Origin of the sequence: Moraxella sp. K02 (genome assembly GCF_041154755.1) — a bacterium.
Lineage (GTDB): Bacteria > Pseudomonadota > Gammaproteobacteria > Pseudomonadales > Moraxellaceae > Faucicola.
This window is the reverse complement of record NZ_AP031590.1, coordinates 230,686-346,028: the sequence shown is the minus strand read 5'-3', so window position 1 is coordinate 346,028 and position 115,343 is coordinate 230,686. Positions and strand designations below refer to the sequence as shown.

Below are 115,343 nucleotides of genomic sequence, written 5' to 3'. Positions count from 1 at the left end.
TTACGCATACTGCGCCAAACAAAACGCTGATGCATCAGTTGCCCCACAATTAAAAATACCGCCATACCCACGGCAAGTTTGATAGTGGTGGTTTTGCCACCGTTGTTCCAAAAGGGGTCAGTGGATAAAATCGCCGACAGATACAGCACAAACCCGACAACCACAAGTGCGGTGGCAACAAAGCTGTGACTGGCATTATCAGCAATTTTTTGAACCCTTTTATGCGTCGTTTTGACTGCCGCAGGTTGAGTTTGAGGCTGAGATTTAGCTTGGGGTGTGGCTGCCGTTTGGTGCGTGGCTGCCGCGATATTGACCCTACCGTGACGCAAAATAAAAGCAGACAGCAGCACACACGCCGTCAATACGGTCAATGGCAAGGTAGATGAAGCCGCCACTATAGACGCTTGGTGCGGAATAGATAATTGATCAAGTAGCCCATACCAACGCCGCATAAGGGTATCGAAGCCCACCAATAACAGGATACTAAAGGCTTGCAATGCCAACCCAAAATATACCGTCCAGCGTCTTTGGGTACGCGCACCGAGCCACACCAATGCAGCACCCTGCACTGCCCAACCGATACTAATCCATTTGGCTGATAGCGCCAGTGGTATCACCAAAGCCAAAAACCCACAGCCGAGCGCAAGGCTGGCTTCAATAAGTAGCTCAAAGCTGTTATTAAAGTGGTTGTTGGCTTGTGAGTCGCCTACGATGCTACGACGATGATGTTTGAGTAGCCACAATCCTAGACTCAAATAAATAGCCGATAACGCACTGCTAGCAAAGGCCAGATGATAAGGCAAATCATTGAGCAAGCTTGCCATCAGCCCAAACCCTAGTAACGCGGTGCCAAACAATAATCCTGAATCTATCGATAGAATCGGGCGTTTGGCTGCCCCCGTGTTCATTTGTAGCAGCGTTTGGTTATAACTTACGACCTGCTGTGAGTATCTAACTGCAATAAACAGGTACAGCGCCATGTGCCCAACCAATAATCCCAGCAGTTGCCAGCGTAATGACAGCCAGCCTGCACCTGCACTGTTGCCACTAAATGCACGAAATCCCCACACATACGCAAGCCCAAAAGTCACCGCTAAGCTGAGCGCATTGAGCAGCTTCCAAGTGCGATAATGGGCAATCACCGCAACCGATATATTGAGTAATAAATAATAACTAAATAGCATCACCACACTACCATCAGGTCGGCTGACCAGTATCGGCGCAAAAAACGCCCCACCGAACGCCAAGACCGCAAGCGGCAGCGCATTTTGCCACACCGAAAACATCACTGTTAACCCTGCCAGTAACGCAAGCACGCCGAAGGTTAAGGTTGATGGTAGTAGTCCATACAATTTAAAACTCGCAAACACAGTCAAATAAATCACCGCAAAGCCGACACCTTGCAAAGTCAACCCATAACTGCGTTTTTTGGCAGTGGTGCGATAGCCGACTGCCGTTATCACCAAGCCGCCCAACGCTACCAGCGCCATGCGCACGGGCATCGATACCTCAATATATTGGCTAGCAAGTTTGAGTAATAGCACTACGCCCACTAGCAACACCAGTGCACCGACACGCACCACCAAGTTTTCCCCAAAAAACCATTGGGTGGCACTTGCCCAAAGCGATGTCACAATAGTGGTAGCACTTTCATCATCTTTTAATGAAGGAGATGATGACTGTGACAAAGTGGGTTGATGCGGTGGGGCTGCGTCATTCACTGACGGCTGCGTTGCCGTTGGCGGATTTGAACTAACCGAAGCGTCAAGCGTGTTCGCCATTGGCAAAGAGTCTAAGGCTGGAAGGGGCGCTGAGACAGGGTTTTGACCGATGGGCTGAGTGATAGGGTCAGTAATAGGTTCAGTGACAGGCTGATTTTGGCGAATATCGCTTGCCGATTGCTGGGTAGATGATGGTTTTGCCTCGCTGCTTAGGATATACACGGTTGCCATGACGTCAGCGAGTTGTTTTTGCAGGTTGTCGAGCTTGGATTCAAGCCTGGTGATTGCTTTTTGTTGGGCAAAAATTTTATAAAGCGCCCCCACGACTGCCATTATCAACGCCGCTATAATCGTATCCATCAGATGCTCTACCCTTGTTATCAGCTTAGCGATAGCATACCATTTTTTTGCAAAATTGCTTTTTTTTAACTGTGTTTTTCGGTTAAGGTGATGATAAGCCCAATTTTATGCTAAATTAGCCACAGCATTGAGTAGCGTTTTATCAACTATTTTAAACACCATTTGGATGATTGGGCGGGGTATGGTTATGTCGGGATTTAGCATTGAGCAGGGTTTGTTAAGCCCATGCGAGTTTGTGGCCTCACCCAATTTTGGTGAGCGCCCCGACCCTAATGATATTCATCTGATTGTGATTCATAACATCAGCTTGCCGCCGAGTGAATTTGGTCTAAAAGATGACCAAGGCGAGCATTTTGTTCGTGCATTTTTTCAAAATCAGTTAGACCCCAAAGCCCATCCGTATTTTGCAACCATCTATCAGCAGCAGGTCTCCGCGCATTTGTTTATTGAGCGTGATGGTAGGGTCACGCAGTTTGTGAGTTTTGATGAGCGGGCTTGGCATGCTGGCAAATCTAGTTATTTGGGCGTGCCAAACTGCAATGACTATTCGATTGGGATTGAGCTGGAAGGTGATGATTATAGCGAGTTTGATGACAGGCAATACCAAGCGTTAAGTGGCGTGATTGCCGCGATTTATCAAGCTTATCCCAAAACCATCAATCATCTAGCCGGTCACAGCGATATCGCGCGCGGTCGCAAATCCGACCCGGGGCTGTATTTTGATTGGGTGAAACTAAGGAACATGATTAATAAATTTTAAGAATTGTTTAATGTCTCACAAACTTGTCAAATCCACCGCGATTGTTAGCTTTTTTACCATGTTGTCACGCATCTTGGGAATGATACGCGACATGGTATTGATGAGCGTGTTTGGTACGGGCGGCATGATGGATGCGTTTTTGGTAGCCTTCAAATTGCCCAATTTTTTGCGGCGGCTGTTTGCTGAAGGCGCCTTTGCCCAAGCTTTTGTCCCTGTACTATCCGATTATCAGCACCAAGCCCAACATAACGACATGACCGATAGCAAAAAAGCCTTGCTCGGCATTCAAATTCTTATCAGTCGGGTGGCAGGTACGTTATTGTTGATTTTATCAGGTCTAACCGCCATGATAGTCATCTTTGCGCCTGCCGTGATTGCTGTGTTTGCGGTCGGTTATCTGCATGAGCCCAGCAAATTTTTAACGGCAGTTGAGCTGCTTCGTATCACCTTTCCTTATTTGTTATTTATCGCCATGACTGCGTTTGCTAGTAGTATATTGCAAAGCGTGGGACGGTTTGCCTTGCCTGCCTTTGCACCGGTGATTTTAAATGTGTGTATGATTGTGGGCGCGATTTGGGTAGCGCCGCTGCTTGCCAAGCCAATTTTGGCGGTCGGTTATGCAGTTGCGGTGGCAGGTTTGCTGCAGCTATTGATTCAATTACCGCAACTGCATAGCCATCAGCTGCTCGTGATGCCAAAGGTTAGCTTTCGTCACCCCGGCGTGCGACGGATTTTAAAACTCATGCTCCCTGCGCTGTTTGGGGTATCGGTCACCCAAATCAATATGCTGGTCAACACGGTACTGGCTTCAACCATGGTTGATGGTTCGGTCTCTTGGCTATATACCGCCGAGCGGATGAGTGAGCTGCCGCTAGGGCTGATTGGGGTGGCGATTGGCACGGTGATTTTGCCCAGTCTATCCAAAAGTATCGCAAGCGACGACCATCAACAATTTGGACACACCCTAGATTGGGCGACGCGATTGACGGTGTTGGTCGGCTTACCTGCATCCATCGCGCTTGGCATGATTAGTAATGTGCTGATGATATCCCTGTTTGAACATGGCGAATTTGTACGGCAAGATGCCATGATGAGTGGGCTTGCGCTACAGTGCTTATCGGGTGGGATTTTGGCATTTATGCTGATTAAAATATTTGCCCCGGCTTTTTTTGCCCGTCATGACAGTCGCACCCCTGTCAAAGTCGGTGTGATTAGCGTGATTGCCAATGTCGTGCTAAGCCTAGTACTGGCTGGGTTATTTAAAAAGTGGCAAATCGCACCCCATGCAGGGCTAGGGCTTGCCAATACACTGGCGTCTTTTATCAATGCGGCGCTGTTATATTTTTATTTACATACCCAAGGTATTTATCGGTTTGGTGCGGCTTGGCGACGATTAGCGGTTATCTTTGCCATCGCAAATGGGGCAATGGGGTTGGCACTTGCCGCTGGTATTCATTTTTTCCCCGTTACCGCGCATCAAGGTATTCGTATTGTTGCGCTATTGGCGCTGTGTGTGGTGGGCGCTATGGTGTATGGCGCAGCGCTATTAATCGCTGGCTTTAGGCTATCAGAACTAAGACCGCATCATAGCGTTCAATAAACAATAGACAACGGAAAACAGACAAAAAAACGGCTAAATAAAATTTATCTAGCCGCTTTTTTAATTGAGTTTTGTCACTGAGTTTTTTTGACCGCGCTTTTTTTAGCGCAGCAAAACATCAGTGCATTAACCTATCAATGCATTACAATGTTTTAGCGCTTTATCGAATTTTGACAATCTTTGTTGTCACAAATTCCATACAGTACCAGCGAGTGCCCTGCTAGGGTAAAGCCAAAGTCTTTGGCGACTTTTTCTTGTAGCGCTTCGATTTCTTCATTGTGAAATTCAATGATTTTGCCGCATTGGTCGCATACCAAGTGGTCATGGTGCTCATCTTTGGCGATTTCAAACACTGACAAGTTGTTTTCAAAATTGTGACGCTCGACAATCCCCGCTTGCTCAAACTGGGTTAACACGCGGTAAACGGTCGCAAGTCCCACGTCTTCACCGTGCTCCATCAAGGCTTTATACACATCTTCCGCGCTCATGTGATGGGATTCGGCTTTTTCTAGCAATTCTAAAATTTTCAAACGCGGTAACGTGACTTTCAAACCGGCACGACGCAAATCTTGGTTGGTAAAAGACGACATACAAATCCTCGCACCTATTAGGTGTCGCTTATAAACTGAACATTATAACTATAATAACAAATTCGATAAAATCCCACAGTAAAAAAACGTGACATCACTGGCAAAAGCGCGCGTTGACAGATAACAGGCAAAGGCAAACTAGAGACAAAGTACGCCAAATACCAGAACGCCAAATACCAAACCACCGCGGCGTTTTACACCCAAACATTAACTGTATGTAAAATAATTTAAATTTTGGGGTCAATAGGTAGGCAAAAAAACCCAAATCACGTATGATAAGTCGTAAATTTTATCGTTCACCATCTCAAAGCGGTTTGACAAATGACATCTATCACAACACTATCAAAAAAACTGGCAGTCCTGCCTTTGGTTGCCGTAATTAGCAGCGTCAGCGTATTACCAGGTTGCTCATGGTTTAGCGTGTACAAAATCGATATCCCACAAGGCAAGCCGATTCATGAAGACAAATTAAACCAAGTGCAAGTGGGTATGAATGCCAATCAAGTGCTGTATATACTCGGTAGCCCAACCTTTAGAGACACCCTAAATCCGGTACGTTGGGATTACCTGTATGATTTTACCCCAGGTACTAACGCCAAACGCGCCAACAAGCCAGCGATTCACAACGCCCAACAATACGCCAAAATTTATTTTGACCAAAATGGTATTGTCACCAGCATCGAGCGCTCAGCGGTGACTCAGTAAGTTTTTTTGATTAAAAAAGCCAATCTCAGCATCACGGCAATGATTGGCTTTTTTTTTGCGCTACACAATAATATTAGGTGACACCCTTATCGGTTGAACTTTTTAGATAGTAATTTGCGTTTGTTTTGCGGGTCGATGGTCAAAGGGCGATAGATTTCGATTCTATCACCTGTGTTGATAGCACTTTGCCAGTCTAGTTTATGGGAAAACACACCGACACTATAGCTAAAAATCTGCGGATACTGCTGTTGCCAGCCTGTGGCATTGACTGCATCAATCACCCGGCTATCATCGGCGAGTTGCAGGGTTAACCGCAACTGTGTTTGGCTATCGGGCGCAAAGGCTATATCAACAGTAATCATTTTGCCAATCCTAGCACCCACCCCACCATCGCCAAAACCACCGCCAATGGCACAATAATGCGCACCGCAATGCGCCAAAGGTTATATAAGCCTTCCGAGCTAAAATTCAATGATTTGCGCAAATGGCTAATTTTCATTTGCCACCCTGCAAATATGGCTAGCCATACCGCCGTAACTAAACTTATTACAATAATCAGCTGATTGAGCCAAGCGGTTGGTACCATGGCTAGCGCAAGACTAAGCACTGCCAACACCACCAATGCCAAAAAGTTAAATTGCTGTTGTTGCCAGCGTAGTGACACTTGATGGGTCAAGATATGTAGCAAATACGCCGCCCCTGCCAGCATCGCTAATGCATTCAGCCCTGCCGCCATCGCGCTATTTGGCGATAAAGTCATGGCAATTAGCGCACCCGCTAGTAACTGAAAACTCCACACCGGTAATACATAGCGACTTGCGGATTCGCGTGCTTGATCTGTCGCCGTAGTGCTCATCGTGAGCATTTGGTGGGTGCGCGCATGCCAGTATAGTCCCGTACCTGCGCCCACACAGACTAGCGCCAACACTACCGCCCCTGCCCACTCTGTCAAGGACGTCGCTGTCATCTGCCACGCGACAAACCCACCCTGCATGACATTGACCACCAAAGCGACAACGGCAAAGCCGACCGCCAACCAACCTGCCAAATGCTTGATAAAACTCAGACCAATCACTATCAGCGTCATGATGGCTAACAAGGCAGGCAGCGCAATATTGCTCACCTGCGGATGGATAATCTCGCCACTACTTGCCAGTAAATGCCCCACAACCGCCAGCAACAACACAATAGTCAGCCAACCAAACCCACGCCAAACCGTTGAAACGTCAGCTTCACGGGTCAGTACGGGCAAACCGACCAGCGGCGACGTACCACTACGATGCGCCAAACCAATCTCTGCAAACACCAATGGCAATCCGACCAAGGTCATCGCAACTAGCCACAACAACCAAAAATCAATCTGCCCAATGTAGTCACGGCTAAACCAAGTAAAAACCAGCAGCGGCAGCAAGCTTGCTATCAAAATCGGCTGTAAACGATTAAATGGCATGGTGTTGGATTCCTTTGTAGCGGTGGATTGTTGTCATAAAATTATTTGAGTCAATTCGCTAAAGTGATTTTAAAAAAGTGACTTAAAAAAATGACTGTAAAAAAAGCGACTTTGAAAAAACTGATTTTAAAAAAAGTGATTTAAAATTAAACGCTGCAAAAACTAAATCGCCGCTATTTTAGCAAACCCACACCGTATGCAAAACCCACCAACGCAAAATCCACACAAACTTGTCAAAAATAGCTGTCAAAATAAAAAACCCTGCGTATCACAGGGCTTTCTTTATTTATGGCTTCACATTAAAAAGCGCGGTTACACGTGCGGTAAAATCGCAGGCATCAAATCATGAAAGGTACGACCTGACGCGGTTTCACCAATGGCATGCATTTTCCACTCACCGTTATGGCGATAAATTTTTGCCAAAATCAGCGCGGTATGACTGCCTTGGGCTGACAAATCATAACGGGCAACTTCACTGTTATTGCTGGCATTCACCAAACGACAAAACGCATTATTGACCGTGGCAAAAGTTTGACCAGTAAAGCTATTGACAGTAAAAACCAAGGCTTGCACATGGTCAGGGATACGAGATAAATTGACATTAATCACTTCGTCATCGCCATCGCCAGCACCGGTGCGGTTATCGCCTGTGTGTTGTATGCTACTGTCTTTTGACTGCAATTGTCCAAACCAAATCGCATCCACCATTTGTTTGTTGGCGTCAAGCATGATACACGACGCATCCAAGTCAATGCTGCCGCCGCCACTGCCGCCACCGCCGAACAAGCCACCCAAAAATCCACCTGATTTTTGCGGCGCAGCACCGACATCCCAACCCAGACCCATTTTGATTTGGCTGAGTGCGCCACCTGCTTCTTTTTCTAACGAGATTTTTTGACCTTTCGATAAATTCACTGACATGTTGGTTTCCTTATTTGTTACTCTATTATTTACTATATCTTTTACTATTCTATCTAGTCTAGCTATGTTTTAAGAGTTTAACAACGGTTTAGCAGAAACTGACTATAACAAACCGCCCAAAATACCTTCATTGCCACCGCGTCCGCCTGAGTTTGACCCCAATAAGCTTTGAATCCAGCCTTGATAAGTATCACGGTTACGCGAGCAAATCACTACTTTGCCTTGACCTGAGAACTTTAGTACCATGCCTTCGCCACTCGTGACTGAATTAATGATATTGCCCAAAAAGCCTTTTTTCTGGCTGGTCGCCATTGACAGGCTATATTGCAGTCGGCTATCCCAGCATACCACGTGACCATTATCAATAATCACATCTTTATCAGGCGTGACATCAATCTCAAACAAAGAACCAAACCCAGATACCACGAGCTGACCTTGACCTTGCGTTTGCATGACCATAAAGCCACCCGTATCCCCAAATATAGCGCCGCCTAAATTGCGCTGGATATTGGCACGCAAATCAACGCTATGGGTCGCTGCCACAAAGGCACCGTCACTGAGCGTATACTGATTGGCGCCGACGTCTAAGATTTGCATATCACCATCAAGGGTAGGCGCGAGTAAGCAGTCACCCTCACCATTTACCGCTTCAATTTGCTGCTGAAAAATCGACTCGTCATTGGCAAATCGGCGCATCAAAGCTTGCATGACGCCGCCACGCATTTGACCTTTAAGCTCAAGATTTGACTCCATCATGACCATGGCATTGGATTCGCAATAAATCGAATCGCCTTTTTTGAGATTACAATGCAAAAATGGCTCAATCGTCCCAATCGTACTAAACGTCGCTACCATAAATTAATGTATCCTTATAGACTAGGTATCAAAAATGATAATAAAAGTAGCTGCACTGAAAAAAGCGCTTAGGCTCAAAAAAGCGCTCAGGCTGAAAAAATGGTTATGTTGAAAAAAAGGGGCAAGCCGATGCCACCCCATTGTTAAAAAAATTTTAAAAAGTTTTAGCCAAAAAACTAAACAGCAACGCCATATGACGCAGCCAATGGCCCTAAGCCGCCAGCAAAACCTTGTCCAACCGCGCGGAATTTCCACTCGCCATTGTTCTTATAAAGCTCACCAAAAATCATTGCTGTCTCGGTGCTGCTGTCTTCTGACAAATCATAACGAGCCACTTCAGCGTCGCCTTGGGTATTCACCACACGAATATAAGCGTTTGCTACTTGGCCAAAGTTTTGGTTACGCGCTTGACCATCATAAATCACCGCACAAAATACCACTTTGCTCACATCGGCTGGGACTTTAGTTAAATCTACTTTGATGACTTCATCATCGCCATCGCCTTCACCGGTGCGGTTATCACCCGTATGCTCTACTGAGCCATCGGATGATTTTAGGTTGTTAAAGAAAATAAAATCTGTATCTGCCCGTACTTTACCCGATTCATTGACCAAAAACGCGACCGCGTCTAAGTCAAAGGCTTGCCCGTCAGTGGCACGTGGGTTCCAGCCAAGACCGACGGCTATGTTGGTTAAATTCGGTGCTTCTTTTGATAAATTAACATTACCACCTTTGGTTAAGCTAATTGCCATTGTTTTATCCTTTGTAATAAATTTTTGCAGTCAAATAAGAAAATCGATGTCCGTTGTTATGCGCTGCGCCTTTCACGCTCGGACTACAAGAACCAGACCAAAAGCGCGCCCAGACTAAAAGTCTCAGACACCGTAAAAAATCGCCTAAAAAAACAAAACGTGAGCCGAAACTCACGTTTTAACTATACCTTTGGTGATAGAATTTGTCCACTATTCGGCTACATTAAGCTGTTATATTTATGTGTCAAAAGCTTAAGGGATATTAAGCACAAGCCAGCATCTTAAATACCGTTACTGTTAGCCATGAGCCCCAGTCTTTTTAGTATCTTTTAGTGTTTCGCCAAGGCTTCTTCGCGTTTACGGTAACTGATAGAGTTAATCACTGCCCATACGATAAAGGCAATCCCAATCAAACCCGTCACGATTTCTGGCACTTCAATATGCACGGTTGCCAATAGCATGATGACCGCCAACGCGCCAATCGCATAATGCGCGCCATGTTCTAGATAAACAAACTCATCGAGCGTGCCTTTTTCTACCAAGAAAATGGTCATGGAACGCACAAACATCGCACCAATAGCAAGGCCAAGCATGATAATAATTACGTCATTGGTAATGGCAAACGCACCAATCACCCCATCAAAACTAAACGACGCATCGAGTACTTCAAGGTATAAAAAGCCTGCGATACCGCCTTTGGCAATCGCGCCCGCTACTTCTTTGCCCTCAATTACATCAGTGGTTGATTCATCATCATCGTCCGCCCCTTCTAAAAGGCTTGATAACACATTGGTGGCTAGATAAATCAAAATACCAAATACCCCTGCGGTTAACACCACTGATTTTTTGGCGTCTTCCACCCAATATAAGGCGGTCATTAGTAGTACCAATGCCACAAACACGCTCATGGCATCGACCTTGCCAAAACGCGCAAGCTTACGCTCTAGCCATTCAAACCACATCACTTCTTTTTCATCAAAGATGAAGTTTAAAAAGACGAGCAACAAGAACATCCCACCAAATGCGGCAATCTCTGCATGATGCTCCATCAGTTTGGCAGAGTATTCCTTGGGGTTGTTAAGCGCCATATTGATGACGTCCATCATACCCATATCGGCAGTCACTGCGACGATGACAATCGGGAATACCAGACGCATACCAAATACCGCGATGAGGATACCCACAGTCAAGAAAATCATTTTCCAAAACTTATCCCACGTTTTGAGTACCGAGGCGTTAACCACGGCATTGTCAAACGACAGCGAGATTTCCATCACTGCCAGAATAAAGGTGATAAATAACGCCGAGAGCATGGCACTGACACCACCATGTGAAAAACCCCACCACGCTGCAATTGCCAATGCAATCGTGGTAAAGACAATATCGAAATAAAAATGTCTCATAACAATCCTACAAATTGAAAAAATTAACGGCTAATAGAGTCATCTAACGCATAAGATGATTGGATGTGACTATCTTACACAACTATTTGCTCAATCATACTACAAATGTGTTACCAAGCAATTGATTGCACGCTTAAACCACGCATTATGGCAAATATTCGCCAACTTGATGCATTTATGGGTACAATAGCCACTTTTAATTTTTTAAACCAAGCGCTAACTGCAAAATATTGCGATTAGCCTGTGTTTAAACCCTGTCTGGAAGCGTCGCGGTATGTTAGAAAACTTTATCACCCTTGTTCTGATTCTTACCCCATTGGTGGTCGGGTTTTTACTGCCATTACCGCAACGATTCATGCCGCTGGTAGACAAGCTACTGACCAACTTGGTGTTTGTGATTTTAACCTTTATTGGTCTTTCGTTGTCGCATATTCCTGACTTAGGCGCGCAGATTGGGTTTATTGGTACCAATGTGGCGGTATTGGCGATTTGTACCCTAGGGGCAGGTTTTATCAGTTTGCTGATATTTGACAGGCTGCATCCTTGGCAACGTGCCCTGCCCCATGAGCATAGCCAAGCAGGTTTTAGCATCACAGGAAGTCTCGTTCAGTTGTGCTGTGTGGTGTTAGGTTTTGTACTGGGCAAATTGCTGCCAATATTTTTGCCAATAACGGATTTGCCGATTGATGGCATTATCAAGGGCTTGTTGATTTTACTGATTTTATTGGTGGGTTTTCAGTTGTCGCATTCGGGGATGACGTTACGGCAGGTATTGGTCAATAAACGCGGCGTACAAGCCTGTGTGATTTTTTGTCTCAGTGTGGCTGTCGGTGGTTTACTGTACGCATTGATAATGCCTGATGTAACATTCACCCAAGGGTTAGCGCTATCCTCTGGCTATGGCTGGTATTCGTTGTCGGGAATTATCATGACCGATGCGTATGGCGCAGTTTGGGGAAGTGTGGCATTGCTCAATGATTTATTGCGTGAGTTTATGGCGCTACTGTTTATCCCTATGCTGATTGGCAAATACCCCACCACAGCGGTGGGTTTGGGCGGGGTGACCACCATGGATTTTACCTTGCCTATCATCCAAAGCTCAGGGGGAAATGAAGTGGTACCGCTTGCCATGAGCTTTGGGTTTTTGGTCAATATCATCTCACCAGTATTGATGGTGGTATTTTCAAGTTTTGGCTAATAGCACAACCCTTATTAAATTAATACGCGCAAAACTCAACTTGCTGGTCGCCATACGTACTCCTTACGGTCACATAATGCAGACCTTTCATGATAGATAAGTTTAGTAAAAAAATTTGTTTGTTTTTTCACTCACCATAAAAAACCCCGCTCATGTCATCACACGATCGGGGTCTTTGTATTCGCTAATACGATTATTTTCGCTAGTAGGATTATTGGGCTAATGCAGGATAATCGGTATAGCCTTCTTGATCGCCACCATAAAAAGTGGCTGAGTTCGCTTTATTAAGCGGCGCATTTTGCTGAAAACGCTCAACCAAATCTGGATTTGCGATATAACTGCGACCAAATGCGACGGCATCAATTAAGCCATCACGAATTAGCGCGTCTGCTTTTTCTGCTGTATAGCCACCAGCACCGATAAGCACGCCGTGATAAGCATCACGAATTTGGCGACGGAATTCTACCGTAAAGGGTTTTCCACCTGCCCAGTCTGGCTCAGAAATATGTAAATAGGCTAGGTTAAAGCTATCAATCAGTTTGATGATTGCTAACGCATCGTCTTCGCTACCGGCATCCACACCATTGAATTGACCCAGTGGCGAGATACGGATACCCACTTTGTCACTGCCAATCGCGCTAGTGACTGCGGTTAAAATTTCTTTCAAAAAGCGCATACGGCTCTCTAAGCTACCACCGTATTCATCGCTGCGTTGGTTGACGCTCTCATACAAGAATTGATGAATCAAATACCCATGTGCACCGTGGATTTCAATAACATCCATGCCCGCTTCAATCGCATTACGTGCAGCACTGGCAAAATCATCGACGGTTTGTTTGATTTCTGCGGTGGTCATCTCACGCGCTGGCGTGGCAGTCACACGGTATACTTTGCCTTCGTCATCTTTTAATGAGGTGCGTACCGCATCACCCAAATCCACGGTTGATGCTGATACAGGCGGCTGACCTTGTGGGCGCAAGCTATAATGCGATACTACCCCTGTGTGCCATAGCTGCATCGCGATATGACCGCCTGCTTGGTGTACGCTATCAGCAATCATTTTCCAGCCTGCAATTTGTGCGGCACTAAAAACACCGGGCGCACCTGCGTAACCTTTGGCATCGGCTGAGATATCAGTGGCTTCTGTGATAATCAAACCACTGCTAGCGCGCTGGGTATAATAGGTTGCCATGAGTGGCGTTGGCAAGCCACCAATCCCTTTCGTTCCATCTGGCAAATCAGCACTACGCAGACGGGTCAATGGCGCCATAAAGACGCGGTTGGGCAAGCGCATCGCGCCCACGTTAATCGGTGATAGAAGAGCGGAGTAAGACATACATTCCTCGTGATTGTTAATTCATCTTTCGTTGAGTTATTGGACGCTGCTAGTTTCAAGTCATAACAAACTTGATAAAAAAATTGCTGCAGCATCCTTGTTTATAAGGATTTTAGACTTATATACGTTGCTAGCAAACGTCGTCACAGCGTAATTTTCACAGGTTAATCTGCTGTTAGAAGCTTGCGCAAAGACTAGGTTTTAGCAAGCATCTGTTTTTAAAAAGCATTTGTTTTTAAAAAGCTTTTGCGAGTTTTAGACAAATTATTGCAATTGCTTTCACTATTTTATTCTATGATAGCGCTGTGTTTGAGCTAACGTTTACTTAATAAGTGCCATGGTACATTTTTACAAGTGGCAATGTTTTAACAATAACAATTTCTTAAGGATCGCCATGAATAATTTCCAATATTACAACCCTGTGCGTATCGTATTTGGCGAAGGTCAAATCAAAGAACTCGCCAATCTTGTCCCTGATAATGCCCGTGTACTTATCACCTATGGCGGTAGCTCTGCCAAAAAAACCGGCACACTCGATGAGGTCAAAACCGCGCTACAAGGCAAACAGCGTGAAATCTTTGAATTTGGCGGTATTGAGCCAAATCCAGAATTTAATACCTTGATGAAAGCCGTCGATATGGTACATGCCAACAACATTGACTTTTTGCTCGCTGTCGGTGGTGGCTCAGTACTTGATGGCACCAAATTTGTTGCATTGACTGCCACCTTAGATGACGACAAAGACCATGAAAAAGCGTGGGAAGCATTAAAAGGATATACCCGTGATATTCAAAATGCGCTACCGCTCGGTACTGTATTAACTATCCCTGCAACAGGCTCAGAGATGAATTCAGGCGGCGTTATCAACCATAGCGAGCGTCATGCCAAATTGCCCTTTGGTAACCCGCTGGTATTCCCGCAGTTTTCCATTCTTGACCCTGCCAAAACTTTGACGCTACCTGAGCGTCAAGTGATGAATGGCGTTGCCGATGCGTTTGTGCATGTGATGGAGCAGTATCTGACTTACCCAGTCAACGCCAAAGTCCAAGATAGTTTCTCTGAAAGCCTGCTCAAAATCTTGATTGAAGAAGGCCGTGCCGTCAAAGCCAACCCTAATGACATGGAAACGCGTAAAAACATCATGTGGACAGCGACAATGGCACTCAATGGTCTCATTGGCACGGGCGTACCACAAGACTGGACCACCCATATGATTGGGCATGAATTAACCTCCCTACACGGGATTGACCACGCCCGCACCTTGACCATTGTGTTGCCTGGGGTGATGCGTGAGCTCAAAGATAGCAAAAAAGACAAGCTGCTACAGTATGCCAAAAACGTTTGGCATATCACTGAAGGCAACTCTAATCTAAGCGATGAGGATAAAATCGAGCAAGCGATTGTCAACACCGAAAACTTCTTCCGCGAGCTTGGCTTACCGGTGAGATTGTCAGATGCCGACCTTGACGCGTCTGCAATCGCGCCAATTTTGAGCCAATTAGAAGAACATAATATGGTCAAACTCGGTGAACATCGTAGCAATGATTTGGCAGTGTCTGAGCGGATTTTGCGCGCAGCTATTTAATCATCTAATCCTATAAAAAAAGACTTAGCCAATCGCTAGGTCTTTTTTTATGCCAACAGTTAAAAACCATTGGGATGAGCTAATTCATCATGCCCATCTTTATCAATTACTTTTGGCAGTGGCAAAGCCATACCGACACTGCTAGGCGTCTCTTGAATCACCACAGGCGGCGGCTGGTGACGGGTAATGACTTCATTGCCCTGCTCATCCTCGCTGAGCACATACTGGTAGCCTTTGCGATTAAAGCGTTTAACTAGCCTTTGATACCACCCTGCAAAACCTGTCGTGCGTTCGTTGGGGTTATGATAAAACGCATTCATTACTGCAGGTAGCCCCAGACCACATACCACGCCCGACATCAATACCACGATTAAAATTTCCCATAGGCGTTTTTTTAGCTCTTAATTCTATAAAACACTGTCACCAAAGCCATTTTTAGCCGTGACAAAGCAAAAATACTTCAACAAAAATAAAACCCTACCACAAACTGTGGTAGGGTTTTACCGTAAGCAATTGTTTGCGCAAATGCAAGCAAATATTGTGATTAATATCTCTTAAACTTTGTTGGCGACATGATGCAGCCAGCGCTGAATCATCACATCAAGCGCTTCAGGCTTATAGGGCTTGGTACAGTAATCTTGCATACCCGCATTAAGATATACTTCTTTATCCCCATGCATGGCATGTGCCGTCACTGCAATGATGGGCGGCAACTGACTGAACGACTGTTTGAGTATTTTGGTGGCTTCCACCCCATCCATGATGGGCATTTGATGATCCATCAAAATAATGTGATATTTGCTGGGGTCAGCTTTATAAAAGTTGACGGCCTCTAACCCATCTTTGGCTCGGGTGACTTCATAGCCATATTTTTTTAGGCTTTTGACCGCGACCATGGCATTTAGCTCATTGTCTTCTGCTAGCAGAACATGGGCAGGCAGACGTTCTAGCGGTTGTATTGTGGTTTCGTCATGACTTTGGTGCCACTGCTGATAGCTGATTTCATCAGTTGCTATCATTGGTAGAGATAGGGTAAAGGTCGAGCCTTTATTTTTTTCACTGGTTACCTTAATCGTGCCGCCCATCCCTTCTGCCAACGCTTTGCACACAGATAGCCCTAGCCCTGTACCGCCATATAAACGATGGGTAAACTTGTCAGCTTGATTATACGCATCAAAAATCACTGCCAATGATTCAGGCTTGATGCCAACGCCCGTATCAATCACATTGAATTTAATTTGATGCTTATCACAGCCTTTCATTGCTTGAATGGTCACTTTACCCTGCTTTGGGGTAAATTTGATGGCGTTATTGACTAGATTGATTAAAATCTGTCGCAGGCGCACCGGATCGGTGTTGACATATTTGGGCAAGTTGTCAGGGTAATCGAAGGTTAGTTCCACGCCGTTGTCTTTTGCAGGGGCTAAAAAGCATTGATACACGTCTTGGCATAGCTGTGCTAAATCAACGGGGATACTCTCAAAACGTATCTTACCTGATTCTACTTTGGATAAATCCAAAATATCGTTGACGATGGTAAGCAGATGCTCATTGGACGCTTTAATCGATTTGATATAGTGTTGCTGCTGCGTATCAAGCGGTGTCTGCTCAAGCAATTCAAGCATACCCATGATACCATTCATCGGCGTGCGAATTTCATGACTCATATTGGCCAAAAATGCGGTCTTTACCTCATCGGCGCGCTCAGCTTGGTAACGCTGCTGCCGTAATTTTAAGGTATCACTCACCATCGCCGCCAAATCTGCTAGCACGCGTTGTTGATTGGCATCAAAATCTTGATGCGGCTGGTCGTCAATCACACACAGCGCGCCCAAAGCAAATTCCCTACCTTGACTGTCGTGCACTACGATAGGTGCGCCAGCATAAAACCGAATATAAGGGTAACCGGTAACCAAAGGATTGTTTTTAAATCGCGTATCTTGGTGAGTATCAAGGGTGACAAAGGTGTCATTTTGTGTAATGGTGTAATTGCAAAAAGCAACATCACGGCTGGTTGAATGTTCTTTCAAACCAATTCTTGACTTAAAAAACTGGATATCAGCATCCAAAAAAGTAATAGCGACAATCTTAGTACCAAAAAACGCCTTAGCCAAAGCACTAATACGCTCAAATTCGCCTTCTTTATTTGTATGGATGATATGGTACTGATCCAATACCGCTAGACGCTGTTTTTCATTGCTTGCTATAGGATATGATATCATCTCGTTAACACCGTCCTGCTACGTGATAAAAATTAAACGCTGAGGTTATTTTAACGCTTCAGCAACCAACATCATCCCCACAACTGAGGTCACGGCAACGGCCGATCCATAGCCGCCACAATGCAAACCACCTGCTTGACAGGACTTATCAACAATCGGCGGCTGTGATGAAAAAACACAACGAATACCGAATTTTTCTTTCATCGCACGATTGATACCATAATCTTGACGAAGTCGCTGTCTGACTTTAGCCAGTAACGGATCTTGGTAAGTATCCTTAAGATCTGCCACCTGAATTTGGGTCGGATCCGTCTTGCCACCTGCGCCGCCTGCCATAATTAATTTTAATTTATTGAATCGGCAATGCAAGGCAAGCGCAAGCTTGGCATTCATATCATCAACACAGTCTAATACCACAAGCTCTTTACCTGACTGTTTAAGCTGTGATTGCAAAGCACGGTTAGGCATTAACAATTGTACGTTATCTTTGCTCAAAAAATCGTCAATCAAATGTAATTTGATGTGGGGATTTATTTCTTTGATACGTTCTGCCATGGCTTCAATTTTGCTTTTACCAAAATTGCTATCGGTAGCGGGTAATTGTCGATTGACATTGGAGGCTACTAGCACATCCATGTCAATTAATGTCATCTCGCCCACACCTGTACGAGCCAGCCCCTCAGCTGCCCACGAGCCCACCCCACCCACGCCCACCACATACGCATGCAAATTCTCAAACTTACTAAATTGCGCGGCACCGTACAGTTTTTGGGTGCCGGCAAAACGGCGTTGGTATTGCGCGTCAGTTAATGTCATATCAGGCGTCATCTCAGCTGTCATTGTCATGGTTTATCTTAATCTTGGTCAGGGTTTATGTTAAATTTGTTTGGGATGGGATACTCCCAGCTCACTTGCAGCGCAGCGCAGCTATTTTGCCACAGTTGCTTGGCGAGCCGTGATTGATCTTTTTTTAATAAGTCTGATAACGCTGTCAGCACGTAAGGCAGATTGGCAGGTACATTGCGCCTACCGTGCGTCTCATGACAGGGCAGCGGCGTAAAGTCTGGGCAGTCCGTCTCAATCACAATAGCATCAAGCCCAACGGTTTGGACAAGCTCTGTAAGGGTGTGGCGCAGTTTTTTGGCATTCGGATTGGTCACTTGCCCGGTGATGCCGATTTTAAAGCCCAGATTGACCAACGCTTTGGCTTCTTGGATGCCGCCACTAAAGCTATGCGCAATCCCGCCCTGAGTGAATTTTTGTGCTTTTAACATCTTAATCACATCGCCATGCGCGCGGCGAATATGTAGCAGCGCAGGTAGTTGGTAGTGTTTTGCCAATTCAAGTTGCTGAGCAAAAAAATCTTGCTGGCGAGTATAGTTCTCTGTAGTTTTCATTTCCGCAGTAAAGGTATCAAGCCCAATTTCCCCAATCGCAATGGGTGAATATTGCTGAATAAACTGCTCTAGCCGCTGCAAATCGCTATCTTTATGCTCAGTAATATAAAAAGGATGCAACCCAAAGGCTAAATGCGCCAAAGGTGTGGCTTTGCCTTGTTGCCCATAGCCTTGCATTTGCTGTTGGCACGCCACCATTTGTGCAAAATACTTTGCTAAAAAACCGATTAAAACCAGATGATGAACGCCGTTATCCCATGCCAGTTGGGATTGGATTTCGCGGTCATGATCGAAGTTATCCACATCAAAATGGGTATGCGTATCAATTAATGGCAAATCAAACGAGCAAGCCGTATCATTCATCATAGTCATATCATTTCAAATACTGTGGTTTGACAATGCCGTTTAGCTTACTGTATGGCACGGTCAATTGCGGGGCACCCAGCGAATAAAAACCAATCTCATACGGCTGATACAAAAACGTCATGCCCTGACCATTAAAACTATAATTGTCGGTCAAACTAAATGGCCAAGTGTTAAAATGCGCGTTAGGATTAATCTCATGGGTTTTGAGATATTGAATGAATTGGGCTTTGACCAAGGCTTCAAGTTTTGTTTTTTGCTGTGGTAACAGCACATCGGCAAGCGATAATTGTTTTTTTTGGCGCATATCAAATACATAATAGTTGGTCGTACTGATACCATGGGCGCCGCCCGTGAATTGATAAAATTCCGTCGCAAATAACTCTAAATCATTTTTATGACCCAAATAAATCGGCTTTGCCATTATCTGCACGGGCGCTATACCACTATCAAAATCTTTACCGCGTGCTGCCACCATGGTTTTATTTTCTGCAATTAATCGGTTAATCCCCATATTAAGAAGCTGCATGTATTGGCTATCACTGGGCATCGCACTACGGGTAAAATCTTGCCATTTTTTCGCTTGTGTTTTATCTTGGTTATCATCAACCATTGCGATGGCTGTGGTGACGTCTTTATTGATAATGGCATCGAGCCAAGCCTGTCCTGTCTGTACAAAATAATAGTCAATCTCTGGGCAAATTTTTCCACAGTTATCAAAGAGTTTTTCATTGACTTTAGGATAATGCTTTGCCATATACAAATCTTGGGCATGAGCTTGTGCTGCCATGAGCATCATCAAGGCTGTCAGGCAAATTCCACTGCGACTTTTATGTTTCATGAACGTCATTCATTTATCCTTTATGTGTTATCTGCCCATAACATAAAAATTTTAGCCATTGTTTAAGTTATGGTTATCGTGCTCAGTATTTTTATTGATAGGCTGCTCAAGTGTGTTTTTAGCGGATAGACTTTTAGGCGACTTGGTAACTTTATCAGCCTGTGGACTACTGCGTCTAGGTAGCAACAATAAAGCTGTGGCAGCAACCCCTAGTTTAATCACCCTCGATATGCTCATATCTTGCCTTATTTTCTAAACTTAAGTTTTTAAACCTTAGTTTTTAACAGTATTGCCATAAAAAAACCCATCAGTCGATACCGGTTTAATGGTGGACTAATGGGCTGTTTTCAAATGCCGTTATGGTAAATAGCTGTTATATAATAACGTAATTTGATAAGTATTCGATAACTATTAGAATTTTTTACCTAATACTTTAGCAGCTAGCTCTTTACCCATAGTAAATGCGGTAGTTTTAGTAGTTTTAGTGGCAGTTGAATCTGCAGCGCGATTGTCATTATCTGCAGGTACAGGGTTATTTGCTTGGTTTCTAGTCTTATTTTCAATGGTTGGTTGGGTTTTATTACGACCTTTTAACATATAGTAAGCGGCACCAAGTACGCCAAGTTTAATTAAGTTTGATTTGTTTACACCATTTGGAAATTGCATAGTATCCTCACTTTTGTTGTAGTTGTTAAAATTTTAAATTAATAGTTATCGCTAATGGGTTTATTGTAGCCAAAATTTAAGCGGTTTACTAAAGTAATTAGGTTACCAATATTTATTGTTTGCCATCATTAGGTTATCGTTTGGTAAATTGGGTAAAATCCTTTTAAGGTTGAAAAAAAGCTGACAGGGTTTGTCAGCTTTTCTGCAGTTATCACGATGAATGTATCAATGCTCACGGGTAGCGCTAAAGGTAATTTCTGGATAACGTTCTTCCATCAATTTAAGATTAACCCGGCTTGGGGCAAGATAGGTCAAATACCCACCGCCATCGACAGATAACTGGTCGTGGGCTTTTTTCTTAAACTTCTCAAAAGCCACTTTGTCATCACAATGCACCCAGCGCACCGTCGCAATCGACACAGGCTCAAAGGTACATTGCACTTTATATTCTTCAAGCAGGCGATGCGCGACCACTTCAAACTGTAGCACGCCTACCGCACCCAAAATCAAATCATTGTTGATTTGCGGCATAAATACTTGGGTGGCGCCTTCTTCTGATAGCTGCTGTAGACCTTTTTGCAGTTGTTTGGATTTTAGCGGGTCTTTGAGTACCACACGGCGAAACAATTCTGGCGCAAAGTGGGGAATGCCTGTGAAGTTTAAAGTTTCACCTTCGGTAAAGCTATCGCCAATTTGGATGGTGCCGTGATTATGTAAGCCGATGATATCGCCCGAATACGCTTCTTCCAGCGCTTCGCGGTCACCTGCCAAAAAGGTCAAGGCATCTGAAATGCGTACTTCTTTACCCAAGCGCACATGTTTCATTTTCATGCCTTTTTCGTACTTGCCTGAACACACCCGCATAAAGGCAATACGGTCACGGTGTTTTGGGTCCATGTTGGCTTGGATTTTAAAGACAAAGCCGGAGAATTTTTCTTCATCGGCTTTGACAGTGCGTTCAACGGCGTCATGGTCTTTAGGCGCTGGGGCATATTGGGTCAGTACATCAAGCACCATGTTAATGCCAAAGTTACCCAACGCCGTACCAAATAGCACAGGCGTTTGTTTACCGGTCAAAAACTCATCGACATCCCAATCTTCATGTGCCATTTTTGCAAGCTCTAGGCTTTCTTCAAATTCACGGAAGGCAATTTCACCAATTCTCTCGCGGACGTCTGGATAGTCATAGCCGTCACGGCTCTCAATCTCGACAATCTCAGTGCCATGACCTTTTTGATAAAAGTAGGTTTTATCCTCGCTGATGTTGTATACCCCAACAAAATGCTGACCTGTACCAATCGGCCACGTCATCGGCACACATTGAATTTTTAGGACGTTTTCAATTTCATCAAGCAGTGATAACGGGTCACGGATTTCGCGGTCAAGCTTGTTGACAAATGAGATAATCGGCGTGTCACGCATCCGACATACTTCCATCAGCTTGATAGTTCGTTCTTCGACCCCTTTTGCCCCATCAATCACCATCAGTGCGCTGTCCACCGCGGTTAAGGTACGATAGGTATCTTCTGAAAAGTCGGCGTGACCTGGGGTGTCTAGCAGATTGACCATGTTTTCAGCATAGGGAAACTGCATCACCGAGGTGGTAATTGAAATACCACGCTCTTGCTCCATGCTCATCCAGTCAGATGTCGCGTGTTTGTCGGTTTTGCGTGATTTGACTTCACCTGCGCGCTGAATTGCTTGCCCCCACAGCAGTAATTTTTCGGTCATGGTGGTTTTACCGGCATCGGGGTGCGAGATGATAGCAAAAGTGCGGCGTTTGGCGATTTCAGAATGTAGTGACATAGTGTTTGACTTAAAAGTAGCGAGGCTTGGTAACCGATAAAAGAAAGAATAAAAAAGATGGCGTATTGTAGCCGATTTTACGTTTGATTGCGATTTTCACCGGTTATTATTGCGCATCACGCGCGCGATTTTGACAAAATTTTGTCATAAATCTAATACTTTAATCACTAAAATTGTGTTAGTTTTATCTCATCTTTTTTTACCGACCTATGATATCCGCTATGACCCTTGAATCAGCTTCAACAAAACCCTTACGACCTAGCTCACCTCAACTTATCGAGCCTGTAATGACGGATTCTGTTGTACCGACGATGCCAACCTCTCGGTCAAATTTACCTGATTTAAAAACCTTCTTTTTTGCCATCAGTAGTGTGATTATTGTTTGGCTGCCTGTACTGGTTTTAAAGCTTGGCATGGTGATGTTCTCGGGGCTGATTGTCTATGCGCTGACACGCGGCATCGCCAATTGGATACGGCGTCATGTGGTGGCACCCAAGCCGCAATTTTCAGAACGTATCAAGCTAGACCAACGCGCCGAAGGGATTGCTATCTTCTTGTTGGTATTACTCACCAGTATCGGTATTTATTTGTTTGGTGATTGGGTGGCAGAAAAAGCCAGCGTCGAGCGATTTAACAGCCTGCTTGCTCAGGTTATGCTGGTGATTGACCAACTGCATCGTTTATTGCCCGATTCTGTGTCACAGCATTTGCCTGAATCGGTCAGTTCCATCAAACGTATTTTTGCCCAAACCATCAAAGACTATGCGCCACAGTTGCAGGTTGCAGGTATTCACACGCTCAAAGGGTTTGGCTATGCTATCATTGGTGCGGTGATTGGTGGCATTATTGCCATACAAGTCCCTGCCCATGCGCATTTACATACTAAACCCCTAACGCGTCACTTTCGTCAAAAATTTGATGAGCTGATGGCAGGTTTTACCGATGTATTTTTTGCCCAAGTCAAAATCTCATCAATTAACACGATTCTCACCGCTATTTATTTATTGGGTATTTTACCTTTGGTAGGTCATCCCCTGCCCATGGCATGGACTGTGGTGCTTATTACTTTTATAGCAGGTTTGCTGCCTGTGATTGGGAATTTAATCTCAAATACCATTATTGTGTCACTCAGTCTGACCCATGGACTCATCGTTAGTATTTCATCATTACTGTGGCTAGTGACCATTCACAAACTTGAGTATTTTTTAAATGCGCAGATTATTGGTAGCAAAATCCGATCGACCGCCTGGGAGCTTTTGCTATTTATGTTGGTATTAGAAGCCACCTTTGGACTGGCAGGCTTGTTAGCTGCGCCGATTATTTACGCCCAAATCAAACGCATTTTGGCAGATAGGGGCTGGGTTATATAAACGCCCCTACTGGCTACAGGATTCATTAATAAATAATTTGCCCAATAAATTGAATTTTTAAATCTTATCGCCATTAATAACAGAACACGGCTTTATTGTTACAGTGTTGTATGGTTGAATGATTAAAAATGTGTTTTAAAGTCTATAACTGCCAAACTTTTAATGATTGATGTTACAATTTACATTAACATTTTTTGGTTTATTTTGAGGTTTAACCAAAATTTGAAAGATTTCCACGGTAATTATAGTGAAAAATCCTAGCAATTTTTAATTTATTGTGCCAAAAAAGCGATTTGCCAATCCATTCATTGATTTATAAGGAATTTTAGCGATGTCTACTATCAATAATAACAACGTTGTACATTTTCATTACACCTTAAAAGACGACGAAGGTAACGTTATTGACCAATCACCAGAAGGTCAACCTTTAGCGTACTTACATGGCTACCAAAACATTATTCCAGGTCTTGAGTCACAATTAGCCGGCAAATCAGTGGGTGATAAATTTACTGCAAGCATCGAACCTGCAGATGCTTACGGCGAATTTGATGATGCGGCAGTTCAAGAAGTTCCACGCGAAAACTTCCAAGGTGTCGAAGATATCCAACCAGGTATGCAGTTCCAATCGCAAACTGAAGACGGTCATGTGATGTTGGTAACCGTTAAAGATGTACAAGATGACAAAGTGATTGTTGATGCTAACCATCCTTTAGCGGGCAAAAAACTTCATTTCGATGTAGAAGTAGCAAACATTCGTGACGCATCAGATGAAGAGTTACAACACGGTCACGTACACGGTGCAGGCGGTCATCACCACTAAGTCGTCATTAAAGCTTAGAAAGATTAAATGGAAGGCTATATTTATAGCCTTCTTTTTTTGGGCAAAATTTTAGGTTGTTTAGGCTGTAAAGTTATTGTCTGCCGTGTAAGAAAAGCTTGATATTATTTACAAAATCATTGATTTAGTTACGTTTTTTGATGCTTTACTACAGTTTTTACCACACACTGTGCGCTAAATTTTGGCATACTAGCTCTATACCCAACAAACAATCTAAGAAATAATAAAGACCCATGATTGGGTATATATTTTTAGTTATTTATATAGCATTAAATTAATTACAAAAAAGGATACTACTCATGAACGAGAATACAATTAAAGGTCAATGGGAACAAGTTAAAGGCGCTGTAAAAGAAACTTGGGGTGACTTAACTGATGATGAAATTACCCAGTTGGAAGGTAATCGCCAAAAACTATCAGGTAAAATCCAAGAGCGTTATGGTCGCGCCGAAGATGTGGTAGAAAAAGAAATCGATGACTGGTCAACCCGTCACAACTATCGTTTCTAGAATAGATTAACCCCTCCTCCAAAGTAAAAAAGCCATATCCTCTGATATGGCTTTTTTACCTGCTATCCTAGCATCACTGAACTCATCCTTAAGGTCCTTACTAACTGGTAGTGAATTTCTTGACTCATCCTAAGTCTCACTCCACGTGTTTATCAAGCATCATTCCTTAATACTACGATAAACCATTCCCTTATTGGCAATTCTGTCCTTATCTCAATCCTTGAGAACCATCCCTGTGCCGTTGAATGTATTATTACAAAATTTACCATTCGGTAACAGTGGTACAAACGTCAATGCATGTAAGCTTTTGCTTACACGCATTTTGCCATTAGGGGCGTTGGTTGTTGGCTGTCTGTGCATCAAGCATGACATTAGCCGCTTCAATCACAAATGCTTCACTCTCAGGAAGCTTTGGACGTTCGGCTTGTTTTAGACGGCTACGGACTTCTAATTCTGCATCTTGTGCAGCTTGGTACGCTGTCCACGTGCTATAGGGGCTTTCCCCATTGGCTTGGCGTCTTGCATTTTCTGCCGCTAACGTTTTCGCCTCAATGTTTTTGCGGAAAGCACGGCGGTCATTGATGTCTAATTTGACAGGCTTCTTATCATCTTCCTCATTACGGATTCTGTTGAGTTGGCTTAGATAAGCAAACTGGGCATTGGCTGCTTGACGCTGCTGTGACAAGGCATTGAGCGATTGCAGGGTCTCACGGGAATAGTTGCCAGCAGGTTGGTACGGCGCGGCACGAATGGTATCCCACGCCAGTGGGTTTTTCATGCTGCGTTCACCAAACTCCATGCCTTCATGGATATTGACTAAGCGCACATCGGGTACCACGCCTTTATTTTGGGTACTGCCCCCAGTGATACGGTAGAACTTGCGCTGGGTTAAGGTTGCTGACCCTAAGGCAAGGTTATCTAGCTGAATTTGCGCTGAGCCTTTACCTGTGGTCGTGCTACCGACAATCAGACCGCGACCATAATCTTGAATCGCTGCGGCAAAAATCTCGCTGGCTGATGCCGAGCCTTGGTTAATGAGTACGGTCATGGGGCCTGTATACAGCTGCTTACCTTTGTCTTCGTCTTCATACACTTGGATATTGCCGCGGTTATCACGAATCTGTACCAGCGGACCTGACTTGACGAACAAGCCAATCATTTTGGCGACTTCATCGAGTGAACCACCTGGGTCATCACGCAGGTCTACCACTAAGCCATCGATATTTTGCTGGTTTAAGGCTTTTAACGCGTTTTCCGTATCAATGCTGACGCTACGATAGTCTTCTCCCGCACGGCGGGCTTTATAGTTCAGATAAAAGCTTGGGATTTCTAGCACACCGATTTTTTTGGCTTGTCCGTTTTTATCTTTGACACTAATCACCCGATGATTGACGCCCGATTCTTCTTGCTGAATCACATCACGAATCAGGGTGACATTACGCGCGCTACTGTCTGGGGTATTAGGCGCTTTGACGCGCACGGTAACGGATGAACCTTTTTTACCGCGAATGAGGTTCACCACTTCCCGTGTCGAATAACCGATGGTATCGACCATGCCTTTGTCTTCAGTCGATACACCGATGATTAAGTCATTGGGTTTGATTTGACCCGAACGAGCGGCAGGCCCGCCATCAACTAGGCTGATGATACGGGTGTAGTCAGGATTCTTGCGATCGGGCTGAATCGAGACACCGATACCGACCAATTCAAGCGTCGATTGGATTTGCATCTCATTGGCTTGCACGGGGGCGAAATAATTACTGTGCGGGTCATAGGCTGCCATCGCTGCATTTAACAGGGTTTCAACGATTTGGTCGCTATCGATACGCTGTAGCTGCGCATATTGGCGCTTCAAACGCTGGTCTAGCACTTGACTTGGGGAGCGCGTTTCGTTTTTGACTAAATCACTGGCGTTGTATTTATCGGCATTTTCTTGCAAAAACTTGTCTTTGTTTTTGTCTTCATCTTGATTGATGGTCATGCCAATCAGCTGGTAGGTCAGCTGTTTGCGCCAAAAATCGCGTTGCTCGGCAACGGTTTTAAAACGTGGCAATTTTTCACGGTTCATAATGACCGTTTCATTGCTCTGTAAACTCACAGGGGATTTTAACAAGCTATCGGCAAAGCTGTAATACGCTTTTGAGCGCTCAATAAAACGCTGATAGATTTCAAAACCCGCTTTTAAATCACCGCGCTTGAGATAATCGGCAAAACTATTGCCATATTTTTGGGTAAATTCATCAATATCGGACTGCAAAAACACGCTATGATTGGGGTCAAGCGCATCAAAATAGTCGCCTAAAATTTGCCTGCCCGTTGCCGCGTCCATTTTTTTATCTAGATAATGGCTACGATCCAACAACGCTGCGACTTGCCGAGTCACCTGCCGCTGCTCGTTATTGATCTGTCCGACGCTCGTCGATGCTGCAATGGCGGTTTGGTAACTTTGTCCCAGTATCGCCCCACCCATCAACAGGGCAAATACACTGGCGGTAAGTTGTTTGTATTGCATGACTTTCCTTACTCTATTTAATGAAGCGATAAACAGAAAAAACTGACAGCCCATCTTAGCACTGTCAGTTTTTCCACACCATACAAAACGTGTAAATGTTCGACTCAAATCATCTAGCAAACCTCACCGTTTGTAGCGTTAAGTTGTTGTATTAGCCAATCAATTGATTGTCTTTAAACAGTTGGTTTAATTGCGCGGCAGTGAGCAATTGTTTTTCACCGTCTTGGCGATTGACATATTCGTATTTCACCTCGCCTGTTTCACTGATATTTTTCTCTGAGATAACGATACGATGGGGAATGCCAACGAGCTCTAAATCGGCGAATTTTACCCCCGCGCGCTCGTCTCGGTCATCAAGTAGCACATCCACACCTTGGGCTTTTAGCTCAGTGTAAAGCACTTCGGCAAGTTGCATTGCTTTGTCCCCTTTCGCTGGGTCTAGAGCATCTTTCATTTTGCCTTTAATCATCGGCACAATCGCCACAGTGAATGGCGCAAGGCTCTCACCTGTGCTACTGGTTTTCCAAATGATACCATTGTCATCGTGGTTTTGTTCAATGGCGGCGGCGACGATACGGGTCACGCCGATACCATAACAGCCCATCATAGTAATGACAGGTTTGCCTTGCTCGCCCATCACCGCACAGTTTAACGCTTTGGCGTACTTGTCACCCAATTGGAAGATATGACCAACTTCGATACCGCGGCGGATTTGTAAAGTACCTTGTCCATCTGGGCTTGGGTCGCCTGCTACCACGTTGCGGATATCGGCGATTTCGGTGATGGACGCATCACGCTCCCAGTTGACGCCTGTGGTATGAAAATCTGGCTTGTTAGCGCCGCTAACAAAATCTGATAGCAGCGCAGCAGCACGGTCTACAATCACTGGCATGTTCAAATCAAATACCCCGATATACCCTTTGTGCAGACCCGCTGCTTGCATCGCCTCTTCGCTCGCCATGGTGAGTGGGGCTTTGACTTGCGCCAATTTTTCCGCTTTGATTTCATTTAGGGTATGATCGCCCCGTAACACTAACGCGACTAAGGTGGCTTTACCTTCTTCGGTAGCTTCACCTTCGACGATTAAAGTTTTCACCGTCTGTGACAATGGCAAGCCTAAATGCTCAGCCACTTGCTCACAGGTTGGCATATTGGGCGTGCTGACATCGGCTTTGTCCTGCGTTGGGGCAGCACGTTCACCGACCGCCACCGCTTCAGCAAGCTCAATATTGGCAGCATAATCTGAGCTATCTGAAAATACAATATCGTCTTCACCACTGCCCGCTAGTACTTGAAACTCATGCGACGCAAATCCACCAATCGAGCCGGTATCGGCTTGCACCGCACGAAAATCCAACCCAAGACGGGTAAAGATATTATGATAAGCGCGGTACATATCATCATAGGTGCGTTGTAGTGAGGGCTGGTCAATATGAAACGAATAAGCATCTTTCATGATAAATTCACGTGAACGCATCACCCCAAAGCGTGGGCGAATTTCGTCACGAAATTTGGTTTGTACTTGGTAGTAGCTCACAGGGAGCTGTTTATAGCTTTTTAGCAAGTTACGCGCGATGTCGGTAATCACTTCTTCATGCGTTGGACCTAACACAAAGTCGCGTTGGTGACGGTCTTTAAACCGCAGCAGTTCAGGACCATAGGCTTCCCAGCGACCTGATTCTTGCCAAAGCTCGGCTGATTGCACCACAGGCATTAGCAGCTCTTGGCAGTTGATGGCATCCATCTCTTCACGGATGATTTTTTTAACTTTTTGTAAGGTTTTTAGACCCATCGGTAGCCACGTGTAGAGACCCGACGCAGATTTACGAATCATCCCTGCACGGAGCATTAATTGGCTGGAGATGATATCGGCATCACTTGGGGTTTCTTTTAACGTTGCAAAGGTAAATTGACTGGCTCGCATGGCACACCTTGTTTGTAGGGCTTGAAATAAGAAAAAAACGAGAATGGATAGACTATTTGGTAAACCGATTATCTTATTTTATGCCACTGGGTGGCGCAATAGTTTTTTTAATTTTTGCCAAGTCGATGCCGTATTTTTGGACTTAGCTTTTTGAATTTTAGCATTTTTGGTTTTAGCATTTTTATAAATTAAGACAATTTGGTCATACCCATTGGCTATTTAAACTAACTACATTGAAATTATGGCAAGTCATAACCATACAAAATAGCATCCACTATTAAATAAACCATTAGGAATGGCTACATGACCCAACTCCCCACTTCGTCTTCCACGCCATCACCTGAGGCAAAACTGACTACGAACTTGCCAGAACCGCCCGCATCGGGCAACAAAAAGCCGGTTTCTTTTTGGGTGAGTTTATTTTTACTGGCGGTGATTGCGGTGGCGGGTTGGCTATTTTTGCAGTGGCAACAAGCAAATACGCCTAAAAAAGTTGAGGTATTAACCCGTGAAGGGGTGGTCACTAAGATTCAAAGTCTTAATCGACTACAAACCGTGGCCTATAATGTCGATACCGTTATCACCAGCCAAAAACAAGGCAATTGGTACACCCTGTGGCAAGATCAACAAAAGGGGTTGTTTGTCGCTCATGGACGGGTGACCGCAGGCATTGACTTAAATCAACTAAAACCCACTGATGTACAAGTGACCCCAGATGGTAGCCATGTCAGTATCACCTTGCCCGCTGCGCAGATTTTGGATAGTTATTTAGATAACATTGAAGTGTATGATATTCAAACAGGGGTATTTGGCATGATGCAAGCCGACCCGCAAATATTTAACCAAGCCCAAGTGGCTGGCAAAAACCAAGTGCTGACATCCGCTTGCCGCTCGGGCATTCTACAAACTGCCAATGATAATGCCCAAAAGCAAGTACAATCGCTATTTGCACTGGCAAATGTACAAGTGAATGTGAAAGTCACCGCGCCTGCTAACAATTGCCGTTAAAACGATTGTTTGCCTATCAATAAGACTATTCCAAGGGTAAAAGCGTTTTTTTGTTTTATGTTATTTTTGTGCGCTGTCAAAATTGGTATGAAAGGCATAAATAATAGATATGTAACCTACCTTAATACTAAGAACGTTGCTAAAATCTCAACTTTATAACCCGCTAGATAGGCCGCTAATTTTAGACGACATTTATTTGCTACTCTCATCAAAAATTGCAATAATAATAGCTACTTAACGTATCCATTTCACTAAGGGTTACGTTAATTGATTGCAAGGATGCTTGATGGCGTTTTAGTTGTGTAAAAGATCAATTCGCTAGCTGTTGGAGAGTTTACTGAATGAATGTCACGTCTGCCTCAGATCGTCTAAAAAAAGTGATGCGGATTGCTTTGGTTGGCATCAAGCCTGGCGACCAAGTGATGCTAAAAGGGTATCTACGCATCTTGCTTAGACTAGAGGCAGACCTTGAATGGGTATCAGCGAACAATCAGCAAATTGATTTATTTATGGTCAACCATGATTTTCGTCATGCTGAAAGCGTTCAAAAGTTAATTAGTAGCAAACCTGATACAGCCACTATTTATACCGCTCGTAGTGAAACGGAAAATGGCTATTTATCGCAAGATTTATTGGTGTTGCCGCTCAAAGATTTGGAGCCGCTGAGTGAGTGGTTATTTTCACAATTGCCGTTTTTTTCTGGTGTGTCTGTCAGCAATAAGGCCTCCACTACCGCTAAACTCACCGCTGATGTCGCTCACGCTTATCAATCAGAGACAGACACTATAGCCAACCAGCGCGTAGCTTCAAATCCGCCTGCTCAAGTTGCCAATCCATCATCTGGTGTTGCACAGTCTGCGCAAGCTTCAGCTGCTACAAATAGTCATACCCACAATGCGCCTAATCAACTTGCCGCATCTAGCCAGTCGATGGGGTCATCAACCACCGCTAACGGCACTGTCAATGATGAGTATTTAATCGGATTTGCCAAGATTTTTAGTCAGATTGCCCAGCGCCATAATGAAGTGCTGAGTATCAAAAGTCCTGCTGGCACCTTATTTGCCTATATCAATCCAAAACAGCAGCGGGTGTGGGAGGTGTCTGAGTACATCTCGTCCAATCAGCCTTGGATTATCTCGCTTGCTGATGATGCGGCTGCCAATCAGCTAGATGTCAAGACTGCGACAAATTTGGTGCAATGGCTATGGGACTTGGCTAGCACACATGGTCAAAAATTCGAAGGTTTGCTAGATTCGCACATCAACTACCATATAGACAGGTGGGTAAAACCCACCCATGATGCCGACCAACACGACCATCTTAAAATCCAATGTGTACTAGAAGCTCGTTCGTTAACGATTGATGACTTGGTAGCACGCAGTCAATGTTCGCTACCCCAAGTCAAAAAAACACTCATTGGCTTATTTGTCGCAGGTGCGTTGCCTGCTTCGGTCTATCAGCAAACTATCGCTCAGCTCAATAGTAAAACGATTAGTCAGCCAGTGACTCAATCCATGTCATCAGCAGAAATATCACTGCCAAAAATATCACCCGCTCAAATGACACTCGCTGAAAGCACCCAGACTGAGCCGCAGCCAATTACGCCCAGTGCGCAACCTGCTTTTGTTGAACAACCTGCTGCATCTGCTACGGTACAATCCACGGCGCCTGTGAACCAACCTGAGTCAGCCCAAACACAACATCAGCCACCCGCGCCTACCAAACCTGAATCAAAACTCGATGAAATCCTTAGCCGCCGTGCTATGGCAGAATCGTCAGCCAATACCTTGCCCAGTATTTCAACTACCCACAATAGTACTTGGAATAATAGTACCATAGAGCCTGAACCTATCTCAGCGAGTGCTACATCGTCACAAGGTTCAACCCCGCCTACACAAGAAACTGGCAACAGTAGCATGATGGGGTTTTTAGGACGTCTACGTCGACGCTTGGGATTGTAAATCTTTCATTGAGATGATTGATATTTTGATTGTATTATCAGGGATTTATTAATTTTTTTAGTTAACAGCGTGGTTTCGTGTATGATACTAACGCAATTTTTTTCCTAATATTGTATTTACATTAATGCAATAAGTGTAAGGCTTTCTACATGCAACGTCTGAAAATCGTTTTTAGCGGACCTATGGGTGCGGGGAAAACCCAAGCCATCGCAAGCTTATCGGATATCCCTGTGGTGTCGACTGAGGTAAAAAATACCGACCTTCATGTCAACACCAAGGCATTGACTACGGTGGGTATGGATTACGGTGAATTGGTGCTAGAAGGTGGCATCAATATCGGTCTATATGGCACACCTGGTCAGGAACGCTTTAACTTTATTTGGCCGATTTTATCGCAAGGGGCGATGGGGGTTATTATTTTGATTGACCATGCCGCCCAAGACCCTGTGGCAGATTTGGCAAATTATTTAGAGACGTTTAGTAAAATTTATACGGGTCGCATCGTCGTGGGTATCAGCCAAGTTGATAAAATGCCTGAGCGCGACTTTGGCATTTATCATGACTGGTTGACTGCCAATAACAAGAATCTGCCTATTTTCCCAGTGGATATGCGAAAAAGAGAAGATGTGCTGTTACTGGTCGATACCATTATTGCATCACTTGAATTGACAGCGCAGTAAGCGCATGATTGAATTACGGTATATGGCTTACGTTAACGAGCGATTCGGTGAACGCAGCCATTTGACTTAGATCTTTAGCGCAGTGACTGAAAAACTCGACAGCAATTTTAAACCCGTTACGCTAGTAAATATTTGGATACCAATATGAATGACCAATTGTTTCAAATGGAAAGCCGCATTAAGCCCAGTGAGCAATTTATTGCCCTATCTAATGAAGTATTGCACGAACTCATTCATACCACGAGTGGCATTGAAGGGGTGTTGTTGTCATCAACCGATGGCTTTGAAGTCAATTCAATTTTTCAAAAAACCTATGATGGCGGCAAATTATCCGCGGTCGGCAGCTCAATCTTGGCATTGGTACAGGCATTGACCGCCGAAGCGCAGCTTACTGGCTGTCGCTCAGTCATTCTAGATGCCGAAAACGGTAAAATTATGATTAGCGCGGTGCCTAGTCAGTTCCAGCCGATGATTGTGATTGTGGTGACCAAACAACAAGTCTTGCTCGGGCAAATCATGCACGGTATGAATAAAGCGATTAACCGTTTGATAGAGCTCGATAAAGAATTTCATTAATATACAGTTAATCTATATCATAACTACTGTAAAGCCCTCAACAGCATTGAGGGCTTTTTTCATGTCCCTCATGTCAACCATATCAAACAATCCATTCTTAACATTTTCTACAGTTCATCCGAATTTTTATACAACTTAAGTTTAATAACTTAAAAATATGCCCGTCAAAAATTGCTATAGATTGCCTCATTACCTTCTATCGGTATAATTCATCATTTTGTCATATAACCTCACTAAACTACCGCCACGGACGATGGTGCAATCGATTTTCTCAACAGGATGACGCAATTTGGGAAATTTAGATTAACCATCGTTTTTATTTTGCGTTAACGGCGGCTTTAAGAGGTTATAAGCTTTTTTACTTGCGGCTAAGCGATGCAATAGGTCATTTAATTAGCCAATCAATTTGCCAACAGATAAGTGACAATGATGAATTTTTCCAACCTTACCACACGCTTGTTATGCGTATTATTGCTGGTTTTTTTGGTTTTTTTGGCGATGGTGTATTGGATCATTGACCAGCAAGCCAAGCCTGAAGTCGCCAAACTGACCTCTCAGACTATCATTGAAACTGGCAATGAGGCGGTGAATGGTATTTTGTCGCGTGTGAGTCAAATTGATGGCATGGCAGTAACAGCGAGCCGTATGACTGGCAGTTTGCCCAAGAATGCCGATATTATCAACACCAGTGTTGGCAATTTAATGGCAAATATGGATAAAGGCATTGTCGGCGGCGGTGTGTGGTACGACCCTTTGATGTACAAACCTAACGTCGATGAAGCCGCGTTTGTTTGGCAACGGGATATGCAAGGTGTCATGCAGTCTGCCAGCCAATATCAAACCATCAATCCTGGCTATCAAGCACCAGCCAAACTTACCACAAATCGGGTAGCCGACCAGAAAACCCAACCACAACTTGCCATGCCCTATTACCGTGACTGGTGGTATGTGCCTGCCGTGTATGCCAATCATGACCACTGTGTGTGGAGCCGTGCTTATATTCACCCGAGCACCAAACAGCCCGTCATGACCTGTGCCAAGGCGATTTTTAATGCGCAAAACAATGGCTTTGAAGGTGTGGTGAGTTTTGATGTGCTGCTCGGGCGTATGCAGTCGATGGTCAAAGAATGGCAGCGCAAAACAGGCGGTTATGTGTTTTTGGTCGATATGAACAACAATTTTTTGACCTTCCCCAATGAAGCCCAAGTCAAACAAGTGACTGCTACTAATCCGCAAGGCGAGATGATTGATGTCAATAGTTTTGCCAAGAAAAACCCTGATTTTGCCCCCATTGCCAAAAGCTTAAACAACATCAATGACAACATCATCAAGCAAGCGCAAAAAATAGACGGTGGTAAATTTGATTTTACCGCCAATACGTTAGTGAGTAGTACCAACCTACAAAAAATCTCTCCCTCAGAAGCACGCATCATTTCAGCCATGCTAATGACCCAAAGCGGGCAAAATGAAAATCTCAACGCTACCCATTTTGTCGAACAAGTCAGCTTAGACAACGATTTATTGCTCAAAACCCCTTCCACAGCGTTTATTTTTGCCATGCCGATGACCAATTGGAAAATGGTCATCGTCAAACCCAATCAAGAACTGATGTTATTTGCCAATCAGCTAGGTAAACAGTTGCAATGGTATATGCTATTGGGTTTCTTACCGGTACTGCTATTAAGTGGTTATATTTTCCACCGTATTTTGGCGGTACCGCTGCACCAAGTCGCTCGTAACGTCCGTGAAATCGGTCAGTTGATTGCACAAAAAAAATATCTGTCACTGCGTGAGCACAAATTGCCACCGGCAAACATTCAAGAAATTGGCGTGATTACTGACTCGATGAACCAGCTGGTTGAGCGGGTGGTCGAGAACGAAGGCGCATTAGCACAAGTCAATGAACGCCTAGAGCAGCAAGTGGCAGAGCGTACCGAAAACTTGCACCAAGCATTAAAAGATTTAAAAGCCTCTCAAGTGCAGTTGGTACAATCGGAGAAAATGGCAACCATCGGTCAAATGGTCGCGGGTGTTGCCCATGAAGTGAACACGCCATTGGGCTACGTGGGTAGTAATTTAGAGTTGATTGATGAAAATATCGTACGTTATGACGAATTGATTGACCATACCCAGCAGCTCAAACAGCTGATGCAAGCGTCGCCGGCTGATACAGCAACCATCAATCAAACGATTGAACAAACCATTGCTTGCAGTGATGAATTGGTCGCCGATGCGGTGAGTGATGATTTGCATGGATTGGTGGATGATGCCAAATTTGGGGTTAGCCAAATCTCAGAATTGGTCGTCAATTTACGTGATTTTTCTCGTATTGACCAAGCCAAAATCAAAGCCGTCGATATCAACGACTGTATCAAAAACTCCCTAGTCATTGCCCGTAACAATATCAAGCATTTAGAGGTGATAACTGAGTTAAATGCTATCGAACCGGTTAGTTGTAACCCATCCCAGATTAACCAAGTGCTGCTAAACCTATTTAATAACGCAGCACAAGCGATGGGGCAAACTCAGCACCCTAGATTACACATTACTAGCACAGAAGACGGCGCCAATGTGTATATCAGCGTGGCGGACAACGGTACTGGGATGAGCGCTGAGACCCAAGCCAAGATTTTTGAACCATTCTTTACCACCAAAGCGGCAGGCGAAGGTACGGGACTGGGTCTTGCCATTTCGACCCAAATCATGGAACAGCATAACAGCGATATTCATGTGCAATCACAACTTGGCGAAGGCACGACATTTACCATTAGATTGCCCAAAACAGCGATTAGCAGCCAACAATCACCCAAGCTTTTAATCGCAGAAGAAAGCTAATGCTAATGTTAGATAACCGATAACCGATGGCTGACAGGCAATCTGATCAGCCATATACGAGCCACGCTTGATTGTGGTCAACCTTAATTGTAGTCAACCTTGATTTTAGTCAACATACCTAAGTGACATGACCATGATAACGACCGTAACCAAACCTAAGATTGCCTTTATCGATGATGAAGACCGCATCCTACGCAGCCTAAAAATGCATTTTCGCGCCACCCATGAGGTGTTTACCACCACCGAGCCCGATGAGCTACTAAGCTATGTACAAAATAACGAGGTTCAAGTGGTGATTAGCGACCAACGCATGCCAAAAAAACTGGGTGTCGAAGTACTAAAAGATGTCAAAGACGTATCACCCCATACTATCCGTATCTTGTTGACCGGCTATGCAGACTTAACTGCGGTAATTGATTCCATCAACGAAGGGGAGATTTTTCGCTATATCACCAAACCTTGGCAGACGGATGAACTTAAAAGTATCGTCAATCAAGCCACCCAAATCGCGCTGCAAACCAAAGATGTATTCAAAGAAAATCTGCAGATCGCTCAGCCAACCATCGCCAAACGCAAAGTGTTGGTGATCGATGACAGTGAGATGGTATATTTACAGATGCAGCAAAAATTCACCCAGTTTGAAACGCACTGGGCAAATTCATTAGAAAAAGCGATTGAGTTACTTGAAAATGACCGTTTTGGCGTGGCAATCACCGATGTGTCCTTAGGTGGCGAGAACATTTCACCCGTAATCTATGCATTAAAACAAAGCTTTCCAGATTTAGCGGTATTGGTACTTACCTCACTCAACGATAGCCACACCTTAATTGACTTGATCAATAAAGGGCAAGTGTATCGCTACCTACCGCGCCCCAGTAATTTGTTGTTACTCGAAATCAGTATTCAGCGCGCTTATGATTATCACCAGACCTTAGTCAATCAACCAAAATTACAAGCACGACATGTCGTTGATGCCGTCACTGAAGTTGAAACGCGCAGTTTTGGTAATAAAGTTAAAAAATTCTTATCACGCTTTGGTATTGGTAAACCGCGCTTTGCCTAGCTTAAAATCTAGTGCGTAAGATAACAGGTTCAAAGCGTCGCATTTGAGCCATCTCAATCAATAAATGTTAGCCATAAAAAAACCGCCCAATTTCACGACTTAGGCGGTTTTTTGCGCAGTTTTTAATAGCCAATGATTAAGCGGTTTGCTCGTACACTGGGTGTTTGGCGCAGATTGCTTGGACTTTTTCACGCACTTCGCCGATAACGTTTTCGTCACCGCGGCTATCGAGCACATCACAAATCCAGCCAGCCAATTCTCTTACTTCCGCTTCACCAAACCCACGAGTAGTGACTGCGGGCGTACCAATACGCACCCCTGACGTCACAAACGGTGATTTAGGGTCATTTGGCACCGCGTTTTTGTTGACGGTGATGTGGGCATCGCCCAACCATTTATCCGCTTCTTTGCCGGTGATTTCTTGTTTGATTAAGCTAATCAGCATTAAGTGGTTTTCCGTGCCGCCCGAGACGATGTCATAACCGCGCGACATAATGACGTCTGCCATGGCTTTGGCGTTTTTAACCACTTGTTGCTGGTAGGCTTTGAAATCTTCGCCTAACGCTTCTTTAAAACACACCGCTTTACCCGCAATCGCGTGCATCAATGGACCACCTTGGTTGCCAGGGAACACGGCAGAGTTGAGTTTTTTCTCAATCTCTGGGTTGGCTTTTGCCAAGATTAAGCCTGAACGTGGACCACGTAGGGTTTTGTGGGTAGTGGTAGTAGTAACGTCAGCGATTTGCACAGGGCTTGGATAAACACCTGCGGCAACCAGTCCGGCTACGTGTGCCATATCGACCATCAAGTATGCGCCAACGCTGTCTGCGATGTCACGGAATTTTTGCCAATCAACCACTTGGCTATAAGCAGAAAAACCCGCGATAATCATTTTGGGTTGGTGCTCTTTGGCTAGGCGTTCGACTTCATCATAGTCGATGATGCCTGTTTCTTTATTTAAGCCATATTGTACGGCTTTATAGTTGATACCAGAGAAGTTTACATGCGCACCATGCGTCAAATGACCGCCATCAGCAAGGCTCATGCCCAGTACCGTGTCACCCGCTTTTAATAAGGCTAAAAATACCGCGCTGTTGGCTTGGCTACCGGCGTGTGGCTGTACGTTAGCGTAGTCTGCGCCAAACAATTCTTTGGCACGGTCAATCGCTAATTGCTCAACCACGTCAACATATTCACAGCCACCGTAATAACGTTTGCCTGGATAGCCTTCAGCGTATTTATTGGTCAATTGGCTACCTTGCGCTTCCATCACCGCTGGTGAACAGTAGTTTTCTGAAGCAATCAGTTCAATATGGTCTTCTTGACGTTTGGCTTCATTGTCCATCGCTTGGGCAAGTTCAGCGTCAAACTGGTGAATAGTCACATTTTTAAACATGGCAATTTCCTTTTAAGTGAGTCAAAAAACGGGCGGACAAAACCGAAAAATATGGCTTAGTTTAGCATGGTTTGGTTTTTTTTAGTGAATAATCCAGCCATTTGGCTGAATTTGTCCTATTACTTGTCGTCGGCTACTGACCTGACTGATATTGGTTTGAAAAACTCATTAATACAACGCGCCATCCAAAAAATTTTCATAAAAAAAGACAGTTACCCTAACTGTCTTTTTTTGGCTAACTATTTAAATACTAGCGCACAGCAACTAATGGTTTTTGTACCCAGCCTTCGCCTTTATCGCTACTGACATGAATCATGCCATTTTCTTCTTCACCCATAAGGCTATTTTCAAACGCAGGCAAAAAGGTCTCACTAATCAAAAAATGCCTGCCTTGCCACTGGTAAAGGGTGGTGCGCCGCCAGCCTTGCGCTGTCATATCAATCCAGCGATTGGTCATCACTGCGCCATGCCGACGAAACAGTATATAGCCAATCGGTGTTGTGCCCAAATTTGCCAGTTTTCGCGCATTACCAATGAGGCTGGCAAACGGAAATACCGACCGCGCCACCACCCACGCCTCTTGATTAGGCTTGCCAAATAATAAGGCTTCGCGCACCCAAGCCGATTGGCTCACCCCAAGCGGTAACTGCAGTTGGCGCTTTTCGCTCAGGGACAAGGTTTGCCGCCCTTCAAACGTCGGCTGTACGATGAGTTTATGCTGAGATAAGGCTTCAAATTTGGCGGTGAGCGACCCTGTTGACGTCAGCCAAGGGATAAGTTTCGGCGGTATCTGCTGTTTGTGTGCTGCGCTCAAATGCGCGAAAGCTAAGTTTAGGTTTAGGTTTAGACCAACATTTATCATTATTTTTTCAAAAACTCATTATCGGGTATGGTGCCTTGCGCGGCAACATCGCCAAAAAATTGGCTTTTATAGGTGTCATTAAAAGGTAACGCGGTCATCGCATCGGCTTGGTACGCCAATATAGCTTGCTGTTCGTCTTGGCAAAACTGGGCAATCGCAGGGGCAAACACCTTGTCGTAGACACGGTGTAGCGAATGAGTCAAAACTGGATAAAAGCCGCGAATCAACTTGTGCTCCCCTTGGGTACCAGGGTCAAAGTAGCGCAAGCCTTGCTTGATAGCAAACTCAATGCCTTGGTAATAACACAGCTCAAAATGTAAACAATCATATTCTTCTAGGCAGCCCCAATAGCGACCATATAACGTGCTGATAGCGGCATCGTCATCGAAAAAAAACAAACTACAAGCCACGATATCACCGTGCGCGTTATGCGCTTGAGCAAGCATCAGCTTATCTGCCATAGTCTGCCCAAGCTGCTTAAAAAATGCTAAATTCAAATACGGCTGCCGCCCTCTGACCAGATAGGTCATGGCATAGCATTGATAAAAAACAGCCCAATCCGCCTCAGTGATATGGTCACCGAGTTTAACCTGACAGCTTAGATTTTGTTTGAGCACCTTTTGGCGTTCCACCTTAATTGATTTGCGTTTTTTGGCAGTTAATGTTGCCAAAAACTCATCAAAATTGGCGCATTTTTTATCCTGTAGATTGCGATTTTGCCATAAAAACTGACAGCTTAGCCGTTCACAAAGATTGGGCACATTTTGCAACGCTTGGACGTCTTTTGGGGAGAAAAACAGTCCGTGCCAAGTGGATGCTTGATAGCGACTCGCCAATTCATCAATCGCTTGTAGTAAGGTCTGATACAGTGGCGCGGTTAATGACTTACCTTGTGCCACCCAAATCCGCTCGCCGGTGACGGGGGTAAAGGGCACGCTTGTCACCAATCTTGGATAATAATTTCTACCATAGCGCTCAAAGGCTTCTGCCCAGCTAAAATCAAACACATATTCGCCTTGGTGATGCTTTTTGATAAACACAGGCATCACGGCAATCAGTTGCGCGCCATCATCGACAATCTGCACATACTGCACCCACCAATCGCTGCGCCCGCCAATCAGCTTTGCATCTATCAGCGCTTGCCAAAAATCAAAGGACATAAAGGGTGTATCAGGCGTTTGCCACTGTGTCTGTGAGCGCCAGTCAAACTCAGTGGTAAATTGATAGTGATAGGACATATGTTAGTATTATTGTAGTTTTATGAACGGATTATTATACCTTGTTTTTAGCCAAAAATACGGGCTTATCCTTTTGCACAATTTGGCACAATTTTGCAAAATATGTATGGGGTTGGGCGGTATGGTTTATAACGGTGACTTTATTGCAATAGCCAAGATTAGAGTTTACACTGAACAACTTAGCAGCCAACTGCTTGATGCGCTTTAAGCTTTTTTTCACTCACTTGTCATCCTCTACCATGCCAACACTGATTTTATTTAACAAACCTTATGGCGTACTTAGCCAATTTCGCAGCGATGATAATAACAACTTTGCGACGCTCAGCGATTATTTTAGCGACAAAAGCTTACGCGTTGCAGGGCGATTAGATGCCACTTCCGAAGGATTGCTACTGCTAACCGCTGATGGACAAGTCAATAAAGCCTTGACCCATCCACCCAAAGCCAATGCAGGCAAACAACAAGGTAAAACCTACTGGATACAGGTGGAAGGCGAGGCAAGCGATACCCAGCTACAGCAACTACAAACAGGGGTAGCACTCAAAGACGGCATCACCTTACCTGCCGAAGTTGTACGGCTGAGTGAAGCACAAATTGCCGAGCATATTTGGCAAGCGCCTGACAAGATTGCCAAACGCAAAGTCACCACGTGGCTCGCCATCACCATTTTTGAAGGTAAAAATCGTCAAGTACGTCGCATGGCGGCCCATGTGGGACTGCCCTGTTTGCGGCTGATTCGCATGGCATCAAGTGGCTTTAGTTTGGGAAATTTAGAGGTTGGCGCATCCACACAAATACCGCTATCAGCTGCCGATTTAAAGCGACTGGGTGTCCAACCTTTATCCGCGGCAACGACAAAGCCACAATCGCGCAAAAAACCTCGCGTGTTAACGCCTAAATCGCCACAATCAAAGCACCCAACAAGCCGACGCAAACAGCGATGAGTAGACAGCCATTAGCCTCTTTAATCAATATGTCAGCAGGTCTAATCGGTTAAAGTTAAATAAGTCAGCTAAATGAGTCAGTTCAATTCAAGTGAATACATCGTCAAAATCGCTTGCTGTATGAGTTATACTATCTTCGCTTGTGGTCCTCGCATTAACATAAAGTAATAGGACTGTCATATCCCACTACGCTAATATCTCGCTACTTTATAACTAGGAAATTGTATGATCGCACAATATTTGATGGTCGATAACGCCCTGCTGGAGCAACTGCAAAATGCCACGGATACAGCGCGAACCGCGTTACTTGAAAGCATGAGTGAGCAGCCCCAAGCGCAATTGGTAGATTTGGGCAAACTGTGGGACATTATCCATTTTGTGTTAACCAAACACAGTGCCACCCAACCAGTACCTGATGAGCCTGTTAGTGAGTTTGTGGTGGGGGTGGAAACTTTTAGTGATAGTGAAGAGGCCGATTTCATTGCTTTTACCCCGTGGGCACATATTGTCGAAATCGTCGATGCACTAGAACAAATTAACTTTAAAAAACGCTTAGAAAAAGTCTCGATGAAGTCACTACGTGAGCAAGCTATTTTTCCACCCAATATTTGGCAAGACAAAAAGGAAAATTTGGATAAAGAATTGCTAGCTTCATATGATGAGTTATTAGCGTTTTATAATGACGCCTTAGACAATGGCAATAATATTGTGGTGAGTATTTTATAACGCCGATATACTCCTTTTTTCATTTTTTGAACCAAAAAAAGCACCTTATAAAAGGTGCTTTTTTTATCAATGCGCGGATGAAAATATCAGCTAGCTTGACTTGATTAGTTAACCGATTGTGGTGCAAGGATAGTCATCTCTACACGGCGGTTTGGTTCATAGCTTGAGCCAAATTGTGTTGTTTCACCGCGACCAATAGCGCTGATACGGTTACCAGAGATGCCACGATTGACTAAGTAATTAGCAACTGCTGATGCGCGGCGCTGTGATAATTGTTGGTTTCTATTTGCATCCCCTTCCACTGAGGCATAACCATTTACTTGAATGTTAGTTTGGTTATAGTCACGTAGTGTAGTACCCACTTTATCCAACGTCGTGTAGAAGTTAGGCAAAATAGTAGAATCACCAACACGGAAAGTTACCGCTTCAGGGATAGACAAGTTAATGTTATTAGTCACTGGGTCACGTGTTACCGTCACGCCAGAACCTGCAGTTTGCGCACGAAGTTTAGCTTCTTGTTGCTGCATATAGTAACCCACACCTGCACCTAGCACACCACCGATTGCCGCATCACGACCGGTTCTTTCACCGCCTGTTGCTTTTGAAACACCCGCGCCTGCCGCTGCTCCTAATAGACCACCAATAAGCGCTTTATTGTTCGTAATGCCTGTTGATGTCGTACCAGTTGGCGTTGTCGCACAACCTGTTAAGATAACACCTGATGCTAAAGTAGCTGCTAATAATTTAGTACGCATGAGTAATCTCCTTTGAATTCCTCTAGTTATAATGGCTTAGTTATAATTTCCACGCACCAACTTGTTGTTTTTATCTCATTTGCCAGATAAACCTGACAACACTCAGTTGCTTTGTGATTGAGCTCATTATGCAATAAACTTTTTCTTTGTATGTAATGATTTGTCTTAAGGATGTTGTAGGATGGCATAATTTGTTACAAAATATTTTCAAGTATTCATTATCTATATTATTTATTTTTATATATTAATTGCTTTGTGATTTTGTTGAAAACTAGGCTGTATAGTCAACCTATTATCCACAGCTTATTCAGTAACTTGTTAATTTTTAAAAAAATTTTTGACAATTGACTTTACTGGGATGTCTAGCGTAGTACCGATAAACTCGCAAGATTTGTGCTTGCCAGTGTGGAAAAATTTATTAGTGAACATTTTTGACGTTTGCTAAACTAACACTTATTTTTACAATTAATGAAGCCAAGTTAATGAAGCCAAGTATTTTTTCTTATGTCTCATTCAAATAAGCTTTTTTGAATAAGTTTTGTGGGAGTCAAATATGACAAATAACAATAAACCCTCATTGCTCAAAAACACGTTAAATAAACTACGTAAAACATCATTACCTTTGGCGCAAAACGCCAGCTTGGCAATGGCGGCAGGCACCATTACCGGCAATTCAGTGCTGTTTAGTCTACCGCTTTGGGCGATGGGCGCAGTAAAAACATTAACGGGTCATACATTGGCAGATAAATCCGTGTTAAAAATAGCCAATCACTGGATTAACACCAACAATCGTTTGATTGAAAATATCCTGCCCGATATTGATTTTCGCGTCAACCTGCCTGATGACTTGTCGGTCGATGGCAAATATATTTTGCTGAGCAATCACCAATCCTGGGTCGACACCACTGTCATCCAATATATCAGTGAAAACCGACTACCATTAACGCGATTTTTTGCCAAATACGAGCTACTGTATATCCCAATTGTGGGGCAAGCGTTTTATTTTTTAGACTTTCCGATGATGAAACGCTACTCGAAAACAGCGATTGCTAAAAATCCAGCGCTAGAAGACCGCGATATCATCGAAGCCAAACGTGCTTGTCAAAACTTAATCGACAAGCCTTTTACCTTACTTAACTTTATCGAAGGCACGCGGTTTACCCAAAAAAAACGTGACTTGCAACAATCACCGTATCAACATTTGCTAAAACCCAAAGCGGGCGGCATTGCACTTGCATTGGGTGCGTTGGTTGGCGATTTAGATGCTGTGCTTGATATGACGATTGTATATCCTGACGGTATTCCTACCTATCAGGATTTATGGGAAGGTAATATCAAACGCATCGGGGTGGATATTCAAAAAATTGTATTGCCAGATGATTTGCTACAGCGCCTCATGGATGGCAAATACCAGCAGGATGAACAAACCAAAATAGATATGTACCGTTGGCTGGATGACTTGTGGCAGAAAAAGGACCAACGTATCCAAGCCATGCTCGATGATTTTACCCGTCATCCCCAGCAACACATTGTTAGCCACACATGACTAGTGACCTATCACTAATTACACTACCAGTTAAACTCTCAGGTAAGCCATGCAAGGTATGACTTACCTGCCTTGTCCTCACTCACATTTTTTGCGGTATTGACCCCATTTTGAGCACTTTTTTATGCCAACTGCTAATTTAGACCCAAAATCCAGCCCAACGCCAAGCTCGAATATTAGCCAACCTCTCGCTGCTCACCCTGCCAAACCCAGTCGTTGGCAGTTAGCCTACGATACCATCATGATGGTTGCCATTGTGTTGGACTTACTGCTCATGGGGTTTGACGCTTTGATGCTAAGTAGCTTTATGGCAAAAATAGCAAATTGGCTGGGGTTTTTTGATAGTATCGTCAGTTATCAGCAAGGATGGCACGAGCCGCTCAAAATCGCAGGGGGTCTGTTTACCATCTTTTTGGTAGCAGAGCTTGTGGTTCGTTGGTTGATTGCCATCGCCCAAAAACGCTATTACCGCTGGTTTTTCTTTCCATTCGTGCATTGGTATGAAGTGTTGGGCTGTGCACCGCAGCTGCGCGCATTACGACTGCTGCGCGTCGGCGTGATTGGCTATCGTCTGCACAAACTTGGCTACAAAGTTTTGCCCGCCAGTTGGCTTGCCACGATCAAATTTTATTATCAAATGATTATGGAAGAGATTTCTGATCGGGTGATTTTAACCGCGATTGACAATATCCGCACCGAAATAAGCAACGCCGATGGGCATTTGGTCAAAAACATCATCGACAAGCATCGAGATGACATACAAAAGGTCATTGTCGAAGTGCTGCAGCAAGAAGCCACACCGTTATTACAATCCACGCCCGCCCATCCTGCTATCTTTGCCAAACCTTTGGCAGAACAGGTGGGCATCGCCATTCAGCAAGCGCTAACCGATACGCCCGAGCTGCACCGCATATTACGGTTGATACCGATTGCAGGTAGTCTGATAGAAAACCAAATGCACAGCATCGGGCAACACATTGGGGAAAATCTGACATTAAGCTTGACCACCAACCTTACCAAACCGCAAACGCTCACGCTGATGTATGAAGAAATCGCCAAAAGCTTAGTGCAAATTGACGTCACTAGCCCTGCGCTAGAAAAATTAGTTAGCGATATTATTGATGATAGTTTGACGTCACTTGCCAACCAAGTTCGCATTCAACAATGGAAGCACCAAATACGCTGATTGAATCCACCAATTTGGCTGGCAGCTAACGGCTGTGCAACGCTTTTTTTATCGCCCTATTACGGCTTTGGTTGCCAAACAATAAATAGCGCGGTGAATGGTTGTTGTTTTAAATAATACTTGCTAATATGCGGTATGAATCGATTTTGATGTATAAAAAGTTATTATAAAAAGGTTTTTCATGACACAGCCCGCTGCCCTTGACTTGACCCAAGATAGTTCATTACAAAAATTACAAAGCGTACCTAACCTATCAGAGCAGGGTTTACCGCAAAGTCAGCAGCCAGCCAACCCATTACCCACTGACCCTGTAGCCACTAGCGTGAAACTCACTGGTAGACTACTGAACTTTACCCGCCTAAATATTGAAGGCAATGATATCAAAGTAATTTTGACAAAGATTGCACAAAAGCTAGGTCGTCAACGCCAGTCCAACTTACCGGTGATTATCAGCTGTCAACAGCCATTAAATTTAGCCCAGCTTTGGGGCGGCTTATGGGTGCTAGGGTTACAGCCGATTGGGTTGGTCACAGGCGCTAATGACACCCAAGCCAATGAGCTTCGCATTGCCATTTTTCCAGCAGATGGGCAACGTATTGATGGCAAAGCACCAAAAAATGTGGCGACGGGTAGTGAGCGAAAATCAGACAGCACAGCAAATACTTCATCCTCTCAATACGTTGCGCAGTCCCCTATTCAATCACCCGCATCCGACAGTCAAGCGACTCAGCGACAAAATCAAACCGCCAGTGATATGGTAACCAATAATACCGCAAGCAATGATACCGCAGCTGCACCTGACAAATTTGTCGCCTCATCGCATCACCAATCACAGCTTGAAGGCGATTTGGTGCATACTCAAATGCTGCGCTCAGGTCAAAGTATCAACCATGTTGGTGGTGACGTGATTTTGACCAAAGGCATCAATGCCGGCGCGGAAGCGATTACCGATTATAGCCTGCACGTGTATGGCAAAGCCGAAGGGCGATTAGTCGCAGGGGCGACGGGCGATACCAATGCCAAAATATTCTGTTTGCGTTTTAACCCGTCACTGGTATCAGTTGCGGGTACTTATTGCCTAAAAGAAAATATTCCCACGGAGTATTTGGATAAAGCGGTACAAGTTAGCTACTTGGATGGACAAGGCTTGGTGTTTGAGTTGATGGAATAATAATCACCTAAACAACCACTTATACCACAATCCATGCAAAAATCGTCAATCTCTCGATTAACTTCGAAAAGTTTTTTATGCTAAACTAGTCCAATTAACCAAATTTAGGCTAACTAAAATTTAAGTCTTAATTTTTAACGATTTACGTTAATTTATATCCATATTTTTCAAACCAGTTTAGCGTGAATGTGTGTATGGCTTGAATGATTCAATACCGCCTCACTGACACCGTGCTATGAATAGGAGTATGCCAAAGTGGCAAAAATCGTTGTTGTAACTTCAGGAAAAGGCGGGGTAGGTAAAACCACCACCAGTGCCTCTTTCGCTACGGGTCTCGCCGTTCGCGGCTTTAAAACTGTGGTGATTGACTTTGACGTGGGTCTTAGAAACCTTGACCTCATTATGGGCTGCGAAAACCGTATCGTGTATGACTTTGTTGATGTTATCTCAGGGAACGCGCGCCTGTCACAAGCGTTGGTAAAAGACAAACAACTCAATAATTTGTTTATCTTACCTGCCAGCCAAACGCGCGACAAAGACGCCTTGACAGACGAAGGAGTCGCGGAAGTCATTAATGAGCTAGCCAAACAATTCGACTACATCGTGTGTGACTCGCCTGCTGGTATCGAGCGCGGCGCCCAGCTTGCTATGTACCATGCCGATGAAGCCATCATCGTGACCAACCCAGAAATCTCATCGGTGCGTGACTCAGACCGTATCATCGGTATTTTGCAAAGCCGTACCAAAAAAGTTGAAGAAGGTACAGGCGTGGTACGTGAGCACTTGGTCATCAACCGCTACAACGCTGAGCGTGCGGAGCGCGGTGAGATGATGGATATTAATAGCATTTCTAATGACATCCTAAAAGTGCCACTACTTGGCGTGATTCCTGAAAGCAATAGCGTACTTGAGGCATCAAACCAAGGTGTACCTGTGGTGCTAGATCAAAATTCAAAAGCTGGTCAAACTTATGATGACATGGTCGCTCGTTTCTTGGGGGAAGAACGTCCCTATCGCCATATCGAGGTGAAGAAGAAAAGCTTCCTACAACGCTGGTTTGGAGGTTAGGCTATGGGATTTTGGAGTAATTTATTTGGTGGTGAGCAAAAGTCAAACAGTGCCAATACTGCCGCAGAGCGCCTAAAAGTCATCGTTGCTAGCGAAAACCGCTTGCACAATCGGTTAACCCCAGAGCGTATTGAAAAAATGAAACGTGAGATCTTGGCAGTGGTCAATACCTACGTGTCAGGTGTCAACATTGATGACGTCAATATTCAACATCACAATGAAGCAAACATGGAAGTGCTGGAGATGAATATCAGCTTGCCTGATAGTACACGCCAATAATCTAGCTTGCTTTTAAAAAATTGTTACTAAAAAGCCCATGATGACATGGGCTTTTTTATACTTTAGGCTAACTTAGCGCATACGGCGAATCAAATGGTCTTTTTGGATAAATTGGTGATATAGCGCGCCGATGATATGCAAGGCTGTGAACACCAGCAACAACGTCCACAACAGATTTTTATGAATTTTTTCCAACGTGCCTGACAAATCACTGTTTTCACTGACAAAGGCTGGGATATCAAACAGCCCAAACATACTCACCCCTTCCCCATCAAACATAACAGAAAACCAGCCCGCCAAAGGCATGGCAAGTAAAATCAAGTACAGTGCCAAATGGGTTAAATGCGATAGTTTATTTTGCCATTTTGGCATCGGCACATCAGCGGGGGCTTTGGTGACAAAACGGTTGATAATACGACCTACTGTCCAAAATAACACACTGAGTCCAAACGCTTTATGCAAATCAAAATAGGTAAAGTCAGTTGCATCCTCATTCAGCTCAATCATTGCCCAAGTCGCAATCAACAATACCACACTAATCCAATGGAAAATACGGGACGATAGCGACCATTTGTTGATACCGTGTGGGGCAATCGGCTGTGGCGCTTCATTTGCAGGAAATAATGCCATAATGGATTTTACCTTATCATGATTTGTTTTGGGTTATTCTAGCAATGTTTGGGCAAAATAAAAGTAACAGACTGTTGGCAAATAGCATAAAGGCGGACTGCATCTAACCATCTAAATCCACCAAGAAATGCGAGAGTTTGTCCAAATCTGGTACTACACACAATTCACCTGCCAACATGACTGGCTGAAAAATATAGGCGTGCTGTAGGCTATAGTCTGCCAAATTCGGTGTGCGTGAGCGCTCGATGAGCTCATCATTTGGCGCGTTTAAGGCGGTTAATAAGTCAGGGTAGTGAGTCGCTAATTCAGCTTGGTAAGTGGCGTCATCAGCGTCTTTGAGATCAGCGATACGCACAGAATGGAAAGTCACTTCGCCGTGAATTTGTAAGGCAAGACGATGGATATCAGTGACGCTTTCTAACACCACTAAGTGGGTGGGCTGCTCATCTTTTGGCAACAAGTGATACACTGACACTTCTTGGCCGCGCCAAAGATAATTCCAAATGCGCTCATCATAGTTATCAATGCTCAAAATCAAGGCTTGCGGCACAATCCAGTCAGGCGAACTGCTAGAAGGAATTCGCGCAATGGTTAATTGACCTTTGGTGATACTTAGGACGCCTACATCTTCATCTTGCTTAAAGTAACGGTTTAACTCGTTTGCCATGGCTTGCTCATTTTAGTGATTAATAAGAAATTTAGCGGTTATCTTGACCAGCCTATAGCATTAGCCACACAAGGCAATTAGCTGCTCAGCTAACAGCTTAGGGGTGCCAACAAAAGTGACTTGATTGCTTTCAATCATGCTTTGTGGCTGGCTTGCGCAGGTGCTACTGTCAGGGGTTTGCGCCCAAATAATACTGCCATTTTTTTTGACCGTCGCTGCCGCATCACTACCATCATTGCCCATACCAGAGAACACGATAGTGATTAAATTGTTGCCAAACGCTTCGCTGCAATTACGCATGACCTCACTGATTGGGGGTTTGTAACTGCCTTGCCAAGGTTTACGCTGCAAAATTACCCGTCCATTGGAGTCACACACCACACTGTGCTCAATCGGTAAAATCAAACAACGCCCTGACAATAATTTTTGGGTATTGGTCACTATGTCACAGCGCCACTCGTTGTGACGATTTAAAATTCTTGGCAAGGTGTTGAGCATATTTTGGTTAAAGTGCTGCGCTAGTAGCAGTGATACTGGCAAATCTTCGGGCAAATTATCTAAAAATTCCTTGATGGCGAGCGGTCCGCCCATCGATGCCGCGAGCAATACCACATATTTCCACGGTTTGATTTCACCCTTGGCAGCCTCATAGTGCGCTAGCAAATCGCTACGTTCTAGCATGATGGCGATTTTTCGCTTAAGTTGGCGTTGCCATTTGGCATATAACAGACTTTCATTGATATAAGGCGCCGTGACAAAGCCCAGTAATACAACCTTAGTCAAATTGACATTCAGTTGTTTTTCAACATTTTGAATGACGGCGTAATCGTCTTGGGTATCGACTAGCCACACATCCACTTTTTGCTGAAAATGTTTTTCGGTCAGCTGTGACGCTGCCAAGCACTCCACGATTTCAAATCCCCATGAACGAATGGTATCGCTAAAGGCAAGCCGTTGCTGATTTTCCTCAGCAACGATAAAAAATCGCAGCGGCGGTGAGTGCTTTGACAGCATGAATGATTGTATCCTTTACATGGTCGGCTTAGTCAGTTTTTGCTTGTTGGGTAAAGCGTGCTAACGTGTCTAACAGCATTTGTTCTTGGAATGGTTTACCCATGTATTCATTTACCCCGATACCAAACGCGCGTTCACGGTGTTTTTCACCGGTGCGCGATGTAATCATGACAATAGGGATATGCTGGAGTCGTGGGTTATGGCGAATATGGTTGGCGACTTCAAAGCCGTCCATTCGTGGCATTTCAATATCCAATACAATGACCTCCGGTAGCATTTCTTGCAGTTTTTCTAGCGCATCAATACCATCTGTTGCCACTTGGGCCTCATAGCCGTGACGTTCTAGTAAGCGCGAGGTGACTTTGCGCACTGTTACTGAGTCATCTACAATCAGCACCACGGGTTTGTGCGCTTGTTTGACCGACTTATTGGCTTTTTGCTGCTCGACTTTGGCGATATTGCTGACATTACGCATCAATGCCACCAAGTCAAGAATGAGCATGACCGAACCATCCCCCATGATGGTAGCAGCCGAAATTCCATCGATATGTGAGAGCTGACGACCGAGTGGTTTGACGACCACTTCAATACGAGAGCCTGCAATCATATCCACTTGCAGCGCCATGCGCTGACCTAAGTCAGTACGAATAATAATCACGGGTACGCTGCTTGACTGGTGCGCTAGTGCATCCACCGGGTCGCTACCGTATAAAATCTGATTGAGATAGCGCAGACGATAGGCTTGTTCATCGATATTGATACTATCGGCATTGGTGGTATAAAAATTAGCAATCGCATCGATATTGACCCGCATCACACGTTCAATTTGCACCAATGGTACAGCAAAGTATTTATCCCCTGCCCTAACCATCAAGGCATCAGACACAGCAACTGTCAATGGTAGACGCATGGTAAAGCGTGAGCCTCTGCCACTTTCAGAATCGACGGTGACTACACCACCTAGCTGCTTGACCTCACTTTGAACCACATCCATACCGACACCACGGCCTGATATTTGTGATACGGATTTGGCGGTGGACAGACCTGCGTTAAAGATATATTGCATGATATCAAGTGTTTTTAGACTGGTATCTTTGGCAGAAATCAAGCCTTGCTCAATCGCTTTTTGGCGTACCGCATTCACATTAATACCGCGCCCATCATCGGTTAAATTGATAACGATTTCACCACCTTCACGCAGCACTTCAAGTGTGATTAAGCCTGTTCTTGATTTGCCACTTTCAATACGTTCTTGCGATTTTTCGATACCATGGTCAACGGCGTTACGTAGCATATGCTCAAGCGGTGAGGTAATACGCTCAAGGATATTACGGTCAATTTCACCTTCATCATTTAGGATCCGTAGTTCAACAGACTTGCCAAGCTCAGTGGCTGTTTGGCGGACGATCCGTTGCAGACGTGGCGTGATACGCGAGAATGGCACAGTACGTGAGTCCATCAACCCTTCTTGTAAATCAGTCTGGGTGCGTGATAATTGCAGTAGCAAGTTTTCGGTTTCACGGGTTTTATCGAGCATGGTGGTTTTGATGTCTAACAAGTCCGATGCCGATTCCGAGAGCGATTTTGACAGTTGGTTAAGCGCTGAATATTGGTCCATCTCTAGCGGGTCAAAGTCACTTTCTAATTCATGTTCATCACCAATTTGTGACAAAATTTGAATCTCAAGCTCAGTTTCCATACGGCGTAGCTGATCTGCTAGACGCTGTACGGTTGCGCCCATCTCTTCGATATTGTTTGATAGACTCGATATACCCATCTCGATTCGTGAGCGGTTAATCGCGGACTCACCTGATAGGTTAATCATGCGCTCCATGGTACTTGCAGAAATCCTAAGCATCTCAGCATTAAGGCTCGATTGATCTTGCTCAGATTCAAAGTTACTGGTCATCAGCGGCATGACGCTTAGGTCGCGCTGTTTGACTTCTAACGTGTCTTGCCCGAGGCTACTGCGATAGATATCAATTTGTTCAATTTGGCTAGCTAAGTTAACATTGGGGATTTCTTTTAAGCTATCAGGTTTTCGCGAGAATTGTTGCAGTGCTGCAACCAATGCTACCGGCGTTTGTGGGTTAAATTTATTTTCTAATACATAAATCGCACTTGCTAACCAGTCATGACACACCGCCAATAGGTTGCCAATCATCCGAGTCGCAGGTTTGCGGCGGCTGCCTAGCTCTTCGTAGATGGTTTCCATTTCGTGCGCTAATGTAGCAATTCCTTCTGCACCGACCATTCTTGCGCCACCTTTGATGGTGTGCAATTCACGTTGCAAGGCTTGTAATGCTGCAAGATCACTGTTATTACTACGGAACTCTTGTAAATGCTGGCTGCTGCTATCAATCAGCTCTTTGGCTTCTTCAAGATACACTTTTAAGATATCTTCGTCAGGCTCTTGACCTTTCCAAGTCTCTAAACGACGCTCTTCAAAGTTGTTAATAATTTCTTCGATGTAAAGTGGATCATTTTTCGCAAGCGCGCTATCACCCTCATTGGCAGGTTGTTTTTGCTCCATCGACTCTTCAGGATTGGCTTCAACAATCAGTGGCACCGCAAATACCAAGTCTCGACTTTGTACTGTGCCGGCGATGACCTCATCGATTTGGTGAGCAAAATCTGTGGCTTCAAAAGAGCGACTAAATTGTCGAACTTGCTTGAGCTGTGAGGCAATGGTTTCATGCAGCTTTTGCAGCAAGGAAGCAGTATCGGTATCACTAGGTAAAATACCATTGTCAATGGCGTCATACACTTGCTCACCACGTAGCGCCATCTCGACGATACTCGATACCCCGATTAGCTCTGCACCCCCTTTTAAGATATGCATATAATTAGCTAGTTCTTTGACCACCTCTAAATTGCTAAGGTTATTGAGCCATTGGTTGTAGTAATTTTGCATATCGGGCTGAATGGTTTGCACTTCATCCAAGAAAATCTGCAACAGTTCATCGTCTGTAGCAACTGTCTGGTACTCGATAGCATCCATCTCAGCTTGGTACTGACTTTTTGCCAATAATTTTCTTAAAGTTTCAATCGCCGCTTCATTGATATTGACGCGCAGTCCTGCTGCAATGGCGTCAAACATATTGATGAGCTGATTGTGTAAGCCCATTAGGCCATCATAAATGTCTTCGTTTTTGGCAAACTGCGGATAATCAGCAAGTTTTTTATAGGCAAACTGTAAGGTACTTGGAATGATAAAATAGCTCAAACCTTCAGTCGCTTGCGCAAGCCTTGACGCTTGTTGTTCAAGCTGCTCGGCATAGGCAATAACTTGTTCGTTCTCACCAGCAAACCTAGCCTGTGCTTGCTGATCGGCATCGAGTAAGTCATCAATCTCAAGCGCTATCAGGTCTTTGACCGTCAGTTTTGTGCTTTCATAAGATTCGGCATTAGCATCTGTTAGCCGCTCAATCAAGTCAGCAACAATGTCAGTGTTATCTTCTACCACCGTCACATCATGATGGATTCTATGCTCATCAATGTAGGTTTGTAGCAGATCTTTGGCCTCTTGCAAGGTCAATAACTGGCTGGCCGTGAGCGGCATTTCATTATGTAATAAGTCGCCCAGTGCTTCTTCTACCGCGGCGCTCAAGTGATAAACATTGTTGAGTTCAATCAGCGCTGCGCCACCACGCAAGGTATGAAATGCCCGTAATATGGCATCAGGCACATGCGTTGCAGGCTCCCCCAAATGGTGGGTGATAAAGTTATCAATATCGGCCAATAACTCGTCCGCTTCTTCAATAAATACGTCATCAGCGACATCCATTTCACTGATGTCACTAATGCCACTGACATCCTGTAGCGCTTGAGTTTGGGCAGTGGCGTGACCAGACGAAAACGCCGCATCTGTGTGTGACGCACTTGAGTGTGACGCAGTTGGCGAAGCTGCTACTTGTCCCCCAAAGGCGGATAAGGCTTGATGGTAGCTAAAGCTGTCGCCATGTTTTTTGGCATAGCTATTAGCGACAGCTTGCCATAATTGAATCACTGCGGGATAGTCTGTACGATTTTGGGCAAAAATCGTGATGAGCCCAGCAAATGCCTCAATAACATCACTAACTAGACGTAAAACCCCCTCGTCTACTGTTATGGTATGATCGAGCACGCGATTGAGCATGTTTTCAATCGACCAAGTAAGCTCCCCTAGCTGATTGGCGCCAACCATACGACCTGAGCCTTTTAAGGTATGAAAACCTCGGCGAATTTCTTTTAAGGTATCAAAATCATTGGGCTTGGCTTGCCAAGCTTGGTTAAGTGGTGCAATTGTCTCGATAACTTCATTGGCTTCTTCGATATAGATTTCTTGAATATCGGGATCGCTGACCGCATTTGTGACCGTCGTTAGCTGCTCATATTCGCGAGCCACCACCTCAGGTAAGGCATGAATATCCCCTGTAGTTGATGGCGCAACGTCGCTCGCAGCTTCATTGCCTTGAGCCACCTTCTCACTGTCTTCAGCCACACTAGCACTGACTGATACAAGGTTATCTAAGCCATTGGTTTCTGGCAGACCTGTGTTAATCGGCTGCTGCTGTAATAGATTAGTCGCTTGCAATACCGTAACCGCAGGGTCAATACTTGGCGCCCGCTGCTGCTGAAAATCTTCAACCAGTGTCGGCAGTTTGCGATGGGTATCTTTGATAAAACCCACTAACGCATCACTAACTGCTAAAGTGCCATCTAGCACACGGTTGAGCATGTTTTCTACTGCCCAACACATCTCACCAATTTGATGAGCGCCCACCATACGACCTGAGCCCTTTAAGGTATGAAAACCTCGGCGGATATCTTTGAGCGCGACTAATTCATGGGTATCCACTTCCCATACGGGAATCTTCTCACCCAACTCAGCGAGGACTTCTTGCGCCTCTTCAATGAAAATATCTCGGATATCTTCATCCATACTATAGTCATCATCTTTGAGGGCTTGCCTTGCAGCCGCCAGCGCTTGCGATTCTTGCACGACAGGCGTTTGCGTGATAGCCGTTTGCGTGTTAGGCGCTTCTGCAGCAGTAGCTAGTACTTGTGCTGGTGATTCAATATCACTGGCAATACGTTCGCCTTCATCATCGTAAATCACCGTATCTCTGCCAAAGTGCTTGGTTGGCGCTACCACTTCAGCGGCGGTTAATGGCGTTTCGATTAAGCGATTAAGCAATAAATTGGCGCGGTTAAGCTGTGTTTGGGTTTGATCTAAAAATTCTTCATTGACAGACTGGTTGGATAAATAATCCAAAAATAGCTCCAAGCGGGCAATCAAGTCGGCGATAGCATCACTGGCTTCCCAGCTTAAGACGTGTACCGAATTTTTATGAATACGGCTAAATAGTAAGCGAATTTGTTCGACCAATTCTTTGAAACGTGTTAAACCTAATGCCCCAAAAACTTGGATGGTGGCAATTAATTCGTCATTGACTGTTAACTTATTTAAATCACGGGTTTGGATATATTGATTAAACGACCGCTTGATATTTTCAACATGCACGCGCGTTTGCCGCACCGCTTCATTTTGCGGATTGCTGGCATAGGCAAAATGCTGTAAGCCAATTTGGCTATCAAGGGTTTCAACCGTTGATAACAACTGGCTGTAAAAATCTTGCAGCTGGCGTTCTACCTGCCAAGTCAGAGATGACGCCATAAAAGTATCTTGCGTCATCAAGCGCACGTCATCGATAATTTGCGCCATTTGGTTTTCATAAAACACCCAACCGCGATTTGCCAAACTATTTTTGACCGATTCAAGCAGCGGCAAAATGGTGAGCGGTTCATGCACTTGATAAATAATTTTTTCAAGTTTTTCTAATACTTGACTAAATAGATTATCAAGCGTGTCACTACTATTGATATCCAAGCTTGATAGCAGAGCTTTAGCGTCATGCGATTTGTGGGTTAACGCATTGAGCGCTAATAACACATCAACTGCCAGACGGGACACGGTAATATCAGGGGTGAGAGTCAAATCATGCGTCAGCACCAATGACAGACTGTTTAATAGCGCAGCATAAGCGGTTGGCACAGGCTGCTCATTGAGGGTCAGATTATTGCACCACACTGCGACCAACTGCCAAAATTGACGCCAAGCAGGATTGATGGCAGCCTGGGACAAATAGCCAGCAACCTTGGTCAGCGCATCTAAATGTTTACTGTCGTTGGTCGCGTTTTGTAGTAGTTGCAAACTGGTATAACGCCAGACTTTGAGTAACTCATCGGCTTGGGCACTGTCCCATGAATGTTTGATGTCTGGCGTGGGTAATTGGCTTAAAAATAATAAAGTATTGTCTGCGGCAGCTTGGATGGGCTCATAAGATGACGCTATGCCAAGCAGTTGCTCAAAATAAGCGATTCGGTCATTGACCCAGTCGGTATGAATCTGCTGTTTAGCTTGTACTTGTTCAATGTCAAATTGCAGCAACTTCACCGCATGGCTGATTTGACTAAAATACTGCGGAGATAAAGTTTCTTGGTGAATGGCGATAGTGGTTTTGTCAAGCGTTTTCGCCAGTTTTGATAAGGCTGGCTGGTTGGCAAGCGCGAGTGCACCAGTGATTTGGTGCAAATGTTGACCGATTAACTGCCACGCTGGCTGCGCGTCATGTCGTTGTAGCAACTGGTTAAGCTCACCAAATACGTCTTTCAAAACAGGCATCAACCAGTCTAAGGCGATCAAATTACGTTGTTTACTCATACCATATTCCTAGGACAACGACTGTCAAAAACGATGACGATTTTTCTCGATTTTAAGTTAGCTGTAACGCAGTCGTTTATTAATTTCTTATATCACTTAAAATAACTTACCAGTTGTCTGGCGTCAACTCAGGTTGATACCTTTTATAACCTTCAATATTGACTTCACTGATTAGCGCTCAATATTTGCCACTGCTTTGAGCCAATCTGGGGCAACCGTTTTGCAATAGCCATTGATTGTCGGCATGGCAATTTGCTGTAAATCTGAATCACTAAACTCCAGGCTTTCACCTGCGCCTAACAACAAAACACCATCATCCGCCAAATAACGGGCTAAATAACGCACGATGTCACGCTGCTCAAATTGCCGAAAATAAATTAACACATTGTTGCAGACAATCAGTTGGCATTGACCTGCCTCTAAAGGAATCGATTGCTGAGCATCGACTAAATTTTTGCTAAAAAACTGCAATTGCGATTTTATTGTAGGGATTAGCGCAAATTTATCCCTACCAACGTCTTTAAGGTAGTGATGATACACAGCAGGAATAAACGATTTTTGCGCGTTGTCATACTCGCCAAGGGTCGCATCAATCAATGATTGCTGGTGAAAATCTGAACCAAATACTTGATAAACTTGCATCCCATCCAAGGCATTTTCTAGACATAACGCAATGGTGACAGCTTCCTGCCCTGTCGAACATCCCACACTCCACGCCGTAAAACTACGTTGTTGGTTTTGCGGCTGCAAATGCCATGCATTGGCAACCGCTTCGGCAAACGCAAAAGTGGGTAAATGCCGAAAAAACTGGGTTCTAGGAATCAATATATCATCGATTAGCTGATGATAGATAGTAGCATCCTGCACAATTGTCTGTAATAACGCCGTACTGTCAAGCGCATTGCGCCGCATATGCCGCTCAATGATACCTTTTACCCAGTTGTTCTGAGACTTTGGTAGGATAAAACCCACTTGGTGTTCAACATAATTGAGCCATAGTGACAATGCTTGCTCAGATAGATAGTATTGTTGCATAAACGTTATTTAGTCTTACCTCTACCCTAGTTGTTATCGGTGAATAACTTATTATCGGTACGTGACTTGGCATTAAAAAATCTCAATTAATGATTAAAACAACCGCGTCCAACTCCTCATCTAACACCCATACCCTTGTTCACTACTTATAATTCTATCTAACAGTCATAAAAAGAAAGGTGGTTAAAACCACCCTTTACTTTTAGCTAAATGTTGATTACTAAGCCTAATTGGCTATTAAACATTAGCCATTAAGCGCTTGCCAAAGCATCATCTGGCAATTTAAAGCCCGATACTGATTCTTGAAGCGCCGCCGCCATTTCATTAAGCTGACCGATTGAACGAGCGGCTGCCATGGTACCTGAGGTGGTTTGCGAGGTAATATCTTGAATGACATTCATCGTATTTGAAATATGACCCGCTGAGGCTGCCTGCTGACGCGCCGCATTCGAGATACTCTGAATCAATGATGCCAAGTTGTTAGATACAGTTTGTACTTCTTCAAGCGCCTCACCTGCGTCTTTTGCAAGTTTTGCACCGCGTACAACTTCTGCCGTGGTTGATTCCATCGACATTACTGCTTCGTTCGTATCTGCCTGAATGGTTTTAACCAGTGTTTCAATCTGTTTAGTCGCTGTGGCTGAACGCTCTGCTAGGCGCTGAACCTCGTCAGCAACAACCGCAAAACCACGCCCTGCTTCACCCGCCATCGATGCCTGAATCGCCGCATTCAACGCAAGGATGTTGGTTTGGTCAGCAATGTCATTAATCAGTCCAACGATATCGCCAATCTCTTGCGATGATTCACCGAGGCGCTTAATACGTTTTGAGGTTTCTTGAATCTGGTCACGAATGGTATTCATGCCATCGATAGTACGTTGTACCACTTCTGCACCGTTATAGGCAATCGCAACCGAACGGTCCGCAACCGCAGCAGATTCGGCGGCATTTGACGATACTTGGTCAATCGACACCGCCATTTCATTAATCGCTGCAGAAGCTCCTGCAATCTCTTGCGCTTGGCTTTCAGAGGCTTCAGCCAGTTCAACTGCCGTGGCCTGTGTTTGGTCAGATGCGCGCGCGACCCGCTCTGCAGTGACGTTAATCGCAGAAACCAGTTGACGCAATTGGTCAATCGCAAAGTTAACCGAGTCTGCAATCGCCCCTGTAAAGTCTTCTGAGACTGTCGCGTTCACGGTCAAGTCACCTTCCGCTAAATCGCCTAACTCATCAAGCAAACGCAAAATCGCCATTTGGTTACGTTCGTTTTCTTCTTGGATTTTGCGAGCACGCTCAGATTCAACTTCCATCTCATGACGTTGACGCAGCGTTTCACGCTCACCTTCTGCCTTCTCTCGATAGGTTTTAGCATTAATCTGGCGAGTCAAAAAGTAAATCGCCCCAATGACGCCTAATACAATCAAAATAGAGGGCAACCAAATCGTCAAAAAACTATTGGCAATACTATTATCTTGACGTACCAAAATTAGCAATTGGTAAAGTCGATAAATAAACGCCAAGGCAGCCACGCCACCACAGATACTTGCCCAAAAAATCCAGTTGGTTGAGCGCCCCCTATCCATACGATAGTTACTGTTGCCAGGCCCGACCGCGACAGGGGAATTGGTATTGGTACTTAGGGTCGAAGTTTTAGTATCCATGATACGGTAATCCCTCAATTATTTTAATGAGTTAGAAAATTATGTTATAACGCTGCTTCTAAATAACGCGTGTCTTGCGCCAATAAGCTTGGCATAAACACATACCAAATCTGCTCGTTTTGTTTAAACCCACCATGCGTATACTGAGCGAGCGGTGAATCGTTCGGCATTTCAATAGGCTGATATTGCCCTTGACTAAAGGTTTGGATACCCAATATCTCATCGACTTGTAAGCCACTAAAGAGCTTGGGTTGATCAATCACCAAAATCTTTTGATTAGCCGATTGGTAGTTTGAGCTTGATGGATGTAAACCTAAGAAGTTCGACAAATTAGTAATCGGTAATAACCGTCCCCGCACATTGGCAATCCCGAGTAACCAAGGTTTTGACAAAGGCACTGAGGTATAGGCAGGCAAAGATAGCACCTCAGCCACATCGCCGAGCGGGGCTACCAAGTGGTAACCACCGAGCGAAAACGCAACCCCTAACCACTGGGTTTTTTGGTCAAAGTGAGCACCTTTTTGTCGTTTGATACCGCGGTCAGCGAGTCGTAAAAGCTCAATAAAGCCGTTTGAAGACACGAAACCTACTCCATCACGGAACGGATTACAGTGATTAAGGCTTCTTCTGTAATCGGCTTACTTAGATAATCTCGTGCGCCTTGGCGCTTGCCCCATACGCGGTCAGTTTCTTGATTTTTAGTACTGATGATGACGACAGGGATATGACTGGTTTTTGGGTCACGGGTAAGTTTGCGGGTTGCTTGAAAGCCGTTCATCTCTGGCATGACCACATCCATCAAAATCACGTCTGGGAAAAACTCATTGGCTTTTTGAATCCCATCATCGCCTGTATGCGCTTCAATGACTTCGTACTGATGACGGGTCAAAATATCCCGGAATTTTGCCATTTCTGATGGTGAATCATCAACTACTAAGATTTTGGCCATAGACTTACCTTTTTACCTGCTGATTGATTATATTAATCGCTTTATATTTTGCTGTTTTGTGTCTGTACTCATGACAGCACAACTGTTAAACACGCATCCCAAATCTATATCTATGCCCGTCTAGGTTGCAATCTGCGCTTTTATGTTAGTCATTTCTAGTTTCATCGTAGCTAGTGCTAGTTCTAGTGATTGTAAACTTTAAGTATTGACAACAGTGCTACTGGCATGTTGTTAATCTTCAGCACAACGCATTAAGACGCAGGACGATGACGTTCAATGGCGTCAAATAGCTCTTCTTTACTAAACGGTTTGGTCAAGTACTCATCTGAGCCGACGATACGACCGCGCGCTTTATCAAACAAGCCATCTTTTGATGACAGCATAATCACGGGCTTGGCAGCAAAATCTGCGTTGTTTTTGATCAGTGAACAAGTTTGATAACCATCGAGGCGTGGCATCATGATATCGACAAAAATCAAATCTGGGTTGGTATCCGCAATTTTTGCCAACGCATCAAAGCCATCAACAGCCGTAGTCACTTCACAGCCTGCTTTGGCAAGTAACGTCTCTGCAGTACGACGAATGGTTTTTGAATCATCAATAATCATGACTTTTAGGCCTTCAAAATTTGCATCCATAATATTTTCCTAAGGGTTGTTTCGCTATGATTTTGCTACCCACTATCCTATAGCGATTGCTCAAAACTTTAAGTCATAGGCGTTGGGGCAGTTATCAAATGATGCCATCAACGCTCAAAAGTCACTGGTACAATTTTTGACAATCAAACGAAGCTATTGTAAATAATTTTTATAAGATATAACAAATATTTCAGACGGATAGTTAAAAACCAACTGTATGGTAATTATTGTTAAAATACTATCATACTTTTTTGCTGCAAAGTATGCTTAAATCAATGCACTTACCGTTCATTTTTAACATCCTGATGACCATTCGGGTTTGATCTGGTGACTGCTTTGTTAAGTTGCCCATAGAGCCATGATAATATACAGGTATTACCTGATGATAGAAACATGTTGAAATAAGCTTAGAAAAACGCATTGTACTGGTTATTTCTATATGATTTTATATTTTTTAAGTTGATTGTTTGCGCTGAGGACGTCTCGTTCATGATAACACCAAAGTTTATCACCAAAGTTGTACCATTAAGCCTAGCGGTGGCTAGCGCTGTTATGAGTTTGAGTGGCTGCCAAAAACAGCAAAACGATAGCAAAAGCCCGTTGTCGACCCAAAACACTCAAGTCACCACCGCATCAGCCACCACGCCAATCGCCAATAACGAGATTCAGCTATTAGCCGCTGATGTCATCACCGCCAAAGCAGACCGATTTGAACCGAGTGTCACCGTGACAGGGACGCTGCAGCCTTCAGACCACACAGTAGTGCAATCAACCGTGAATGCGCAAGTGCAGCAAGTGCTCGCTGATGTGGGTAAAACGGTAGCAAAAGGTGAGCCACTGGTGCGACTTGATATCAGTGATAGTAAAAACCAACTCGCTCAAGCGCAAGCCGACGTTGCCGCTGCCCAAGCACAAGCCATCGTCGCCAATAAACTTGCTGAGCGCAACAAAATTTTGCTCGAGCAAGGCTTTGTCTCACAAATAGAGTATGAGCGCAGTGTGGCAGACAGCATTGCCCAGCGTGAAGCCATCAAAGCCAAACAAGCCCAATTAAGTAGTGCCCAAAAAATGTTTGGTGATACCACGATTTATGCGCCTACCACTGGGATTGTCAGCAGTCGCAGCGTCAATGTCGGACAGGTAGTCACGCAAAACCAAGCCTTGATGGAAATCATTGACCCCAATAAACTTGAGTTTGCCGCCAATGTCCCTAGCGAAGCACAAACACAGCTACAACTCGGTCAACAAGTGCCTTTTACCATTAGTAATCAAACCACTCAGTACATCGGACAAATTAGCCGTATTTCGCCCCAAGTCGATGCCGCCACTCGCCAGCTGACGATTTATATCGCGGTTAAACCTTCTCAGCGTAATCGTGGACTTCGACCGGGCATGTATGCCACAGGCAAGCTTAATTATGGGGTTGCACAAGTTGGGGTATTGGTGCCGATGTCAGCGGTAATGCTGGAATCTAAAGCCCTCGAATCTAGAGCCCTCGAATCTGGAGCAAAAGGCGCAGCCAATAAATCCAGCGACCAATCCGCCACAAGCCCAACCTTAGAAGCTGGCACGATTTTGGTGGTCAGTAAAGACAATGTGATTACCAAACAGCCTATCAAGGTACTCAAACACCTTGACGATACCAGTCAGTATTTAATTGCTGGCATCGAGGCTAACACCACGGTGATTGTGGCAAATCTCAATGCCAATGATGTGGGTAAAAAAGTCGTGCTCAAATAACTTACTGATAGTGTTTCATTCAATCATTTTATATTGTTAAAAATTTTAGTATTAGGAATTTGCTATGTGGCTTACCCGCGTCAGTATCAACAATCCTGTGTTTGCCGCCATGGTCATGCTCGCGCTGATGGTCATTGGACTACTAGCAACATTTCGCATGAAAGTTGAGGAATTTCCTAATATTGAATTTCCTTTTGTGGTGGTCAATACCGTTTATAGTGGTGCTTCACCAGAAGTCATCGAGACCGACATTACCAAAAAAATTGAAGACCAAGTCAATACCATCGCCGGTGTCAAAGAAGTGACCTCCGTCACCCAACAAGGCTTGTCACAAGTCATCGTGCAGTTTGATTTAAATATTCCGTCCGATGTTGCCGCACAAAACGTGCGTGATAAATTGGCACTGGTGACCCCCACCTTTCGGGACGAAGTCACCACGCCTATCGTTGCGCAGTACAATCCTGCCGATGCGCCTGTGGTGTCTGTCACGTTTCGCTCTGACAAAATGTCGCTTCGGGAATTATCCACTTATTTAGACAACACGGTCAAAAAACAGCTACAAACAGTCACAGGGGTGGGTCGGGTCGATATCTTGGGGGGTCGGCAGCGTCAAATCCGTGTGCTGCTCAATCCCACCCAAATGAATGCCTATAAAGTCTCAGTCAATCAAATTAGCAATGCGCTACGCTCAGAGAACGTCGAATTACCTGTCGGTACTATCAATAATCAAAACCAAGAAATGGTGATTCAGGTTAACGGGTTGGTCAAAACACCCAATGAGTTTAACCAAATCATTGTCGCCCAAAATCGTTCAAGCACGGGTGCTATCGTGCCTGTGTACCTATCGCAAGTTGCCCAAGTCGTTGATGGGCAAGCCGAGGCTGAGTCAGCGTCACTACAAAATGGGCAACCTGCGGTGGCAATGGATATTATCAAAATGTCGGATGCCAATGTGATTGATGTGGTTGATAAAACCCAACAGCGTCTGGCAGAAATCCAATCGACCCTACCCCCAGGTGTCACCATGACGGTGGTGGCTGATAGCTCAAAAAGTATTCGTGGCTCGTTAAATAATGTGGTGCGCACCTTGATTGAAGGGGCAATATTGGCGGTGTTTATTGTATGGCTGTTTTTGGGCTCATGGCGTTCGACCATCATTACCGGATTGACGCTGCCCATCTCGCTGCTCGGTACGTTAGCGGCAATTTGGACGTTTGGTTTTTCCATCAACATGATGACCCTGCTGGCGCTAGCATTATGTATCGGACTGCTGATTGATGATGCGATTGTGGTGCGGGAAAATATTGTGCGCCATGTGGGTATGGGCAAACATCACCGCCAAGCGGCGCTTGATGGTACCCAAGAGATCGGGCTTGCCGTGCTAGCGACGACGCTGGTGATTGTGGCGGTATTTTTACCCGTGGCTTTCATGGGCGGGATTATCGGACGCTTTTTTTATCAGTTTGGTGTGACTGTTTCCACCGCTGTGTTGCTGTCGTTATTTGTTAGTTTCACGCTTGACCCGATGCTGTCTTCGATTTGGCCAGACCCAGATGCCGCGCACCAACATGACCGACTCAATGAACGGGTTTCATTTCGCAAGCGACCGATTGCTTGGCTATTAGCGGGTTTTCAGCGCCTGTTAGATCGGTTGACCAATCTATACAGCCATATTCTTGCGTGGAGTCTACGCCATCGTTTGATAACTGTGCTCATCGCAATTGGCTCACTGGTTGCCGCATTTTTTGCCGTGGGTTTGGTGGGCAAAGAGTTTGTCCCGCAAGCGGATATGAATGAAATCAAAGTCAAATTTGAAACGCCTGTCAATGCCAATCTTGACTACACCCAGCAAAAAGCAGCACAAGTCAACGCGGTATTACAAAGTTTTCCTGAGGTTACCCATACTTATGCCACGGTTAATGCGATTTCCTATAGCGGTAACAATCGGGTACAAGTGAATGTGTCGTTAGTGCCTAAAGATGAGCGCACGCGCGGACTAGATGCCTTAAACCGTGCCATGCGTGAGCAATTGCAGCAGGTAGGCGGTATTAAAGTTACCTCAGTGGCAGCCGCTGACATGGCAGTCAGCGGTGGTCTTAAGCCGATTATGATATCGATCAAAGGCAATGATTTAACTGAGCTGCAACGTTTATCCAATGAGTTTATGCAAAAACTCTCAAACGTCAATGGCTTGGTAGATTTGGAAAGCACGCTTAAACAACCCAAGTCAATGGTCAATGTCACCATTAACCGCGAAGCAGCAAATGATGCCGGTCTTTCGATTGGACAAATCGGACAAGCATTACGACCGCTGTTGGCCGGTGATAATGTGAGCACCTTTAAAGATGACAACGGCAACAATATCGATGTCAACGTGCGCTTAAATGACGACAACCGCCAGACTATCTCACAACTACAGTCCATGTACTTGTCATCAAGCCGTATGGATCAAAATGGGCAGCCAGTCCTAGTGCCGCTATCGCAAGTGGCGAATTTTAGTGAAACCTTGGGTGCACCGCAAATCAACCGCCGTTCGCTGTTTCGTGAGGTGGTAGTCCAAGCCAACACGGACGGCAGACCCGCAGGTGATATCGGCGCGGATATCACTAAAATCCAAAACGAAATGAAACTGCCACCCGGTTACAGCTTTGCGGTACAAGGCTCTAACAAGGACATGGCAGAATCCATCGGCTACGCGACAACTGCGCTTGGACTGGCAATCGTGTTTATTTATATGTTGTTAGGGTCACAGTTTAATAGCTTTTTATACCCTGTGGCAATTATGGCGTCGCTGCCGTTATCGCTGATTGGGGTGTTCTTTGCGTTATTTTTATTCGGCTCTAGTCTTAATATGTTCTCTATCATTGGCATTATCATGCTAATGGGGTTGGTGTGTAAAAATGCGATTTTGCTCATTGATTTTATTAAAGAGTCTTTATTAAACGGTTCGAGCCGTACAGAAGCCATTATGCTGGCAGGGCAAACGCGCCTGCGCCCCATTTTGATGACTACCGCTGCCATGGTGATGGGGATGATACCGCTGGCACTGGGTATTGGTGAAGGGTCGGAGCAGCAAGCACCGATGGCACACGCCATTATTGGCGGGGTGATTACTTCAACTTTATTGACCTTGATTGTGGTGCCGGTGATTTATACTTATTTAGATGATGGCAAACAGCGGTTTTTCCGGTTATTTGCTAAAAATAAAGCAGAAACCCCTGCGATAGAGCGCGACGACTCACTTTAAGCAATAATTCATTACAATTTTATACAGTGTAAAGAAACTTAAGAATGAGTAGCCCAGTACAATTTTAAATTGGGCTATGCATTGATTGGGGCATTAATTGGGCTTTGTGATTGATAGCTGTATGATTGACAGCTAAGAAGTTTTATAAATCTGTGTAAGATACTATCATATTGGCAGTCTCTTGCTTTATGATAATAGTCTCTTGCTTTATGATAATAATCTCTTGCTTACGATAATAGGCTCTTGATTGATGATAGAAGCCTAGCTTTGATAAGCAAAAGCAATAATAACAACTGATTTATTTTAGAGAATTTTTGGAGTTGGTGATGGAAGAAAATAATAGTGGTACTAAAACCGTCCTATTGATTGAGGATGATCCAGATTTAGCCGAGTTGATTAGCGAATATTTGGGCATGAACTACTATGAGGTTCAGCATGCCCCAACCGCTACAGAAGGGCTAGAGACGCTATTTAACCCTGCCAAATCCATTGATTTGGTGATTTTAGATTTGATGTTGCCGGATATGGATGGCATGCAAGTGTGTCAACGTATTCGTCAGCACAAAGATAGCCGTCTGGCGCAAACGGCGATTATCATGCTCACCGCCAAAGGTGACACCACTGACCGTGTATTGGGTCTTGAGATGGGCGCGGATGATTATGTATCAAAACCATTTGAACCGCGTGAACTATTGGCGCGTATCCGTGCGGTCATGCGTCGTCACGACCTGCCGCTTCACCAGCAAAAAGAAGATAACTTAGTATTTGGTCGCTTAAAGGTTTATCCAGACAGCCATGAAGTGACGATTGATGATGAGCCGGTGCGTTTGACCACCCACCAGTTTCAATTATTGCATTACTTTGCTACCCACTCAGGTAAAGTACTGAGCCGTGAACAGCTTTGGCATGCGATGCCCAACGATGACAGCAGTGATAACATCGACCGTGCCATTGATGTGCATATTTCACGTCTGCGTGCGCTGATTGAAGACAATCCTCGCCAGCCAAAACGCATTATCACGGTGCGCGGTGTCGGCTATCAGTTTGCCACTGACCAAGTGTAAGAGTGTGAGATAGCTTGACAAATTTAGGATTGCTTGACAAATTTAACACGCAAAAGGACATTATCTTTGGTTATTATGCTAGCAAAGCTATTATAATAGCCTGTGATGACCCACGATTTTTGGATTCTGTGTGCGATTGAGCGGCATAAAATTTAACAGTGTATTTAGTAAGTTGTTTGCCAGCGTTATGCTGGCATTGGTCATTTTTGCTGGGGCAATGGTAGTTTTAAGCCACTTGGTACACGATACTTCTGCCAACACCCGCCACCAAGTCATTGCCAGCCAAGTCACCCAGCAGCTAGACCCGTTATTAGTTGAGCTGCGTACCGCTCAAGACCAACAAAAAAATCTCGAAACCCGCTATCTACTTGCCCTCGTACGCCGTAGTTTTAATATCTATAGCGATTCACTGAACGCCAAATTTGGTCTATACGATGGCAAAAGTGGCGAAGCGATTATGATCATGCGTGGGCTGCCTGCCACTTTACCGCCAAACCCGCCATTTTTTTCCTCTTTGTTTCCTAGAGATGATCCAAAGCATCCGACCGAAATTCAAGTCAATAGCCAATCAGGTTATGTGCTGTTATACCAATCAAAACTTAGTAATCGCCGTGCGATTTCGCCCGCGATTAATTTATTGACAGGTACCTTGCTACTGCTGCTCATTATGTCGGGCATGTTATGGATGATTGCGCGTACCATGACATGGCGTATCAACCAGCTAAGTCGGCAAATCACCCAATTGGGTGATGGCGATTTCTCTGCCCGTGTCACGCCTGTGGGCAACGATGAAATTACCATTTTGGCACGCGGTTTTAACCAAACCGCCGAGCGCATCGAAACCTTGATGAATGCCAATAAATTACTGTTAGCGCATGCCTCACATGAGATTCGCACACCGATTACCCGTATTCGTCTACAAGTTGAAATGATGACCATGCTGGCAAGTCAATTTGACAAAACGATACAAGATAAAGTACAAAAACGTGCCGATGCCATCAACCGTGATTTGACGGGTCTTAATGATTTGGTAGAAAGTATTTTGCTCGTCAGTCGTATGGATGCCGGTCATGCGATAGAAAAAGTAGAAGACGTCGATTTATATGAGTTAATTAAAAACGAGATTCAGCACTACCCACAAGCTACCTTTGCGGGTGGTCATATTATCATCCAAGGGCAAGCCAAACTTCTTACCCACCTCGTGCGTAATTTGCTCGACAATGCCCATCTTCATGGCGTCCCACCTGTGAGCGTACAGCTGTATGCCATTGATGATGCGGGTAATCAACTGGCAATTGATGCCCTACCACCCATCCAAGAGAATACAAAAGATACCCATGCAGAAAAACATAACGATGTTCAAAAAGATAAAGTGGCTTTGCCCGTCTCTATAAAAGATACCACCAGTGACCCCACAAACGGCGATGACATCACCGTTGATGCTGAAATGTCATTGACAAATAGTCTCGCCGCAACGGTCACAGCAGATAGCGAAGCAACTTCGAGCAAACTGGCTAACAAACAAAAAAATAAATCGTCTATTTTTTCCCGTAAAAAATCTGACGTTGTACACCTGCCAGAATTTCATCAGGTGTGTATTGCGGTTATCGACCAAGGTACAGGCATTCCTGAAGACAAACGCACCGATATTTTCAGTCCATTTGTACGGCTCCAACAAGAGAAAAAAGGTTCAGGGCTCGGGCTATCTTTGGTCGCGCAGATTGTCAAAGCCCATGGCGGTAGTATTATCACCGACACAGTGCATGGTCATACCCGCTTTTTGGTCACATTACCTATCACCCAATCGTAACCGCTTTTATATCTGCCTATAGTTTTGTCACAATTTTTTCGGTTTTCTACTTTATTATTCAATTAAACCCACCATTCGGCATTTATTTATTCGTTAAAGCGACTAAACGCTGACAGCGAGCTGTGCTAAAATTGCCTTCTTTTAGCCACTGCAAAATTTTTTATTATCATGATTACCATTGATAACGTTACCAAACGCTTCCAAACCCAAGATGGCAACTGGTTTACCGCGGTAGAACCGACATCGCTCACAATCCAACAAGGCGAGATTTTTGGCTTGATGGGTTATTCTGGCGCAGGCAAATCCACATTGCTACGCTTGATTAATTTACTTGAACGCCCAGATAGCGGCACGGTCACCATTGATGGCAAGGAGCTGACCTCGCTATCCACCCACGATTTGCGCCATGCCCGTCAAAATATCGGAATGATTTTTCAGCAGTTTAATCTGATGGCAAATCGCACGGTGGCACAAAACATTGCCTTTGCCCTAGAAATTGCCGGGTGGGAAAAAGCAGCCATCATGCCGCGGGTGATGGAATGCCTTGAAATTGTCGACTTGGTTAATCGCGCCAACCACTATCCCGCCCAGCTCTCTGGCGGTCAAAAACAGCGGGCAGGTATCGCACGCGCGTTAGCACCCAAGCCTCATGTAATGCTCGCCGATGAGCCTACCTCTGCGCTCGACCCTGCGACCACCAAATCGGTGTTAGCCTGTCTCAAAGATATTAATGACAAGTTTAACGTCACTATCGTGATTGTAACCCATGAAATGTCGGTGATTCGCAAGCTGTGTAACCGCGTCGCCCTGCTTGATAAAGGCAGATTGCTTGAGGTCGCTGACGTACATTCGGGGCAAATTCATGCCACCACACCGATTGGGCAACTACTGATTAGTGATGATTAACGGCGCACAAACATCGTTGATGACTGGATAATTTTTAAGTTTTAAATTGAATCGTTGGGTAATTTCATGGCAAATACATTAACTTGGCAAAGCGCGGTTGATAATCTTTTGGGGATGAAGGCAGAAATTTGGCAAGCGTTTTGGGAAACGCTGATTATGGTGGGTATCTCAACGGCTGCGTCAGTCATCTTTGGTACATTGCTTGGCGTCGCGCTATTTTTGACCAGTAAAAATCAGCTCGCCGACAACAAATCGCTGTATGCAGTACTTAGCAACTTTACCAATATCATGCGTGCTTTTCCGTTTGTGATTTTGATGATTGTGATTATTCCTGTCACTCGCCTCATTGTCGGTACCACCATTGGTCCAATCGCGGCATCGCTTGCTTTGAGTGTCGCCGGTATCTTCTACTTTGCTAGGCTCGTTGAGCAAAATCTGCGTGATGTGCCAAAAGGTATCATCGAAGCGGCGTTATCAATGGGTGCAAGTACAGGGACGATTATTCGTAACGTGTTATTGGTAGAGTCACGCTCAAGTTTGATTTTGAGTATTACCACCTTGATGATTAGTTTACTCTCTTACAGTGCGGCAGCGGGTATGATTGGGGGTGGCGGCCTCGGTGATTTGGCGATTCGTTATGGTTATAACCGCTATCAAAATGACGTGATGATTTTTATGGTGATTCTATTGGTGGTGATGGTGATTATCATCCAATCGGTTGGTAATATTTTGGCGCACCGTCTGGATAAACGTTAATTTTAGCTGATGGCTGTTTAAAAAATTGTTATTGATGGTTTTTCTAGGAATTATGAAAAAATTTCATATCCATAGGTTAACTCTCAATAACATTTTTTTTATAGGTATGTTAAGGTAAGCTGACTATTTTGTCCGATTATTTTTTCATTTTTGGAGGAAGGTATGAAATTAACGCATTTATCAAGCCATATCGCTCAGCTGCTAGCAACCGTAGGGGTTGCAGGGATTGCCCTAGTCGGTTGTAGCAAACCTGAAAGCAAAACCGAAACCACAGCACAAGCCAGCACAACCACAACCACAACTACGACCACCGCAAGCTCAACGACTACCACAGCAGCGGCAAGCACAGGTATTGACCCGAACAAATCTGAAATTGTGATTGGTACTACTGTGGGCGACTTTGGTGACATGGTCAAAAACTCTGTCAAACCGCAGTTAGAAAAACAAGGCTATAAAGTCAGACTGGTTGAATTTTCTGACTATGTGCGCCCAAATAAAGCCTTAGCCGATGGCGATATTGATATCAACGTGTTCCAACATAAACCTTATCTCGATACCTTCAAAAAAGACAACAACCTAGATATCGTTGAAGCCTTCCAAGTGCCTACCGCACCGCTTGGCATCTATCCAGGTAAATTAAATGACCTAAAACAAGTCAAAGACGGTACCACCGTGGCTGCACCCAACGATCCGAGCAACTTTGCACGCGCGCTGGTGATGCTCAACGAACTAGGCTGGGTAAAACTTAAAGCCAATATCAACCCACTGACCGCATCAAAAAATGATATCGCAGAAAACCCAAAAAATATCAAACTAGTAGAGCTAGAAGCCGCACAATTACCACGTGCGCGTTCTGACGTTGACTTTGCAGTCATCAATGGTAACTATGCGACCAGCTCAGGTATCAAATTGACTGAAGCGCTGTTCCAAGAACCCAGCTATGCGTATGTCAACTGGTCAGCGATTCGCACCAAAGACAAAGACACACAATGGGTAAAAGACGTGACCAATGCGTATAATTCAGAAGAATTTAAACAATACGCCCACAAAACTTTCCCAGGTTATAAATACCCAGCTATCTGGGGTGAAAACCCTGCTCCTACGACACCAGCAGCTGCCAGTGCAACCGCCTCTGCTGCCAAATAGTGGCATAATTGGCATAAAAAAAAGAAGCATTAAGCTTCTTTTTTTATCGTCAAATTTTATGGTCAGAATGTTTTATGGTCAAAATGCGGTAATTGATTTTAAAACACTTAAATTAACTGAAAATAATCTAAAAATAATAAAGCGCGTTATTCTGTGAATAGTTTATCTTCAATACTGCGACGCATTTTTTGCCCCGCTTTAAAGGTAACAACGCGGCGCGCTGTGACATGAACCATCTCGCCAGTCTTTGGATTGCGACCTGGGCGTTGGCTTTTATCCTTAATCTCAAAGTTACCAAACCCCGATAGCTTGACTTGGTGACCTTTGGTCAAGGTCTCCGACAACTCTGAAAAAAAATTCTCTACAAATGCGCGGCTGTCTTGGCGCGTCATGCCCAAATTTTCCATCAAATGATTGATCATTTCTAATTTGGTTAAGGTTTTTCCTTCAACTTGCATATTCATTATCATACCCACCCTACTAAATGTTCCTATTCTAGCGATTCTAGCAAATACAGTCGATAGTTATTTTTACTTTAAAATCAAAGAAAAACATTGTATCGACTGGCATAATTTGCTAGTACAAGATTACATACGTAGCGTTGCGTGATACTGCTCATGTAGCGCAGCGATGACAGCTTCGATTTGTGCATTGATACGCTCGTCAGAAAGCGTGGCATCGAGGTCTTGCCAGACCAGTGCAAAAGCAAGCGATTGTTGGTTTTCAGGCAAATTACTGCCGGCATATACATCAAACAACCACACATCTTTTAATAGCTCGCCCCCGACTTGTTTGATAGTGTCTCGCATTGATTGCACCGCAATCGATTTGTCTACCACCACAGCGATATCACGGCGTACTTGAGGGAATTTACTTGGCGTCATGATGGTCAATGCCTGTTGGTGCATGTCAATCACCGCCTGTAAATTCAGCTGCGCCACCCAAGTGGTTGGCAAATCCAAGGCTTTGGCAATCTGTGGGTGCAACTGACCCAACCAGCCAATCACCTTGCCTTGGTAGTGTACATCGGCACTTTGACCGGGGTGTAAAAACGGCTGCTCACTACGTTGATAACTGATAGCAGACTGGGCAAACCGTGGAAAAACCGACTCGACGTCATTTTTTAGGTCATAAAAATCCATCACACGGCTGTCATGATGCTGCTCTGGATGAGTGCTGCCCACTGCCACCATCGCCAAAGTGTCAACTTGGTTTAAGCTTGCGATATCACTACCATCAAAACGCAGACCCGTCTCAAACAGACGCACGCGGTTTTGTTGACGGTTTAAGTTATATTGCACACAAGGCAACAAACTAGACAGCAGGGTACGACGCATGACCGCTAAGTCACTTGAGATTGGATTGGCAAGCGCGAGTGGTGCAGCAAAATGCGCCCCATCAAACAAAGCTTCGACTTTGGCATCACTAAAACTAAAACTCACTGCTTCAAAATAACCTTGATTGACCAAGCTCATTTTTAGGTTATGCAGATCATTTTGGCGTTTATTGTCAAACAAGTTACTGGTAAACGCTGGCAGTTTATTGGCAATATTGTTATAGCCATAAATACGAGCGATTTCTTCAATCAAATCTTCGGGCAAGGCGATATCAAAACGATGGCTCGGCGGCGTGGCAACCAGATTTTCGCCTTGTAACTCGGTGCTGATTTGTAAACTCTCTAAAATCTCTATGGCTTTGTCGGTGGCGATATCCGCCCCTAACAATTTATTGATACTGACAATCGGTAGCGTCACTGGCGTACGTTTTGGCAGTTCAGCGGTATTTTCAACTAGCGTGATTTGACCGACCCTAACCTCACTTGAGCCATTGCCAAATGTCGCCAATAGATTGACCGCGCGGTCGAGTGCCAATTTTGGCAATTCAAAATCGACACCCCGCTCAAAACGCTGTGACGCATCGGTATGCAAGCCAAAACGGCGCGCTTTACCTGCAATCGCCAACTGTTTGAAAAATGCACTTTCAATCACCACTCGGGTCGTGCTATCGGTCACTGCGGTGCGAAGTCCACCCATGATTCCCGCTAACGCAATAACCCCTTGTTCATCGGCAATCACCAGCTCGTCACCTTGTAAGGTAATGGTTTGCTCATTTAACAGCTCAAGGGTTTCGCCTTGTTGGGCATGACGCACGATAATTGCGCCCACCAACTTGTCGGCATCAAACGCATGCAGCGGCTGACCGAGCTCAAGTAGTACGTAATTGGTGACATCCACCAGTAGATTACGTGGCTTGACACCTGAGGCATTCAGGGCTTGTTTTATCCAATCAGGTGATGGCGTGGTGCCTGTCAGCCCACTGACCAGTTGCGCGTAATAGCGTGGGCAGTCTGTTGTCTCTACGCTAACCGCTTGGCTGTCGTTGTCGGTCACGGCTGCGGTGATGTGGTCAAAGGGTAATTGAAATGTTAAATCATTGAGCACTGCAAGCTCACGGGCGATACCGCGCACACTAAAACAATCCCCCCGGTTTGGGGTAATTGAAATATCTAGCACATGATTGTCTAAGCCAAGATACGCTCGGATATCCATGCCAATCGGGGCGTCTTGTGGCAAAATTAACAAGCCATCAACACCATCATCACAGTCAATCTCACTACCACCACACAGCATACCATGCGACTCTACGCCGCGCAGTTTGCCTTTTTTAATGTTAAAGGGTTCATCCCCTTGCGCAGGTGGTAGTTTGGCGCCCACCAGTGCCACAGGTACACGCACGCCAGCGGCCACATTGGGCGCACCGCAAACGATTTGTAGCGGTGCTTCGCTATGCTCACCGACATTCACTTTGGCAACGCGCAGTTTATCGGCATCGGGATGTTGGGTGACGTCAATCACTTCACCGACTACCACTCCACTAAAGTCTTTGGCGACTTTATCCAAGCTATCAAGCTCTAAGCCTGCCATCGTCAGTTGTTCGCCAATTTGCTCAGCGCTTAAGTTTGGGTTTGCCCATTGGCGTAACCAGTTTTCGCTAATTTTCATTGTTTTCCCCTAAGCAAACTGCTTTAAAAATCTGACATCATTTTGATAGAACAAGCGCAAATCATTCACGCCATAATACAACATGGCAAAGCGCTCAATCCCCATCCCAAATGCAAAACCTTGGTATTTGGTCGGGTCAATACCGCTATCGGACAACACTTTTGGATGTACCATACCGCAGCCCATCACTTCTAGCCATTTGCCCCCACCTGCATAAGTATCGGCAAGGATATCCACTTCTGCAGACGGCTCAGTAAATGGAAAATACGATGGGCGAAAACGCACCGTGAGTTTGCGACCAAAAAACGCCTGCAAAAACTCATGAATCAAGCCTTTTAACTCAGCAAAATTGGTCGATTCGCTGACATACAAACCTTCAAGCTGATGAAACATCGGTGAATGCGTTTGGTCGCTGTCGTTGCGATACACACGCCCTGGACAGATGATACGAATCGGCAGGTTGCCTTTTTCCATCGTGCGAATTTGCACCGAACTGGTATGGGTACGTAGCACATAATTGGCATTAAAATGCTGTTTTTCAAAATAAAAGGTATCGTGCATGGCGCGCGCTGGGTGATGGCTTGGAATATTTAACGCCTCGAAGTTGTAGTAGTCGCTCTCAACTTCAGGACCTGTTGCGATTTCAAAGCCTGCTTGACGGAAAAACCCTTGCATACGCTCAGCGGTCATGGTGACAGGGTGCAAATTACCCGCTTGTTGTCCACGTGCTGGCAGGGTGATGTCAATGGATTCGCTGGCAAGCTTGGCAGCCAAGGCTTTGGCTTCTAAATCGCTTTGCGCTTGTTGTAGGCTGTCATTGATTTGGGTACGTACTTGATGCAGCATACCGCCGATGGTCTTTTTGCCGTCGGCGTCGAGTCCGCCCAGTTGTTTTGACCAGGTGGTCAAATGGCTTTTTTTGCCTGTTAAGGTCACGCGGATGTTTTGTAGGTCTTGGGGGTTTTGTGCGGTGCTGATTAAGGCTTTGGCATCTTGAACAAATTGGGTGAATTGGTCTTGGGTGATATCGGTTAAATTTTCAGAATATTGGGCAAGTTTATCGGTTAAAGTGTCAGTCATAAGTTTCACATTACTGGTTTTATTTTGTAGGGGTTATTGTAATGGTTGGTTGCTAAATTGCCAATAAATTCATTGTGCATTTGCTTGTTTTTCTTCACGTTCAAGGTCATCAACCTGTTCAAGTGCTTGGTCTAGTAATAAAACTGAGCCATCTTCATGGGCTTTTTTGTACCAATAGCGCGCTTTTTCATAATCGTTTTTATATTTACCATTACTATAATTCGATAACCATAAATAAGTCCCCGCTAAGGCACTTTCCGCTATTGCTTTATGATACGAATCATTAGAAGCGACTAATTTGTTGTAGTAGGCAATCGCTTTATCGACATCTTGGGGAAACCCATAACCGCCAAATTGGTAAAGAATCCCTAACAGATTAGTTGCTTGTAGCACCCCGTTTTTATCTGCTTTCTTAAGCCAATAAAGCAGTTGTTGCTGATGCTGTGATGTTCGCTCTAGTTCATATTTTGCTAAATATAGTTTGATAAGTTTAAGTTGTGCGTCTTTATCATTATTTTCGGCAGGTTTTTGATAGTCAGATTCATAGGGTGTTTCTTTTGCGATTAAGGCAATGCTTTCTTCTTTATTGGCATCAGTATCAATAGTGGGGCAACCATCAACACAAGCAGAAGGTACATAGTTTTCAGTCGTATTATCATCTAAGCTTTTTGACTCTTCGGCTTGGTTTGGTATATCAGCATTTTCACCATCAACTATCCTGGTAGCTGTTTCATAAGCTGCTTGCTCAATAGTTTTAGAGGTTTTGGCATAGCCTTGAATAAACATAGAAGAAAATAAAAGACTTAAACCCATTTTTATCAGCAAGTTATTTTTCATAAATTTTCCAAACTTATTTTGAATGTTAATTTGACCTAAATATTAGCTTTAATCAATTAAGTTATGTAAAAAATTCTCACAAAAAAAACCACTTCGTTGCCAAAGTGGTTTTTTCGAAAAATCGCTTTAAAACAAATTAAGCAGCCAGTGCTTGTTTTGCTTTTTCTGCCAACGCCGTAAAACTTTGCGCGTCATGCATAGCGATGTCTGCTAATACACGGCGGTCGATTTCGATGCTGGCTTTTTTCAGACCGTTAATCATACGGCTGTAGCTTAAGCCATTTAAGCGCGCACCCGCGTTGATACGTGCAATCCATAAACGACGGAATGAACGTTTTTTGTTACGACGGTCACGATACGCATATTGACCTGCTTTGGTCACTGCTTGTACAGCAACACGGAAAACACGAGAACGCGCACCGTAATAACCTTTTGCACGAGCCAATACTTTTTTATGACGGCGATTTGCCTGTACACCACGTTTTACACGAGCCATAATTTACTCCTAAAGTTTTGTAATATCAGTTAATTGAATACCTATAAATTATAGATATGGACACATACGGTAAACACGTTTCTCATCAGACACGTGTACCAATTTGCATCCACGCAATTGACGGATACGCTTAGGAGATTTTTTGGTCAAAATGTGGCGTTTGAATGCTTGTTTGCGTTTGATACCGTTACCAGTTTTTTTAAAACGCTTGGCAGCACCACGGCGAGTTTTTAATTTCATGATAGCCTCTTGTTCGTTTTTGACAAAGATTAAACATCTTTATCAAGTGAAGTTAACCTGTTTGTCAAAAAATCCTCATCACACTGGATTTTTTGCCTTGAGGTGGGAGGCGATATTTTATCAAAAACTATTCGTGAATGCACGTTATTGTTAAAACTAATTTTTTCTTTGACATCCATTTTATTTATGCTACTTTAACATTTTTTTACTATAGTAGATTTTTATCCAGTCAGTGTTTATAAAATTTTAAAAAAATCTATGATATCAATCATTTAACATAAATGACTTGGCAAATCTATCATGAGATTACCTTAATTAAGTTAACAACTTAATTTACAAAAACTGGGGCTCAGTTGGCTAAAAGTGATAGATACACCTTATTTTGGATACAGTTTACATTAGTTCGTTTAACCTTAAGGTATTTATCGTTCGCAGGCTTTTGTAAAGTTTAACGTGTAATGCTATTTCATCAACATCATGAGGTTACAATTCTTGTCAACGTTAAGCACAAATATTGAAGTTGCCCATTTCGTGTTTGAGACCGTCATGCGCGTGCGCAATACCGAAATTGGATTAGGACAACATTTAACGGTTGAAAATTTGGTAGCATTGCTTACCGAAGCCCGTTTTCGTTTTTTATATTCAAAAGGCATTAAGGAAGTTAATGCTGAGTACCAAGGCTTGGTCATTACTCATATCGAGACCCAAATCCTTGATCGGGCACGGGCGCGTGAAGAACTGTTGTTTGAGGTTGGCGTACAGCATTTAACCGATTTGGGTGGTGATTTTGTGTTTAAAGTCTCGCGGATGTTTGATGGGTCATTGGTGGCGTATGCCAAAATGGGCTTTGTGGCGTATGACTATCGTCAAAGCCAAGAAATCCCGTTGTCAGCTGCCATCAAAGAAACCTTAGATGTGAAACCCTTTGAGATTTAGGGCTTGATGAATTATGATAAATGTCCGCATCGTTTGATGGGTGCGTTTTTTTGGCTAAGGCTTGCATAGTATGATACAGCGCGTGAATATGGATTGGCTAGATACACTAAAATTTGATGACAATGGGCTCATGCCTGCAGTCGCTCAAGATTTTCATACAGGGCGCATTTTGATGATGGCATGGATGAATCGCGAGTCATTACGTCTGACTGCCGAAAAAATGCAAGCAGTGTATTGGTCACGCTCTCGCGGTAAATTATGGCACAAAGGCGAAAGCTCTGGGCATTTTCAGCAAGTCCATGAAATCCGCCTAGACTGCGATGCTGATGTGATTGTGTTGTCAGTCACCCAAGTGGGTGGGATTGCTTGCCACACGGGTCGGCAGTCTTGTTTTTATCGTCTGCTTGCCGATGACCACGGACAGCTACAATGGCAAATCACTGATGCGGTCATCAAAGACCCTGATGCGATTTATGGTGACAACGCTAAACCGACTCATGAACACTCGCCGCTTGCAAGCAATTCGCCACAATCCCCTACGACGTCAGCGGATATTTTAACCGCGTTAGATGAAGTATTGATTGGGCGTAAAGATGCCAATCCTGATAGCTCATATGTGGCAAGCTTGTACCATAAAGGTATCAACAAAATCTTAGAAAAAGTCGGTGAAGAAACCACCGAAGCCATTATCGCTGCCAAAGATATCAACATTGCCAACGATACCCCCTATGAAGCCGTCGCCGATGATACCGCGGTGAAAGATTTGGTGTATGAAATTGCTGATGTTTGGTTTCACACAATGGTCACATTGGCATGGTTTAATATACCGTCTTGGGCTGTCACCAATGAATTGGCAAGACGTTTTGGCTTATCGGGTATCGATGAGAAAGCCGCACGTCAAATCCCTTAAGTAAACGCCGCTAAGTAAAAGCTACTAGCTACTAAGTGAAACACACTAAGTCAAAGCCACTAAACAGTCGATAACTCCTGAGTATTGCTGGCTAAAAGTGCGAAAAATTCGCCGTGTTTCACACCGTTTTTTGCACAATTATGTCAACGCAATGGTTATGTGTTACACTGCAAATTCATATTGTCCTCATCCCTATTGTCAAGGTTAATCAAAGGATATTCTCATGGGTAGTTTCTCAATCACACATTGGTTAATTTTACTGGTTGTTGTAGTAGTCATTTTTGGCACCTCAAAACTAAAAAATGCCGGTAAAGATTTGGGTGGTGCCGTTAAAGGCTTTAAAGATGCGGTCAAAGATGAAAACGAACAGCATCTGAACAAAAACCGTGTCCTTGAACACGAAAAAGCTGAACTCAATACCACGCAGACCCAACAAGATAAACATAACGTTTAAACCCTAGTCGTTACTTTTTCTTTGGTTTTTAATCCCTAGCTACCACGGTTGTTATGTTTGATATAGGTTTCTCCGAACTACTGTTATTTGGGGCGATTGCACTGATTGTGCTGGGCCCTGAAAAACTCCCCCAAGCGGCGCGTACTGCAGGTCAGTGGTATGCCAAATTCCGCCGTACGGTTGCAACGTTGCAATCAGAAATTGAAGCTGAGCTTGACCTTGCCGAAACGCGCAAGCAAATGCAGCTTGAGCTGGAAAAAATCCGTCAAGCTGAAGTTGATATGAAGCGTGAGATGGAAGCCCTTCGCAGCAGTGTAAGCGAACTACAGCAACATGGCAAGGTGCCTTCGATGCAAGCTCACAATACCCAGTCGGCTGATACAACCCCTAGTCTTGGTCATGATACTAACGCAGTTAGCCTACCCACTGAAACACCTACTCATGAAACACCCAATCATTTAGTTGAGCCAACAAATGATAGCACCGCGCTTTTACTAGACAAGCCATCTGACGAGTCTTATCTGACAGAAACCAAAGCAGACGATTATTTGCTGAGTCTAGAGGCTGATGTTGAAGCCGATGAAGTGGCTAAAGACTTACATGAAGCCCTATTTGCTGCCACTGAGCCAATGTATTATCGTTGGTTTTTGCTCAGTGATTATGACCGGGTCAGACGACTTCCCAATCCGCCGTTTCTACCCAATTATCAAGCCGATCCTCTACTGCACCAATTGCCAAGTTTGGGTGGAGTTGCCCAGTGATTAAACTTATCAAAACCAAAAAAACGCCTGAACAATTAGCCATTGAACAAGCGAAAGATGATAAACCATCGCCAGACAACACTTTGGTAGATATGCCCATCACTGAACATTTGATTGAACTGCGCCGTCATTTGATTCACGGTTTTGCGGCGGTTTTGGTGATTTTTTTGGCATTGGCGGGCTTTTCGCGAGAAATTTACGATATTTTTTCCGCCCCGTTAACGGCGTTGCTGCCAGTCAATTCTTCTATGATTGCAACGGATATCACCTCGTCATTTTTGGCACCGATTAAATTGACGCTGTATCTGGCTGTTATCTTGGCGATGCCATATATTTTGTACCAGATTTGGTCGTTTATCGCACCAGGGCTATATAAACATGAAAAACGTATCGCCCTACCCGTGCTATTGTCATCGGTGATTTTGTTTTATCTGGGGATTGCGTTTGCCTATTATGTCGTGCTCAAAAGCGTGCTGGCTTTTTTTATCAAATTCTCCCCCGACAATGTGCTACCCATGACCGATATCGAAAGCTATCTAAATTTTGTACTCAAGCTGTTTTTGGTGTTTGGGGCAACCTTTGAGATTCCTGTGTTGACGCTGCTACTGGTCTTGGCTGGAGTGGTGACGGTGGATAGCTTGGCGCAAAAACGCCGTTACATCATCGTGGGTTGTTTTGCTATTGCTGCGATTGTCACCCCACCTGATGGCTTATCGATGGTGATGCTAGCTATCCCGATGTGGCTGTTGTTTGAGTTGGGACTGGTGATGGCGCGTTTGCTCATCAAAGAAAAACAGCTGATTCGCCAAGACCAACAAGCCGCACAAGATGCCTCATCTTAATCAGCAAACGTGTATAAGTTCAGCAAAAACTACCAAATTTTGCTAAAATAGCCTACTTTTCTTTTAGCAAATCGCGTATGTCAAATCCCATTAACGCCCAATATCCCACTATCGAGCAGCAGCAAGCTGTCGATATGGCATTGACGCGCCAGTCGTTTAAGGTGGTAGCGTATGCCGGCGCAGGTAAGACCACCACGCTTAATTTAATCGGTAATCAGCTACGTGGTCGCGGGATTTATTTGGCATTTAACAAAGCAATTGCTGCAGAAGCGCAGCGCAAATTCCCCCACCATGTCGACTGTCGCACTTTTCACTCATTGGCATTTCGTCATACTGCTCGCGATATCACCGCAAAGCTGCAACTACCGCGTTTTTCTCCCAGTCGCCTCGCCTCAGATTTGGGGTTGACCCCTGTGCAAGTCAAACGCCAAATTGAAGGCAAAAGCCAGTTTGTGACCTTAACACCAGAGCGACAAGCGCGATTTGTCTCCGATGCGGTGAGCACGTTTTGTAGTACCCATGCCAGTTACCCCGCGCCGCGTCATTTGCAGTTCCCTGACTGGTTGGCTGCCAGTGAAGCTGAGCAGCTGCGCGATACCTTATACCCGTATGTGGAGCGCCGCTGGCAACAGTCGATTGATCCACGCCACCCGGCGGGGATTGGGCATGATATTTACCTCAAACTCTGGGCGCTATCCAAACCGGTGATTCCTGCGGATTTTATCTTATTTGATGAAGCGCAAGATGCAGACCCCTTGATGATGGGGATTTTGTCCAATCAGCCCAACCAAGTCATCTATGTGGGTGACGCGCATCAGCAAATTTATGAATGGCGCGGCGCTGTCAATGCCATGAAGCGCCTGCCGCTCCCACAAACCTTGCTCACCCAATCGTTTCGATTTGGCGACCAAATTGCTGAGGTGGCGAATGGGTTCTTAAAAGCGCTACAAGAAGATGTGCCACTGCGCGGCAATCCTGCGATGGCGTCTACCTTAGGCAAAAGTATGGTGCATGGTCAAAAAGATGCCATTCTTTGCCGTACCAATGCCAGTGCGATGGTCAATCTGTTATCTGGGCTTAAAATGGGACATAAAGTTGCGCTACAAGCTGATACAGAGCGTTTGCTCAAATTTAGTCAATCTGCCGAACGCCTAAAAAAAGGACAAGCGGCGTATGGTGTGCCTGAGCTTGCCTACTTTAATAATTGGCGCGACGTGCAGGATTATAGCGAGACGAGCGAAGGCAGCGATTTAAAAACCCTGGTCAAATTGGTCGATGAACATGGCACCGAAACGCTAAACCAAGCAATTAACAGCTTGACCACACTGGACAAAGCCGACTATATCATCTCTACAGCGCATAAAGCCAAAGGGTTGGAATGGTCACGGGTGCAAATTGACAATGATTTTTATTATGATGTGACTTCTCAGGCGGTAAAAATCTCCCCCGAAGAGTTGCGACTGCTGTATGTCGCCTGTACGCGCGCCAAAATTAATTTGGATATTTTTAATATTCAAGATTTGGTGAGTGGGCTAAAGGATAAAAAAGTGATTTATGGTTAAAAACTTTTTTTAAGGATTAAAAATGCAATTAAATGAAATTGACATACCAAAAAAAGATGGCACTTTTGAAAAACTTACTTTTAATAAAGGTGAATCGATAATAATTGTGGGAGCCAATGGCTCTGGTAAAACTCGTTTGGCAGTATTTATTGAGGAAAGTTTAGGTGAGAAATGCCATCGAATATCAGCACACCGAGCCTTGAATTTGAATCCTTCAGTCGCGAAAATTCCAGAACAGCAGGCTATTTCACATCTAAAGTTAGGACATGATTATGGAAATATAGATCAATCTAATTTCAATTATCTCAGGAACATAAGTAGGTGGAATAAAAAACAAAGTGTAAGTCTGCTAAACGATTTTGACAGTCTTCTACAATATTTATTTGCTCAACAAAGTAATGTTTTTTCTAAAAATCATCAAATTACTAAAAATAATGCAGCAAGCAGTTTCGACACTAAAGTGTTGGAGAAAACTAAATTTGATATCTTGCAAGAAACTTGGGAGAAATTACTAACTGATAAAAAATTAGATATTACAGGTGATGATATTCAAGTCATATCTATAAGTACAGGGCAAAAGTATTCAGCCTCAGAGATGAGTGATGGTGAAAGAGCAATTTTTTATATGCTAGGTCAAGTTCTATATGTGGAAGATGAATCAGTCATCATTTTTGATGAACCTGAGTTACATATCCATAAGTCAATCATGTCAAATCTTTGGGATGAATTAGAAGCTTTAAAACCTAATTGTTCATTTCTTACAATCACTCATGATATAGAGTTTGCTAGTTCAAGAGTTGCAGATAAATATGTTATAAAAAGCTATGAAGCAACACCGAAATGGGAAATAAATCCAGTTCCTGATAGTTACTTTGATGAAGAAACAATTACCAAAATACTAGGTAGTAGAAAGCCTATATTATTTGTTGAAGGAACGCTTACTAGCCTTGATTCAAATCTTTATAGAGCGTGCTATCCTGAATGGACTATCATTTCAAGGGGTTCGTGTAAGGACGTTATACATTCAGTAATTTCCTCAAATAAATTAAACGAAAATACACCAACTTTAAATATAAAATGTGCAGGTATTGTTGACCGTGACAATCGAAACCAAGCTGATATTGATTATCTAAAAGGATTAAAAATTGAAATATTACAAGTAGCAGAAATAGAAAATATTTTCTGTTTACAGGAAGTTGCTAAAGTTATCCTTGAAATGGAACAGTATAATGATAACGATATAAATGAAAAAATGGATCAATATATCAATGGAATGATTGAATACATCCAAAGTCAAGAAACTATATTGAAAGCTGTCGCCGTTCGTAATACACATCGCACTATTGATAACCTTTTAAAACAAATAGATTTAGCAAATTCTACGACTCCTGAAAAACTTCAAGAAGAATTAGATTTAACAATTCAGGAGATACAAAATTTTAAGATTGAAGATTACATAACCTCTGTTCGAACTAAAATTAATGAGGGAATAGTTAATAAAGACCTAGATAGCCTTTTAGAAACTTATGAAAATAAAGGCGGTTTATTAAATAAATGTGCCTCATTGTTAAAAAATACGAAAAAAGATAGTTTTGAAAATTATCTAAAGCGTGCTATGCAAAATAAAAACTCTAAATTATTAACAGTCATAAAATCTAAATTACCAATTTTGGAATTGTAAGATCGTGGGTATTATAGATTTTAATCAACCACAAACTGTCCTTGCGCCGATGGAAGGACTGACCGACCCACTGATGCGGGATATTTTGACCAGTATCGGGCATTATGACTGGACGGTGAGTGAGTTTATTCGCGTCACCCAGCACGTCCTGCCAGCGCATGTGTTTTATAAATTTGTACCCGAACTTTTGCATGAGAATGGTTTAAAAGGCAAAACCATTCACGGCACGCCCGTACATGTACAGTTACTGGGCAGTGAGCCTGATTTGATGGCAGGTAATGCCGTCAAAGCGGTTGAGCTTGGTGCGTTAGCCATTGATATTAACTTTGGCTGCCCTGCTAAAACTGTCAATAGTCACCGCGGTGGCTCGGTGTTGCTCACCGAACCTGAAACCTTGTATCACATCATCCATGCAGTACGCCAAGCCGTGCCATCGGATACGCCTGTATCAGCAAAAATCCGGCTCGGCTATGAAGATACCACACTCACCCAAGAAATCGGCGATGCGGTGCAATCAGCCAATGCCAGTTGGCTGACCATCCATGCCCGTACCAAAACCCAAGGCTATAAACCCCCTGCCTATTGGGAGTTAATCGCGCCCCTAACGCAGCGGTTAAGCTTACCGATTATCGCCAATGGCGAAATTTGGCAGACTGAGCAAGCCATGCGTTGCCGCAAACAAGCCAACACCCCACATATCATGCTCGGACGTGGTGCGGTCACTCGTCCTGATTTGGTCAATCAAATCAAAGCGATGGATAAAGGTGACAGGGCAGAAAATATGGCTTGGCAAGCGCTACTTAAGCTACAAATTGCGTTTTTGCAAGGACATGCCCGTAGTGACAATATGCTGGTGGGACGTTACAAACAGTGGCTTGGCATGTTGACCCAAGGCTACGAAGAAGCCAGCGAGCTTTGGCAAAATGCCAAAAAAATTAAAAATCTTGATGAGATGTTAAAATTATTAGCTAAATATCTTTGATTAGATATATATCTGTCTTAATTGATACTTGTTTTAAACCTCGAGTTTTAAGAAATAAAAATTCCCTATTTCCTGCCATTTAAACTCATAATCACTATCCAAAACAATTTCAGCACCATAAGGTTTTTGTGTATTATAAATTAGAGATGTGCCCTTTTTATATATACTTCCTTGCCTAAAATCAAAATCAGAAGTATCGAGTGAATATTGTTCTGCATTGAAGTAATGAGGATGATTTGTACCTAAAACAAAAAAACATAAATCTATATCATTATTTTTATAGATTTCTAAATTTCTTATATCTTGAAAAACATCATAGCGATTATTTGGCTCTCTATGATTTTCACGCTTAAAAAATTTTAATTCAATCGCTGTTTTAACGCTTAAATTAGGATTTTTATATTCCATATAAATATCTATTCTTGCTTTTTTCGATTTACTTTTATTAGTTATTGCATTTAGTAATTTGCCACTCTCAAATTCCATATGAAACTTATCATCTGTACTAAACTCGTATAAGTTCCCGACCGTTTTTAAAATGCTACCAAATTCCAGCTGAAATGAAGCTTCATTCCACGCATTGATAGTACCATTGCCAATTTTTTGGATAAGAATTTTATAAGAAATATCAATAATTTCCCTTACCCTTCCTATGAGTATTTTTTTGCGTGATTGAGTACTATCTTCTAAATACATATTTCTATTACCAAATTTGAATATGAATTAATTTATCAACTTCAAAAATTTTTCAACTAGATTAAAAAAAATTGACGATACTACAAGTAGCACCGTCAATCTTAAAATAAATTCAAAAGTTGTTCTAGATTATAAAAACTAACTCAACCGAATCGCAAGATAAAACAGCATCATTGGACATGCTAGGCTCAGTGCCCAAATGATTGAGCGAAAAGTCGCCCAATTGGCAATATATGCCAACCCATAAATAATCCGTAATATCACATACAACCACGCCAACTGGGTCACCACTGACAGCGGTACAAAAAATAGCAACGCCACAATCACCGCTGCCAAGAATACTGGCAAGGTTTCATAGCTGTTTTGCTGGGCGGCATGGGCACGCGCTGCTGCGCCCGTTTGTTTACCCAAAAACTCTCGCGGATTGGCATTGTCTTTGCTTTTAAATCCGCCAAAGAGCTTTGCCAATATCGCAAAACCCAAGGGCAATAAACTGGCAACCATCATTGCCAGCACCACACTGCTATTGGTGGCAGGAACAGCACTCAAATAGGAAAACATACCGTTATTCCCTACCCTTTAACCGTTTCATTAGTCATTTCACTAGGTTTTTCATCAATGATTTCATAGTCATGGGTGATTTTGACACCGCCATTTTCTAGCATACGACTGGCTGAGCAGTATTTTTCTGCCGATAACTCGATGGCTTTTTTAACCTGCGCTTCTTTGATGGCGCTACCTTTGACCACAAAATGCAAATGAATATCAGTAAATACCGCAGGAATCGTATCGGCACGCTTAGCCGATAGCTGACACTCAACATCGCTCACCGCCTGACGGGCTTTTTGCAGGATACTGACCACATCATAACTGGCACAGCCGCCAAGCCCCATCAAAACCATTTCCATGGGTTTGGCACCCAATTTTTCCGTTGAATCCATGATAATTTTATTGCCGTTTTCAGTCACGGCTTCAAAATTAATGTCTTCGTTTTTTAACCAATTTACTGTTGCTTTCATACTATCCCCAGATGCTTATAATTTTTAAAAAAATATTTTGTATAAAATCAAGCGATATTATGCGCTTTTTATGTCCGTGAAACAATTTATAGCAAATAAACATTACACTTTTGACATAAAAACTGGTTTAATAGTGGGTAATAAAGGCAGTGATTACATTGTCCATGTTTTTTAGCAATAATAATAAAATAAGCGTCTGTTGGTAGAGATGGGTTTATGCCCGATGATTTGATTGACCAAAACTTTAATAATGGTCTGCAAGGATATGTGTAAACCTTGCGACCCAAAAAACTTGATAATGTGATTACCTGCCAATTTTAACCATTAAATTGAAGGTAATCGTCATGATTGATGCAGACGGCTTTCGAGCCAACGTAGGTATCATCTTGGCAAATACACACGGGCAAGTACTGTGGGCAAAACGCGTGGGTCACGATGCTTGGCAATTTCCACAAGGCGGCATTGATTTTGGTGAAACACCGCTTGATGCAATGTATCGGGAATTGTGGGAAGAAGTCGGACTGTATCCTCAGCATGTCAAAGTGTTGTCACAAACCCAAAATTGGCTTCGCTATCGATTGCCAAAACGTTTTGTACGACAAGGACAATATCCTTTGTGTATTGGACAAAAACAAAAATGGTTTTTGCTCCAGCTAGATGAGAACAATGTAGAACATATCCGTTTTGATACGGCAAAACCTGAATTTGACCGCTGGGAATGGGTCAGTTATTGGTATCCACTTAACCAAGTGGTGGCATTTAAACGTAACGTATATCGCCGCGCCTTGTTTGAGTTATCACCGCAGTTGCCACTCAAGAAAGAATTGTTACTACCCAAAAATGTAAAAATTCATTCCTATTAAACCTAAACAAATAAATCCAAAAAAAGCTCACTTCGGTGGGCTTTTTTATGGTGTATTGTTAGGGATTGTCTCGTACTGTCCCATTCTAGACAATAAAAAACCCTTCGCAATTGCAAAGGGTTTTTGATAATAAGCAATTAAACTTATTTTTTGTTACGACCTGCAAATGCGCCGAAACGTTTGTTGAAGCTTGCCACACGACCTTCATTTTGGGTTTTACGTTGTTCGCCGGTATAGAATGGGTGTGAGGCACTTGAAATATCGAGTGCGACGTATGGGTATTCTTTACCTTCGTATTCGCGAGTTACTTTTGATTTGATAGTCGAACGAGTTAAAAAGTAAACGTCAGCGTTGGTGTCGTGGAATAAAACTTCTTGATAAGCTGGATGGATATCTGCGCGCATGGTTAGGTCTCTAGTCATTATCCTGCCCTTTGGTCTGCAGTTAGTATGCTTGGCGTGAATGTTTATTTTGTTAAAAATTCACCCAAACACCCAACCGATTAAAGCCAACACAGGATGGATTGATAAAATTGGAAGCCGAATTGTACAGTTTTTCTATTGTTTTTGCAAGTTATTTCCATTCAAGCCAATGGTCTAATTTTATCGTATCGCCTGCTGTCAGCGTCCATTTTTGCGGTTGTTTAACATGCGCGTCACTCACGGGTGGCACTTCAAGCACCAGCAGCTCATCACGGCGAAAGACATGACACACGGCAGGGTCTTCACTAATTGTTTGGGTTTTAGCAGTGGATTTTAGCCATTTTTCGCTCGCCTTTAATCCATCAATTGCTACGATGACGTCATTAGCAGAAATCCCTGCAGCGGCCGCTTGGCTATTTCGCACAACACGTTGCACTTTTAACCCAGTAGGCTCGCTCATATATTTCATGCCCCAAGTAATATCATCGTCTTTTTGCTCAATACTCACACCCTGTTCTGATAACAGTTCAAATAGCGGTAATTCTGTCGTGCCGTCGATATAATTGGCTCTAAAATCTTGCCAAACCTCTTTGGGTAAGCATTCATTCATGACGTCATCTAGATTGGCGTCCGTCATACCAAAACGGCGATTATCTTGGGCTTTAGCTTTGTCATAAAAAACTTTTATCACATCAAAAATACGTTTGCCATGGTTTATCAAAGTCAAGTCTAAACATAACGCCACCAGCGCGCCTTTGTTGTAGTAGCTAATCCCTGCATTAGCGGTGTTCTCATCGCTACGATATAGCTTTATCCACGCATCAAAGCTTGATTCTGCCACGCTTTGCAAGGCGCGTCCGTGGGTTTGATAGTAGCGATTGATTTGTTCAGCAAGCAGCTTCAGATAGCTATGTTGCGAAATAACCCCGCTTTTTTGTAGCATGAAATCATCCACATAACTGGTAAAGCCTTCAAACACCCATAGCAAGGTGGTATACGTCTCTTGGTTAAAATTGGCGGTTAAAAAAACTTCGGGACGCACGGTTTTAACCCACCATGCATGAAAATATTCATGGCTACACAAGCCCAAAAAGCGTTGATAACTTTCGCTTGGCTCAGCTTGTTCAAAAAATGTGGGTAGGTCATCTCGTGGGGTAATCAAGCTGGTACTGGCAAGGTGCTCAAGCCCGCCATAGTCGCTTGAAGTCGCCATGGTCATAAACAAATAATCATCAAACGGCGTATCACCCAGCCAATCGACATAGCTTTGACAAATTTTGCTAAGGTCAGTTTCTAGCCGTTCAAGGTCGCTGTGCTGTACGCCAGAAATCACAAATCGGTGGGGAATGGTGTTTTCGCCACTTGCTACATCGAACCAAAATTCGTCTTGCTCAGCGATTTCAAACGGGCTGTCGGTGAGTTGCTCGTAGTTGTCGGCAGTTAGCTGATAGATGGTTTGTCTGGCTTGTTGGTGCATTTTTTCGGGTAAGGCAGTGGCTAGGCTGACTTCCACACCGTTTACCTCATAAAAGTCTTGCGGACAAATGAGTTCGGCTTTAATCGCTTGGTTTTCTTGCCCTTGTACCGCTAATGCTAGGGAGGTGAAGTTGCCGTACAGGCGAGTTTCATCGACATACGCCCCACGCACCGATAAGTCATAAGCATAGACTTCATAAGTGACGCTAATGCGGTCGCCTTGCTTGGCGTGGATTTGCCAGTGGTTTTTATCGAGTTTTTTAAGCCGTTGATTGTTCTTGGCGTTGGGGTCATGGATGGTGGCGGTGACTGCCGTAATGTGTTTGCTAAATTCTCGAATCATATAACTACCCGCAATCCAAGCAGGTAGCCAAACGATTGGGTTGTCGTTGTCCGCAGTAAACGTAAGCGTGACATCGACAAGGTGTTCGCGGAATTTTTTAAAATCGAATTGGTAATGAATTTGGGACATTTTTTAGCTGCTTTTTAGTGATTATATTTAAATATTGAAACAGGGCTACATTTTAGCAGATTGATTTTAGGAATTTGCAACTTTTACGGCTACCACAATCCTATCTCATAGCGAGATGGCTTTTTTTGTGGTTTTGACAATTAAAGCTCGAATCGTTACGGCTCAAATAGTTACAGCTCGCCAAATTTTAATTGCTGATGCCACAGTTGATAATCTGGCATGACTCGTGCCACCTGCGCCCAAAATCGTGCCGAATGATTGGGCTCAATCAGATGACAAAGCTCATGCACCAACACATAATCCGCGCAGTCTGGCGGGAATTGCGCCAGCCAAACGGACAAGCGAATGGTTTTGGCTTGGGTGCTACAACTGCCCCATCGGGTCTTCATGGTGTAGGGCGTGATTCTGTTGGCGGATTTGCCCACTTTGTCTTGCCAAAACGCTTGGCGGTTTTGGATAAATTGACCAAGCCAAGCTTTGTAAAGACACGTTAAGGTGCGTGGAATATCCGTTTTTGAAAAATCCGAGTTGTCAAAGTGGCGTTCAAATAAGGCTTGCACTGTCATTTTTTGCCCTTCAAAATAAATGTTGCTTTCAAGGGTCAAATTTGCCAAATCTTTGACATCATTGATATAGGCAGGTTTTTTGGCTTTAAGTTCTTTGAGTTTTCGTTGTTTTTGCTGGCAGTCGATTGCCCATGCAAGGCGATGCTCGAGCGATTGCCTCAGCAGGTGTTGTGGCATACGCATGGGATAAGACACGCTGAGCAAGCTGGTAAACGGTGCTTCATCAATCGATTTGATACGAAAGTTGATATGTTTGACCCGTTTGCTTTCAATCGCAAGTTTGATACCTTGCTCAGCGTAGGCAGTGAATACAGTTTGCATAAGTTTTAGCAATTATTGACGCAAATAATGCTCAAAAATCGCGCCAAAGTCATAATTACGAATGGTCTTTAAACGCTCGCCATAGGCATTTTCTACTTGTGCGACAGTTTGGTTGATGACATCCGGCAAATTAAGCACCACGTTTTCTGACAGTTCGCGTAAGCTAAACATATTGGTGACGGTATTAAAGGATTTTTCTAGCACCGTTTCTTCATGGGCAATGCGTTTGCACTGCTCGCTAATCGCAGTCAGTGCCTTATAGATGTCGCGGATTTGCTCGATTTGATTCTTGTCGATATCAATCGAAAACGCCATACCGCCCAAGCTAAATTTTAGCTCAGCATCCATATCCATCGTGCCTGCCGTTTCAATCATGATATTGGCGGGCTGAAAATTGCGGTAAGGATAACGTTTTAGCAGGCGTTTTTTACTGGTCGCCGACTGACCGTCAAGGTGGATAAAGGCGACATTGGTAAAGCAATATTCGTCCATTTTTGACTTAATCACAAAATAAATCCGCTCGTTATCTTCATGAAAAATATAGTCATCAATATCGGTTTGGTTAAACTGACTCGGTGGGATGATTTTACCGATGTCACTCAAACCCAATGCATCTGAGGCAAGATTTTTAAACATAGTCACTTCCTGTTTTATCCATAAAAATTGTTAAAAACACTGTGTGTGCGAAAAATTGTTTTCGATAACATAACACAAATATCACATTGGCAACATAGATGTCATGCTGATTACTGGCTATGATAACGACATAACACTGATAATAAACAATAAATCAAAATAAAGGAACAAAAATGAAAGCCAAACCAACATCTAGCAATTTGAACGATATTGATTCGGATAGTTTTACTGTGCAATTGGACGATGAATCCTTGTCATCAAGCCATATTGAAGCAGGTGAAAGTGGTGTGACCCCGATTCATCGCCAAAATATTGATGAGCAGCGGATTGATGAATTACTGGTTGAAGATAGCTTTAGCGAAGAGCATTATCCGACTATTGGTGATATCGCTGACCCTGATGCCGCAGATGAAAGTTATAAAAACTGATTTTTTCCTGTACTAAAATTTTTTGTATTTAAACGTCAAAAACAAACGCCAAAAAGGTTGGTAAGTTACCAACCTTTTTTATTGACTTGCAGTTAATAAGACTTGCTATTAATGCGCTTAATAATCCGCTTTTAGCCCAAGCTTTAACAATAAATGTTAATACCAACCTTGCAGATTTTGTTGCCACGCTTGCACGTGTGGCAATGCCAGTGATTCAAACAAGTCAATATGCGCAGCATCCATATTGAGTGCAGGGATATAATGATAATCCCCACCGCCATTGGACTGGAATGTCTGTCGATTTTCGACTGCCAACTCTTCTAGCGTCTCTAAGCAATCTGCCGAAAATGCTGGACTTAGCACCTGTACTGACTTGATGCCTTGCTTGCCCCACTCAGTTAAGGTGACATCCGTATAAGGTTTGACCCATTCTTGTTTACCAAAGCGTGATTGAAAACTACATTCCCACTCATGACGCTCAAGCCCCAGCACTTGTGCCAAATGCGCTGCCGTACAGCGACAGCGTCTGGCATACGGATCGCCTTTTTGCTCATACGGCTCGGGAATCCCGTGAAAACTCAATAGCAGTTTTTCAGCTTTGCCATGCTCAGCTTGGAAGCGTTTGACGCTCTCGGCCAAGGCTTGGATGTATTGCGGATGAGCAAAATAATCTTTGACAAAGCTAATGCTGGGCAAATTACGCTGCTTAAGCCCCCATTTGGCGACGACGTCAAACACCGCGCCAGTGGTTGAACCGGAAAACTGCGGATAAGCTGGCAACATTACAATTTGTTCTACTTTTTTGGCAGTTAATGCCGATAGCACATCTGTTAACGCAGGTTTGCCATAAGTCATGGCAGCATGGACGCTGACTTTGCAAGGCAGTTGCTGTTGGTCAAAACGCTGCTGCAACAAGTCCACTTGGGCAAGCGTGATTTTACGCAGTGGGGAATCACCGTCCCACACGCTAGCATAGGCGTGGGCAACCCGTTTGGGGCGACTGCGTAGCACAAACAAGTTTAAGATGATTTGCCAGATAAACTGCGGGATTTCAATCACGCGCGGATCGGACAAAAATTGTTTGAGATAGCGGCGCACCGCTGCTTCAGTTGGTGCATCGGGTGTTCCCAAATTCACAAGGACAACGGCAATTTCAGGTGGGTTGCTTGGCTTCATAATTTGTCTTTAATCCAAAAAATCATAAAAAAAGTGGGGTTAAGATTAGCATATTTACTAAGGTGCGCGTACTGGATAATCACCTGAAATTGCTCAATTGTTACATTTTTTAAGCTATATTTGAATCCATGACAACCTAGCCCACCCATCACCAATAGCGCATCCACTAGGCGGGAATTTTGTTCAGAGGGTATGGGGCTTTTAGCAGGACTTTTACTTTTAAAGATTGCGTTTTGTGAGGGGCTGCTAGCTGACTCACCGTCTGATTGGTGGTTATGCTGTTTGGGCTGGTGGCTTTGGTGGCTGTTTGGATGGCTGACCATTGTATCGCTTGTGGCTTTACTACCATTGGCAGCCAAAACCGCTGTTGCCTGATAAAACATCGGCTGATGAAACGCTAAATACGTCAATGCCAAAAATCCCGTGAGCGCCAATCCCGTGAGCGATAGGAGTGTATGGTGGGGTGATGATGCTAAATTTAGCATTTGAATTCTAAGTTGTGATAACCCATATAAACCCTTACAATAGCTATACTTTTAATGCGTTATCAATCAAAAATTAGTGAGAAAGCGGGTGAGTACACAGCAACACAAACCACATACCAAGATTTTACCTGAAGCTGAATTGACTGTCCCCAAAAATTTTGACGACGATCATCCAATTAGTTTTGCCAAATCTGATGGCAAATCTGTGGGTATTGTCACACCGCAAAAAATTCATTTTGATACCCCATTGACGCTAGAATGCAATCGTACGCTGCCGTTCTTTGATTTAATGGTGGAAACTTATGGCGAGCTCAACGCCGATAAATCTAATGCGATATTGATTTGTCATGCGCTATCGGGCAGTCATCATGCAGCTGGCTATCATAGTAGCGATGATAAAAAGGCAGGCTGGTGGGATACTTTTATCGGTCCTGGCAAAGCGATTGATACCACGCGTTTTTTTGTGGTATGTCTTAACAACATTGGCAGCTGCTACGGCTCGACGGGTCCAACCAGTACCAACCCAGAAACCGACAAGCCTTATGGTCCTGATTTTCCCTTAGTCACCATCAAAGACTGGGTAAAAACCCAAGTCATGCTCTCTGACTATCTGGGCATTGATATCTGGCATGCTATTGTTGGTGGCTCAATGGGTGGCATGCAAGCCATGCAGTGGTCAATTGACTATCCGAGTCGGCTAAAAAAATGTGTGGTCATTGCCAGTACGCCGAAGCTGTCTGCACAAAATATTGCCTTTAACGAGGTGGCACGCCAATCGATTTTATCCGATCCTGATTTTTGTGAAGGACGCTATATCGAGCAAGGCAAAATCCCCAAACGCGGCTTGATTTTGGCGCGCATGGTCGGTCATATCACTTATCTCACTGATGAAGCGATGCGGGTAAAATTTGGACGCGATTTGAAAGCCGGCAAGCTGATGTTCAACTACGATGTAGAATTTCAAGTGGAAAGTTATTTACGCTATCAAGGTGAGCAGTTTAGTGAACGTTTTGATGCCAATACCTATTTGCTGATGACCAAAGCCTTGGATTATTTTGACCCGGCGCGTGGCGCGATTGAGGATGACAGTATCAATGATAGCTTGACAGATACCGATGCGCTACGGTTGGCATTGGCGAACACCCAATGTAAGTTTTTAATCATATCCTTTACCACCGATTGGCGGTTTAGCCCAGAGCGCTCACAAGAAATTGTGGATGCGCTAATTGCCAATGGTAAACCCGTAAGCTATATCAATATTGATGCCGCCTATGGACATGATTCGTTTTTGTTTGATATTCCAACCTATCGTCACTCGGTATTTAATTTTTTAACCGCCTAACTTAGATTTAATTTTGGATTTAACTTTAGATTTAACGAGAATTGAATGAAAATCGACCATCAACTTGCTGAACGCTGGATCAAACACAATGCCAAAGTCTTGGATTTAGGCTGTGGTAACGGTGATTTACTCGCGCATTTGCAAAACAAATTGGGCGTGTTTGGCTATGGTATCGAAATCGACCAAACTAAAATCAATGACTGTGTTACCAAAGGCGTCAACGTCATTGAGCAAGACTTAAATGATGGGTTGGCGCGGTTTGCCGACGCAAGCTTTGACACAGTAGTGATGGCGCGCGCCCTACAAGCGGTCAAAGAGCCCGACCAACTCCTCCTCGACATGGTACGTGTTGGCAAAGAAGTGATTGTCACTTTCCCTAATTTTGCGCATTGGCAAAACCGTATTCACTTGGGTATCAAAGGCATGATGCCAATGTCTGAAGCCCTGCCGTTTGCTTGGTACAACACGCCCAATATTCACTTGTGTACCTTTAAAGACTTTGAAAAGCTGTGTGATGACAATGACATCCGCATCATCAATCGTTTTGCGGTACAAGAAAGTGAAAAGCCCTACCCTTGGCTACTTGCACAAATTATCCGCAAAAACCCTAACTTACTTGCCGATGTGGCCATTTATCGGGTTACCAAAAACTAATTATCGTGTTACCGAAAACTAAGGTTTTTTATCGCTGATTTTATGCCTATGAATATTTGGTAAGCGGATAAATTACCATCTAGTCTAACAATATTTCACAAAAGTAAAGCCCTACACGACACCAAGTGTCGCAAGTCTTTGTTTCCCCTGTGAAATATTGTAACAACTGTTTACATTTTCTCTTAAATATTTGAAACGCAAAGCAAACAGTGTTAACCTAAAACAATCAAAAGATTGCGTTATCCTATTAAAACATAACGAATGGCTAAATCATTGTAAAATTTAAGATTTTCTGTTAATTCGTTTACCTATTTATTAAGTTTATTTTATCTAAACCTAGGCAAGCTTGCGATGGCTGCAGCTTGATACTCGGAGTTGGTTATGAAATTATTAAAAGTCACCGTATTAACTGCATTTTTAGGCTTATCGGGCGTTGCAAGCGCTGAATTGGTTGCCAATATTCCACTCAATGGCTCACGCTATGACAGCATGGAACCGATGGCATTACTTAGCCAAGCTAAAACTGGCAATCAACAAGCCCAATTCTTCCTAGCCAAACGCTACCAAAAAGGTCTCGGCATTCAGCAAAACTTCCAACAAGCCATTCAGTGGTACACCACCGCCGCCAAACAAGACATCGCACCCGCACAATTAAATCTTGCCATGATGTATATCCGTGGTGAAGGTGTGCAGCCTAATGCTGGTCAAGCGCGTTATTGGTTAGAAAAAGCGGCAAAACTTGGTGATAACCGTGCCAGCTATACCCTAGCCATGCTAGATGAAAAAGAAAAGAAATTAGTCGATGCCTACAAATGGTATGACCTAGCGGCTCGTGACGGTATGCTATCAGACCAAGTACGTACCCGCGCGCAAAGCAAAATCGGTCAATTGGCATTAAACTTGTCATCACAAGATATTGCCACTGCACGTAGCCGTGCGGATTCTTGGTTCCAAAGCAAGTAAATTTAATACAACGAATGTTTGGTTAAGTGTTAACCTAACCATTAAAATCCCTGAGACCCTAGTATTTACTAGGGTTTTTTGTTTTTATGGGTTAAATTAATCAAGATTGCTCGGCGCACATTGATTGTATGAAATCGCGCATTCATGGATTTTTTTGAACAGTTTTATGCGTCAGATACTAGCGCGTTAGCCAAGTAGTTGCCACCCCAGTTTTTGCTACCTTTTTTTGGATATGCCCTATGCCAAACCCTGCCCTACCGTCAAAAAATCAGCTTTGGCTGTTAGTTGCCGCCGCTGCGGTTATTTTATTGATTACGTCTGGGATTCGGCTATCACTTGGGTTATTTATCAAACCGATTGATGCTAGCGCGCATATTGGCATTGTGCAAATCAGTTTTGCCTTAGCGGTGACACAGCTGATGTGGGGCGTGTCACAGCCTGTGACAGGGGCACTGGCGGATAAATTTGGCGCATGGCGGGTGCTATTTTTCGGTACTTTGCTACTGGCGATTGGCTGTTTTAGTGTGCCGTATTTTGTCAGCGCCGGTGGTTTGGTGGTCACGCTTGGGATTTTGGTCGCATTTGGGACAGGTGCGGGTAGTTTTTCAGTGCTGATGGGACAAGTGGCGAATCAAACCCCACCCCATATGCGCGGCACTGCGTCGGGTATTATTAATGCAGGCAGCTCGTTTGGGCAATTTTTATTTGCGCCGATTTTACAAGGGTTAATTGCCCTGCCACTGGTAGGTTGGACAGGGGCAATGTATTTTATGGCAGGGACAAGTTTGCTGTGTTTGCCGTTGGCCTATTATCTCACGCAGGGTAACAATGTAGGTAAACATGCGCCTGCCGCTTCGTCGGCGGTTGCCAATAACCAAGCCCACGAAACGCTATCACAATGCATTCGACGCGCGCTTAGCGATCGTAACTACTGGCTGCTGCATATCGGCTTTTTTACCTGTGGTTTTCATATTGCGTTTTTGGTCACTCATTTACCGATGGAAGTAACGTTGGCGGGTCTCGGTAGCAATGTTGCCTCTTGGTCGCTGGCGTTGATTGGCTTATCAAATGTGGTCGGCAGTTTGTTTGTCGGTTGGTGTGTCGGACAATTTCGCAGCAAATATATTTTGTTTTGGATGTATTTGAGCCGTACTATCTTGATTGCGATTTTCTTGATGGCACCCAAGACGGCAACGACTTTTTTTATATTTGCGGTTAGCTTAGGTCTAACTTGGCTTGCTACCGTACCCCCGACTGCGGCAACCGTTGGCAAGTTGTATGGGGTCAAATATTTAGCAACCTTGTTTGGTTTGGTGTTATTTAGTCACCAAGTTGGTGGGTTTTTGGGCGCCTACTTGGGGGGAATTGTGGTTGATAAATTTGGTAATTATCAGTATATGTGGTATGCCGATATGGCACTGGCTGCCTTGGCTGCTGTGCTCAATCTACCGATTCAAGAGCCGAAAATGATGAAAGCCAATGCTTAATGTTATGAGTGATGCCATACGCTAAAATCAGTTGCGATATGGCTGTCAGCATCTAAGATGATTTCTTCGTCTTGATAACGTTGTTTGACACTCAACAATGCCTCATCTTCGCTATTTGCGGTCACTTCTACCAATTGACTTAACGTCTCTTTGACTTCAATATAAAAAGTTTGCATAGTACTTCCTAAAAGTAGATTAACAGTTTTTTAAATAAATTATGCACCTATTCTTGGATAAAAAACTTGCGGCAAACTATCAAAGTCCGTCACAAGTGGTAAGAGTGTTAACCAAACCACTGCCAAGCAAAAAGGTTGGCTGTTGGCAATTATGCAATGTGTTGACAAGCTGCCTAATCCCAATTTTACCCTCAAAGATATTTATGCCTACGCGCCAATACTTGCCAAACAATTTCCAAGCAATCAACATATTCATGCTAAAATTCGCCAACAATTACAAATTTTAAGAGACAAACATCTCATTGAATTTCTGGGTAACGGCAACTATCGCAAAATACCCTATTAAAATTTGAGAAAAAGCAATGACACTATTGATACAGACAACTGATTTTAAAAAGATTGCCCAATGTCAATTTGAAAACTTTTATGCCAGTTATATCGACTTTGACCAACAAGAATGGCAGTTTATACAACGGCCGAATGAAGAAAGCGAACGAAAAAAGCAACGTAGAAATTTCTTATTTGTTTCAATTTGATAGAATCGAGCATAGTGACTATGTTGAGATTTTTCATAATGGCATGGATGAAGCGTTTATCCAAAACAATATTCTAAATGTCATTCAAAGCCATCTGCCTAATGTTCATTACTATTTTGACTAAAATTTATGCCGACCTTTACCCAACAATCCCCTGCCAAAATCAATCTATTTTTACATATTACCGGTAAACGCCCCGACGGCTATCATAATCTACAAACCGTATTTCGGCTGATAGATTTGTACGATACGCTCACTTTTAGTCATACGGATAAAACCATTGACGACAACTTGCCCGTCACCCTGTCCAATGCCGAGAACGTCACCGACAACCCTACCGACAATCTGATTGTTAAAGCGGCCATTGCCTTATTAGCCTTTGCCAAAAATCATCAAATTTTGAATGACTCGCAAATCGCCCAATTACCGATTGTTGATATTCACCTCGATAAACACATTCCGATGGGGGCAGGCTTGGGCGGGGGTTCGTCTAATTGTGCGACAGCCCTGATGACGCTCAATACCCTATGGCAACTGGGATTGAGCAATGAGCAGCTACGCCTCATTGGCGCAAAACTGGGCGCGGATGTACCGATATTTATTTTTGGCAAAGATGCCATTGCTGAAGGCATTGGCGAGATTTTAACGCCGATTGACTTGCCTGCGCAGCAATTTTTATTGTTAAAACCCGATGCCCATATCAGCACGGCTGAACTTTTCGCCCATCCGCTGCTAAAACGGGATTGCGCAAGCCTTTCTCATGGCTATTTGCAAAGCCATTGCCATGCCTTTACCAATGAGTTAACTGATGGCTTTACCAATGTTTTTGAACCTGTAGTATGTGAATTATCTGCAGACGTCAATGCCGCGATGAATGTTTTAATGACGCTTGCCACCAACACCCACACAACACCGCGCATGACGGGCTCAGGGAGCTGTGTGTTTTTGCCAGTACCTAGCGATTTTGATAAAAATAGCATCAAAGACTGGCTACAATCCTCACCTTTTCAGGCGTATTGGGTACATACGCTGTAACAAAATTTTGGAAAATCAACAATTGCAAAAATTTTGGTATTTATGGCCAAAAAAAGCTTGCAATTTTATGTTTTTTGGTTAAAATATCGCTTCCAATATAGGGGTATCGCCAAGTTGGTAAGGCACCAGGTTTTGATCCTGGCATCCGTTGGTTCGAGTCCAGCTACCCCTGCCATATTCAAAGATGTACAAATTTTCTTGTGCATCACGTAGTAAAAATTTTGTCATAAAATCTGCACTGTTCAAGACATTTTACATTGACAAAATCGCCTAAAATCGGTATAGTTCGCACCGTCACAGGGGTATCGCCAAGTTGGTAAGGCACCAGGTTTTGATCCTGGCATTCGTTGGTTCGAGTCCAGCTACCCCTGCCATTTTCTTTACTAACCCATTTTTAGTAGCTGACGTAATGACGTTTTTCTCATCCTAATTGTAAAAGTTAGTTGATGAGTTTTTTTGTTTGATGAAACCGTCGTTGGTCTAGAAAAATAGGACTCGCATATGCCTTATTTGGCGATTTTTACCGGAAATGCCCATCCAGAATTGGCAAAAAATGTCACCAATCACTTACATATTCCGCTAGGACGTGCCGATGTGACGCGTTTTTCGGATGGTGAAGTCGCGGTTGAAATCCAAGAGAATGTACGTGGTAAAGACGTCTTTATTCTACAATCAACTTGCTCACCGACCAATGACAATTTGATGGAAATCATGGTAATGGCAGATGCCTTGCGCCGTGCCAGTGCAGGTCGTATTACGGCAGTGATGCCCTATTTTGGTTATGCGCGTCAAGACCGTCGTCCTCGCTCAGCGCGTGTGCCTATCTCAGCAAAAGTGGTCGCTGATATGCTCAATATTGTGAGCATTGACCGTGTTGTTACCGTGGATTTGCACTCAGACCAGATTCAAGGTTTCTTTGATATCCCTGTAGACAATATTTACGGCACGCCGGTTTTATTTAAAGATTTACGTGAGCAAAAATACGATAACTTGATGGTAGTATCCCCTGATGTGGGCGGTGTGGTTCGTGCCCGGGCGATGGCAAAACAGCTAGGCGATGCCGATATGGCAATTATCGATAAACGCCGCGCCAAAGCCAACGAATCAGAAGTAATGCATATCATCGGTGATGTTAAAGACCGTGATTGCGTGATTATCGATGATATGGTGGATACCGCAGGTACCCTGTGCAAAGCCGCTGCCGCATTAAAAGAACGTGGCGCGCGCCGGGTGGTGGGTTATATCACCCACCCAGTATTGTCAGGTAAAGCCATCCAAACAATTGCCGCGTCAGTGCTTGATGAACTTGTCGTAACCGATACTATCCCACTGTCAGATGCCGCAAAAAACACGGGCAAAATTCGCCAAGTGACCATTGCCCCTATGCTGGCTGAAGCGCTACGTCGTATCAACAATGAAGAATCATTGAGTGCGATGTTTGACATTATGTAGGTGATTTTAGGCAATGCTAGCCAGCAGCGGGCGTATCGGTTACGTCCATGTTGCTATTGTTAACTTGCTATTTGCAAAATAATTGTTAAAGTTTTGCCATTTTTTAAAAAAGTGGCGCATAACGCATAAATTGGTCGCAAATTTATGCTTTTTTTCACTCGCTAGTTACTTGCCAATCTTTTTAACTAAAGCTTTGTAAGTAAAGCTTTGTAAGTAAAGGCAAAAAAGCCAAGTCATACTGACCAGGCACCCATGACTAGCCTAACCCAAGGAAACTCCCATGAGTAACCAAACTTTTGAATTAAACGCTGTCGTACGTGGCGACGAGTTACAAGGTAAAGGTGCGAGCCGCCGCCTTCGTAAACAAAACCTAGTACCAGCAATCGTGTACGGTGCGGACAAAGAGCCAGCCTCTATTGCCATCCGTTACAATGAGTTGATTAAATCACTGGAAACAGAAAGTTTCTTCTCTCACATTTTGACCATCAACGTAGAAGGTCAAGGTACGGAAGAAGTGGTGATTAAAGCACTACAACGTCATCCAGCCAAAAATACCCCAATGCACGCTGACTTCCAACGTATCGTCCGTGGTCAAGCGATGCACATCACTGTTCCTGTACACTATGTAGGCGCTGAAGATGCACCAGGTCATAAAGCAGGCGGTATCTTTGTATCGAATGCCACTGAACTTGAAATCACTGCCATTCCTTCAAAAATCCCAGAATACTTGACAGTCGATGTATCTGGCATGAACGTCGGTGATTCGATTCACTTGTTAGATATCCAGTTACCTGAAGGCGTTGCCATTCGTGAGCTTGAAGTGACTGAACCGTTTAACCGTACCGTGGCTACTATGCAAGCGCCAACGGTGGAAGTTGAAGAGCCAATCGAGCCAGAAGCAAATGAAGAAGCTGCCGGTACTCGTGATCCTGAAGGTGACGAAGAAGCACGTAAGCTTCAAGCACAAGATGATACCCATGATGCCCCAAAATCCGATGATGAATAATCATTTGTCATTTGCCGCTTAAGTTGGAATAATCAGCGTGTCAAAACTGAAACTGATTGTCGGACTTGGCAACCCAGGTCAGCAGTATGCCCAAACACGGCATAATGCTGGCTTTTGGTTTGTGGAGCGTATGAGCGAGACATTTAACATCACCATGACGTTGGATAAAAAATTTCATGGTATGGTTGGGCGTGGCGTAGTGTATGGCATGGATATACGCTTATTGTTACCGCATACTTTTATGAATAAATCAGGGGAAGCAGTGGTGCCGATGGTAAATTTTTATGGCATCCACAATGACGAACTGCTGATTGTTCATGATGAGCTTGACCTTGATGTGGGTCGTATGCGCTTAAAAACAGGCGGTGGTCATGGCGGTCATAATGGACTGCGTGATATCGTGCCGCATATCGGCGCGGATTTTCACCGTTTACGTTTGGGGATTGGCCATCCAGGACATAAGTCCAAAGTATCGGGTTATGTGCTTGGTAAACCGACCGCTGATGAGCAAATCGCATTTGATAGTATGCTAGATGCTGCCATGCGTACCCTGCCCGATTTGGTGACAGGTGACTTAGCCAAAGCGCAGCAAGCCATCAACAGTTTTAAACTACCCCATGCCTAACGTTAAACAAAGGATAAGATTGATAAATCTTAGGGTCTATCCTTGAAGTTTTATTTTCCTTCCATATATTGATTGCAAGATGGATGAATTTCTCACCTGATATTTCAATCATGTTTAACTTTTATCGAGTTGGTTAATAGCCTCTCATGACTAGCCTGCTCACTTTTACCACAATGACGCCCATCGCGTTAACCTGACAAGGTAAGGAACGATCATGTTATTAACCCTATTAAAAGCCAAACTTCACCGCGCGCGTGTGACCCATTGTGAGCTTCACTACGAAGGTTCATGTGGCATTGATAGCGAGTTACTCGACTTGGCGGGCATCCGTGAGAACGAATCAATCGACATTTATAATGTCAACAACGGTAAACGTTTCCGCACCTATGCGATTCGTGCAGAAGCAGGCTCAAAAATGATTTCACTCAACGGAGCAGCTGCTCACATGGCGGATTTGGGCGATGTGGTGATTATCGCTGCCTACGCGCAAATGGATGAGAAAGAAGCCGACAATCATCATCCACGCTTGGTTTACCTTGATGAAGGTAATATCGTTAAAGACACTGCCAACGTGATTCCTGTACAAGTTTCTTAACACAGCTTTATCGTTACCACAAATGCGCAATTAAATTAGGCGAGTCATTGAATACTCGCCTTTTTGTTGTCTATATTTTTTATTTAAACAATGCATTTCGCTGATGCGTAGGTAAATGGGCGGGTCAACCGTAAATTGCACGTTTATAGTTTGCTTGCGATAGGTCAGATAGTACTAATGTGGCAGATAACGAAAGCCTTACTCGGCAATTAACAAAGTTTTACTTTTAGTATCTGTTAATAAAAAAAGCCGAAATTTATTCGGCTTTTTTTAAACGATTAAAGGACTTAAGAAAGCAAAGATAGGCGATTATTTTTCTACGCCAGCTTCTTGACCTTTATATTTGGCGTTTGCGTAATCCCAGTTAACCAGTTTGTCTAGGAAAGTGTCAACGTAGTCTGGACGACGATTACGATAGTCGATGTAATAAGCATGTTCCCACACGTCACATGTCAATACTGCAACTTGGTTATGGGCTAATGGGGTATCTGCGTTTGCAGTCTTAATGATTGATAATTGACCACCCACGCTGTCAGCCACTAACCATGCCCAACCTGAACCAAATTGGCTTACGGCGGCGTTTTTGAATTCTTCACGGAATTTTGCATACGAACCAAACGCTTCTTCGATTTTGGCTTTTAGATCGCCTGTTGGCTCACCGCCACCATTGGCAGTCAAGCAGTTCCAGTAGAAAGTATGGTTCCAAACTTGTGCCGCTTGGTTAAAGATTGTCGCTTTGCTGCTATCACCTGCGGTGGCTTTGATGATTTCATCAAGCTCTTTACCTTCAAGACCTGAACCTGGTAGTAGCTCATTTAGTTTGTTGACATACGCTGCATGGTGTTTGTCATGGTGGAATTCTAGGGTTTCTGCGCTGATATGTGGCTCAAGCGCGTTTTTGGCGTATGGTAAATCTGGTAATGTAATTTGTGACATGTTGTTTTTCCTTTTTCCTTCGCTATTGTTGTGATGACTTTATGATAAAAGTAACCACATGCCATTTGTATGATAAAAGCTTTGTATTAAAAGCGCATATATCAAAACCATATCCAAAATGGCAAGTTGGCTGGGTTGATGTTATTTAGTTTATGTTATTTATCTATGCTTCATCAAGCTTTATCAAGGGTTAAAACCACTCACTAATTTTGCTATCGTTAGCTTTGTTTATTAACCTTGCTATCATTAGCCTTGATAATATCCTCATAACACATGGGTTATTTTGCCATAAAAATTGGCAGAATTTAACCGTTTCTATAGTGGGGATTTATTATCTTGTGAGGTAAAAATCAATGAGTGCCTGCTAATAAGCTGATTTTTAACCCGTTACTTGCTATTTGATGATAGCAAATTACTCAAAAAAAACTGTAGTGGTTTGGTATAAGGCTTTTGCAATGTGAGTATTTGCAGCGCGAGCCACTGTTAACTATGCTATGATAAGGTCAAGTTTCTTATGCAAAATACACACAGTGGGTCTGTATGTCAGTTTCTATCCCCAATCAACTATTTCCTACCCGTCAGTTAGTCCTCGCCAGTAATAACCAAGGCAAACTCGCGGAATTTAAGCAATTATTTGAACAAGCCAATCTTCAGATAACGGTCATCCCGCAAGGGCAATTGGGCATCGAGGACGCGGTCGAAGATGGACTTAGTTTTATTGAAAACGCGCTCATTAAAGCCCGTCATGCCAGCTGCATTAGCGGCTTACCTGCGATTGCGGATGATTCGGGTTTATGTGTACCCATACTAGGCGGTCAACCTGGGATTTATTCTGCGCGTTTTGCCCAAGATGAAGCCAGCTTTAGCGAGCATAAAGACTTAGCCAATAACCAAAAATTATTGCGGCTGCTTGAACCGCACAGACACACAAATGAGCCGATTATCGGGCAGTTTGTTTGCGTGCTTGCCTTGGTGCGCCATGCCAATGACCCGCTACCTATCATTGCACAAGGGATTTGGCAAGGTGAAATCTTGCCTGCCCCGCAAGGCGAGCTTGGTTTTGGTTATGACCCGCTATTTTGGATACCAAGTGTACAAAAAAGCGCTGCCGAGATGCAAAAGATCGATAAAAACCGCATCAGTCATCGCGGGCAAGCGATGCAGCAACTGCTAATGCAATTAATGAAGTAAAGGTTTGCAACTCTCGCCTATCACTTGCAGATAGACAAGGTGTGACTGCTAAGGTAGTCGATACAGAGATTTTACAGCAACAATTTTTTTACTTTACTAGATGATTAATTTATACTATACCACTTTCGGTTAATTTTTGCCTTTTAGCAGGCATTAACCCACAGATTTTGGATTGCGTATTTTATAGGCTTTTTTCAATCCCCTTAAAAGCCTGATAACTTATCGCTATTTACCCTTATGAGTGGCACCCACGCTGCTCTTTTTTGATATTTTATGGAAGGTTTTGTTATGTCAAATTCAAATGTGTCAGATTCAACAGTTACTAACTTAGAAGTAACTACCAACAAAAAATCAAACCTTGAAACCCAAATCACGGTTAAAGTACCTGTGTCAACCATTCAAGGTCGCGTGGAAAAACGCATCAACCAAGTGGCAAAAACCGCTAAAATCGACGGTTTTCGTAAAGGTAAAGTGCCTGTATCGCACATTCGCGCCCAATATGGCGCAGGTATCCAACAAGAAGTCATCAACGATGTGATTCGCGATACCGTATTTGATGCGATTCGTCAAGAAAACATCCGCGCTGTGGGTATGCCAAACATTGATGACGTGAAACTTGAAAACGACTTTTTGGTGTATCAAGCAACGGTTGAAGTATTCCCAGAAGTAGAAGTGCAAGGGTTATCAGACATCGAAGTTGAGCGTCAAGTTGCCAACGTGAGTGACGCAGACGTTGACACTATGATTGAAAACCTACAAAAACAACGCCAAACTTACGTTGCCAAAGATGATGCCGCAGCCGAAGGCGACCAAGTCAAGTTTGATTTTGAAGGTTCAATCGATGGTGAAAAATTTGAAGGCGGTAGCGCGCAAGACTTTAGCCTAGTATTAGGCAGTGGCCGTATGATTCCAGGCTTTGAAGATGGTATCAAAGGCATGAAAGCAGGCGAAGAAAAAACCATCGACGTGACGTTCCCAGAAGATTACCAAGCCGAAAACCTACAAGGTAAACAAGCACAGTTCAAAATCAACGTCAAATCAGTTGAGCAATCACAATTACCAGAATTAAACGATGAGTTCCTTGAAGCATTTGGGGTAACAGAAGGCGGCTTAGACAAACTTAAAGCAGACGTGCGTAAAAACATGGAGCGCGAAGTAAAAAGCGCTGCCCGTAACCAAGTGAAAGAAGCGGCATTTAACGCCCTACTTGAGAAAAATGAAATCGACGTACCTGCATCGATGCTTGAGCAAGAAATCGATCGCCAACGTAGCATGATGTTAAACCGTTTTGCCCAGCAGTTTGGTGCAGATCCTAAAACTTTTAACAAAGATATGCTACCAAACGAATTATTTGAAGAGCAAGCCCTGCGTGCTGCCCGTCTTGGCATCATCGTTTCGAGCCTCATTGAGTCAAATAAACTTGAAGTTGACCAAGAACGTGTGACCACATACATCAACGAAATGGCAGAAAACTACGAAGATCCAAACGAAGTTATCGATTATTACACCAACAATGCGCAAGAACGTGCCAACATCGAAGCGGTGGTGTTAGAAGACCAAGTGGTCGATCATATCTTGTCTCAAGGTAAAGTGACTGATACTGAAGTATCTTACCAAGACTTACTGGCTAGCCAACAGCAACAAGCGATGATGTAATAATTGGCTTAATCCATTCTTAGGCATTTAAGCTTAAGCATTTAAGAATGTATTTTTAGTCAGCTTAGTAACTTGTTTTTATGCCAATTGCCCTTATAAACGATAAGGGCTTTTGCATATTTAAAAAGGACAATAACATGTTAGAAAAATTCTTGGACTCGCCTTTCGCGACGAGTCAAATCCAAAATACCGTAACCCGTGACGTGTTGTCACCACAAAGTGCTTTAGTACCTATGGTGGTCGAGCAATCGGCTCGCGGTGAGCGCTCATTTGACATCTATTCTCGCTTATTGCGTGAGCGTGTGGTGTTCTTAGCCGGTCAAGTTGAAGACCACATGGCGAATTTAATTGTCGCCCAGTTGTTATTCCTAGAAGCGGAAAATCCAGAAAAAGACATTCACTTATACATCAATTCACCCGGTGGCTCTGTGAGTGCCGGTCTTGCGGTGTTTGACACCATGAACTTTATCCAGCCACAAGTGTCAACGATTTGTATGGGCGGTGCTTATAGCATGGGTTCATTCTTACTGGCAGCGGGTGAAAAAGGTAAACGCTATTCCTTAGCCAATGCGCGTGTGATGATTCACCAACCATCAGGTGGGGCACAAGGTCAAGCGACCGATATTGAAATCAATGCGCGTGAAATCCTAAAAATCCGTGAACGCTTGAATAAAATCTTGGCAGAACGTACCGGTCAGCCACTTGAGAAAATCGCCCGTGACGTCGAGCGTGACTATTGGCTAGATGCCCAAGAAGCCAAAGAATACGGTCTGATTGATGAAGTATTAGAAAAACGTCCAAGCATTGCTTAATAGGTCACACAATCACGAAGTAATTAAGACAAGCATAATTTTAGGAGCGTTTTTTTATGTCAAAAAATGACATTGAGCCACACTGCTCGTTTTGTGGTAAAGCCAAACACGAAGTAAAAAAGCTAATTGCAGGTCAAGACGCCAATATCTGTAATGAGTGTATTGAACTGTGCGATGATTTAATCGCTGAATCCAAGTCATCGGGCAGCGACGGTAGTGATACCAATGAGCGCGAAAACTGGGCAGCGCGCAAATTGCCAACGCCCAAAGAAATCCGCAGCCACTTAGATGAGTATGTCATCGGTCAAGATAAAGCCAAAAAAACTTTGGCAGTCGCCGTTTACAATCACTATAAACGCTTAAAGGTCAGTGAAAAACTGCGTGAAGATAAAGCATTGACCACACTTGGCGCTGAAGATGCGATGGTTGAGCTATCAAAAAGTAATATTTTGCTGATTGGTCCAACGGGCTCTGGCAAAACCTTACTGGCACAGACCCTTGCTCGCCTACTTGATGTCCCATTTGCGCTTGCCGATGCCACAACCTTGACCGAAGCAGGTTATGTCGGTGAAGACGTGGAAAACATCGTACAAAAACTGTTACAAGCGGCAGATTTTGATGTCGAGAGAGCGCAAAAAGGCATTATCTATATCGATGAAATTGATAAAATCAGCCGTAAAAGCGAAAACCCTTCAATTACCCGTGATGTGTCGGGCGAAGGCGTACAGCAAGCGCTGTTGAAACTGATTGAGGGTACGGTTGCCAATATTCCACCGCAAGGCGGTCGTAAGCACCCAAACCAAGAGATGATTCAGGTCGATACCAGTAATATCTTGGTGATTTGTGGCGGTGCGTTTGCCGGTCTCGACAATGTCATTCAACAGCGTACCGAAAAAACCGGTATCGGTTTTAACGCTGAGGTAAAAGCCAAAGATAGCGGCAAAAAAACCGGTGAATTGTTCAAGCAAGTCGAGCCAGAAGATTTGATTAAATTTGGTCTAATTCCAGAGTTAATTGGTCGTCTGCCTGTGGTGGCGACACTCGAAGAACTGGATGAAGAAGCATTGGTACAAATCTTAACCGAGCCAAAAAATGCGCTGGTCAAACAATACGAATACTTGTTTGAGATGGAAAATGCGAAGTTATCGTTTACCGATGATGCGCTAGTGGCGATTGCCAAACAAGCGCTAAAGCGTCGTACCGGCGCGCGTGGGTTACGCTCCATTATTGAAAACACCCTGCTCGATACCATGTATGAACTGCCTTCAATGACACCCGGCAAAACCGTCACAGTCAATGAGGCAGTGATTGATAATAACCAATCGCCAGAGATTGTTTAACTGTTAGTGATTTTAAAAATAGTGAGTTAAAAAACGTGCCTATGTCGCACGTTTTTTATTTGGCTTAGTTTTTTATTTGGATTAGTCAGTACGAAAATCATTGTGGTTGTATGGCGTGCAAATCTCGAAGGAGTTATCCTCTAATTGTAAACACGCCAACCTGTCTGTCATTTGATTAGGCAATAATTCAGTATGATTGCCCCAAAATTCTTCCGAACTCATCACACGGTAATCTTTTAGCCAGCGGTTTTGACGAATTGCAGGTTGATTGTTAATGGTGGCAATGCTAATTTGCTCATCACCCCTGTCTAGCTCTGAAGTAAAAGGCATCAAAATTTTATCGGTTTTGGATAGGTATTTACGCTGAGTGTCTTTGGCAAATGTTTTGATAGTTTTGCCATTGGCTAGATTAAAATTTCGCTTCGCCCACCAAACTTTGCCCGTGGCAGCGGTGGCTGTCATATTGCAAGCGAGTTTTTGCTGTAATTTATCGTGGCTAAACAGATAGCATTGGGTTGATTTTGGGTCTAGCTTGTAAACTTCTGCATGGGTAATACCCATAAGGCCTAAAACCAATCCTAAAGCAATCGCTAATTTTTTAATTATATGACTCCCTGCAGAATTTAATCTTCAATCAACCAACCCTGTTGTACCGCAATGGCAATTTGCTCGGTTATCCAGTCGTGAATCTCGGGAAAATCCTCGCTGATAAATGCTTGGGCAGCTTTGACTTGGGAGCGTTTGACCTGATGGTCTGTCCACGCACCGCCATCTGTCACCATATTGAGCATAAAGGGCAATAGCCTATCTACTGCTTTAAGTAGTTTGCTTTCAGCACTATGACCTGTTTCTTGCTCATCCCACAGCGTCAACAATTCTGAAACGGGGTTGCCAGTCATCATCGTCAGTTTTTCTACACCAATGCGCTCATCCACATGCGCCTGCGAGCGTTTATCAGCGTATAAGAATGTGTCGCCCGCCTCAATTTCGCCCAAGTCATGAACCAGTGCCAGTTTAAGCAGTTTTTCATGATTGACATCCAGTTTGAAATGCTGCGCGACTGCCCAACATGCCATCGCCAAATGCCATGAATGCTCGGCAGAATTTTCAAGACGTCGTGGCGTGTCTTTAGAGAGTTGGGTAGTATAGTTGCGGCGGTTGACTGATTTTAAGGCATCCAATGCCAACAGATAATCAATAAGTGGTTGCATCAGATACCTCTTAATCATGCATGGTCTGAGTCGTGTTCACTTGACTAGCGCTGAAATCGTTTTAAACGCGGGGTCTTCTGAGCTACGACACAGCTCAAATAAAATCGCTTCGGTGGTGGTGACGACCGCACCGGCACGGCGCATACGACGAATCGCAATTTTACGGTCATACAGGTCTCGCGAGCCTACCGCATCGGTGATAATGATGGGCTGCATACCGTTATCGAGTAAGTCTAACGCCGTCTGCATGACACAGACATGGGTTTCTGTGCCAAATAAAATCACATTGTTGCGATTTTGCTGGGCGATATGATGCCAAGAGTTTGGCGTATCACAGGCGCTAAAGGTTGTTTTTTCAAACACTGGCGTATTTTTTTCAGATAGTAACTGCGTCAACTCTGGTAAGGTAGACCCCAGTCCTTTGGGGTATTGCTCATTAACCATAATGGGAATATTGAGCGCTTGTAGACCTTGAATCAAAATCGCTGTTTTTTTGAGTAATTTTCGATGTTCGGCAATATGGGGCGCAAGTTTTTCTTGTATATCAATCAGCATGGCTTGGCAGTCATTGCGCTCGATACGATAGGGTTTTGGGATAAATTTTGTTGTCATCTTCAGCTCCTTTGATGATGGTTCAACTTGGGTGATTACAATCATTCGTATGTCACGAATGCGATACTATACTCTATTAAAAAACGCCATTAAAAATTCATGGCATCATCTGCGGTGTCAACCACGGTTAACTGATAGTCCAAATGCCCTAAATAGCCATAATGTCCTTTTTCACTGAGTTCTGCAACAATGGTGACATCATCACAATGCACCTGATCCATAAGCTTGGTTTGATGACTGGCTTGGTTGTCAGTAGGTGTTTTATTGGACTGATACAGCGATTGGATACGCAGTAATGGGTCATTGAGTGCATAGGTAGCGCCATCGGTGACAAAGGTCAAATACTCACCGACCTTGTGCACCTTACCTTTAAAATGCTGATTGGTGACGACCCCACTAAAGGCAGGTGTATATAAACGGCGCGCTTTATATTGCTGCTTGGCATATTGCCATGCGCCATAACTGCCTAGGACAGCAGTTACGCCCGTTGCCGCTGTGGCTGTCATACCGACGCCAATGAGTTTCGCGACAACGTGACGCTTTTTAGCTGTATTTTTTTGTTTGCGAGGCTGTGCTGAGCGCTTCGATTGTTGTGCCTCATGGTCAGTCGCTTTGTTATTTTTTTTAAACATGAATGTCACTTTAAAAGTTGTTGTTTGATAAAAAATGCCAGTAATCACTTCAAAAAAAAATTGATTAACTTATAGTAAAATGTTTTAGCGACATTTACCGCAACTTTTTGTTAGTATTATTTTTGCCAAATTTGCTTATATTTTGCAAGCAGCTGTTCGGGCGATTCAGTGCGTTCATCGTCTTTGATGATGCAGTCAATCGGACAGACTTTATCGCAGGTTGGCTCATCATAGAACCCGATGCATTCGGTGCACAAGTCAGGATTGATGACGTAAGTTTTCTGTACTTTATTGTCGTAGCTAATGGCTTCATTTGGGCATTCAGGCTCACAAATGTCGCAATTGATACAGTCGGAAGTGATTTTTAGTGCCATGTCTTGTAGTCTGTTTTTACCTTTAGCAATTAACACCTTTAGCGATTAATGAGGGACACCGCACTTAGGCGCCATACCTCATGTACCATCCACTGTCATCTTGCGTCCATAATTCCCGCCTGATACCGCGATAGCAAAATCACCTTAGGTGAAAATCGGCTCACTGACGCTTTTCATGATTAACGCAAATTGCAATACATCATCCTGCATCTCTTTAAACGGATTGGCGATTTGACACACCCAGCCAGAGCCTAAAGCGCCATCAATCGGCTCACCTTGTTTATCCCACATTTCTTTGAGGGGGTAGCTCAAATTACCCTGTGGTGTCATGATTTCGATGGTATCACCCACCATCAATTTGTTCTTAATTATTAAGGTTAAGCGTGTTGGGGTAATGTCGCTAATCTCGGCAACAAACTGCTGATGATCGGTTTTTGATGACCCATATTCATAGTTTTGGTAATCACTATGCACGTGGCGACGTAAAAAGCCTTCGGTATAGCCGCGATTGGCGAGCCCATCGAGTGCGGTGATTAAGCCTGTATCAAATGGCTTACCAGCGGCGGCATCATCAATCGCTTGACGGTACACTTGCGCGGTGCGCGCCACATAATAATGCGACTTGGTACGGCCTTCGATTTTGAGTGAGTGTACGCCCATATGGGTTAGCTCAGGCACTAGCTCAACGGCACGTAAGTCTTTAGAATTCATAATATAAGTGCCATGTTCATCTTCAAACATCGCCATCAATTCGCCTGGGCGACCTTGTTCTTCAATCAGTACCACTTCATCCGATGGCTGCTGTACATAGTCATCGCCCATCACCACATCACCATTTAGATTGATAGTTTGAATGGCATCTTCTTGCGTGGCTTGAGTAGGCACAAAAACTTCTGGGCTATTGATAGGCTGCGTTGGCACGATATCGCCCGTTTCGTTTTCTTCTGCTTTATAGGTGTTGTATGACCAGCGACAGGCATTGGTACAAGTGCCTTGGTTGGCATCGCGTTTATTGATATAGCCAGAGAGCAAACAACGACCCGAATACGCCATACAAAGTGCCCCATGCACAAACACCTCAATTTCCATATCGGGCACTTCAGCGATGATTTGTTCGATTTCTTTGAGTGACAACTCGCGACTCAAAATCACACGGCTGACGCCCATTTGTTTCCAAAACTTTACCGTTGCCCAGTTCACCGCGTTCGCCTGCACCGATAGGTGAATTACCTGCTCTGGGAAGGCTTCACGCACCATCATAATCATCCCAGCATCTGACATAATCAGCGCATCGGGTTTCATCTCAATCACAGGGCGGATGTCTTCGATAAAGGTTTTAAGCTTGGCATTATGCGCTTGGATATTGACCACGACATAAAATTGCTTGCCCAGTGAATGGGCGTAGGCAATCCCTTTGG

General features: G+C 43.9%; 106 protein-coding genes, 2 tRNA genes and 2 pseudogenes (2 of these 110 only partly in view). 55 read left to right on the top strand and 55 right to left on the bottom strand.

The window, feature by feature from the left end; genetic code table 11:
• A protein-coding gene (locus tag ACAM39_RS01585; RefSeq protein WP_369627979.1) for a DUF2339 domain-containing protein crosses the window boundary here: on the bottom strand, positions 1–2,081 show its 5' portion. The gene continues 1,048 nt to the left of window position 1, outside the view; the window shows 2,081 of its 3,129 coding nt (coding positions 1–2,081); it begins with the start codon at positions 2,079–2,081; the stop codon falls past the left edge of the window.
• 181 nt (positions 2,082–2,262) lie between these two features.
• On the opposite strand from ACAM39_RS01585, the gene ampD reads away from it, so the two are divergent.
• Both ampD and murJ read left to right on the top strand, forming a co-directional pair.
• Positions 2,263–2,841, top strand: coding sequence for a 1,6-anhydro-N-acetylmuramyl-L-alanine amidase AmpD (gene ampD / locus ACAM39_RS01580; protein WP_472828216.1), 579 nt, complete (start codon positions 2,263–2,265; stop codon positions 2,839–2,841).
• A gap of 10 nt (positions 2,842–2,851) precedes the next feature.
• Entirely contained in the window at positions 2,852–4,441 is a 1,590-nt protein-coding gene (gene murJ, locus ACAM39_RS01575; RefSeq protein WP_369627977.1) for a murein biosynthesis integral membrane protein MurJ, read from the top strand.
• A 152-nt stretch (positions 4,442–4,593) separates the two neighbouring features.
• Here murJ and fur read toward each other — a convergent pair whose 3' ends face one another.
• Positions 4,594–5,031, bottom strand: a complete 438-nt coding sequence (gene fur / locus ACAM39_RS01570) for a ferric iron uptake transcriptional regulator (protein ID WP_050325439.1) — start codon at positions 5,029–5,031, stop codon at positions 4,594–4,596.
• Between the two features lie 321 nt (positions 5,032–5,352).
• Between fur and ACAM39_RS01565 the strand changes: the two genes are divergently transcribed.
• Positions 5,353–5,736, top strand: coding sequence for an outer membrane protein assembly factor BamE (locus ACAM39_RS01565; protein WP_369627976.1), 384 nt, complete (start codon positions 5,353–5,355; stop codon positions 5,734–5,736).
• Positions 5,737–5,822: 86 nt separating this feature from the next.
• Here ACAM39_RS01565 and ACAM39_RS01560 read toward each other — a convergent pair whose 3' ends face one another.
• The 6 genes from ACAM39_RS01560 to ACAM39_RS01535 all read right to left on the bottom strand — a co-directional run bounded on the left by ACAM39_RS01560 (position 5,823) and on the right by ACAM39_RS01535 (position 11,117).
• Positions 5,823–6,098 carry an RnfH family protein gene (locus tag ACAM39_RS01560; RefSeq protein ID WP_159374121.1) on the bottom strand — a complete coding sequence of 92 codons (276 nt, stop codon included), beginning with the start codon at positions 6,096–6,098 and terminating at the stop codon, positions 5,823–5,825.
• A complete protein-coding gene (locus ACAM39_RS01555; RefSeq protein WP_369627975.1) occupies positions 6,095–7,186 on the bottom strand; it encodes a hypothetical protein in 1,092 nt (363 codons plus the stop codon). Before ACAM39_RS01555 ends, ACAM39_RS01560 begins: the two co-directional genes overlap by 4 nt.
• A 312-nt stretch (positions 7,187–7,498) precedes the next feature.
• On the bottom strand, positions 7,499–8,107 hold the full coding sequence (locus ACAM39_RS01550) for a TerD family protein (RefSeq protein ID WP_201664865.1): 609 nt from the start codon (positions 8,105–8,107) through the stop codon (positions 7,499–7,501).
• A gap of 102 nt (positions 8,108–8,209) precedes the next feature.
• A complete protein-coding gene (locus tag ACAM39_RS01545; RefSeq protein ID WP_369627974.1) occupies positions 8,210–8,962 on the bottom strand; it encodes a TIGR00266 family protein in 753 nt (250 codons plus the stop codon).
• 176 nt (positions 8,963–9,138) lie between these two features.
• Positions 9,139–9,714 (bottom strand): TerD family protein, encoded by a 576-nt coding sequence (locus tag ACAM39_RS01540; protein ID WP_369627973.1) that lies wholly within the window; start codon positions 9,712–9,714, stop codon positions 9,139–9,141.
• A gap of 329 nt (positions 9,715–10,043) precedes the next feature.
• Entirely contained in the window at positions 10,044–11,117 is a 1,074-nt protein-coding gene (locus ACAM39_RS01535) for a DUF475 domain-containing protein (protein ID WP_369627972.1), read from the bottom strand.
• 274 nt (positions 11,118–11,391) lie between these two features.
• Here ACAM39_RS01535 and ACAM39_RS01530 point away from each other — a divergent pair, with 274 nt between their 5' ends.
• The gene (locus tag ACAM39_RS01530) at positions 11,392–12,315 is read left to right on the top strand and encodes a LysO family transporter (RefSeq protein ID WP_369627971.1); all 924 of its coding nucleotides are present in this window, start codon (positions 11,392–11,394) and stop codon (positions 12,313–12,315) included.
• A gap of 211 nt (positions 12,316–12,526) precedes the next feature.
• Here the strand turns inward: ACAM39_RS01530 and nemA are convergent, their stop codons facing one another.
• Entirely contained in the window at positions 12,527–13,651 is a 1,125-nt protein-coding gene (nemA, locus tag ACAM39_RS01525) for an N-ethylmaleimide reductase (RefSeq protein ID WP_369627970.1), read from the bottom strand.
• A gap of 394 nt (positions 13,652–14,045) precedes the next feature.
• Between nemA and ACAM39_RS01520 the strand changes: the two genes are divergently transcribed.
• Positions 14,046–15,236: an iron-containing alcohol dehydrogenase gene (locus ACAM39_RS01520; RefSeq protein ID WP_159675837.1), complete on the top strand. Its 1,191-nt coding sequence runs from the start codon at positions 14,046–14,048 to the stop codon at positions 15,234–15,236.
• A 59-nt stretch (positions 15,237–15,295) separates the two neighbouring features.
• Here the strand turns inward: ACAM39_RS01520 and ACAM39_RS01515 are convergent.
• The 8 genes and pseudogenes from ACAM39_RS01515 to ACAM39_RS01480 form a co-directional block, all read right to left on the bottom strand.
• A pseudogene (locus ACAM39_RS01515) lies at positions 15,296–15,607 on the bottom strand (cation:proton antiporter); the annotation flags it as partial.
• A gap of 183 nt (positions 15,608–15,790) precedes the next feature.
• A complete protein-coding gene (locus ACAM39_RS01510) occupies positions 15,791–17,458 on the bottom strand; it encodes a GAF domain-containing hybrid sensor histidine kinase/response regulator (protein ID WP_369627969.1) in 1,668 nt (555 codons plus the stop codon).
• Between the two features lie 45 nt (positions 17,459–17,503).
• Positions 17,504–18,304: a tRNA threonylcarbamoyladenosine dehydratase gene (locus ACAM39_RS01505; protein WP_472828215.1), complete on the bottom strand. Its 801-nt coding sequence runs from the start codon at positions 18,302–18,304 to the stop codon at positions 17,504–17,506.
• Positions 18,305–18,312: 8 nt separating this feature from the next.
• Positions 18,313–19,227 (bottom strand): TatD family hydrolase, encoded by a 915-nt coding sequence (locus tag ACAM39_RS01500; protein ID WP_369627968.1) that lies wholly within the window; start codon positions 19,225–19,227, stop codon positions 18,313–18,315.
• 1 nt (position 19,228) lies between these two features.
• A complete protein-coding gene (locus tag ACAM39_RS01495) occupies positions 19,229–20,068 on the bottom strand; it encodes an RsiV family protein (protein ID WP_369627967.1) in 840 nt (279 codons plus the stop codon).
• Between the two features lie 42 nt (positions 20,069–20,110).
• Entirely contained in the window at positions 20,111–20,296 is a 186-nt protein-coding gene (locus ACAM39_RS01490) for a hypothetical protein (RefSeq protein ID WP_369627966.1), read from the bottom strand.
• Between the two features lie 174 nt (positions 20,297–20,470).
• Positions 20,471–20,725 (bottom strand): hypothetical protein, encoded by a 255-nt coding sequence (locus tag ACAM39_RS01485; RefSeq protein ID WP_369627965.1) that lies wholly within the window; start codon positions 20,723–20,725, stop codon positions 20,471–20,473.
• A 225-nt stretch (positions 20,726–20,950) separates the two neighbouring features.
• Positions 20,951–22,531: a peptide chain release factor 3 gene (locus tag ACAM39_RS01480; protein WP_369627964.1), complete on the bottom strand. Its 1,581-nt coding sequence runs from the start codon at positions 22,529–22,531 to the stop codon at positions 20,951–20,953.
• 287 nt (positions 22,532–22,818) lie between these two features.
• Between ACAM39_RS01480 and ACAM39_RS01475 the strand changes: the two genes are divergently transcribed.
• The 3 genes from ACAM39_RS01475 to ACAM39_RS01465 all read left to right on the top strand — a co-directional run bounded on the left by ACAM39_RS01475 (position 22,819) and on the right by ACAM39_RS01465 (position 25,248).
• Positions 22,819–23,901, top strand: coding sequence for an AI-2E family transporter (locus ACAM39_RS01475; protein ID WP_257621714.1), 1,083 nt, complete (start codon positions 22,819–22,821; stop codon positions 23,899–23,901).
• Positions 23,902–24,232: 331 nt separating this feature from the next.
• Entirely contained in the window at positions 24,233–24,721 is a 489-nt protein-coding gene (locus ACAM39_RS01470; protein ID WP_309594248.1) for an FKBP-type peptidyl-prolyl cis-trans isomerase, read from the top strand.
• 317 nt (positions 24,722–25,038) lie between these two features.
• The gene (locus tag ACAM39_RS01465; protein WP_036593367.1) at positions 25,039–25,248 is read left to right on the top strand and encodes a CsbD family protein; all 210 of its coding nucleotides are present in this window, start codon (positions 25,039–25,041) and stop codon (positions 25,246–25,248) included.
• Positions 25,249–25,576: 328 nt separating this feature from the next.
• Here the strand turns inward: ACAM39_RS01465 and ACAM39_RS01460 are convergent, their stop codons facing one another.
• On the bottom strand, positions 25,577–27,760 hold the full coding sequence (locus ACAM39_RS01460; RefSeq protein ID WP_369627963.1) for a carboxy terminal-processing peptidase: 2,184 nt from the start codon (positions 27,758–27,760) through the stop codon (positions 25,577–25,579).
• A 151-nt stretch (positions 27,761–27,911) separates the two neighbouring features.
• Positions 27,912–29,684 carry a proline--tRNA ligase gene (locus ACAM39_RS01455; RefSeq protein ID WP_369627962.1) on the bottom strand — a complete coding sequence of 591 codons (1,773 nt, stop codon included), beginning with the start codon at positions 29,682–29,684 and terminating at the stop codon, positions 27,912–27,914.
• Between the two features lie 303 nt (positions 29,685–29,987).
• Here ACAM39_RS01455 and ACAM39_RS01450 point away from each other — a divergent pair, with 303 nt between their 5' ends.
• The 6 genes from ACAM39_RS01450 to ACAM39_RS01425 all read left to right on the top strand — a co-directional run bounded on the left by ACAM39_RS01450 (position 29,988) and on the right by ACAM39_RS01425 (position 37,807).
• A complete protein-coding gene (locus ACAM39_RS01450) occupies positions 29,988–30,692 on the top strand; it encodes a DUF4230 domain-containing protein (protein ID WP_369627961.1) in 705 nt (234 codons plus the stop codon).
• 341 nt (positions 30,693–31,033) lie between these two features.
• Entirely contained in the window at positions 31,034–32,653 is a 1,620-nt protein-coding gene (locus tag ACAM39_RS01445; RefSeq protein WP_369627960.1) for a hypothetical protein, read from the top strand.
• Between the two features lie 149 nt (positions 32,654–32,802).
• Entirely contained in the window at positions 32,803–33,333 is a 531-nt protein-coding gene (locus ACAM39_RS01440) for a GTP-binding protein (protein WP_128680283.1), read from the top strand.
• Positions 33,334–33,477: 144 nt separating this feature from the next.
• Positions 33,478–33,909, top strand: a complete 432-nt coding sequence (locus ACAM39_RS01435; RefSeq protein WP_128680284.1) for a roadblock/LC7 domain-containing protein — start codon at positions 33,478–33,480, stop codon at positions 33,907–33,909.
• 429 nt (positions 33,910–34,338) lie between these two features.
• Positions 34,339–36,744, top strand: a complete 2,406-nt coding sequence (locus ACAM39_RS01430) for a sensor histidine kinase (RefSeq protein ID WP_369627959.1) — start codon at positions 34,339–34,341, stop codon at positions 36,742–36,744.
• Between the two features lie 133 nt (positions 36,745–36,877).
• On the top strand, positions 36,878–37,807 hold the full coding sequence (locus ACAM39_RS01425) for a response regulator (protein ID WP_369627958.1): 930 nt from the start codon (positions 36,878–36,880) through the stop codon (positions 37,805–37,807).
• Between the two features lie 136 nt (positions 37,808–37,943).
• Here the strand turns inward: ACAM39_RS01425 and glyA are convergent, their stop codons facing one another.
• The 3 genes from glyA to ACAM39_RS01410 all read right to left on the bottom strand — a co-directional run bounded on the left by glyA (position 37,944) and on the right by ACAM39_RS01410 (position 41,303).
• Entirely contained in the window at positions 37,944–39,203 is a 1,260-nt protein-coding gene (glyA, locus tag ACAM39_RS01420; RefSeq protein ID WP_076775085.1) for a serine hydroxymethyltransferase, read from the bottom strand.
• 250 nt (positions 39,204–39,453) lie between these two features.
• On the bottom strand, positions 39,454–40,065 hold the full coding sequence (locus tag ACAM39_RS01415) for a chorismate--pyruvate lyase family protein (RefSeq protein WP_369627957.1): 612 nt from the start codon (positions 40,063–40,065) through the stop codon (positions 39,454–39,456).
• Entirely contained in the window at positions 40,065–41,303 is a 1,239-nt protein-coding gene (locus tag ACAM39_RS01410) for a GNAT family N-acetyltransferase (RefSeq protein WP_369627956.1), read from the bottom strand. The genes ACAM39_RS01415 and ACAM39_RS01410 overlap by 1 nt, the downstream gene beginning before the upstream one ends.
• Before the next feature lie 239 nt (positions 41,304–41,542).
• On the opposite strand from ACAM39_RS01410, the gene ACAM39_RS01405 reads away from it, so the two are divergent.
• Both ACAM39_RS01405 and ACAM39_RS01400 read left to right on the top strand, forming a co-directional pair.
• Complete coding sequence (locus tag ACAM39_RS01405) at positions 41,543–42,247, top strand: pseudouridine synthase (protein ID WP_369627955.1); 705 nt, start codon at positions 41,543–41,545, stop codon at positions 42,245–42,247.
• 225 nt (positions 42,248–42,472) lie between these two features.
• Complete coding sequence (locus tag ACAM39_RS01400; protein WP_369627954.1) at positions 42,473–42,973, top strand: YfbM family protein; 501 nt, start codon at positions 42,473–42,475, stop codon at positions 42,971–42,973.
• A 104-nt stretch (positions 42,974–43,077) separates the two neighbouring features.
• Here ACAM39_RS01400 and ACAM39_RS01395 read toward each other — a convergent pair whose 3' ends face one another.
• Positions 43,078–43,728: an OmpA family protein gene (locus ACAM39_RS01395; RefSeq protein WP_369627953.1), complete on the bottom strand. Its 651-nt coding sequence runs from the start codon at positions 43,726–43,728 to the stop codon at positions 43,078–43,080.
• A gap of 553 nt (positions 43,729–44,281) precedes the next feature.
• Between ACAM39_RS01395 and ACAM39_RS01390 the strand changes: the two genes are divergently transcribed.
• From ACAM39_RS01390 to minE, 5 genes are all read left to right on the top strand, one after another.
• The gene (locus ACAM39_RS01390; RefSeq protein WP_369627952.1) at positions 44,282–45,274 is read left to right on the top strand and encodes an acetyltransferase; all 993 of its coding nucleotides are present in this window, start codon (positions 44,282–44,284) and stop codon (positions 45,272–45,274) included.
• A 124-nt stretch (positions 45,275–45,398) separates the two neighbouring features.
• Positions 45,399–46,460, top strand: coding sequence for a hypothetical protein (locus ACAM39_RS01385; protein WP_369627951.1), 1,062 nt, complete (start codon positions 45,399–45,401; stop codon positions 46,458–46,460).
• A gap of 181 nt (positions 46,461–46,641) precedes the next feature.
• The gene (minC, locus tag ACAM39_RS01380) at positions 46,642–47,631 is read left to right on the top strand and encodes a septum site-determining protein MinC (RefSeq protein ID WP_369627950.1); all 990 of its coding nucleotides are present in this window, start codon (positions 46,642–46,644) and stop codon (positions 47,629–47,631) included.
• 255 nt (positions 47,632–47,886) lie between these two features.
• Positions 47,887–48,699, top strand: a complete 813-nt coding sequence (minD, locus tag ACAM39_RS01375; RefSeq protein ID WP_062332529.1) for a septum site-determining protein MinD — start codon at positions 47,887–47,889, stop codon at positions 48,697–48,699.
• 3 nt (positions 48,700–48,702) lie between these two features.
• Complete coding sequence (gene minE, locus ACAM39_RS01370; protein ID WP_007115412.1) at positions 48,703–48,978, top strand: cell division topological specificity factor MinE; 276 nt, start codon at positions 48,703–48,705, stop codon at positions 48,976–48,978.
• 72 nt (positions 48,979–49,050) lie between these two features.
• Here minE and ACAM39_RS01365 read toward each other — a convergent pair whose 3' ends face one another.
• The 9 genes and pseudogenes from ACAM39_RS01365 to pilG form a co-directional block, all read right to left on the bottom strand.
• Positions 49,051–49,608 carry a cytochrome b gene (locus ACAM39_RS01365; RefSeq protein ID WP_062332532.1) on the bottom strand — a complete coding sequence of 186 codons (558 nt, stop codon included), beginning with the start codon at positions 49,606–49,608 and terminating at the stop codon, positions 49,051–49,053.
• A gap of 103 nt (positions 49,609–49,711) precedes the next feature.
• The gene (locus ACAM39_RS01360) at positions 49,712–50,275 is read right to left on the bottom strand and encodes a hypothetical protein (protein ID WP_369627949.1); all 564 of its coding nucleotides are present in this window, start codon (positions 50,273–50,275) and stop codon (positions 49,712–49,714) included.
• Between the two features lie 60 nt (positions 50,276–50,335).
• On the bottom strand, positions 50,336–51,289 hold the full coding sequence (locus ACAM39_RS01355) for a chemotaxis protein CheB (RefSeq protein WP_369627948.1): 954 nt from the start codon (positions 51,287–51,289) through the stop codon (positions 50,336–50,338).
• Between the two features lie 28 nt (positions 51,290–51,317).
• On the bottom strand, positions 51,318–57,995 hold the full coding sequence (locus tag ACAM39_RS01350) for an Hpt domain-containing protein (RefSeq protein ID WP_369627947.1): 6,678 nt from the start codon (positions 57,993–57,995) through the stop codon (positions 51,318–51,320).
• A 171-nt stretch (positions 57,996–58,166) separates the two neighbouring features.
• Positions 58,167–59,030: a CheR family methyltransferase gene (locus tag ACAM39_RS01345; protein ID WP_369627946.1), complete on the bottom strand. Its 864-nt coding sequence runs from the start codon at positions 59,028–59,030 to the stop codon at positions 58,167–58,169.
• 251 nt (positions 59,031–59,281) lie between these two features.
• Positions 59,282–60,313 (bottom strand): annotated as a pseudogene (locus tag ACAM39_RS01340) (methyl-accepting chemotaxis protein); the annotation flags it as partial.
• A gap of 422 nt (positions 60,314–60,735) precedes the next feature.
• On the bottom strand, positions 60,736–61,272 hold the full coding sequence (locus tag ACAM39_RS01335) for a chemotaxis protein CheW (RefSeq protein WP_369627945.1): 537 nt from the start codon (positions 61,270–61,272) through the stop codon (positions 60,736–60,738).
• Between the two features lie 5 nt (positions 61,273–61,277).
• Positions 61,278–61,640, bottom strand: coding sequence for a response regulator (locus tag ACAM39_RS01330; RefSeq protein ID WP_036592735.1), 363 nt, complete (start codon positions 61,638–61,640; stop codon positions 61,278–61,280).
• Between the two features lie 251 nt (positions 61,641–61,891).
• Positions 61,892–62,278 carry a twitching motility response regulator PilG gene (gene pilG, locus ACAM39_RS01325; protein ID WP_135888586.1) on the bottom strand — a complete coding sequence of 129 codons (387 nt, stop codon included), beginning with the start codon at positions 62,276–62,278 and terminating at the stop codon, positions 61,892–61,894.
• 489 nt (positions 62,279–62,767) lie between these two features.
• Here pilG and ACAM39_RS01320 point away from each other — a divergent pair, with 489 nt between their 5' ends.
• The 7 genes from ACAM39_RS01320 to ACAM39_RS01290 all read left to right on the top strand — a co-directional run bounded on the left by ACAM39_RS01320 (position 62,768) and on the right by ACAM39_RS01290 (position 72,947).
• Positions 62,768–64,018, top strand: a complete 1,251-nt coding sequence (locus ACAM39_RS01320; RefSeq protein WP_369627944.1) for an efflux RND transporter periplasmic adaptor subunit — start codon at positions 62,768–62,770, stop codon at positions 64,016–64,018.
• A gap of 64 nt (positions 64,019–64,082) precedes the next feature.
• Complete coding sequence (locus ACAM39_RS01315; RefSeq protein ID WP_369627943.1) at positions 64,083–67,265, top strand: efflux RND transporter permease subunit; 3,183 nt, start codon at positions 64,083–64,085, stop codon at positions 67,263–67,265.
• Between the two features lie 326 nt (positions 67,266–67,591).
• Positions 67,592–68,329 carry a response regulator transcription factor gene (locus ACAM39_RS01310; RefSeq protein WP_062332572.1) on the top strand — a complete coding sequence of 246 codons (738 nt, stop codon included), beginning with the start codon at positions 67,592–67,594 and terminating at the stop codon, positions 68,327–68,329.
• Between the two features lie 187 nt (positions 68,330–68,516).
• Entirely contained in the window at positions 68,517–70,139 is a 1,623-nt protein-coding gene (locus tag ACAM39_RS01305) for a sensor histidine kinase (protein ID WP_369627942.1), read from the top strand.
• A 168-nt stretch (positions 70,140–70,307) separates the two neighbouring features.
• A complete protein-coding gene (locus tag ACAM39_RS01300) occupies positions 70,308–71,045 on the top strand; it encodes a methionine ABC transporter ATP-binding protein (RefSeq protein ID WP_007115397.1) in 738 nt (245 codons plus the stop codon).
• Between the two features lie 66 nt (positions 71,046–71,111).
• Positions 71,112–71,801, top strand: coding sequence for a methionine ABC transporter permease (locus ACAM39_RS01295; RefSeq protein ID WP_312114595.1), 690 nt, complete (start codon positions 71,112–71,114; stop codon positions 71,799–71,801).
• Between the two features lie 162 nt (positions 71,802–71,963).
• On the top strand, positions 71,964–72,947 hold the full coding sequence (locus tag ACAM39_RS01290) for a MetQ/NlpA family ABC transporter substrate-binding protein (protein WP_369627941.1): 984 nt from the start codon (positions 71,964–71,966) through the stop codon (positions 72,945–72,947).
• Between the two features lie 146 nt (positions 72,948–73,093).
• On the opposite strand, the gene ACAM39_RS01285 is transcribed toward ACAM39_RS01290, so the two are convergent.
• From ACAM39_RS01285 to rpmI, 6 genes are all read right to left on the bottom strand, one after another.
• Complete coding sequence (locus ACAM39_RS01285) at positions 73,094–73,411, bottom strand: integration host factor subunit alpha (protein ID WP_007117206.1); 318 nt, start codon at positions 73,409–73,411, stop codon at positions 73,094–73,096.
• Positions 73,412–73,534: 123 nt separating this feature from the next.
• Complete coding sequence (gene pheT / locus ACAM39_RS01280; RefSeq protein WP_369627940.1) at positions 73,535–75,949, bottom strand: phenylalanine--tRNA ligase subunit beta; 2,415 nt, start codon at positions 75,947–75,949, stop codon at positions 73,535–73,537.
• Positions 75,950–75,958: 9 nt separating this feature from the next.
• The gene (gene pheS / locus ACAM39_RS01275; protein WP_369627939.1) at positions 75,959–77,029 is read right to left on the bottom strand and encodes a phenylalanine--tRNA ligase subunit alpha; all 1,071 of its coding nucleotides are present in this window, start codon (positions 77,027–77,029) and stop codon (positions 75,959–75,961) included.
• Positions 77,030–77,098: 69 nt separating this feature from the next.
• Complete coding sequence (locus tag ACAM39_RS01270) at positions 77,099–77,866, bottom strand: tetratricopeptide repeat protein (protein WP_369627938.1); 768 nt, start codon at positions 77,864–77,866, stop codon at positions 77,099–77,101.
• 136 nt (positions 77,867–78,002) lie between these two features.
• Positions 78,003–78,362, bottom strand: coding sequence for a 50S ribosomal protein L20 (gene rplT, locus ACAM39_RS01265; RefSeq protein ID WP_101963999.1), 360 nt, complete (start codon positions 78,360–78,362; stop codon positions 78,003–78,005).
• 48 nt (positions 78,363–78,410) lie between these two features.
• Entirely contained in the window at positions 78,411–78,605 is a 195-nt protein-coding gene (gene rpmI, locus ACAM39_RS01260) for a 50S ribosomal protein L35 (RefSeq protein ID WP_036604595.1), read from the bottom strand.
• 489 nt (positions 78,606–79,094) lie between these two features.
• Here rpmI and ACAM39_RS01255 point away from each other — a divergent pair, with 489 nt between their 5' ends.
• The 8 genes from ACAM39_RS01255 to ACAM39_RS01220 all read left to right on the top strand — a co-directional run bounded on the left by ACAM39_RS01255 (position 79,095) and on the right by ACAM39_RS01220 (position 86,730).
• Positions 79,095–79,538, top strand: a complete 444-nt coding sequence (locus tag ACAM39_RS01255) for an acyl-CoA thioesterase (protein ID WP_369627937.1) — start codon at positions 79,095–79,097, stop codon at positions 79,536–79,538.
• 70 nt (positions 79,539–79,608) lie between these two features.
• Positions 79,609–80,448, top strand: coding sequence for a bifunctional phosphoribosyl-AMP cyclohydrolase/phosphoribosyl-ATP diphosphatase HisIE (hisIE, locus tag ACAM39_RS01250; protein ID WP_369627936.1), 840 nt, complete (start codon positions 79,609–79,611; stop codon positions 80,446–80,448).
• Between the two features lie 223 nt (positions 80,449–80,671).
• Positions 80,672–80,902, top strand: coding sequence for a Sec-independent protein translocase subunit TatA (gene tatA, locus ACAM39_RS01245; protein ID WP_007117213.1), 231 nt, complete (start codon positions 80,672–80,674; stop codon positions 80,900–80,902).
• Positions 80,903–80,955: 53 nt separating this feature from the next.
• Positions 80,956–81,663, top strand: coding sequence for a Sec-independent protein translocase protein TatB (gene tatB / locus ACAM39_RS01240; RefSeq protein ID WP_369627935.1), 708 nt, complete (start codon positions 80,956–80,958; stop codon positions 81,661–81,663).
• 92 nt (positions 81,664–81,755) lie between these two features.
• A complete protein-coding gene (gene tatC, locus ACAM39_RS01235) occupies positions 81,756–82,505 on the top strand; it encodes a twin-arginine translocase subunit TatC (RefSeq protein WP_313423306.1) in 750 nt (249 codons plus the stop codon).
• Between the two features lie 77 nt (positions 82,506–82,582).
• On the top strand, positions 82,583–84,067 hold the full coding sequence (locus tag ACAM39_RS01230; protein WP_369627934.1) for a UvrD-helicase domain-containing protein: 1,485 nt from the start codon (positions 82,583–82,585) through the stop codon (positions 84,065–84,067).
• Between the two features lie 22 nt (positions 84,068–84,089).
• Positions 84,090–85,748: an AAA family ATPase gene (locus ACAM39_RS01225; protein ID WP_369627933.1), complete on the top strand. Its 1,659-nt coding sequence runs from the start codon at positions 84,090–84,092 to the stop codon at positions 85,746–85,748.
• Positions 85,749–85,797: 49 nt separating this feature from the next.
• A complete protein-coding gene (locus ACAM39_RS01220; RefSeq protein WP_369628554.1) occupies positions 85,798–86,730 on the top strand; it encodes a tRNA dihydrouridine synthase in 933 nt (310 codons plus the stop codon).
• Between the two features lie 33 nt (positions 86,731–86,763).
• On the opposite strand, the gene ACAM39_RS01215 is transcribed toward ACAM39_RS01220, so the two are convergent.
• The 3 genes from ACAM39_RS01215 to ACAM39_RS01205 all read right to left on the bottom strand — a co-directional run bounded on the left by ACAM39_RS01215 (position 86,764) and on the right by ACAM39_RS01205 (position 88,445).
• Positions 86,764–87,426 carry a hypothetical protein gene (locus ACAM39_RS01215; protein ID WP_100270668.1) on the bottom strand — a complete coding sequence of 221 codons (663 nt, stop codon included), beginning with the start codon at positions 87,424–87,426 and terminating at the stop codon, positions 86,764–86,766.
• Positions 87,427–87,564: 138 nt separating this feature from the next.
• The gene (locus tag ACAM39_RS01210; protein WP_369627932.1) at positions 87,565–87,987 is read right to left on the bottom strand and encodes an MAPEG family protein; all 423 of its coding nucleotides are present in this window, start codon (positions 87,985–87,987) and stop codon (positions 87,565–87,567) included.
• Positions 87,988–87,998: 11 nt separating this feature from the next.
• Entirely contained in the window at positions 87,999–88,445 is a 447-nt protein-coding gene (locus ACAM39_RS01205; protein WP_369627931.1) for an OsmC family protein, read from the bottom strand.
• 344 nt (positions 88,446–88,789) lie between these two features.
• On the opposite strand from ACAM39_RS01205, the gene ACAM39_RS01200 reads away from it, so the two are divergent.
• Positions 88,790–89,308: an RNA pyrophosphohydrolase gene (locus tag ACAM39_RS01200; protein ID WP_036596083.1), complete on the top strand. Its 519-nt coding sequence runs from the start codon at positions 88,790–88,792 to the stop codon at positions 89,306–89,308.
• Positions 89,309–89,451: 143 nt separating this feature from the next.
• Here the strand turns inward: ACAM39_RS01200 and ACAM39_RS01195 are convergent, their stop codons facing one another.
• The 4 genes from ACAM39_RS01195 to ACAM39_RS01180 form a co-directional block, all read right to left on the bottom strand.
• Positions 89,452–89,712 (bottom strand): type B 50S ribosomal protein L31, encoded by a 261-nt coding sequence (locus ACAM39_RS01195; RefSeq protein ID WP_007117222.1) that lies wholly within the window; start codon positions 89,710–89,712, stop codon positions 89,452–89,454.
• A 169-nt stretch (positions 89,713–89,881) separates the two neighbouring features.
• Complete coding sequence (locus ACAM39_RS01190) at positions 89,882–91,678, bottom strand: M61 family metallopeptidase (RefSeq protein ID WP_369627930.1); 1,797 nt, start codon at positions 91,676–91,678, stop codon at positions 89,882–89,884.
• Between the two features lie 170 nt (positions 91,679–91,848).
• Entirely contained in the window at positions 91,849–92,565 is a 717-nt protein-coding gene (locus ACAM39_RS01185; protein ID WP_369627929.1) for a M48 family metallopeptidase, read from the bottom strand.
• Between the two features lie 12 nt (positions 92,566–92,577).
• On the bottom strand, positions 92,578–93,201 hold the full coding sequence (locus ACAM39_RS01180; protein WP_036596088.1) for a PH domain-containing protein: 624 nt from the start codon (positions 93,199–93,201) through the stop codon (positions 92,578–92,580).
• A 173-nt stretch (positions 93,202–93,374) separates the two neighbouring features.
• Here ACAM39_RS01180 and ACAM39_RS01175 point away from each other — a divergent pair, with 173 nt between their 5' ends.
• Positions 93,375–93,629: a hypothetical protein gene (locus ACAM39_RS01175; protein WP_369627928.1), complete on the top strand. Its 255-nt coding sequence runs from the start codon at positions 93,375–93,377 to the stop codon at positions 93,627–93,629.
• Between the two features lie 156 nt (positions 93,630–93,785).
• Here the strand turns inward: ACAM39_RS01175 and hemH are convergent, their stop codons facing one another.
• Both hemH and ACAM39_RS01165 read right to left on the bottom strand, forming a co-directional pair.
• Positions 93,786–94,805, bottom strand: coding sequence for a ferrochelatase (gene hemH, locus ACAM39_RS01170; RefSeq protein ID WP_369627927.1), 1,020 nt, complete (start codon positions 94,803–94,805; stop codon positions 93,786–93,788).
• The gene (locus ACAM39_RS01165; protein WP_369627926.1) at positions 94,802–95,290 is read right to left on the bottom strand and encodes a hypothetical protein; all 489 of its coding nucleotides are present in this window, start codon (positions 95,288–95,290) and stop codon (positions 94,802–94,804) included. Before ACAM39_RS01165 ends, hemH begins: the two co-directional genes overlap by 4 nt.
• Positions 95,291–95,465: 175 nt before the next feature.
• On the opposite strand from ACAM39_RS01165, the gene metX reads away from it, so the two are divergent.
• The 4 genes from metX (at position 95,466) to ACAM39_RS01145 (ending at position 99,736) form a co-directional block, all read left to right on the top strand.
• Positions 95,466–96,632, top strand: coding sequence for a homoserine O-succinyltransferase MetX (gene metX, locus ACAM39_RS01160; RefSeq protein WP_369628553.1), 1,167 nt, complete (start codon positions 95,466–95,468; stop codon positions 96,630–96,632).
• Between the two features lie 45 nt (positions 96,633–96,677).
• Positions 96,678–97,286 (top strand): methionine biosynthesis protein MetW, encoded by a 609-nt coding sequence (gene metW / locus ACAM39_RS01155; protein ID WP_369627925.1) that lies wholly within the window; start codon positions 96,678–96,680, stop codon positions 97,284–97,286.
• A 381-nt stretch (positions 97,287–97,667) separates the two neighbouring features.
• On the top strand, positions 97,668–98,249 hold the full coding sequence (locus ACAM39_RS01150; RefSeq protein WP_096488401.1) for a tetratricopeptide repeat protein: 582 nt from the start codon (positions 97,668–97,670) through the stop codon (positions 98,247–98,249).
• Between the two features lie 239 nt (positions 98,250–98,488).
• Positions 98,489–99,736: an MFS transporter gene (locus ACAM39_RS01145; protein ID WP_369627924.1), complete on the top strand. Its 1,248-nt coding sequence runs from the start codon at positions 98,489–98,491 to the stop codon at positions 99,734–99,736.
• Between the two features lie 2 nt (positions 99,737–99,738).
• Here ACAM39_RS01145 and ACAM39_RS01140 read toward each other — a convergent pair whose 3' ends face one another.
• Positions 99,739–99,912, bottom strand: a complete 174-nt coding sequence (locus ACAM39_RS01140; protein WP_313015201.1) for a DpnD/PcfM family protein — start codon at positions 99,910–99,912, stop codon at positions 99,739–99,741.
• Between the two features lie 139 nt (positions 99,913–100,051).
• On the opposite strand from ACAM39_RS01140, the gene ACAM39_RS01135 reads away from it, so the two are divergent.
• The 9 genes from ACAM39_RS01135 (at position 100,052) to panD (ending at position 105,161) form a co-directional block, all read left to right on the top strand.
• Positions 100,052–100,258, top strand: coding sequence for a hypothetical protein (locus ACAM39_RS01135; protein ID WP_369628552.1), 207 nt, complete (start codon positions 100,052–100,054; stop codon positions 100,256–100,258).
• 80 nt (positions 100,259–100,338) lie between these two features.
• A complete protein-coding gene (locus tag ACAM39_RS01130) occupies positions 100,339–100,572 on the top strand; it encodes a hypothetical protein (RefSeq protein WP_369627923.1) in 234 nt (77 codons plus the stop codon).
• 5 nt (positions 100,573–100,577) lie between these two features.
• Positions 100,578–101,483, top strand: coding sequence for a 4-(cytidine 5'-diphospho)-2-C-methyl-D-erythritol kinase (gene ispE / locus ACAM39_RS01125; protein ID WP_369627922.1), 906 nt, complete (start codon positions 100,578–100,580; stop codon positions 101,481–101,483).
• A gap of 99 nt (positions 101,484–101,582) precedes the next feature.
• Positions 101,583–101,658, top strand: a tRNA-Gln gene (locus tag ACAM39_RS01120).
• 123 nt (positions 101,659–101,781) lie between these two features.
• Positions 101,782–101,857: transfer RNA gene (locus ACAM39_RS01115), tRNA-Gln, on the top strand.
• Between the two features lie 127 nt (positions 101,858–101,984).
• Complete coding sequence (locus tag ACAM39_RS01110) at positions 101,985–102,935, top strand: ribose-phosphate pyrophosphokinase (protein WP_007117244.1); 951 nt, start codon at positions 101,985–101,987, stop codon at positions 102,933–102,935.
• A 280-nt stretch (positions 102,936–103,215) separates the two neighbouring features.
• A complete protein-coding gene (locus ACAM39_RS01105) occupies positions 103,216–103,941 on the top strand; it encodes a 50S ribosomal protein L25/general stress protein Ctc (RefSeq protein WP_007117245.1) in 726 nt (241 codons plus the stop codon).
• Positions 103,942–103,978: 37 nt separating this feature from the next.
• Positions 103,979–104,566 (top strand): aminoacyl-tRNA hydrolase, encoded by a 588-nt coding sequence (gene pth, locus ACAM39_RS01100; protein WP_309594995.1) that lies wholly within the window; start codon positions 103,979–103,981, stop codon positions 104,564–104,566.
• Between the two features lie 214 nt (positions 104,567–104,780).
• On the top strand, positions 104,781–105,161 hold the full coding sequence (gene panD / locus ACAM39_RS01095) for an aspartate 1-decarboxylase (RefSeq protein ID WP_036589204.1): 381 nt from the start codon (positions 104,781–104,783) through the stop codon (positions 105,159–105,161).
• A 309-nt stretch (positions 105,162–105,470) separates the two neighbouring features.
• Here panD and ACAM39_RS01090 read toward each other — a convergent pair whose 3' ends face one another.
• Complete coding sequence (locus tag ACAM39_RS01090) at positions 105,471–106,097, bottom strand: superoxide dismutase (RefSeq protein ID WP_128680327.1); 627 nt, start codon at positions 106,095–106,097, stop codon at positions 105,471–105,473.
• Positions 106,098–106,637: 540 nt separating this feature from the next.
• Here ACAM39_RS01090 and rdgB point away from each other — a divergent pair.
• From rdgB to clpX, 4 genes are all read left to right on the top strand, one after another.
• Positions 106,638–107,288 (top strand): RdgB/HAM1 family non-canonical purine NTP pyrophosphatase, encoded by a 651-nt coding sequence (rdgB, locus tag ACAM39_RS01085; protein ID WP_369627921.1) that lies wholly within the window; start codon positions 106,638–106,640, stop codon positions 107,286–107,288.
• Positions 107,289–107,576: 288 nt separating this feature from the next.
• The gene (gene tig / locus ACAM39_RS01080) at positions 107,577–108,944 is read left to right on the top strand and encodes a trigger factor (RefSeq protein WP_369627920.1); all 1,368 of its coding nucleotides are present in this window, start codon (positions 107,577–107,579) and stop codon (positions 108,942–108,944) included.
• A 137-nt stretch (positions 108,945–109,081) separates the two neighbouring features.
• The gene (gene clpP, locus ACAM39_RS01075) at positions 109,082–109,756 is read left to right on the top strand and encodes an ATP-dependent Clp endopeptidase proteolytic subunit ClpP (protein ID WP_369627919.1); all 675 of its coding nucleotides are present in this window, start codon (positions 109,082–109,084) and stop codon (positions 109,754–109,756) included.
• Between the two features lie 56 nt (positions 109,757–109,812).
• Positions 109,813–111,096 carry an ATP-dependent protease ATP-binding subunit ClpX gene (gene clpX / locus ACAM39_RS01070; protein ID WP_369627918.1) on the top strand — a complete coding sequence of 428 codons (1,284 nt, stop codon included), beginning with the start codon at positions 109,813–109,815 and terminating at the stop codon, positions 111,094–111,096.
• 81 nt (positions 111,097–111,177) lie between these two features.
• Here the strand turns inward: clpX and ACAM39_RS01065 are convergent, their stop codons facing one another.
• From ACAM39_RS01065 to trhP, 6 genes are all read right to left on the bottom strand, one after another.
• On the bottom strand, positions 111,178–111,657 hold the full coding sequence (locus ACAM39_RS01065; protein ID WP_369627917.1) for a hypothetical protein: 480 nt from the start codon (positions 111,655–111,657) through the stop codon (positions 111,178–111,180).
• Positions 111,658–111,719: 62 nt separating this feature from the next.
• On the bottom strand, positions 111,720–112,307 hold the full coding sequence (locus tag ACAM39_RS01060) for an HD domain-containing protein (RefSeq protein WP_369627916.1): 588 nt from the start codon (positions 112,305–112,307) through the stop codon (positions 111,720–111,722).
• 36 nt (positions 112,308–112,343) lie between these two features.
• Positions 112,344–112,919, bottom strand: a complete 576-nt coding sequence (locus ACAM39_RS01055; RefSeq protein ID WP_369627915.1) for a hydrolase — start codon at positions 112,917–112,919, stop codon at positions 112,344–112,346.
• 89 nt (positions 112,920–113,008) lie between these two features.
• Entirely contained in the window at positions 113,009–113,551 is a 543-nt protein-coding gene (locus ACAM39_RS01050; protein WP_369627914.1) for a hypothetical protein, read from the bottom strand.
• 116 nt (positions 113,552–113,667) lie between these two features.
• Complete coding sequence (locus ACAM39_RS01045; RefSeq protein ID WP_309576969.1) at positions 113,668–113,925, bottom strand: YfhL family 4Fe-4S dicluster ferredoxin; 258 nt, start codon at positions 113,923–113,925, stop codon at positions 113,668–113,670.
• Between the two features lie 144 nt (positions 113,926–114,069).
• Positions 114,070–115,343, bottom strand: partial view of a prephenate-dependent tRNA uridine(34) hydroxylase TrhP gene (trhP, locus tag ACAM39_RS01040; protein WP_369627913.1) — the 3' portion only. Its footprint extends 148 nt past the window's final position; only the last 1,274 of its 1,422 coding nucleotides appear in the window; its start codon lies off the right edge, out of view — the gene reads right to left on this strand; its stop codon occupies positions 114,070–114,072.

Coding starts and splice junctions, on each gene's coding strand:
- ACAM39_RS01500 (WP_369627968.1), bottom strand. CDS start 19,227: ATGACTATGATGAATGATACGGCTTGCTCGTTTGATTTGCCATTAATT.
- ACAM39_RS01405 (WP_369627955.1), top strand. CDS start 41,543: ATGCCAACACTGATTTTATTTAACAAACCTTATGGCGTACTTAGCCAA.
- ispE (WP_369627922.1), top strand. CDS start 100,578: ATGCCGACCTTTACCCAACAATCCCCTGCCAAAATCAATCTATTTTTA.
- ACAM39_RS01495 (WP_369627967.1), bottom strand. CDS start 20,068: ATGACGTTCATGAAACATAAAAGTCGCAGTGGAATTTGCCTGACAGCC.
- ACAM39_RS01490 (WP_369627966.1), bottom strand. CDS start 20,296: ATGAGCATATCGAGGGTGATTAAACTAGGGGTTGCTGCCACAGCTTTA.
- ACAM39_RS01175 (WP_369627928.1), top strand. CDS start 93,375: ATGAAAGCCAAACCAACATCTAGCAATTTGAACGATATTGATTCGGAT.
- ACAM39_RS01540 (WP_369627973.1), bottom strand. CDS start 9,714: ATGGCAATTAGCTTAACCAAAGGTGGTAATGTTAATTTATCAAAAGAA.
- ACAM39_RS01285 (WP_007117206.1), bottom strand. CDS start 73,411: ATGAATATGCAAGTTGAAGGAAAAACCTTAACCAAATTAGAAATGATC.
- ACAM39_RS01045 (WP_309576969.1), bottom strand. CDS start 113,925: ATGGCACTAAAAATCACTTCCGACTGTATCAATTGCGACATTTGTGAG.
- ACAM39_RS01345 (WP_369627946.1), bottom strand. CDS start 59,030: ATGCAACAATACTATCTATCTGAGCAAGCATTGTCACTATGGCTCAAT.
- ACAM39_RS01545 (WP_369627974.1), bottom strand. CDS start 8,962: ATGGTAGCGACGTTTAGTACGATTGGGACGATTGAGCCATTTTTGCAT.
- panD (WP_036589204.1), top strand. CDS start 104,781: ATGTTATTAACCCTATTAAAAGCCAAACTTCACCGCGCGCGTGTGACC.
- rdgB (WP_369627921.1), top strand. CDS start 106,638: ATGTCAGTTTCTATCCCCAATCAACTATTTCCTACCCGTCAGTTAGTC.
- ACAM39_RS01150 (WP_096488401.1), top strand. CDS start 97,668: ATGAAATTATTAAAAGTCACCGTATTAACTGCATTTTTAGGCTTATCG.
- ACAM39_RS01395 (WP_369627953.1), bottom strand. CDS start 43,728: ATGCGTACTAAATTATTAGCAGCTACTTTAGCATCAGGTGTTATCTTA.
- hisIE (WP_369627936.1), top strand. CDS start 79,609: ATGATACAGCGCGTGAATATGGATTGGCTAGATACACTAAAATTTGAT.
- ACAM39_RS01470 (WP_309594248.1), top strand. CDS start 24,233: ATGTCTACTATCAATAATAACAACGTTGTACATTTTCATTACACCTTA.
- rplT (WP_101963999.1), bottom strand. CDS start 78,362: ATGGCTCGTGTAAAACGTGGTGTACAGGCAAATCGCCGTCATAAAAAA.
- ACAM39_RS01430 (WP_369627959.1), top strand. CDS start 34,339: ATGAATTTTTCCAACCTTACCACACGCTTGTTATGCGTATTATTGCTG.
- ACAM39_RS01390 (WP_369627952.1), top strand. CDS start 44,282: ATGACAAATAACAATAAACCCTCATTGCTCAAAAACACGTTAAATAAA.
- tatA (WP_007117213.1), top strand. CDS start 80,672: ATGGGTAGTTTCTCAATCACACATTGGTTAATTTTACTGGTTGTTGTA.
- minC (WP_369627950.1), top strand. CDS start 46,642: ATGACACAGCCCGCTGCCCTTGACTTGACCCAAGATAGTTCATTACAA.
- ACAM39_RS01220 (WP_369628554.1), top strand. CDS start 85,798: ATGGAAGGACTGACCGACCCACTGATGCGGGATATTTTGACCAGTATC.
- ACAM39_RS01310 (WP_062332572.1), top strand. CDS start 67,592: ATGGAAGAAAATAATAGTGGTACTAAAACCGTCCTATTGATTGAGGAT.
- ACAM39_RS01145 (WP_369627924.1), top strand. CDS start 98,489: ATGCCAAACCCTGCCCTACCGTCAAAAAATCAGCTTTGGCTGTTAGTT.
- ACAM39_RS01320 (WP_369627944.1), top strand. CDS start 62,768: ATGATAACACCAAAGTTTATCACCAAAGTTGTACCATTAAGCCTAGCG.
- pheT (WP_369627940.1), bottom strand. CDS start 75,949: ATGAAAATTAGCGAAAACTGGTTACGCCAATGGGCAAACCCAAACTTA.
- tatC (WP_313423306.1), top strand. CDS start 81,756: ATGCCCATCACTGAACATTTGATTGAACTGCGCCGTCATTTGATTCAC.
- metW (WP_369627925.1), top strand. CDS start 96,678: ATGAAAATCGACCATCAACTTGCTGAACGCTGGATCAAACACAATGCC.
- tig (WP_369627920.1), top strand. CDS start 107,577: ATGTCAAATTCAAATGTGTCAGATTCAACAGTTACTAACTTAGAAGTA.
- pilG (WP_135888586.1), bottom strand. CDS start 62,278: ATGGATGCAAATTTTGAAGGCCTAAAAGTCATGATTATTGATGATTCA.
- ACAM39_RS01330 (WP_036592735.1), bottom strand. CDS start 61,640: ATGGCCAAAATCTTAGTAGTTGATGATTCACCATCAGAAATGGCAAAA.
- ACAM39_RS01535 (WP_369627972.1), bottom strand. CDS start 11,117: ATGAGACATTTTTATTTCGATATTGTCTTTACCACGATTGCATTGGCA.
- clpX (WP_369627918.1), top strand. CDS start 109,813: ATGTCAAAAAATGACATTGAGCCACACTGCTCGTTTTGTGGTAAAGCC.
- ampD (WP_472828216.1), top strand. CDS start 2,263: ATGGTTATGTCGGGATTTAGCATTGAGCAGGGTTTGTTAAGCCCATGC.
- ACAM39_RS01520 (WP_159675837.1), top strand. CDS start 14,046: ATGAATAATTTCCAATATTACAACCCTGTGCGTATCGTATTTGGCGAA.
- fur (WP_050325439.1), bottom strand. CDS start 5,031: ATGTCGTCTTTTACCAACCAAGATTTGCGTCGTGCCGGTTTGAAAGTC.
- ACAM39_RS01230 (WP_369627934.1), top strand. CDS start 82,583: ATGTCAAATCCCATTAACGCCCAATATCCCACTATCGAGCAGCAGCAA.
- ACAM39_RS01300 (WP_007115397.1), top strand. CDS start 70,308: ATGATTACCATTGATAACGTTACCAAACGCTTCCAAACCCAAGATGGC.
- ACAM39_RS01065 (WP_369627917.1), bottom strand. CDS start 111,657: ATGGGTATTACCCATGCAGAAGTTTACAAGCTAGACCCAAAATCAACC.
- ACAM39_RS01410 (WP_369627956.1), bottom strand. CDS start 41,303: ATGTCCTATCACTATCAATTTACCACTGAGTTTGACTGGCGCTCACAG.
- ACAM39_RS01550 (WP_201664865.1), bottom strand. CDS start 8,107: ATGTCAGTGAATTTATCGAAAGGTCAAAAAATCTCGTTAGAAAAAGAA.
- ACAM39_RS01450 (WP_369627961.1), top strand. CDS start 29,988: ATGACCCAACTCCCCACTTCGTCTTCCACGCCATCACCTGAGGCAAAA.
- ACAM39_RS01560 (WP_159374121.1), bottom strand. CDS start 6,098: ATGATTACTGTTGATATAGCCTTTGCGCCCGATAGCCAAACACAGTTG.
- ACAM39_RS01425 (WP_369627958.1), top strand. CDS start 36,878: ATGATAACGACCGTAACCAAACCTAAGATTGCCTTTATCGATGATGAA.
- ACAM39_RS01465 (WP_036593367.1), top strand. CDS start 25,039: ATGAACGAGAATACAATTAAAGGTCAATGGGAACAAGTTAAAGGCGCT.
- murJ (WP_369627977.1), top strand. CDS start 2,852: ATGTCTCACAAACTTGTCAAATCCACCGCGATTGTTAGCTTTTTTACC.
- ACAM39_RS01090 (WP_128680327.1), bottom strand. CDS start 106,097: ATGTCACAAATTACATTACCAGATTTACCATACGCCAAAAACGCGCTT.
- ACAM39_RS01350 (WP_369627947.1), bottom strand. CDS start 57,995: ATGAGTAAACAACGTAATTTGATCGCCTTAGACTGGTTGATGCCTGTT.
- ACAM39_RS01165 (WP_369627926.1), bottom strand. CDS start 95,290: ATGCTAAATTTAGCATCATCACCCCACCATACACTCCTATCGCTCACG.
- ACAM39_RS01305 (WP_369627942.1), top strand. CDS start 68,517: ATGCTGGCATTGGTCATTTTTGCTGGGGCAATGGTAGTTTTAAGCCAC.
- ACAM39_RS01555 (WP_369627975.1), bottom strand. CDS start 7,186: ATGCCATTTAATCGTTTACAGCCGATTTTGATAGCAAGCTTGCTGCCG.
- ACAM39_RS01510 (WP_369627969.1), bottom strand. CDS start 17,458: ATGATATCATATCCTATAGCAAGCAATGAAAAACAGCGTCTAGCGGTA.
- nemA (WP_369627970.1), bottom strand. CDS start 13,651: ATGTCTTACTCCGCTCTTCTATCACCGATTAACGTGGGCGCGATGCGC.
- ACAM39_RS01455 (WP_369627962.1), bottom strand. CDS start 29,684: ATGCGAGCCAGTCAATTTACCTTTGCAACGTTAAAAGAAACCCCAAGT.
- ACAM39_RS01190 (WP_369627930.1), bottom strand. CDS start 91,678: ATGTCCCAAATTCATTACCAATTCGATTTTAAAAAATTCCGCGAACAC.
- ACAM39_RS01505 (WP_472828215.1), bottom strand. CDS start 18,304: ATGACAATGACAGCTGAGATGACGCCTGATATGACATTAACTGACGCG.
- ACAM39_RS01055 (WP_369627915.1), bottom strand. CDS start 112,919: ATGACAACAAAATTTATCCCAAAACCCTATCGTATCGAGCGCAATGAC.
- ACAM39_RS01205 (WP_369627931.1), bottom strand. CDS start 88,445: ATGAAAGCAACAGTAAATTGGTTAAAAAACGAAGACATTAATTTTGAA.
- ACAM39_RS01225 (WP_369627933.1), top strand. CDS start 84,090: ATGCAATTAAATGAAATTGACATACCAAAAAAAGATGGCACTTTTGAA.
- ACAM39_RS01480 (WP_369627964.1), bottom strand. CDS start 22,531: ATGTCACTACATTCTGAAATCGCCAAACGCCGCACTTTTGCTATCATC.
- ACAM39_RS01530 (WP_369627971.1), top strand. CDS start 11,392: ATGTTAGAAAACTTTATCACCCTTGTTCTGATTCTTACCCCATTGGTG.
- ACAM39_RS01415 (WP_369627957.1), bottom strand. CDS start 40,065: ATGATAAATGTTGGTCTAAACCTAAACCTAAACTTAGCTTTCGCGCAT.
- ACAM39_RS01475 (WP_257621714.1), top strand. CDS start 22,819: ATGACGGATTCTGTTGTACCGACGATGCCAACCTCTCGGTCAAATTTA.
- glyA (WP_076775085.1), bottom strand. CDS start 39,203: ATGTTTAAAAATGTGACTATTCACCAGTTTGACGCTGAACTTGCCCAA.
- ACAM39_RS01180 (WP_036596088.1), bottom strand. CDS start 93,201: ATGTTTAAAAATCTTGCCTCAGATGCATTGGGTTTGAGTGACATCGGT.
- ACAM39_RS01440 (WP_128680283.1), top strand. CDS start 32,803: ATGCAACGTCTGAAAATCGTTTTTAGCGGACCTATGGGTGCGGGGAAA.
- ACAM39_RS01315 (WP_369627943.1), top strand. CDS start 64,083: ATGTGGCTTACCCGCGTCAGTATCAACAATCCTGTGTTTGCCGCCATG.
- clpP (WP_369627919.1), top strand. CDS start 109,082: ATGTTAGAAAAATTCTTGGACTCGCCTTTCGCGACGAGTCAAATCCAA.
- ACAM39_RS01140 (WP_313015201.1), bottom strand. CDS start 99,912: ATGCAAACTTTTTATATTGAAGTCAAAGAGACGTTAAGTCAATTGGTA.
- minE (WP_007115412.1), top strand. CDS start 48,703: ATGGGATTTTGGAGTAATTTATTTGGTGGTGAGCAAAAGTCAAACAGT.
- ACAM39_RS01565 (WP_369627976.1), top strand. CDS start 5,353: ATGACATCTATCACAACACTATCAAAAAAACTGGCAGTCCTGCCTTTG.
- ACAM39_RS01210 (WP_369627932.1), bottom strand. CDS start 87,987: ATGTTTTCCTATTTGAGTGCTGTTCCTGCCACCAATAGCAGTGTGGTG.
- ACAM39_RS01185 (WP_369627929.1), bottom strand. CDS start 92,565: ATGCAAACTGTATTCACTGCCTACGCTGAGCAAGGTATCAAACTTGCG.
- ACAM39_RS01355 (WP_369627948.1), bottom strand. CDS start 51,289: ATGCTGTCAAAGCACTCACCGCCGCTGCGATTTTTTATCGTTGCTGAG.
- ACAM39_RS01050 (WP_369627914.1), bottom strand. CDS start 113,551: ATGTTTAAAAAAAATAACAAAGCGACTGACCATGAGGCACAACAATCG.
- ACAM39_RS01435 (WP_128680284.1), top strand. CDS start 33,478: ATGAATGACCAATTGTTTCAAATGGAAAGCCGCATTAAGCCCAGTGAG.
- ACAM39_RS01460 (WP_369627963.1), bottom strand. CDS start 27,760: ATGCAATACAAACAACTTACCGCCAGTGTATTTGCCCTGTTGATGGGT.
- ACAM39_RS01485 (WP_369627965.1), bottom strand. CDS start 20,725: ATGCAATTTCCAAATGGTGTAAACAAATCAAACTTAATTAAACTTGGC.
- ACAM39_RS01290 (WP_369627941.1), top strand. CDS start 71,964: ATGAAATTAACGCATTTATCAAGCCATATCGCTCAGCTGCTAGCAACC.
- ACAM39_RS01110 (WP_007117244.1), top strand. CDS start 101,985: ATGCCTTATTTGGCGATTTTTACCGGAAATGCCCATCCAGAATTGGCA.
- ACAM39_RS01445 (WP_369627960.1), top strand. CDS start 31,034: ATGAATGTCACGTCTGCCTCAGATCGTCTAAAAAAAGTGATGCGGATT.
- ACAM39_RS01295 (WP_312114595.1), top strand. CDS start 71,112: ATGGCAAATACATTAACTTGGCAAAGCGCGGTTGATAATCTTTTGGGG.
- ACAM39_RS01270 (WP_369627938.1), bottom strand. CDS start 77,866: ATGAAAAATAACTTGCTGATAAAAATGGGTTTAAGTCTTTTATTTTCT.
- ACAM39_RS01365 (WP_062332532.1), bottom strand. CDS start 49,608: ATGGCATTATTTCCTGCAAATGAAGCGCCACAGCCGATTGCCCCACAC.
- hemH (WP_369627927.1), bottom strand. CDS start 94,805: ATGAAGCCAAGCAACCCACCTGAAATTGCCGTTGTCCTTGTGAATTTG.
- ACAM39_RS01400 (WP_369627954.1), top strand. CDS start 42,473: ATGATCGCACAATATTTGATGGTCGATAACGCCCTGCTGGAGCAACTG.
- pheS (WP_369627939.1), bottom strand. CDS start 77,029: ATGACTGACACTTTAACCGATAAACTTGCCCAATATTCTGAAAATTTA.
- tatB (WP_369627935.1), top strand. CDS start 80,956: ATGTTTGATATAGGTTTCTCCGAACTACTGTTATTTGGGGCGATTGCA.
- ACAM39_RS01360 (WP_369627949.1), bottom strand. CDS start 50,275: ATGGCAAACGAGTTAAACCGTTACTTTAAGCAAGATGAAGATGTAGGC.
- ACAM39_RS01385 (WP_369627951.1), top strand. CDS start 45,399: ATGCCAACTGCTAATTTAGACCCAAAATCCAGCCCAACGCCAAGCTCG.
- ACAM39_RS01060 (WP_369627916.1), bottom strand. CDS start 112,307: ATGCAACCACTTATTGATTATCTGTTGGCATTGGATGCCTTAAAATCA.
- ACAM39_RS01195 (WP_007117222.1), bottom strand. CDS start 89,712: ATGCGCGCAGATATCCATCCAGCTTATCAAGAAGTTTTATTCCACGAC.
- ACAM39_RS01215 (WP_100270668.1), bottom strand. CDS start 87,426: ATGTATTTAGAAGATAGTACTCAATCACGCAAAAAAATACTCATAGGA.
- ACAM39_RS01200 (WP_036596083.1), top strand. CDS start 88,790: ATGATTGATGCAGACGGCTTTCGAGCCAACGTAGGTATCATCTTGGCA.
- ACAM39_RS01105 (WP_007117245.1), top strand. CDS start 103,216: ATGAGTAACCAAACTTTTGAATTAAACGCTGTCGTACGTGGCGACGAG.
- ACAM39_RS01130 (WP_369627923.1), top strand. CDS start 100,339: ATGCCAGTTATATCGACTTTGACCAACAAGAATGGCAGTTTATACAAC.